Consider the following 115,343-nt stretch of genomic DNA (forward strand, 5'->3'; position numbering starts at 1 on the left):
ACCCAGGCGGCGTTATCGCCTACAAGCGCTCCAACGGGTGGGCAAATGTGACGAACTTCTCTGAAACTCCAGCCGAACTACCGGAGGGTAAGGTCGTTCTCACCTCTGGTCCGCTCACAGCTGATGGCAAACTGCCACAGGACACTTCTGCGTGGATTACGTTAGACTAGTCACTAGTCGTGAAGACATTCAATTCTTAAGGAGAAAAATATGCAGGCAATTATGCACACCACTCAGGGTGATATTACTTTGAACCTCTTCCCTGAAGATGCTCCTGTAACCGTAGAAAACTTCGTGGGTCTCGCCACTGGTGACAAGGAATGGACCGACCCCCTGACCGGCGAAAAGTCCCATGATCCTTTCTATAACGGACTTATTTTCCATCGCGTTATCAAGGATTTCATGATCCAGGGTGGCTGCCCTCTCGGCACGGGTACCGGCGGTCCAGGATATAACTTTGACGACGAAATCAACCAGCACAGCTTCTCCGAGCCTTATAAACTCGCCATGGCCAATGCGGGTCGCCGTCCAAATCCGTTTACAGGCAAGCTCTCTGGCACGAACGGTTCTCAGTTCTTCATCACTACAGTGCCAACCACCTGGTTGGATGGCAAGCACACCATTTTTGGTGAAGTAGCCGATGATGAGTCTAAGAAGGTTGTGGATGCTATCAACGAGGTTGCTACAGATGCTCGTGACAATCCTCTCGAGCCTGTCATGATTGAAAGCATTGACATCATCCAGTAAGGCTGAATACAGCTCTTCTTATAATTCCGGGTGTGTGTTCCACCGTCAGATCACACCCGGAATTTTTCTTATCTGCACATACCACACAGAACAACACATAACAATAGGGTCGTAACCGTTTCCGATTACGACCCTTGAACGTCCTACGACTGCGGAATTTACCCGCGATTTACTCGTGGAATCCAGAGTAGTTTGGCGCTTCCTTCGTCATCACGATGTCGTGAGGATGAGATTCGCGTAAAGCAGCATCCGTGATACGGATGAACTTGCCCTTTTCCTGCAATTCCGGAATGGTGCGAGAACCGGTGTAGAACATGGACTGGTGCAAACCGCCCACCAATTCATACAGCACGTAGTTCAGTGGTCCGCGGTAAGGCACTTCGCCTTCTACGCCTTCTGGTACGACCTTGTCGTTGCTCGTCACATCTGCCTGGAAGTAACGATCCTTAGAGTAGCTCTTCTTTCCACGAGGAGCCATAGCACCCATGGAGCCCATGCCACGATAAACCTTGTACTGCTTACCGTGAAGCAAAACGGTTTCGCCTGGAGCCTCTTCAGTTCCAGCCAGCAAACCACCCAACATAACGGTGGAAGCACCGGCCACCAAAGCCTTAGCGATATCACCAGAGTAATGAATACCACCATCAGCGACGACTGGGATGCCGGCTGCGTGAGCTGCCAAAGATGCCTCATAAACTGCGGTCAACTGTGGCACACCCACACCTGCCACCACGCGCGTGGTGCAGATGGAGCCTGGACCTACGCCCACCTTCACAGCGTCTACGCCTGCATCGATCAATGCCTGAGCGCCTTCACGTGTGGCGATATTTCCGCCGATAATGTCGATATTCTTAAATGCAGAGTCGGACTTCAAGCGCTTGATCATGTCCAGCATAAGCTTTGCATGACCGTGTGCAGTATCTACTACGAGCACATCTACGCCCGCTTCAGCCAAAGCGGTGCAACGCTGCCAAGCATCCCCGAAGAAACCTACAGCTGCTGCTACGCGCAAACGACCCTCATCGTCCTTAGTAGCATCTGGATACTGCTCCGTCTTGACAAAGTCCTTCACCGTAATCAAACCGCTGAGCTTGCCTTCAGCGTCAATCAAAGGCAGCTTTTCCACCTTGTGCTGAGCCAGCAGCTTGTGCGCATCTTCCTTAGAAATATTTGAAGGACCTGTGATCAGCCCGTCGCTGGTCATCACGTCCTTCACCTTTAAGGTATCGAATTCGTTTGGATCTACAAAACGCATATCGCGGTTTGTGACAATTCCGAGCAAACGATCATCATGATCGACTACTGGCAAACCGGAAACATGATACTGTGCACACAGCTTGTCCAAGTCGGTCAGGCTTGCTTCAGGATTGACTGTTACAGGATTAGAAATCATGCCAGACTCAGAGCGCTTCACGGTATCTACCTGATTGGCCTGGTCTTCGATACTGAGATTGCGATGAATAACGCCGATACCGCCGTTGCGTGCCATGGCAATAGCCATTTCCGCTTCGGTGACGGTGTCCATTGCAGCGGACAAAACCGGCGACTTCATGGTGATATTACGTGTTAATTGAGTAGTGGTGTCGACTTCAGATGGGATAACATCTGTTTCGTTAGGAAGAAGCAATACGTCATCATAGGCGAGACCCAGCTTCTCGAATGGATTAGGGAGTGGTTTATATGTTTCTTGAGCCATAGCACTACTGTATGCATCAGATACGACTTTGGAGACATGTTTTGTGTGTCTTCCTCGTTCAGCACAATTCGCTGAGAGCTATCGGGAATCTTACTATAAAATGCGTGCACGAGCGCTGATAATGACGTTCTTCATCGTGCACACAATGACGGTAAATACAAGCGTGAAACAAAACATGCCTAAGTTGTATGGCACAAAGGCCAGCATCAGAGCGCCAATAACGATAACCAGCGCAATTTTAACGCCCCACAATTGCATCATGCCCATGGTGTACGTGCTACTTGTGAGACCAATTTTATCGAGAATAACGGTAATCACCGCATTCGTCTCGCTAAAGAGCAGAGCTAAAATCCATGCCATAAGTGCCGAGATAACGCCCGTCCATTGTGCATAAAAATATCCTGCACACAGGCTGAGCACGAGCATGAGTCCATCTACGATAGCGCTCACCCACCATGTACGCTCAAATGCGGCACCAATAGTAAAACGGTTTTGTGATGCCTTAGTGCTCATGCTTCTCCTTCGCTGCCGTGGCAGGATGATCCGCTGTCACAGTGTGATCGTCTTGTTGCAGATTTGCCTGGTCATTGTGGCGGTCTTGAGCCAAAGACTGAGCGCGTTCCTGCTTTTCTTGACGTATTTGCACAAAACGCGTGCGATAGTACGGGAAAAGCGTAATTACGGTTAAAATCGCCGCGGCGATGAGGAATCCTGAAAACACGTATCGCATTCTAAAGAACAGCAATAACACGGACGAGAAGGAGATCAGCGCCGCCCACGCCCATAAAATTGCGACAGCCGTGCGCACAGAATGACCGATTCTGAGCATGCGGTGATGCAAATGCATACGATCCGGATGCATAGGTGACAAACCTTTGCTGACTCTACGCACGATGGCTAAAATCATATCCAGTACTGGCAAAAAGAGCACTAAAATCGGCAGCAAAATCGGGATAAATGCCGGCAAATACACATTCACATGATGTGCATTGGGATCTAAACGCCCGGTCATGACGATGGATGCGCAGGTGACCATATAGCCCAACAGCATGGAGCCCGAGTCTCCCATAAAAATGCTGGCCGGATGCCAATTATGAAGCAAGAAGCCCACGCATACGCCCACGATGACCACATCGATGATGATAGCCACGGAGGCAAAATTCGCCGTCGATCGCGCCAACATATATGAGTACACGGCAAAGGCAATGCCGCCGATGGCTACGATGCCCGAGGCCAAACCGTCCAATCCATCCACGAAATTCACGGCATTGATGGACGCCACCAGCAAAAATGCCGAAATCGCAATCGACCAGCTCGTGGATACGGAGAACAGATTCCCCAACGGCAACGACACAATTTGCACGCCGCCCCACGATACGAGGAGCGAGATAATGAGCTGACCGGACATTTTCAACATCCAGTCCAAATCCCACAAATCATCGGCTACGCCGACTAAACAAATGAGAATGGCACCGCCCAGCACGACCCATAATTGCTGGGATTCGATAAACAGATTGTCCACCCACGGCGTTCTACTCGCAAAAATAAAAGATACGAGGATACCCGCCAGCATCGCCACACCGCCGATGCGCGGGGTAGGCACGGTATGCACGTCACGTGCGCGTACTTCACCCACCGCACCAATTCGAAAAGCGAGTTGGCGAATAACAGGAGTCATCAACCAGGTGACCACTCCTGCTATCGCAGCGATAAAAATATACACTCTCATATTGTCTCTATGCTAACACAGCGAAAATTTGCTCTGCCGGTATGACGCCCTCGCGTAAGATAGCGGGCACCCCCTTGGCAAAATCCCACGCCACTACGGTGCTCGCCACCGGTCCGGGAGTGGGGCCGCCATCCAAATACAAGGCTACGGAATCTCCCAGCTGCGCGTAGGCATCCTGTGCCGTGGACACCGAGCTGTGTCCGCTGAGGTTCGCACTGGATGCGGCCAAAGCGCCCGTGCGGGCCAAAATCCGCAAACTGACGTCATTATCGGGCAAACGCACGGCTTGAGTAAGGCTGCCATCTACTTCGTGACGCACGGTTTGAAGGGGGCGTTGAGCCACCTGAGCATCCACGTGTGCAATAATGCTTAAAGCGCCAGGCATAAAGGCTTTTTCTACCGGCTTGAGCGGTTCCGGGATGCGCACACCAAATTCCTGAGTATCTGCCATATGAGAGGCCAGAATTTGTACGGTTTTTTCTTGAGGACGGTGCTTGACCGCGAAAATTTCTTTCACGGCCTGCGCATGCGTAGGATCGGCGACAATTCCGTACACAGTATCCGTGGGGATGACCACGACTTGACCCGCTTGTATCAACTCCACCGCTAGCTCGAGGCTTTCGTCGTTTACGGGCTGGATACCATACTTCTGTGTCATTTTTGCCTTATTTCTTTGAGGTTGAGGCGTGCGTGGCCCCGTGTTTTTCCACGTTCAAGCATGCCACGATAGAGGTATATTCAGCGATAATTTATAGCCCATATGTCATAACAAGCAGGCGAATGCCCGCGCAGGCCCACAAAAGCACGGGGTAACTCCACCACAGCAGCCATTGATTAAAGAGTGGGTTTCCCCATAGTCCCTGCGCCTTTTTCTGGCGCACGCGTGAAGGTTTTGCGCCGCGTTGAATGAGCCATACACCCAAAACAGGTGTAACACCGCTTATCAGTGCCGCTAAGATGACAAGCAATTGCCTATAAACGGTAATTTTCTTCCATCTCCAGACAAAATGTGGCGGAATCACTGTCCATGCGAAGCTCATAACGACAAGCCCCACGGGCGTTCTCAACGCTACTGCCCACACTACGGCTGCTGTAAACACGAGAATTTGCAAGCCATAACGAGAGGGCGGATCTACTCTGTTTAACCCATGCCACACGCTAAAGCCGATGAGAGAAATCACTAACGCCCACACCGGGTTTTGTGAGGAAAGATTCCACCATTGCCCTGTGCTCGCATAGTCAAATGGTGCTTCACAGAGGGCGGCAAGCACAGTAAGCGCCACGATGTATTGCAGGAGCAACACTTGGAAATGCTCGCCCACCTGCTCTATCCTGCGCACGCGAATACTGACAAACCATGCCACCAGTGGTACGGCGGTATAGGACAAAATGTTTAACCCCAGTGACACAGACCAGCGGATGTCATACTCCCGGAAATCTGTACTATTCGGATCGGGGGCAACCATGGCAGCAACCAGCGAAAGTACGGCACACACAAGAATCCACACTACGAGACTACGGCGCGCAAGTCCTTTTCTTCTCATAGCTCCAGAATACTGGGTTTATGGCGGCTTAGAAACATGAATGGCTCCACTCATTCTTAAAATGAAGAAAAATCGAATACGCTGGTTCTCACGATTCCCTTAGGATTCAAGGATTTCACCATTGCACATTCGTGCTCACTTTCCTATCGACGAGCAGTTGTCGATCTCAGGACAATGCGTGTAGGCATAACTTCATGGACGTGTTTCGTCTTATCATCGAGCAGTTGAAGCGCAATCTCTATCGCACGTATACCCAATGCGCGTGGATCTTGGTGGACGGTGGACAAATCAATTGCGGAAGCGATGCGATCATCATCAAAGCCCAGCACAGAGAACTCCTCAGGCACACGAAGATTCACACTTCTTAATCCTCGCACGATGCGCACCGCCAAATCATCATCCTCCACACACAATGCAGTGGGCACAGAGCTGAGCAACTGAATTCTCTCTACCGTAGCTGAAACATCGTTATCGCTATGCAGTACCGGACACCGGTTGATATCCAAACCGTTATCTTTTATCGCTTGAATAAAACCGTTTTCTCGTACAGCTGTCGTATTGGTAAAACGCGATCCTGAGGTACGTCCCACATACGCAATCTCTGTATGTCCAAGCTCCATAAGTTTTTTTACTGCAGCCTGCATTGCTGACATGTCATCAATTCCGACAGATGAGTCGAATTCTGTGCCATCTGGTGTATCTACCCCTATGCAAGGCATGCCCAAATGCGTTAATTCTTGAGTTTGTTCATCCGCAAGTTTGAAAGAAAGAACGATAATCGCATCTACATTTCCTCTTATGGGAAGCATCGAAAAGAAGTTCTGTAAATCATTTTCACTGCGCATGATAAAAGGGACAACCTCAAAATCATGCTTATCGGCTGATTTAAAGAGACCTTCTAAAACAGTTGCATTAAACCATGAATTGATACGAAAAGGTAAAAGAACCCCGATTCGCATCGTCCGGCCGGACGCTAGAGATGCTGCCGATTTAGATACACTAAATCGCAAATTTTTGGCCGCTTTGTATACTTTTTCTCGAGTATCAACGGCTACCGGTCCTGTGTCATTCAGTACTCTCGATACAGTTGCCTCAGAAACACCAGCCTCGACGGCAACGTCACGCATTGTTGCTCGTTTCACAATCTCTCCGTTTCTTCCGCTCTGAGCAGTTTCACATATTCACAGATAAACAAACGCATATGCGAGTCTAATTTATTCTCAGCATAGTAGCTCATAATATTTAACAATTATAAATGTCCTGATACGAATCAGGCCGCTTCATCGTTATGCATTGTGTTTTACGCACGCACGATAAAACGGCCTGATATCAACAACATCTCTGCTCATTTCAGCAGGAACAACTTATTTCCCTTCATGAACGAAGTAAACTGAAACAGCAGAAATTGCCATGAATACGGCACCTAATATCATCATGGATGAAGTATTGCCTCCAAATGCTGGCACAAGGAATAATCCGGCTATAGAACCAACAATTTGCGGCAAGCACACAAATATATTAAAGGCACCCATGTAAGCACCTACGTTTTCCTTCAAAGCCGTAGCCAGCATATTGAATGGAAGCGTGTTAATGCAGAAATTTCCAAAACCATAGAGCACAAATGCCGCTAAAGCAATCCACTTATTCCCTGTTGTAGCTACAAGAACAATAGCTACAACATCAGCAGCTAGACCGAATGCGTACCAATGATGACGATGTTTTTCTGAAGACTTAGAATATGCCCAGCCAAACGCGAGAGCAGCCAATGAAAGCACTGCTGTCATAACGCCATACCAGTTACCCGCTGCTTGGTATCCTTCGGAAGATGGATCAGGAGAATTCCAAATGTTCACGGCCATGGTATTTGTGGCATATGTCCATGTATACATAATCCCAATCCACGAGAAGAATTGGACTACAGACAGCTCCCAGAATGAACGAGGGGCATTTTTAAAGAGTTCTACCCAATTCGTCTTTTTCTGGGCATTCTTTCGTATATCAACACCATGGTATTTGGCGTAAGTTTCCGGATCATACTCCTTGGTTTTAAATCCTGAGAATAAGGAAGAGACTACAAGGACAATTGCAGCAATAATGAATGACCATACGACAGATGGTGGCACTACACCTTTTTCTGCGGTGTTTGGAACGCCTAACCACGTAAGGATATAAGGGAGCAACGAAGCCAGAATTCCTCCAATATATGCAAAGATTTCGGACCAAGCAAAGGCAAAATTCCTCTGTTTATCATTGACCATATCGCCAATAATCATGCGAAATGGTGCCATCGAAATATTTGAAAAACAGTCCATCAAAGCGATAGCAATGATCATGTAAACGAGCGCAAATAACGATCCATAGCCAAAGCCAAACGACCCCGAGAATGGCAACAATACAAGCACCAGTGCAGCTATAGGACCTCCAATTATGAGGTATGGCATACGCCTTCCCCACTTATTCCACGTGGCGTCAGACCATTTTCCAATTAATGGTTGAACAATCATACCGAGCAACGGAGGCACGATAAAGAACCAACCGAGCTGGTTCGGATCAGCGCCAATAGTCTGAGCAATTCGGCTCATATTCGCGCCCTGCAAGGAGAATGCCATATTAACTCCAAGGAATCCTAGAGTCATAATGTATATCACCTTTTTTTGCAGGGTAGGCAGCAACTCGCCGCCCTTATCTTGTACCTGATTTTCTTCCATGGTAGTGAACCTTTCTATCCTTTTTTCTCATACTCTTTCTTCTTCTTTGAAGGGGAAACCCACAAATTTTTTGGAGCAGAGAACAAAAAATGTCTGTTAATATCTCCGCAAATCGAGAATGTTTATTCCCTAGGATTGCTTTGAAAATTTGTAAACTTTAGCCTCGTAAGGTTGCAAGCTTCCGCGCTGACCTTCGTCATAATTACCAATGAGAATCTGCGCATCCTCGGGAACGTTCATCCTCAGTTCATAATTGTGCGAGACAGTGTTTGCGGCCCAATTGGCGAGCACAAGTAGCACCTCATCCTCAAAAGTCCTGGTATATGCAAAAATGTTGGAATCCTCAGTGTTCCCCTCAACCAACTCATATTTTCCATGCGTAATAATTGGCTCGTTATGACGCAACGCAATGAGTTTTTGGTAATAAAAGAAAATAGAATGTGAATCTGCTAAAGATTCCTCAACATTGATGTGGTCAAATGCGGGATTGACTTTTAGCCATGGCGTTCCCGTAGTAAAACCACTTTGTTTTTCAGAATTCCATTGCATAGGCGTGCGCGCATTATCCCGGGAATGCAAGGAAATATATCGCATCATCGTAGTCTTATCTATTATTTTTTGATTTTCCACGAATTGACGATACGGATTGATGGAATCAAGATCATTGTAATCATGAATATCGGTGAAATATGCATTGGTCATACCAATTTCTTCGCCCTGATATATGTACGGAGTACCTTGCATCATATGCAGTACAGTGGCAAGCATTTTTGCGCTGGCCTTACGATATTCTTCACTCGTATCGTTGCCAAATCGCGAGACTACACGGGGCTGATCATGGTTGTTCCAATACAAAGAATTCCATGCCTTACCCTCTAATCCATACTGCCATTTCGTAAGATTTGCTCGTATATCTTCAAGCTTTGCCTTACCGTCATACCATCGGCCGAACGTTGGGTCTGGATTAGAATCTAGTCCCATGTGTTCGAATTGGAAAACCATATTCAGTTCTGAGTTATCCAAATTTGCGTACTGTTCTGCCTCTTGTGTTGTGACGCCTGGGGTCTCCCCAACAGTAATCATGCGATGCTTACTCATCACATTCTCATTCATTTCACGGAGGAATTCATGAATTCTTGGACCATTTGCAACGAATTTTTCTGGGTTTGCATATTCATCATGGTCACGAATTTCACCATCAGGCAACTCGTGTGGCTTTGAAATATATGAAATCACATCCATACGGAAACCATCTACACCCCTTTGAGCCCACCAATTCATCATGGCATAAACATTCTGACGAACCCTGGGGTTTTCCCAGTTGAGATCTGGCTGCTCTTTCGCAAAGAGGTGGAGATAATATTGTTTGGAATCCTCATCGTATTCCCACGCCTGGGTAGCAAAAAACGATCCCCAATTATTTGGAGGAACAGGGTTTCCCTTGTCATCAAAGCGAGCATCGCGCCAAATATAATAGTCACGATAAGAACCCTCTTTGTCTGAACATGACTTTTTAAACCATTCATGCTGATCTGAGGTATGATTCACGACTAGATCCATCATGATATGAATGCCAAGGTCATGGGCTTTGCTAACCAACTCATCAAAGTCCTCTAAAGTTCCAAAATCTGGATTAATCGATTGATAATCCGAAATATCATAACCGTTATCGACTTGTGGTGATTCATATATAGGCGATAGCCAAATCACATCAATGCCCAATGTATTGAGGTACTCAAGCCGGTTGATTATTCCTCGAAGGTCACCGATGCCGTCGCCATTCGAATCCTGGAACGATTTTGGATATATTTGGTAAACAACCGCATTATTCCACCAATGATTATTTTGCATTATTGTCCTTTCATTCGTAAATGTAAGCACTGGTAATGTAAGCGCTTACATTCATGGCATATAAATATGCTTTTGATTAATGACTTCCCTATTCAAAAGTTCCGTCCGCAGGCACAACACCCGTCTCCGCCTTGTAATTGTCCCACTCTTCTGTCCAATTTTTCGTGATAACCGTTTGGACCCGTGCCCATGTATCTGTACCTTGAACATACTCAATCAGCGCCGAAACAAGGTCATCATGCCACTGAGTCCCTGGAACAGTAGGAGAATATGGACTTTTCTTCCCCTGCACTTCGTAGCTTTGAGCCGCTAATATGAGAGGATTCTTCGGCTGATACTCCTGCGTAAAAGTAGTAAAAGGCGCTGCCAAACCCATGTCTTGTGAAATGGCTTCCCGACCTTCATCCGAGGTCAGAATCCATTTAATAAAGTCAAGACTTGCTTGTTGATCTTTCTCCGAAGCGTTCTTATTTATCGCCCAATTTGCATCATATATAGAGAAAGGACCATAGTCTTCTTCGCCTGGAATCCCCATATAATAAGGCAGAAGTCCCAAATCATCATCAGAAACCGAATTCCCTTGTATATCCGTATAACTCCACGTTCCATTGGTATAAAATGCAACTTCCCCTCGAGCAAATTGAGTGGTGGAATCGTCATACGACACCGAACTCAACATCGTTTTTTGTTGAGTTGGAGAATACTTTACCTGTAAATCAAATAAATTCTTATACTCGTCTAGATATGTGCCTTTTAACTGAGTACTAAAATGAACGTTCCGATCTTTGAATTCGTAAAACATCGGCACACGAATCATATGCCCAGCAAACCGATAATCATTGGACGCATCAAGCCCTGGAGAAGCCCAAACACCTGACAAACCGAGTTCTTGAGCATGTTCACTCATGGATTGAGTAACCTTCACCAGCGTCTGATAACTGTTTAACTCTTCGAGGCTATGTATAACAGCATAATCATGATTCATGTACTCACGTAGTATTTTTTTATTATAAATAATTCCGTACCATTCACCCGCGTATGGCAAGGTATATGCATTCCCATCCTGCATATAAGCATTTTCCTTACCCTCTTGCGTGAGAAGCTGATAGATTTCAGTATCCTGAAGAGGACGCATGTACTTCATAAAACGTACAAATTGATCATAGCCAGCAATATTAAACATCGTAGGTGCGCTACTCTTGGCTAGTTCAGCAACAAGAGATTGATTATTCGTGCCAGAAGCAGCCGTACGGACAACGACCTCTACTCCTGTCAACTCTGTGTATGTGCGAGCAAGTTCCTCGAGCTGGTCAACGATTTCCGCTTTTGAATTGAGAAAGTATACTCTGCCTTTGTCAGAACTAACACCAGAAGGAGTTGCACCGCAACCAACCATCAGCCCGATGCTGACGAGCATAATGAGCATGACAGTAAGCAAACGCATCGGAACACTGAAAATTATGTTTCTACGTGCACTGCGCATAATCAACCACAACTCTTTCTTCCATCAAATTTCACTATCTTCTTTGAGTAGCTCTATTAGTATATGTAAGCGCTTACATAATTGCAAGAGACAGCGTGGCGCAATATTACATCATTAACTTACATAGAAAAATGCTTCTAGAAATGGTAAATCTAGAAGCATTTGTGAAAGCAGGCGTACGCTGCCCCTACCTCAACTCATCCAGCACGGTCAGCGCCGCATTCGCATAGAAGTTCGCTGTGGTTTCTATAGCACCATCGAAAGCCACAAATTCCGGACTATGCCAGTCATGATGCCCCTCGGTCCCATTGGAACCAATAAAGCCAAAGACTAGAGGAACTTTCAAACTGTACTCGGCAAAATCCTCCCCCGCCATACTTGGGTGAATCGGCTGCACATCCGCATAGGAAGCCGTCTGTTGCGCCACAACTGTGCTAAGTTTTTCATCGCATTGCAGTGGAATCTGGATGTTGTCCCAAACCACATCCGCCTCAATGCCATAGGCCTGTGCCGTGGACTGTACATGAGCCGCAAAGCGCTTGCGTGCCAACACTTCATCCGCTGGATCAAAGAAGCGCAAGGTTCCTTGGAAACCGGCCTCTGCCGGCACCACATTCCACACATGTCCGCCGTGTACCTCCGTAATGGACAACACTACGGCATGAAATGGCGAAATATTGCGGCTGACGATGCTTTGAAGAGACAAAATCATGCTGGCGAGCGCTTCCAAAGGTCCCGTGCCCATATGTGGATATCCGGCGTGTGTGCCTTGTGCGTGGAGCTTCACCGCGAATTTCACACATCCCGCCATCATGGCTTCCGTGCCGACGGCAATCTGGCCGACCTTATAATCCGGATTGTTATGTGTACCGATGATGGCCTGCGCTTCGTTCAAAACACCGGCATCCAAAATGGCGCGCGCACCTTCGCCAGTTTCCTCCGAAGGTTGGAAAACCAGCAGAATGCTACCCTGAATGCTGTCTCGATGCTCATTCAGCCACTTGGCAGCCGCAAGCAGACCCGTCATGTGAATGTCGTGGCCACAGCCGTGCATACGACCTGCGTTTTCGGAAGCATATGCCAGCCCTGTTTGTTCCACGATTGGTAAACCATCGATGTCAGCGCGCAACGCCACCTGAGGCCCCGGATGCGCACCCTGGATAAGGCCCACCACAGCCGTATCCAAGCTGCACTCTTGCACAGGAATGCCCCACCCAGACAGTGTTTGTGTGATAAATTCACTGGTCTGGTATTCATGGAAGCCTAATTCAGGATGTGCATGAAACCAGTGACGCATCTCGATAAACTCTGGATCAATCTGAATCTGAGCCGTCACTTCGGCTGCCTCTTTTCTTGCTCAATTTTCGGAGTTTTGTTTTTCTGCATATTTTCTACTACAACACTTGTAAGTTGCCATCCACCCTAATGCTGACGCTTGAGCAGATGCTTGGCGAGGGCATTAGCAAAGCCCTGCACGAGTTGGACGAGCACAATCATGATGATGACAGCCGTCCAGGTCACCACACTGTCGAATTTCTGATAACCATAGGCAATGGCAAAATTACCCAAACCGCCGCCGCCGATATATCCGGCCATGGCAGACATATCCAAGACACCAATGAAGAGGAAGGCGTACGCAAGGATGAGTGGCGCCAATGCCTCTGGAATCAGCACCGTGCGGATAATGGTCAAGCGTGAAGCCCCCATCGAGCGCGCTGCTTCTATCATGCCCGCATCCACGGGTACGAGGTTTTGCTCCACCAAGCGGGACGTGGCTACTGTGCACATGATAATCATAGGAAACATGGCAGCCGTGGTGCCGATGGATGTGCCCACTACGGCGATGGTCAGCGGCTGCATGGCAGCAAGGAAGATAATAAATGGAATTGGGCGGATAATATTGACCAAGGTATCCAGCACGCGGTAGAGCACTGCATTTTCAAAAAGGTTGCCTGGACGCGTGCCATAAAGCACCACGCCGAGCATGAGCCCAAGGAATCCGCCAATAATCATGGTTACCAGCACCATTTGCAAGGTTTGCCCGATGGACTGGAAAAGCAGTGGGCGCAGCACTTCCCAATTCGTATCACGTGCGCTTAAAATAATCATGTCTTTCCCCTACTCCTACTCATCCTCAGAATTCTGTGACTCGGCCGAATTCTCCATTATCGAGGCAAATCGACCCTCGGTATACACTTCAGAAACAGCCTGCGCGTAATCCACAGGTTCGGCTTCCGTACCAAAATCTGCGATATCGCTGTTGAGCCTTAATTCCGCAAGGAAGTTTTCTACGACCTGAGGCTCGCCGCTAAATTCATAGGTAATAGCGCCAATCGCCACAGAACGCACAGTATCGATGCCTCCAAACAGCAGGCTGCTATGCACGCCATGCTTGGCAATGAGATCTGAAATATTTTGGCCCGACGCGCTGATGACATCGCCTTGCGAGAGCACATCTTGCTGACGAATCAGCACCGTCACAATGCGGTCTTTCCACAGCTGGCGCATGGTCTGTACGCGCGCTTCATCCGGCAAACCCGGTAAAGCCGTGGAGATAAAGCGCTGCGTGACAGCTTGACGAGGATAAGCGAAAACATCGTACACTTCGCCGGTTTCCACCACTTCACCCGCACTCATCACGGCTACTTTATTGGCAATCATTTGCACCACATTCATCTGATGTGTAATCAGCACGATGGTGATGCCAAACTGCTCGTTCACCTTTTTGAGCACGTTCAGCACTTCGACCGTCGTATCCGGATCCAACGCGCTGGTCGCCTCATCTGCGAGCAAAATATCAGGATTCGTTGCCAGTGCACGCGCAATGCCCACGCGCTGCTTCTGACCACCAGAGAGCTGAGAAGGATAGCTATCGGCAAATTCACTCAACCCCACGAAATCCAGCAGTTCCTTCACGCGATGCTCTTGGTAATCTTTACGCCAGTGATCGAGCTGCAAAGGATAGGCAATATTTTGAGCTACAGTTTTTGTGGAGAAAAGATTGAATTGCTGGAAAATCATGCCAATCTTTTGGCGTAAAGGACGCAATTTCGACTCGCTGAGGCGCGTAATATCCGTGCCCAGCACGTTGACGCTGCCCGAGGTTGCGCGTTCCAAACCATTGATAAGACGCACCAGCGTGGACTTGCCCGCACCCGAGTAACCGATGATGCCAAAGATATCTCCGCGATTAATCGTCAGGCTAACGTCATTAACGGCTTTTTTTGTCGTGGTATCGTTTCGTCGCTGAAACTCTTTCACGACATGGTCAAGAACAATAATTGGTTCTGCGCTTTGCATGTCTTGCTCCTTTAATTCTCACTTACCCAAGGTACACAATAGCCCCAATGCACGCCAGTGCGGCCGCCGCCGGGGTGGCAACGGTCGCACTGTTGAGTATGTGCTCAGCTGGTACTTTTACTGACGAGCATCTTTTTCGATATCTGCGAGGTACTGCTGAAGCTCTTCTGCCGTGAAATTATTGGCAAAGACTGCTGTGCCGCCGGACTCTTCCTGCAGAGCGTCCAAAACCTCCTGAGACTGGAAGAGCTGAACGAGCTTGAGATAAGTTTCGTTGTTCACATCTTCCTTGCGGGAGACGAAGGCGTTGATGTATGGGCGTGCTTCTTCACTTTCCGCGTCGTCCTGGTAGATAGCATCTTGAGGGTTGAGACCCGCATCTGCTACGTAATCATTGTTAATCACACCAGCTGCAATTTGTGGATCCTTCAGCGAAGCGGCTACCTGCTCTGCCTTCAAAGCCGTCACCTGTACCTTGGAATTATCCGTATCAATATCGGCAGGTGTGCTAAATGCGGTCCAGTCGCCCTTCAATGTGACCAGGCCTGCAGCCTTCAAAACACCGATAGCGCGAGCTTGGTTGGTTTCATCATTAGGAATGGCGACGGTGCTACCCTGTGGGATATCGTCGATGTTCGTGTACTTTTCGGAGTAAACACCCAATGGGTAAATGGCTACGCCGCCAATTGGCTGCAAAGTCTTATTGTTCTTTACGTTGTAGTTGGCGAGATACAGCAAGTGCTGAAATTCGTTCAAATCCAATTCGCCAGAATCTACGGCTGGATTTTCGGATGTGTAATCTTGGAAGTCTACGATTTTTACCGCAATGCCTGCTTCTTCCGCCTTCTTCTGGAATGCCACCCATTGTGGATCGCTGGCGCCGACTACGCCGATCTTGACGGGGTTGGATTCGCTACCCTTTGGAGCGGTGGAGTCGGATGCAAAAGCGCGGATGCCGAAGAATGCGGCCACGGCTATCAAGATGATGACTACTGCTGCGATAATGGTGTTGCGCGCGGTGTTGTTGACACGCACAGGTTCTGCGGTATTAAGCGTGCTGGCAGAATTGTTATCCTGTGGTTCCTGTGGATTTGCCATAGTGGGATGTCCTCTCTTATCTCTTCTGATGTGACACCACTATAGCCACGCAAAATGCGGTTTCAAGGATTTTTAGCAGATTGCCTTATAAGTGTTGTTTATAATGGGTGGAAACCCCGCTCATTTCAAGCGTTTCAGGCATTTTACCCGACTGTGTTTGCCCATAAAAACGAAGGTCGGGTACCAGCAAACATGCCCAGCACCCGACCTCAAGAAACTCGCTACAACTTACTGCGCAGACAGCGCACCCACAATTTCATGAGCCGCATATGGTTCCGAAAGATAGCGCACATCGTCCGCGCTCAGCTCGAGATCCACATAATGCACAGCATCTTCGAAATGCTTCGCACTGGTAGCGCCCACGATAGGAGCCGTCACACCCTGCGCTGCCAGCCATGCCAAAGACACTTGGGCCATAGACACGCCATAACGCTCCGCTATCTCATGCACGCGCGCAATAATCGCTTCATCGTTTTCCCGAGCGGCATCGTACTTTTGACGTGAAACTTTATCCGTCTGGTCGCGCAAAGAGTGCTCATCATGCCAGGTTGGGCGCGTCAAGTGGCCACCGGCCAGTGGGCTATAAGGCACCAAGGAAACACCATACTGCTGGCATACAGGAATGAGTTCGCGCTCATCCTCGCGATACAGCAGATTGTAGTGATTTTGCATGGTGGAAAAGAGCGTCCAGCCGTTCTTTTCTGCGGCAATCTGCATATTGTGGAACTGGTAGCCGTACATAGCCGAGGCTCCCAATGCGCGCACCTTGCCCGCTTTCACTAAGCCATCCAAGGCTTCCATGGTTTCCTCGATAGGCGTGTCATAATCAAAGCGATGAATCTGATAAAGATCCACGTAATCCACGCCCAAACGCTTGAGGCTTCCGTCAATTTCACGCTCGATAGCTTGCTTGGACAGCTTGCCTTCGTTGAAATATACCTTGGTAGCGAGCACGACGTCTTCACGCTTTACACCCAGATTTTTCAGTGCCGAGCCGATGAATTCCTCACTCGTACCATGCGAGTAAACATTGGCCGTATCGATGAAATTCACGCCTAAGTCCAGCGCCTGACGGATAACGGCTGTGGTTGCACCCTGATCTAGCGTCCATGCATGGAAATCTTCAAAGCGCTGTCCAAAGGACATGCCACCTACACAAATGCGGGAAACATTAATATCTGTATGACCTAATTGTGCATACTTCATGATGACTCCTCTCCATATGAGGCAAAAGCTGGGACAGCCTTATACGAAACGCCCAACTCACCACCTCTTATTTTAAGGCGCTCAGATACCTATCTTTAAGCGAAAAGTCACACTTTGTAGCATAGTGGCTATATCCGAGCCTGTCTGCTACCTCTCTCGTCGCAGCGCCCTGCTGCCAGTCATGCTCCATGAGGAGTAAACCACCCGGTGTGAGCAAGTCATACGCCCTGCGCAGGATGAGCTCTGGTATGCGCATACCATCCTCACTCGCCCCATAGAGCGCCAGCTCGGGATCATAATCACGCGTTTCTATCTGCTCTGGGACGTCTCTTAGTGGGACGTATGGCGGATTGCTGAGCACGATATCTACTGTGCCATCTAGTTCGCTCAAAGTTTGCTTATCCGTAGCATCGGCACACATAACCGAGTAATTTGTAGCGTCGAGTGTGTGGGCGTTTTTTTGTGCATAAGTGAAGGCCTGTGGTGAAAGTTCTACTGCCCATACTGTGCTGTGCGGAATTTCCGTGGCGGCACTCAGACCCAACACACCCGAGCCTGCACACAAATCGACGATACGCGGCTTTTGATTTTTCAGCTCAGCGGCGTACTCGAGGGCAGCATCTATGAGCAGCTCCGTTTCTGGTCGTGGGATAAAAACGCCCTCGCCCACTTCCACCTCGAGGAAACGAAAAGGTGCATGCCCCACGATGTATTGCAGAGGTTCGCGACGTAGACGTCGCTCCATCCACTGCTGGAAACGGTGGATGTGTGTAGCATCGGCAATCTGCCCTAGGCTTTTATCCACCAGCACGGCACCACGCAGAGCGGACATGCTCGCTCCACACGCCTCCGCCAGGAGGTACATCACCTCATGCTCTGCAATCTTCTTGCGGTCTGCGGCTTGATCCGCCTCGCTGCCCACGCCCGCTTCCAATAATGCGTGTGCGCACTGCGAAAGCACAGTGCGCACACGCATATCCGGTGTCAGTTCCCTCATGAACGACTACCCTTAGTCTTCACCGTTTTGGCTAGCCAAACGTGCAGCCTCATCAGCCTGGATATCCGAATCAATCACCGCCTGCAAATCGCCATCCAGCACGGCATCCAAATTGTAGGCCTTATAGTTTGTGCGATGATCGACGATACGGTTTTCTGGGAAGTTGTACGTACGGATACGCTCTGAGCGGTCCAAGGTGCGCACCTGAGAGTGACGCATATCTGCTGCCGCGGCAGCTTCTTCCTCATGCTTCATCGCCAGCAAACGGGACTTGAGCACACGCAGCGCGGCCGCACGGTTTTGAATCTGCGACTTCTCATCCTGCATGGATACCACGATGCCCGTAGGGATGTGGGTCATACGCACAGCAGAATACGTGGTATTCACAGACTGTCCACCCGGACCGGACGACATGAAGATATCAATCTTCAAATCTTTCTGATCGATTTCGATTTCGTCGTTGTCATCCTCCGCTTCTGGGAAGACAATAACGCCCGCTGCGGAGGTCTGGATACGTCCCTGAGATTCGGTAACTGGGATGCGCTGTACACGGTGTACGCCACCCTCATACTTGAGGCTCGCCCACACGCCGTCTGCAGGTGCTACCGTGCCCTTGGTGCGGAATGCAATCTGCACGTCCTTGATACCACCGAGCTCGGTGCCGTTCTGGGACTGAATTTCGTAGGTCCATCCACGCTTTTCCGCATAACGCGTGTACATGCGCAGCAAATCGCCCGCAAAGAGAGCAGCCTCTTCGCCACCGGCGCCCGCCTTAATTTCCATAATGGTGTCGGATGCATCATCTGGATCGCGTGGAATCAAAGCCTTACGCAGCTTTTCCTCCGCCTCAGGCAGTTCTTTGCTTAAACGCTCGGCTTCTTGAGCGAAATCCGCATCTTCATGCGCGAGTTCCTGAGCAGCTTCCAAATTTTCTGCAATATCTAAGTACTGCTGGTATGCAGATACAATCTGTCCCAGCTCCGCATGACGACGGCCGAGCTTGCGAATTTTATCTGGATCGGATGCCACATCAGGTTGGCTCATCTGAGTTTCGATATTTTTGTATTCCTCAAGAGCAGTCTGCGCTGCCGGGAACTGATTAACAGATGCCACTGGTGTGTGCCTTCCTGTTGTTTATACCAATAAATCTGTAAGTATGTTCTACGCTTAATTATACGTATAAAAAAACGTCAGCCAGTGCTTGATGCATCCCTAAGGAGTTCAAGCACTGGTTGACGTTTATGCAAGAGCTAGTTCTTCTTGCCGTAACGTGCTTCGAAGCGAGCAACGCGGCCACCGGTATCGAGAATCTTCTGCTTACCAGTGTAGAAAGGATGGCACTGAGAGCAAACGTCTGCAGTGATATGACCGCTCTTTACGGTAGAACGGGTAACGAAGTGGTTGCCGCAAGAGCATACAACTTCAGTTGCTACATATTCAGGATGAATACCCTGCTTCATAATATCTCCTATGGAACTAAGGAACCCGGGTCGCATAACCTTGTATCATGCGTGAACCGGCGAACCGAGATTATTATACTCACAATAGTAGACGATGCAACTTCTCATTTACTATTCATGGGGAGCAACACCCCCAAGTCCGGTTTTATTCCCATGCGCGTGAATCGCCCTTGTTTTCACCTCAGGCGAAAGGGCTGACAAGGATTATTACTGCGGGCTCTCTACACTACCTGCGCTGTCGTCGCTAAGCTCTTCCAGCTTATCCGCCAGCTCGGCAGACTGCTCATTGTCTGCGTCGTTCACTACTGGTGCCGCAGCTGAGTTCTGCTTCTGCGCAGGCTGGGCAACTGGCTGATAACCCGTACGCCACACATACACGCCCGCGAGGATGAAGGTTAAGGCTATCCACACCGCCCACCAAGGGAAGCGCGGAATTGCAGGATTTTCTTGGGCACGCTGCACATCACTGGCCGGCGTTGGCTCGATGCGCTCACCCGTCACCAAGATGCGTTGGGTATTAATGCCCAACGGTGTGCAGGTCACCAAGGTAGCCAAATCCTTGCTTGGATCCGCCCTCAGCTCCTCTGTCTGATCTGGATCAATGACCTTAATATTCGTTACCTTGTAGGTCAGCACTTGGTCGAGCACTTCAAAAGTGAAAGTATCGCCTTCTTTCACCTTGTCGAGGTTCGTAAACATCAGCGCGTTCGCAAGACCGCGATGTCCGGTTATAACCGTGCGCGTACCCACGCCACCCACCGGCAGCGAGGTGCCTTCCAGATGGCCTAAGCCTTCCTCCAAGACGACATCGCTGGTGCCGTGGTAAATAGGAAGATCCAGATCGATGGACGGTATTTGCAGGCGTGCCATCAGACCCGAGTCATTCACATTTAAGAGTTTGTTATACTCCAAATCAGAATCCGAAGCTGCGCCCGAGCCGATAGGAATATTGGATAAAGCATTGTAAATTGCACCCGACGTGAGCGCCGCATTGTATGCTTTCGCTTCACGAATTTGCGTTGCCGCATCCGGTTGTACGTTTTTCACCTGCTGATTGTAACCGGTGATCACCTGCGACTGATTGTACTGCGAAAACCACGCAGCTACATTCGGATATAAAAAGAGGAGAACGCCAATTATTGCACTCACCGCCGGGATAAGACCCGTAAGCGTTAGCTTCCAAGGACGCTTCTGAGCAGGCTGAGCATCCTGTGCTGGGGAACTTGGTGTGGTAGTAGTTGGCATTTTTTCTCCGTAATGACACACAAGGTGGTGAAGCACCCTAAGGTACTTCACCACCTGTGCATGAAATACTTACTGCTGATTCGGCAGAATCTTAAGCATTTTCCTTGTTCTTCTTATTGCGTGCATAGAGAACGTATCCGAATGCGAAGGCAACAAGAGCGCCACCTGCGATGGTCAGGAGCAAACGACCGTTTGCACCAGTCAATGGCAGGTTTGGAACGGTAGACTTCGTGTTCTTGACTTCTGCATCTACAGTGCTTTCCGCTGTCTGACCAGCCTTGACAGTCAATGCAGTATAAGCAGCGGTACCCGTAGGTGTGGTGTAACCGGCAGGTGCTGCGGTTTCTACCAACACGTAGCAACGAGATGTGTGATCCAAAGTTACGTTGGTGTCGCCAGTAGCACCAATCTTCTGGTCTACCAAGAGACCTGCGATAGAAACGATACCGTTACTATCAGAAGTGAAGGTGTTCGTATTGCCTACGGTAATTGGGCCCGCTTCCTTATCAATATCATCGATGGTGCAGGTAGCAGCAAAATTACCACTGGTCTTAGTTGGGTAAATCTGGAAGCTTGCGCCTTCCAATACCTTGGAATCGCTCAAATCGCTATCGACCTTACGAATCTTCACATCGCCCCAAGAAGACTTCACCGTGTTGGTTGGTGTTGGTGGAGTGTCTGGAGGAGTGGTTGGTGGTGTTGGAGGAGTAGAGCCTGTCTGCGTATCTACATAGAAGTATGCGGTGTTAGGAATAACGCCATCAGATGGGATGGAGTTTACAGTAGCGGTGAAGGTCACGATGATGGACTTGTTTGCTTGTCCACGCAAGTACTCCAGACCGGTGCTCGTGAAGCCGACGCTGACGGTGTTGCCATCGGTAGTAGTGACATAGTTTGCGGCTGGCACATCTACGCCATCAATCTGCACGGATTTTACTTTACCATCAGACAAGTGAGAATCCAACGGATCAGACACGATGAAGTACTTGAAGCTATCAGTCGTCTGAATCTGCGGCACTTTGACGGTTACTGGATAATCGATATCGGCGCCATCCTGGATACTATTGTTGGTCACAACCTGACCCTTAGTTGGTGCTTCTACGATGGAGTTCTTTGGATACACGTTTACGTTGTAGAGCCAAGAACCATCGTTAGAACTTGCACTATTTTTGGAGTTGTTTGGGAAAGGAATGGTCACCAAGAATGGAGCTGCCTTTGCCACCACATTAGTAGGTGCGGAGGTTTCACAGACGAGATATGCGCCTACAGCCAAGTTGCTAATGGTGGAGTCACCGTTCGCATCCGTCGCTGGTGCCGCAGTGCCCGTACCGAAGGTCTGACCGGAGACAGCGGGTGTGGCGAAGTCTGTGCCACATGCATCTACTGGAATGCTCAAGTTCTTCACTGTATCCCAACCAGCATTAGTAGTCAGGTCAATATCGTTGAACTTATACGCAGTGAACACTACGCCTTCTACTCCGGTGCCACCGGTTACAGTCTTACCATCAGCAGTACCATCCGCGGTCTGGCTACCGGTGACATGCTTGTGGATAATAATCGAACCTGTTGAGTCAGCATCGATGTTGCCCACCGTATAGTCGGCAGCGGTTGCTGCAGGCACCAAGGTGGTAAGGCTTGCAGCTGCAATGACTACAAGTCCAACCCCAGCGGCGAGGCGCTGGCTGAATTGCTTCAATTTGTCCATCAGAGTTCTTCCCTCCTCTTTGGTTGGTTGATGGATTGAAAATCTTTTATTGTGTGACGTTGTCACTTGCCCTCTTTTGACTGCGAGTTTTTCTTCTCACGATTTCAAAAGCTCCAGCAATGGCTACGAATACTCCTCCAACAATGAGGAACATATCGGAACCCAAACCTCCGGTAAGCGGAATGTTTGGCACAGGAATGCGCTTATTGATAATGCGATTACCGTTATTGATCACGCCACCTTGAGGTGTAACGGTGAAGTCATACGTGGCATCGCTGAGCAAGTACCCATCTGGCGCTTGAATTTCCTTCAACGTGTAATTGCCCAATGGCAGCTTGATGGAAATGATGCCGTCACGGGTATCCGTATCATAGTAGTCCGCATCCACCGCTTGACCGGCGCAATCCGAGGTATCGGATACAACGCAGTCCACAACTTCTAGTGGCGTGGTAAATGGTCCGCCCGTAATTTGCCAACGAGCTCCCGCTATGAGCTGATTAGACTCATTACCTTTACGCCATTCGATGGTGTACGTATTTGGATAATTGACGACCTTGCCGTCGCTCGTAACGGTATCTTTACCATTAGCCGTGCGCGAAATCAGGCGGTAGCTCAACGTAGCAAAATCCAGCTTAAAGTAGAGCTTTGCATCAGCTTCGTTTGCGTTGTAGTACGATGGCACACCTGTTTCTACGACGTAGATGCCAAGGCCTTCCGTGGCACCCTCTGCCCAGTCCTCGGTGGCTACGGGAAGACCCATGATGCGGAATTGGCCAGCACCCGCATCTTGGTCCTGGAAAGCATTGCTACTGCACGAGCTTTCGACGGTACAGTCTGCAATAACCACACTAGAATAGGTATCCGAACCACTGCTCAAAGTTACATCATCGCCGTAAAGCGTAAATGTCGCACCTGATACATCGTTACCGAAAGGATCAACCTTTTCCCACGTAGCGTCAGCCTGCACAACGCCTGGTGAGCAGGCGTTATTGTTTGCAGAACCATCGAAATCATTATCCATGGTGACGGCGTTGTAGAAGCCCTTTGCTGAATCTGGGGTCTCACCCGTTTGGCACTGCTCCAACAGACCCACGCTGGAATGGGTCAGCTGCGAGCTGTCAAAGTTATACGTGACTACCACAGTAAAGGTCTGATGGGAGTCAATAGTAGTTGTTCCAGATGAGGTCTGTTCTTTACCCTTGGTCAGGGTGACGCCGTCACTGATTTTATAGCTTCCGTCACTCTCCGCAGAAACTTGGGTGCCGTCCACGGTCACACTAGCAATGCTGAAGCCTTGAGGCACAGAAGGGGTGTCGTAAATAGCATCAGAGGTGCCCTCCACGTATCCCACATTGTTGACGGTTACCTGGTAAGTGCGTGTCACAGTTTTAGTGGAGCTGTCAAGAATGGCTTTGTCGTCTTCGGTTGTCTTGGACACACTAAAGCGTGGTTTCGCATAGTAGTATCTAACACGGATAGGGCTTGACTCCGAGAAACGAAGCAGAAGATGATATCCAGTATCAGTCGCAGGGCTTTTATCATCAGAGTAGATTGCAGCTCGTAACAAAAGTGGCCAAGTAAAATCCCAGTTTTCTAACACTCGCGGCATAGTAAGGAGAGTGCCATTCACTTGTTTACCATTAGAATCGTAATGCCCCCAAACTATTGGAACTATTACATCCTGTGACCCTGTCTGAGGTACAGGCTCCGTAGAAATAGGATAATTATCAGGGTTAGTGTCAAAATCATAGTCAGTAGGTGGCATTGTGTCCCACAGCGGTTGACTAGCATTTTCGTCTGCTGAGCCTCCACGATGGAGGAACCAACCAGAAACATTCACAGTTGCATCCGCGTTTTTCTCAAACTTTAGCCAAGCATACCCCTGAACGGTTTGTAGAGCCCGATAGAAGACAGTCGTGTCATTTACACTCTTGTTAAGAGTTTGAAAAGTTCCATTTTGATTATTTGGCATCAATTCTTTGACCAAAGTGTATCCATTGATATTAATAGGCGCAGTTGTATAGGTATCTTCATCCAAGCCAACTTGCAGACATTGATCAGCAATTTTCTCATTGGTCTCTATATCGTAATAATTCGTTGTCTGCTGAATAAGTCTTGGCACATTTACCTGGATGGAGTTCAGATTTGATGCATCAGGAGTCTCTGTATTGTACCGATAAACATTCGTAAATAAGTAACCGTTATTGGTTCCTATAGCAATGGTTGCTGCACGGTTACCTCCAAGCTGAGTTGAAATATTAACTGCAGGAGACGAGCCAATACCTGGGATTGACATTGTCAAAGAAGATGTTTGTCTGTTCGTATTTGCAATCGTGTAAGAAGTGGTGCCAGCACTTTCAAAGGTACCCTTACCGTCATCGTACCAAACTCGTACTCGAACTTGAATCGTTTGGGAAGTTGTGTAGCTGGTCTGCGCAGCTGAGCGCAGAATCGAGTATGTATAATACCAATTTGTATCTGTGCTAGATGCCCCTTCAGGGGCTTGCGAAATCTTTAGGACCGCAAATGTATAGTACCCATCATCTGTCTCAGCATATTTCGTATTTGCCGTACTTGGTGTAACGGAATACCCGGAGTCATTAACTGTGCAAGCGTCAGTAGCAGCTACTGCCTTTTGCGTAGAGCCAGAAGGAATAACACTTGCTATAACCGCTAATGTCATCAAAAAGAATGACATTATGATGAATTTGATGCTTACCTTTAGTCTGCGCATTGTCTAAAATCCCCGATTTATCCTCTGCACATTGTCAAATGTGCCATCGGTGAAGGTAGTGCGTATTTTCGTCGACTTTACGTTTAATGCGGACTGCTTACAGTCTTTGCCATTCTTGGCATTACGCATTAGGCACCCCCCCCCCCCGCGATTTTTTCTCTTGCGTGAACCCATCCGAGTTCACATAACCCTCGAAAATTAAAATTTAGTTTTTGATGGGTGATGCAAGTTAATCGTCAAAACTTGCATCTGATTATTGTGTTAACAACATCTCGTCGTTAATGCTTCTAAAAACCCTCGTTCATATATTTATACTTCATAAACTTTTTTTAATAAAGTCAACACTCCACAATGTGATACAACTCACATCATATTAACTTATTGAAGATTTTATGAAATACTTAGAAATTTCTCCACTCGCACCTCGCTTAGTTTTTTGTACTACTATTCAAAAAACACCACAGCAGCGGATGAGATTTCTGAAAGCCTCTAACGACAGCTTCGAAAGTTCGCTAAAAGATATCCCGCCATTCGACCCTCTTTCGATACCGGAAAATATACGGTTCTCATTATAGTGTAAGCGCCGAAATATAAAAGCCTTCAAAATCTGGTTCTCTTGGATTAACCAAAGGGCACACTGAATGTTTCGCAACAATACCTCCAGTTTTCGCGCTTTTCACAAAAATACTTCCCGAGATTGCACATTATCAACTTCAATTAATTGGAAGATTTTTCAAGAGAGCAGGTGAACCAGTTTTATGCCCACGGCTGATCAACAGCAGAGCTCTTCTTTTCACGCCACTTCGACACACCAGATTCATGCCAGACTCGGCTATTTATAGCCCCTCAATGCATAAAAAATCCCACTAAATCACATACGACCAGTGGGATTTTGATGGTAGGACTGCAGGGACTTGAACCCTGGACCCAACGATTATGAGTCGTTTGCTCTAACCGACTGAGCTACAGTCCCATCCTCGTGTACTTGAGCCACGGGCAGAGGGACAAAGCCATGCACGTGAAGTCACGAACTTCAGTGTAGCAAAAAATAAAGAAAATGGGGACCTCCGTGTTTACCCACACAAAGATCCCCAGCACTCACGCAAGGATGCGTACCATGTTATTTTCTAGCTTACTTAGCCTTTTCCAGTTCGTAGTAGGAAGGCAAGCCCATGTAGTTAAACTTTACCGTTGTCATATCCTTACCTGCACCGGCGCTCACATTGTCATACCACAATGGAATTACAGGCAGATCCTTGAGCAAGAGCTCTTCGGACTCCTGGTACGTCTTGATAGCATCGTCCAGATTGGTCTGAGCTGCGGCTGTATCCATGTACTGATCGAATTCAGCGGACTTGTAGTCGCCATTGTTCAGGCCCTTGCCATCTGCAGAAGCAGAGTCATACGCCTGGAAGAGGTAGCCCTCAGGGTGTGGATAGTCGGACTGCAGACCGGAGCGGAATGCTCCGTTGATCTGGCGCTGGTTCACGGCGGTGGCGAAGTCCTTATTTGTAGCATAAGCCTCGCCCTGTGCCTGGATGCCCAATGCGTTAGAAATAGAGTTTGCTACAGCATCCACCCATGCCTTGTAGGAACCATCCGCATTATAGGCGATGGAGAAGGTGCCTTCCCATGGGGAAATGGCATCTGCCTGATCCCAGAGTTCCTTCGCCTTTGCAGCATCATACTTGAGGACTTCATTGCCGGTCAAAGACGTCGAGTAGCCCTTGATGACCGGAGCCAAGAAGTCTGTAGCTGGTGTGGCTGCGCCGCTCAAAATCTTGTCGATGACGCCTTCGCGGTCGATGGCATAAGAAATTGCCTGACGACGCAATGCACCTTCCTCACCCTGGAAGTGCGCAAGGCTTTGTGGAATGGTGATGGACTTAAATGCAGAGGAGCCATCGGAGAATGCCTGAATGCTAGAGTCCGACTGGTAATCCGCGAGCGCGGAAGTAGGGATGGCGTCGAGCACATCCAAGTTTCCACCCTGCAAATCCGAGTAAGCGGTATCCAAGGAATCATAAACGACGTAGTCGATGCCACCATTCTTCGGGGTACGCACACCGTTATATGCGGTGTTCTTCTTGAGCTTGATGTCCTTGTTTGGGTTCCATGCATCCAATACGTATGGCCCGTTGGATACGTTTGGATTCTTTCCAAACGCGTGGATATCATCGTATGCTACGGAAGGAATTGGCAAGAATGCCACATCGCCGACCTTGTATTCAAAGGAAGAATCTGGAGCATTCAAGGTAACTTCCAGTGTGTGGTCATCTACCACGTTCAAGCCGGACAGCTGAGCGTTTGCGTCCACACCTTCGACCTGCAGGTCGTCGTAGCCCTTAATATTTGCAAAAATAGACGCACCCACTAAAGCATTAGTGACATTTGCCGCGTAGGACCATGCACGCGCATAAGTATTTGCGGTAATGGCTTCACCGTTGGAGAAGGTCAGGCCATCCTTGAGCTTAATGGTGTATACGGATGCGTCCTCGTTTGGTGTGATGGATTCAGCTTCGTCCATCACCAAATCACCCTTATTGGTGAAGGTCACCAAACCGTCAAAAAGCTGGGTTGCAATCTTCCAGCTGGCCGTATCTGAAACGTTTCCTGGCAAAAGTTCGCCAGTTGGTTCCACACTATTGACGGTGATAATGGCGGATGAATCTACTTGCGCATCACTTGAAGTCGAAGATGAAGTGTTGCATGCTGCGAGCGCGAGAGCTACCAGACCAGCGATGCCTGCGATTGCGATTTTTTTGAAACGCGTGAATTTTCCTGTAGAAGCGGGAGCTTTTTCAAACATGTTTCTCTCCTCTAAACATAATTAACCGTTGTCTAGTTTAAAGGAGGGATGCTTGCTTCAGCTAGAGAAAAGGGCTAAAATTGCCATCGGCATAATTTATAAGCTGTTATCAATTTCACGTGAAATTGTGCTCACTACTTCTCCAGTTCTTCCCCTGCGAAGACCGCTTTATTTCTTCTGTACGACAGTACCCTCCCCGCAGTTGCACTGTCTGGTTTTTATGAGAAAATTAAAGGGATTATGTGCAATTTTCAATGTGTGGTTTCATTTCGATTTTCTACACATCTGCACTTCCGCGAATTATTGAATGAATAGGACACAATGGCTGAGTTTATTTATCAGATGATTAACGCGCGCAAGGCTTTTGGCGATCGCGTTATTCTGGATAACGTTACCTTGAACTTTTTGCCTGGCGCAAAGATAGGCGTGGTTGGCCCTAACGGTATGGGTAAGTCTACCCTGCTGAAAATTATGGCTGGCACGGAGACTGTTTCCAATGGTGAGGCAAGTGTTACTCCCGGCTATAGCGTAGGTATTTTGCAGCAGGAACCTCCTTTGGATGAGGATAAGACTGTAATCGAAAACGTGCGCTTGGCATATGGTGATTTGTACGCCAAGATCAAGCGTTTTAACGATATTGGTTTGGAAATGGCAGAGCCGGATGCAGATTTCGATGCGTTGATGGCGGAGATGGGCGCGCTTCAGGAAGAAATCGACGCCAAGAATGCATGGGATTTGGATAATCAGATTGAACAGGCAATGGATGCATTGCAGTGCCCTGATCCGGATTCGCCGGTGACCGTACTTTCCGGTGGCGAGCGTCGTCGTGTAGCCTTGTGCAAGCTTTTGCTGGAAGCTCCAGACTTGCTCCTGCTCGATGAGCCTACTAACCATTTGGATGCTGAGTCGATTTTGTGGCTGGAGCAATTCCTGCACAACTACCCTGGTGCTGTTTTGGCCGTCACCCACGACCGCTACTTCTTGGACAATGTAGCGGAGTGGATTTGCGAAGTGGATCGCGGTCAGCTCTTCCCTTATAAGGGTAACTACACCACCTATTTGGAAACCAAGGCAAAGCGTTTGGAAGTGCAGGGTCAAAAGGACGCTAAGCTGGCCAAGCGTTTGAAGAGCGAGCTCGAATGGGTACGCACTTCTCCTAAGGGTCGTCAGGCTAAGAATAAGGCTCGTCTGGAGCGTTACGACCAGATGGAGCAGGAAGCACGCAATTCCAAGAAGCTGGACTTCTCCGAAATTCAGATCCCACCAGGGCCACGTTTGGGCTCTACCGTTTTGGAAGCCAAGCATATCCATAAGGCATTTGGTGACCGTGTGCTCATCGATGATTTGAGCTTCACACTGCCACGCAACGGCATCGTGGGTATCATCGGCCCTAACGGTGTGGGTAAGACGACCCTCTTCAAGACGATTGTGGGCTTAGAAGAGCTGACCAGTGGCGAGCTCAATGTGGGTGAAACCGTCAAGATTTCTTATGTGGACCAGAACCGTGAAGGTTTGGATCCAAATAAAAACTTGTGGGAAGCCGTCTCCGATGGTTTGGACTACATCGAAGTGGGTGGCGTCGAAGTGCCGACCCGCGCCTATGTGGCCAGCTTCGGATTTAAAGGCTCTGACCAGCAGAAGTTGACCGGCGTGCTCTCCGGTGGTGAGCGCAATCGTTTGAATCTGGCATTGACATTGAAGCAGGGTGGAAATCTGCTCCTGCTCGATGAGCCTACGAACGATTTGGATGTAGAAACACTGGAAAGCCTTGAAAATGCTTTGGAAGCATTCCCGGGCTGCGCAGTAGTTATTTCCCACGACCGCTGGTTCCTCGACCGCATCGCTACCCATATCCTTGCATGGGAAGGCGATGACGAAAATCCTGCACGCTGGTTCTGGTTTGAAGGAAACTTCCAAGCCTATCAGGAAAATAAAGTGGCTCGATTGGGCGAAGAAGCATCTAAGCCTCATCGTATTCACAGAAAACTCACACGCGTGTAGCACACTTTAAAAAAATAGTGTATGATGTGAATTAAGCTAAATAGCTTAGGGAAAATTCAAGCGGCTCCTGATTCCTCTGAGAATCAGGAGCTTTCGCTTATTCTGCGGCGTTTCCGCTCTTGAATTTCGCTTTGAACGCACCCTTTTACCGAGTGGATCAGCCGTCTCCACATTCGCGTTACAAAACTCTCAGACTTTGCACAGCTTTCTTCGGGTGTGTTGCTCAGGAACGAGCGGTTATATATAAACATGCAAGGAAGAGCTACTCTTCACCAAGATCAGCAGCACCTCCCGAAGATAATTGAATATAGAAAATTTAATACCTTCTTCTCTCTCTTTCTCTTCTCTTACAATGGGGCGAAACACCACACGGTGCTTCGCCCCATTGTTTTATGAGTTATGAGTTGCAAGTGAAGCTCTCTGACAGATACATCACCTCCCCTCTCTGGTCTAAGGTATTTTATGACCGTTTCGCAGCTCTAGCGGCCTTTCGCTCCAACCTTCTCGCCTTCTTGCGTGCTTTGCGCGCATGGACGCGGTCAATAGTGCGAGGAATATGACGCCACACACTGAAGAAGATCAGCACAGCAGCCAGCAGATACAGAACTGTACGTACAGCCAGAGCGATGGTCAGCAAACCATTCGTGGTCTTAAAGACAGAGCCTGGCATGGCTCCATTCATCGCTCGAGAATTCGCCACGGTGTACAGATAACGATGAGCGGCAGCGCGCGCATATGGGTAGACGGCAGGATCAGACACATCCAGGCTTTCACCCGTTGGGTCCTTCGCATTGAGCAGTTTGATGTCGCCGCCAGCTTCAATCATTTGCGTACTGCTCATAAAGACACCCGTATTGGCATTATCCGTGATGATAGCGCCGTCAAAGCCCCATTCCGTGCGCACAATCTTCGTGAGCAAATTGTAGCTTCCACCTGTCCAGGTAGCACCCACACGGTTGAAGGAGGTCATAATGCCGCGGGTTGCACGCATGGTGCTTTCTGCCTGCTCATAAGTACCATCCGCATTTTGCTTCACATAAGACACCGTATTTGTCAGCTTGAGATTATCCTCAAATGGCTTCATATAAATCTCACGTGCGGACTGTTCATTCAGCCAAGTAGCGATAGACATTTGACCTGGACGGTCGCCGCGGTGATTTTCCTGATCGTTGAAGGCAAAGTGCTTTACGTAGGTGTAAATGCCCTTATCCGTCAGAGCCTGAATTTCTGGCTGAGACATGAGCGAGGTCAGTATAGGATCTTCGGAGTAGTACTCGCCATTGCGGCCCGAGAATGGCGTGCGATGGATATTCATGGAAGGCGCGTACATGCCCGCAACTTGGCCGAGCAGTGCCTCATCCGCACGTAGCTCACCGAATTCCTTAGCCAAATCTGTGTTGTAGCTTTGAGAGAGCATCATAATCTGTGGATACGCGTATCGCACAGCACCATACACCCACATATTTGCTGCATCAGCCTCATAGTTAAATGGAGAATTAATGGACTTAATGGCAGACACACCGTATCCCGAGTTGCCAATGAGCTCCTTGTACTCCTCCTCAGTAAGCTGATCCAGAAGGCTATCCCACGCCTCATCATCGAAGGACAATCCACGCAATTCAATCAGCGTTTTGCCATTCTTCTGACCAAAAACAGGCGTTGCTGTCAGATTTTCGGTATTACCCGAGGCATGCGCCTTCAGCTTGTCCAGCAAGGCATCCGAAGCCTGCTTGGTGTAAGTGTAGGATTTTCCATCTGCTGAGTTAATCTCGTTACCCCAGGTGGAAATCTGAGAGGAGGCTTCACCATCATGCTGAGGGAAGGTGCCCACCCAGTCATTGCGCGTTAAGTAGGTGCCATCGCCCAAAGCATCATCCAGCTGATTGGTAATTTTTTCACCCGTTACACTATCCACCGCGTAGGTTTGCGTGTCCACATCTGTATTTGCAGGAGTATACACAGCTACAGCTTGTGCGTTGCCCTCAGCCGTCATGCCATCTGCGGTGCTTTTACCCGCATAGGCCAAGAAATTATTGACTGCATCATGCGCATTGCGGCCATCCGTGAAGAGATAATCCCCCGCATCGAGGATATACGTGCGCGCATTGCGTGCATCATAAGCCTTCATCACGTCTTTTGTGATAGACACAGTGACAGTTTGCGTTTGTCCTGGCTGAAGCTCCTCGGTTTTTGCAAAACCGACCAATTCAGCAGCTGATTTTTCTACGCCATGGGTCTTGTCGTAATCCGTATATGGCGACTGCATGTAGATTTCAACCGTATCTTTGCCCGCTACAGATCCGGTGTTTGTCACGTCTACGGTGGCTGTAAAGGTGTTAGCATCGGAAGAATTCAGCGCAAAATTGCGGTGATCAAATGTGCTGTAGTTCAGACCATAACCAAAGGGATACACGACCTGCTCAGCGTAATCAAAATCGCCTGCATTACCCTGATTCATAACCTTGTCAAAATAGCGCGTTTCGTAGTAACGATAGCCTACATAAATGCCTTCTTTGTAGTCGACGTAGTTGTAATTTGTCAGATTTCCTTGACTATCGGTGTATTCATAGTCACCGAAGTTCTGAGCAGCAGCCGATTGCAACGCATCCGCTTCGAAGGTATCCACCGTCTTACCCGATGGATTCATCTCACCGGTAAACACCTGCCCGAGAGAATCATTAAAGCTTTCTGCAAGCACAACCGACTTAATATGTGGATAATCCTTGAGCCAGTCCAGCTGCAGCGCCGCATTCGACTTGACGAGCAAGGTAATAGAGTCGAAGTTGTCGTTCAAATACTTCAACACTTCCATTTCTGTGGAATCCGGCTCTAGATAGGACTTGCTTTTATCCTCATCCTTGGTGGCATGATTGTACATAGAGCGTGGCATATCGCGACCTTCGCCCGCCACGCGCGACCACACAAATACGGGCAGGGTGCCCTGTGCGGACTGTAGGAGACCATCCTTGTCTTGGAGCTTGGACAGGGGTACTTCATTGATTGAAAAGTCTTCCCCATCGCCGAAGTTCAGAGATCCCGCAGCCAGACCATAGTCCTTAACCTCATCGGAATTATAGAAATCCCAGAGCGTACTGTTGACGCTTAAACCTGCTTTGGTAAAAATATCGCTTAACGACGGACCTGAACCACCCGCCAGACTAGCAAGCGCGCTTCCTGCAGCTTGCTTTGTGCTGGAATTAACCGAGAAGAAACTCACCTTTGTGCCTTGCGCCAGCGGCAAGTTCGCATCCTCATTTTTCAGCAATACTGTGCCTTCCCCAGCAATGCGGTTGGCTAAATCCTCTTCTGCCGCTTTAATCGTTTCCGTGGTGTACTGGGTCTTGTAATAATTCAGATCTAAACCATCGGTTTGAGCTTTCGAATTATCAACAGAATTGCTGTACAAGCCAACTAGGCTTCCAATCATTTTATTGCTCTGCACACCGGCAATGGCCGTAGCACCCATGATAAATGCACCTGCAACGACCACGGATACAACAGTTTTTATAACTCTGCCTACTCGTCCACGACGGCGTGGAATTTCGTTACTCATCTCTCCTCCTTGATTATGAGCTTGTATAATCAAGGATGCGTAAAAAGCTTCGTTTTTTCAGTGTGTTTACGCCATCTGTAGTCGTGGATTTCGTGAACTGCACCTTATGTAGTCATTTATTTAATTACTGTGAGCCGGGAGAATAATCGTTAAATCGAAGGTGTTATTGTCCGTACTAAACGACATCTGCCCGCCGTATTTGCGTACGACAAACTGTACGGATCGCATGCCAAAGCCATGATTTGTAGCGTCATCCTTTTTTGATTGAATCACGCCGTTTTTCTCCACAATATCACCGCTGAATTGGTTTGTTTCACGTAAAACAATCATGGTGCCTTCGTGAGAAATATTCAGCATAATCGATTTACTGAGTTCATCAGAATCTATGGATTCTACTGCTTCTATAGCATTGTCCATGATATTTCCCACCAGCGAGTAAATATCCGCTTCTTCCATAAAGCTTAAGGCCGCACCATTGACTAGACACTGCAGCGTAATGCCTCGGTGCGCGCAATACAAACTTTTATCATTCAAAATGGTGTCCACCGCAGAGGACCCTGTGTGAAATAACGCATCGTAGGATTTCAGGGTTTCCTGCAAAGCTCGGACCGTTTGAGGGGAATTGCTAAATTGGCTGGAACCCTCATGCGCCAAACTTTTCTTGAGATCATGCATTTTCATATTGATAATGTCACGATATTCTTGGCTTATTTCATAATGCTTCTGCTGACGGCGGTTAATATCGTTGAGTACTTCCACCTCGCGGATGAGATGATTGCGCGAGGACACCACGAGCAAAACTATGAGAATCATCAGCGAGCAAATAGCATCGTAGGTGAAAAGCAAAGCGCTGAGAAAACCCAAAGACTGCGAATCCACAATCGAAAAACGTTGATATACGATGATTCCAAAACCAAAACTATTTGCAAATACCACGAAGAAGAACACAACGATACATATGGCAATCCACCGTTTACGATCGTGGATGACGTCTTCGTCGACAACGGTTTTACGTCCAATCACCAACCACACAGAAAGAGCGATAGTTGCATAAATCAGGAAGGTGTAAACCTTATATGTTGGATCGGCAAATCGCGCATCATACTGTGTTTGATACACTATATTCCCAAGAATTTGTACTATATCAGCCGCTATATGCTCCACAGCATATCCCATCGCAACCACCACAGTAACGAGAGTACGTGAGGATTCCGTCACATTGTATAAACAGTAAATCAATATGACCAACTCAATCAAGAGTGGAAAATAGCTCACCGAGGTGGCACCTAAAGGAGTCATTGTGTAAATGACGGGACCGTTCAGCACCGTCGTTGCTGCAAGAAAGAGCGTCAGTGCTATCCATCGAAGCTGATTGCCTTTCCATGCTCGCCATTGTAACGAGCGCGAAAACACGAGCGTACAGCCAAACAGATATACCACAAAGGTGCCCGGGAAGGCTGGGGTCCAGAGGGACCCTGGCCATATCCATGTGTGAAGAAATTCAAGAATCTGCATCGTTATCTTCTTTGATAGTTTTTGCTCGTCGTGTGGTGTCAACGAATAGCTTTGAAGGCAAGCAAAGCGCGCATCACGTCTTGTTTGCGACCTCGGCTAATCGACACCATCTGATCTTCGCTACCTTGGATGGTCAACTCTTTATCACTGAAGCCGGTGACATAATTCAGGTTGACAATGGCGTATCTATTGCACTGGATGAATTGCGCTTGCTGAAGCTTATCCACGAGTTCTTTGAGCGTGCCCCACATGGTTTGCACACTGCCATCGCGCAGATGAATGTACACCATATGGTCGCGCACCTCAATATGTGTAACATCCCGTGAAGAAATAAAACGCGTACCCTCCGCGGACACGACGGTAATAGTGACGTTCACCGCGTTGAGTTTCATTTGCTCCATGGCACGGCGCATGGCGAGCGCGAAACTGGCATAGTCAAACGGTTTGATGAGATACCCCACCGCGCTGACCTCGTAACCTTGCACAGCTAGCTGCGCGACCTTCGTTGTGAAAATCAGCGGAATTGTCTCATGAGATAATGCCTGTGCACGGTATTGGGCTGCCGCTGTCATACCGTTGATGCCTTGGCCATCCTCGCCCGGCATGTCTATATCGAGGAAAACCAAATCAAAATTATGGGAGACGGCGGCGTCTAAAAAGTCTTGAGCATTGCTAAATTCGTCGATGCGAATGGGATCGACCTCTGGATTGTGCTGCACATAGCGCTCAATAGCGGCGCGCGTGATGGCAGCATCTTCAGGTGTATCTTCAACTAAAGCCATAATAATCATGTATTTCCCCCTTCCTCCAACGGACTACCGATGTTCGCTACTCTTTCCTGCAGTAATGGACAGCATCAGTGGAATCACCACACGTATTTCAAAAATCTTATCCTGCGCATTGGCGTTAATTTTTATCGTTCCATTGTGTTCGTGCACCACTGCGGCTATGGAACGCATGCCATAGCCATGGAAGCGTTTATCGCGTTTAGAAGTCACCGGCAGACCGTTATTCGGCGAAATGTTTAGTTCTCCGTTATAGAAATTTGAGGATTCGATAATGGCGTATCCCTGAGAGAGGTGCGCATTAAATTCGATAATTTTGTTTTGTTGTGGCACATCCACCTGCTCCACCGCTTCGATGGCATTATCGATAATATTGGCAAATAATGCCGAAATTTCCGCTGGCTCTAGGAAGGAGAAGGCCTCGCCATCGGCCATTGCATTAAAGGTAATGCCGTGCGCACTGCTGTACAGGCTTTTTTCGGTCAATATCGCATCGATGAGGTCGTTGCCCGTTTCATAAATGGAATCATAAATGCGTATGGCATTTTCCAGCTCGCGCATGGATTCTTCGGGCAAGTCCACGCCTTCTACTCCGTCCAAATCCTGAATCGTGGCACGAATAGAGGCGAGGCTTTTGCGCACATCATGGAATTTTGCATTCACCAGTTCCATATTTTCGCGACTCAGCTCGTAATGCTTCATCTTTTCTTCGTTCAGCTGGGTCAAAATATCCAAATCGCTAATCAGCCTGTCTCGGGTAGACACCAGCAGTAGCACGGAAATACCCAAAATCGTGCAGAGGAAATCGAGAATTCTAAAGGTAAATTCCATGGATGGGACGATGACATAAATGCTTTTATCCAAGAGCAAGACCAGATTAAAAACAATAGAGCTGACTAGCACGAAAAGGCTGAGCGACACCCATCGCATAGAGTGCTGCACAGCTTCGACGCGAATATGAAAGCGCGGCACCAGCCACAGCGCAATCACGATGTAATAAATGCCCACCAAGCCCAGCCGTACACCAGCCATCATCGCCGGGGATGCGAGATTGCTGAACGGTATGAGCATCGCCTTGGTGAGAGCGTAGCTCGAATGCTGTACGCCGTAGCCCATGGCCATAATAATGAGAGCTTCGATACCCGATGTATCAAACAATTGCCAAACGATATACGCCAAGGACACCGCAAAAATGATGTACATAATGCTGGCCAGCGGGAAATATATGCCGCCATAGCGCTCCGGATGCGTATACACTTCTGCTGGCAGTAGCTCAAAGGAAAAATACACCGCCAACACGAGGGCACACAGCACAGCCGCTTTGATTTTGGGCAGCCATCCGATGCGCATATGCCGCCGGCTCGACATGACGAAAACGGCGAGCAGCACTTCAAAAGGATAGGTCAAAAAATCAAAATCCATATCGCAGCCTATGCCCTCGAGTGGAATTCCAGTAAACGTTCCGCAATTTCACGTTTTTTCGAGCGTGACACATGCAAAAGATGCCCCGCCACCTCAATATCACCCGTGGAATTATCGAATTTACTCACATGCGCTAAATTGATCAACGCGTAACGGCTGATGGCCGCAAAACTATGGTCTTTTAACTCCTGAGCCGCCACAGTTAAGCTTTTCCAAGCCGTGTAGACGCGCGCAGGCGTGTGGTAATACAGCATATGCGAGCGCACTTCCACGAAATGAATATCGGCTGTGTCCACAAAAACCGTGCCATCTGTGGTTTCCAGAGCAATTTGGGTACTTGATCGAGACTGCACAATGCGCGTAATCTTGCGCCATACGAGACTGAAGGATTCTGCGGTAATCGGCTTAACGAGATACCCCGCGGCGTCCACCGTATATCCAGCTACGGCATACTGTGCCATACGCGTGGTGAAGATAATGATAATCTCAGAGGAGAATTCCCGAATCTTACGCGCGGTTTCAATGCCATCGAGACCCGGCATTTCAATATCGAGAAAAAGCACATCATAGTTTTGGATGGAAGCTTGTGCCAGATTGGCCGTGCGCGAGCTGTGGGTCGCCGAGGCGGATGCTGTGCTCACCTGAGCTGTACCGAGTATGTACTCCACGAATTGAGTGCCGGAATCAAACATGTCTATTTGGCATTTTCCATCACACGAGAGCACAAGTTCACGAGTCTGCTGTGCCTCGTGAGCAACATCGTCAATGATAGCTACACGCATATTCTCTCCTTCACAGACCCACTTTACACTACACAGACTGTGCCGGGCTAGATATGCGCTCTGCAGGCACAATCGTCCTAAAAAGTACTGCATTTTTGCGAAAAATCTATAAGAATATTGACAATTATGAACTGTGCTTGGTTTTCCTGCTTCTGCGCATTTTCCGGCGTGCAAATCACGAAAGGCTTTGCACACATCACGAAAATCGGCATCTCCACGCACATTTCTTGACTACTGTGGAAATATCTCATCGCAGAGATAAATCTGCGATGATGTGAGATGAATATAGAGAAACGAAGGAGTTCGCTATGTCACGCAAGAACATGACAGGCTCGGATGCGGGACGTGCCGCAACCAAGCCGAAGCGTTTGCCGATCAGTAACTGGATATTTATTCCGTTCTGGAGCATTATTACGGTGATTTTGCTCGTCATCGCATTAGTGCTGACCATCGGCCTGAATTTTGCCAGCGGCGCAGTAGATGTGGCTGTGGGTGGCGGCACCTATAGCGCGAAAAATGGCGCTAATGCCGAAGGTGCGGATTTGAATTTTTATCCGAAAAAGTACAATAACATCGATGAAGCCATGGATGCTTCGGGCAAGGTAACGCAGCGCATTGCCGATGAGGGCATGGTGCTGATGAAGAATGACAACACCCTGCCACTGAATTCATCCAGCAAGGTAACGCTGCTCGGCCGCGGCGCTGCTGACCCACTGTACGGCGGTACCGGTTCTGGACATACCGACACCTCCACGGCTATCAATATCAAGGAAGGCTTGGAAAAGGCTGGATTTAGCGTCAATCAAACCGTGTATGACCAGCTGGACGCTTATGCTAAGGCTCATCCGGCATCCGAAGGCGGACGCATCAATATTAGCTTCGGCTTGAATGGCGGTTCCTCCTACCGCATCGGTGAAATGCCCGTGTCCAAGTACACCGATGCCGAAAAGGCCAGTTTTGCGGATTATAACGATGCAGCCATCGTGGTCATCGGACGTACCGGCGGCGAAGGCGAAGATCTCGTCACCGATATGGAAAAGTGGGATGACAATTACACCCCGGGTCAGCATTCTTTGGAATTGAACAAGGACGAGAAGGATCAAATCGAGCTGGCGAAGCAGAACTTCTCCAAGGTCATCGTCATTATCAATTCTTCCCAGCCTATTGAATTGGGCGAATTGCAGGATGATGCAGCCATCAACGCCATCGTAGATTCCGGTACGCCGGGCGCTACAGGCTTCCTCTCCTTGGGCGAAATTTTGGCCGGTACCTTGAATCCTTCCGGTCATACCGTGGATACATGGGCTCGTGATTTTACGAAGGATCCAACCTTCGTCAATATTGGTTCCCATGAGTATACGAATACGGGTGGCGATACCGGCATACCACAGTCCTACTTCGTCAATTATGAAGAAGGCATTTACTCGGGTTACCGTTACTACGAAACCGCAGCCGTAGAAAACTTCATCAACTACGAGGAAGCCGTGGTATACCCATTCGGTTATGGCTTGAGCTACACCACGTTTGATTGGACCAATCCTCAGTACAGCGTGAACTCAGCCGATGGCACTATTACGGCAACTGTAACCGTAACGAACACCGGCTCTGTCGCTGGTAAGGATGTGGTGGAGCTCTTCTACTCCGCTCCATATACGCGCGGCGGCATCGAAAAATCGGCTGTAGATTTGGGTGAATTTGCTAAGACGAAGCTCCTCAATCCGGGCGAGTCCGAAACTGTATCTGCCACGATTTCCATCGAAGACATGGCTTCGTATGATTACAAAAATGCGAAGGCATATGTGCTGGAGTCTGGCGACTACACGCTGTCTTTGCGCACGGATTCTCATACGGTGAAGTCCGGCGTGGATACCTTCACCTACAACGTGCCTGAAACCATCACTTACAGTGGTGACAATCACCGCAGTAGCGATCAGAAGGCTGTAACAAATCAGTTTGATGAGCTCAATGCCGCCTTTGAGTCCGGGCAGAAGACACTGCTCAGCCGTGCTGACTTCGCGGGTACCTTCCCACAGGCTCCAGATGAGGCGGATTCTACGGCTTCTGCAGAATTGCTCAAGCAGCTGTCTGATTTCTCCACGGATGTGACGGATTCCACGACTGCAAAGCTGGAGGAAGAAAATACGGGCGAGAAGATTAGTCATCCAACCACGGGTGCTAATAATAATCTGCAGCTCTCGGCTCTGCGCGGCTTGGCGTATGATGATCCTCAATGGCAGAAGTATCTCGATCAGTTAACCGTGGATGAAATGGTGGGCATGATCGACGATGGCGCGTACGCAACGGACGCGGTGGAACGCCTTGGCAAGCCCCGAACCGTGGATTTGGATGGTCCTGCAGGCTTCAGCTCCTTCATCAATGACGTGCACGGCTCTGCTTTCCCAACGGAAACCTTGATTGCTTCCACCTGGAATCGTGAGCTCGCCGCTGAAATGGGCGATGCCATCGGCGAAGAGGCTTTGCAGCTGGGCGTCACCGGCTGGTACGGCCCTGCGGTCAACATGCATCGCAGCCCATTTGCAGGTCGAAACTTCGAGTATTACTCCGAAGATCCAACCCTCTCCGGCTTGCTGGCAGCGAGTGTGGCGAGCGCCGCCATGAATCGTGGCGTGGTGGTCTTTATGAAGCACTTTGCTTTGAACGACCAAGAGCAGAATCGTCAGGCCAATGGCTTGGATACCTGGGCAGATGAGCAGACCATCCGCGAAGTGTATTTGAAGCCATTTGAGATTGCTACCAAGAAGTCCCAGGCTACGGTGAAGTATCAGTCTGAGGATGGCAGCATCAAGGAAAGCACCATCGGTTTGAACGGTATCATGAGCTCCTACAACCGCATTGGCGGCACCTGGGCTGGCGGTGACTACGCATTGCAGACCGAAATCCTGCGCAGCGAGTGGGGTTTCCAAGGCGCTGTGATTACGGACTTTGCCACCATGGCTTCTCCTTATATGGTGCCAATGCAGGGCGTGGCTGCAGGTTCGGATATCCAGCTGACGTGGCGTGTCTTTGAGCAATTCGAGGATACAGACAACGACACCGCTGTGTACTTCCTGCGCAAGGCTGCTCACAACGTCATGTTTGCCATGGCAAATTCCAATGCGCTCAACGGCTACGCTTACGGCGCTGGTACCACGTGGCATGCTCCATGGTGGCGTTGGGTTCAGTGGATCGGGACGGCTGTGCTGGCTGTGCTTATCGTGCTGCTTATCGTGTGGATGATTATGCGCGGCCGCAAGGTCAGTAAGATTCGCAGGGCTGCACGCGCTGAACGCATTTCTATGAAGTAGAACGTTCACTCTCTCTCCGAACTGAACAACACAATTGAACAATACGGACGGGCGGGTTGCCGAAAGGTAGCCGGTCCGTCCGTTTTGTGGATTGGTGAAAAGGCGTGAAATTCTGAATGTAATGTGAGCCAGCTTACTGTGGACCTCATTTTTCTCAGGTTATTTTCAGCTTCTTCTGGGGGTGTTGCCCAGCTTGGGAGAGTTATATATAAATCAACGCAAGGAAGAACCGCACAGGAACTTGAACTTCGAAGCTTTCAAGGCTTGAAGCACACAGACGCTGAGCAGGCACTCCCCCAAGAAAACTTAACTTCTTTCTCTTCTCTTTCTCTCTCGCGAAGACCCGCACCGTTTTAGGTGCGGGTCTTCGTTTTTGCACAAATGTTTACACAATGCCAACGAGCTAGTCCAGCTGCGCTTCACGGACAATTTCCACAGCTGCCCTGTCTACCGGTGCCCATTCGAGAGTATGCAGGCTCTGCGGCTCTAGCCATGTCGAATCCTGATGCTCCAGCAAGGTCAGCGGCCCCTGGATAAGTCGCGCGTAGTAGGTTTTCATCACCACCGTGCCAAAGGCGTAGTCAAAAGACGCCTCATTAATGTAATCCAGCACCTCAATATCCGCTCCAAATTCCTCGCGAATCTCCCGTTTCAGAGCTTCTTCTGGCGCTTCATGTGCCTCGATTTTTCCACCCGGAAATTCCCAAAAACCTGCTAGATCCTTGCCTTCTGGGCGTTGCGCACAGAAAATCTTGCCGTCTTGAATAATCGCTGCTGCGACAACGCGGATAATCTTTTTTGTCATACTTGCTCCTGGACCTGTTTGTGCTACTTACTCTTGCGTGATGTATCGATAGAGGGATGGTTCTACGGGGGTTTCTAGTTTAAAGCGCATGCTGACTACATGCTTGCCCGACTTTGGCTGAATTACTTCTCGCGCACTTTTGTCCATGTAGGTGAGCTTACCGAGATAATAGAAATCTCCGCCCTCTGCATCGTTTTTTATGACAAAGAGTTCGATTCTTAAACCATTGCGACCAGACTGCATGATGGTTTCCACATCCTTAGAGGCCAATGTGCGCCCGGATTTTGAAAACCATTGCAATGTCGATTCATCGATAAAACCGTCTTCATACTTAATCGAATCGCTAATATCATCGCTTTTATGGTACGTGATAAAAATAGGGCACGTATTCGTCTCTGAGTCGATTTTATAGCCACCAATATTGAGCGGTGGCTCATCCTTACGGATGTTCAGAAGTTTCAGCACGTCACGCCTTGAATACTTACGTCCCAGCGTGAAAATCTCGGGATATTCTTCCTGCTTGAGCTGTCCTACCTGAAGCGCATCCATGAAAAGTTGATAAAATTCGGCATGATGTGCCAAGGATGAAACAATTGCTTCATTCAAATGGTACGCCCCAGCAGAAAAGCTTACGAGCGGTGTATCGCCAAATTGTTTGCGCTCCGCTGCTTTCAGGAAACTCAAATCCAGGACGTGTAACGCTGAAGTGAGCACCTCCTGATCTGAGGATAACCCTAGGTGCTCTAACCGACTCACCCATTGCTCTCGTGAGACGCTCCCTGCATGCCTCGAAAGCAAATCTAAAAGAACTAGTTCATGCTGGCGCTTACCATTCGCCAATTCAAAAGTAATAAATCTTAAATACTTCTTTTCTTCTGCAGTGAGCAGGATTTTCTCCCGGTCTTTATCAAATTTATTGATGACATCCGCATAATCCTTAAACTTCTTGAAGAAAGCAAGAGGATTCATGCTGTGGTTAAGAATATAATCGCTTAACAGCGGTGTACGTCCAAGACGGTTCTTCAGGTTGACATAGTTCTCTTGCAGAAGCTTCATATCGTCTAATCGGGCTTTCGCAATCGACTCGAAGACCTTCTTCTGGGCTATTTCCTCAAAATTCACGGTCGTCAGTCCATGAATCAGCAAAGATTTACGCACATCCCGGCGGTAATTATCCTTATTCATCGAATCATCGCCGAACAAGGCTACGGGAATGAGATAATTATTGCGGTAATTACCGATGAAATCGATAACGCTGACATATTCCTTCGACGGATGCTTGCGCAAACCTCGGCCCAATTGCTGGATGAAAATAATGCTGGACTGCGTATTTCGAAGCATGACAACTTGGTTCACGCTTGGAATATCGATGCCTTCGTTGAAGATATCGACAGTCAGTATGTAATCAATCGTTCCATGCTCGAGACTGCGAATAGTCTGCTCACGGTAATTTTCATTATCATCACCTGTTAGGGCAACGGTTTTGAGCCCTCGATTATTCATCAGGCGCGATAATTCATGTGCCTCATCTTTTCTTGAACAAAAGATCAGTCCACGCAGCTTTTCGCCTTGGTGACCGTAATAGTCCAGTTTGTTCAGAATATGCTCGACTCTGGCCTCAGAAGTCAGCTGGTTAAAACTGGCATCCTCACCCAGTAATTGTCCGTTTACCTCAATATCAGTGACACCAAAATACATAAACGGGCAGAGCAGATTATTATCCAAAGCCTCTTGAAGTCTAATCTCGTAGGCAACGTTGTAATCGAAAAGTTCGTAAATATTGAAGCCATCCGTACGTTCCGGCGTAGCAGTCATACCCAGCATAAACTGAGGATGGAAATAATCCATTACCTTCTGATAGGTGTGAGCACCGGCCCTATGAACCTCATCGATAAGCACATAATCAAACCACTGAGGATCAAATTTTCTGAGGTGCTCATCGCGCGAGATGGTCTGAATCATAGCAAAAACATACTTTTTATCCGAAATATCCATGCCCGGCTTATAATACAGGCATCCGCGCTATCGAAACCGATGACCTTTTTAAAGCTCTTCATCGCATCTTTGAGAATCTGCTCACGATGCACCACATACAACATGCGCTGAGGCTTGACCTGCTTGACGTCGAAGGCAGATAAATACGTTTTACCCGTGCCCGTGGAACTGATCACCAAAGCCTTCTGAGCGCCGCTTGTGCGCACCGCTTTAAGATTTGCCAACGCTTTGATCTGCATGGCATTAGGCGTAATTTCCGCGTCATCCGCATGGGACATATCATGCTGCGGAGAAAAAGCCTTGCGCGCGATGGAGCTACGCTGGGAAGCATATGCCTTAATTATGGCTTCTGTAAGCGGCTCAGACATATCCCACACACGTTTGAACTCTTCATTTGTGCGATAAGTAATATCCCCATTTTCGGTGGAGGTGAGTTTAATATTCCACTCGTAATTTTTCTTCAACGCCGTCGCTGTCAGATTTGAACTGCCCGAAATGATGACACGCTGCTCGTTATGCTCAAACATGTAGTATTTGGCATGGAGCTGGAGCTCCGCAGGCGACATGCGAACCTCCACATTTTTCAGCTTCAGCAGGTCATATAAGGCGAGCGGATCATTGAAATCCAGATACGGCGAAATGATAATTTTCCCTTTCCCACCGCGGAGCGCAAGATCAAAAAGCTGAGCTTTGATAAGGTTAATTCCACTTTGCGTGACAAAGGCTACCGAAAAGTAAAAGGCCTCACATTTTCTTAATTCCTCGTCAATATCCGAAAGCACCATTCTGTTCTCGTCTGGATTATTGATAAGCACGCGTGGCGAATACGCGTTATCTGGGTGCAACCGGGAATTAATAAAGCCATACTGTAAAGACTCGAGAAGACTGTACTCAAACTCTTCTTCCATATCGCATACTCTCCAGCTAGACTATAAGCACACGCAAGCGCGCCATATACATGCAGCATACCCGCATCAGATCGAATGATCCAGGCCCCTGGGCGCGTTCCTCCACCCGCCCTCACAATTCACGCACGCCATTCCCAGCTTTCTCTCAGCTAATTACTGGAGTGTTGCCCAGCTTCGGGGAGTTATATATAAATCAACGCAAGGAAGAACCGCACAGGAACTCGAACGTCGTAATACTTCACAGTATTCATCGACTTTCTCGAAGTGTACAGATGCTGAGCAGGTCCTCCCCCAAGATAATTTAACCTTCTTTCTCTTCTCTTTCTCTCTCACAAGGTTCCCCACCGATATACATCGGTGGGGAACCTTTTTGCATGTGTGTATGTGGTTAAAAAAACCGTAGAATCAGCGCAGTGACTACAATGGGACTATGACTGAAAAAACTCCTCTCGAGCACATTATCGACGTGCTGACGCTCCGTGACGCTCACGAAATCAACGGCCACACCTATATTTCTGGCGATTCCATGTACTTTCCTACCGGCCGCGTGTATGGCGGTCAGGTTATTGCACAGTCGGTTATGGCGGCAAGCCAGACCGTAGAGGACCGTCTTCCTCATTCTTTGCACGGGTATTTCATCAGCCCGGGCGATATCCAGCAGGATGTGCTGTTTGATGTCGAAAATCTGCGCGATGGCCGTTCCTTCTCCAGCCGCCGCGTCAATGTGACGCAAGAGGAAGGCACGATTTTGACTTCCATTGCCAGTTTCCAAAAGCCTCATCAAGAAGGCGTGGATTTCGCAGACCCTATGCCGGAAGGCGTTCCGAGTCCGGAAAATTTGCGCAGTTCAAAAGAGCTTATGGCGCCGTTTGCTAAGCATTCGCCGTTTGCACATTATTACGCTCACGAGTCGCCTTTCGATATCCGCCATGTCACCACGTCTGTGCTTCTCGGCCGCGCCACGCGCAAAGACTCCACAGAAGAGACAGAGGACAGTCCAGAATCCGGCAAGCAAATGGTGTGGATGAAGGCAGATGGCTACGCCGATGTGGATCAAACCATGCAGCGCGCTCTGCTCGCACTGGGTTGCGATCAAATCATGCTGGAGCCGATTGTACGCCGCGCCGGCATTGATTTCACCACACCTGGTTTGAGCTATGCCAGCCTGGACCATTCCATGTGGTGGTATCGTAGCGTGGATATCAATAAGTGGCATCTCTATGTCCAAGAAACCCCAACGGCTGCACATGGTCGCGGCCTGAGCTTGGCTAAGGTGTACGATCTCGAGGGAAATCTTGTGGCACAAATGGCTCAAGAGGCCATGATTCGCGTACCGCAGTTCTAAATTCTTGTCAAACTACACTGTGGGCGCCTAGCGAAACAATACAACGCAGGCGCCCACAGCATTTTTATTGAAGCAATTCAGCCGATTAGTCAGCCAATTATGCTTCCGTAGCCTTTATTTCCGTGGCATTTACATAAATCTTTTCCACCACATTGGCTAAATGCAGCACCGTGCCTTGCGAATGCGAAGGCATGTAAGCCGGGTCATCCACATCAATATCTGGATTGGCCACCACATACGCATCCACCAAGGTATCGCGCGCGACTTCATCCGTGTTCCCCGCAGACTGACGGACCCACTCGATAAACGACTGATCATCAGGGAAAACCAGCATATTGGAGTCTTTGACAAGCGCAGCCACCTCACCGTATGTAGGATAATCGCAATTCGCATGAGCCGCCGTTTGCTGCGCATCCAAAGCTGAAACGACCTTATCATTGCCATGCGCTGTTTGAGCCATATAATCCCACAGCGCAGTCAGGGAACGTGCTGCTACAAACGGATCTTTGCGCGGATTGGACCGCGAGTATACGTTCAGTACAAACCACGCCTCAGGATTGACCGTCACATCCTTAAAAGGCTGATTTTTCTTCCAATTATGCGTTTTATGAACCTTGGTAATAGGTTCGGTCAAAGACTGCTCTAAGCTTTGGTGTGCATGCTCGGTAATTTTCGTCCACAAATTGCGCGCATCCTTGAATCGGCGCGCATTGCCCGAGCCATCCGCAGCTGCCCGAGCAGCACGTTGCGCGAGTGTGCGCACGCTTGCAAAGGAATGCTTCACATCCTCATCTGCCGCACCGTCTGAAGCAAGAGCAAAAGCCTCAGCATCGCGCTCCTCATTAATGCGCGCATTCTCTTCGATGAGGTGGAGGATGTCCACAAATAAATTGCGCCGATTTGTGACAAAACGGTCCGTGCCGAGCGGATACTGCTCTACCGGTTCGTAGACGTGGAAACGCTGCCACACGGCGGCGCGCTTGCCGGCAGGCACCACAGAAAGCCATAACTCAATATTCTTCGGATTTGTATCCGGCACACGAAGTTGAAAATGAGTCATTATTCATCCTTTTCCCCTGCTGGCGGCAGTAGGCACCAAAATTCGCTAAGTATTCCTAAACCTAAGTCTATAAAACAGGCCACGATAGCTCCAGCAAGTTCGAAGGTAATCGTAGCGAAATAAGCGATTTCGAAATGTTGGATGGTAATAATAAAAAGCCCGAGATACCAGCCCGACAGCACAGCCGCACTTAAGCCGAGCGCCTTCGCAAAGATTAAAGTATTGACGCTACGCTGTGGAGCCATTTTAGTGATTTTGCCCTCCACAAATCTGCGCACCTGCCACGCAGACCAGGTCACCACGGCGCCCACGGCTACAATAGAAGCGCTCAAATACCACGGAGCGCTCATCATGGCGCTAGAATGTTTCGAAGTCCATGTGGCTGCAATAATGCCGAACAAGAAACCCAGCACAGCTCCAATCACGTAATACCACCATGGCGTACGCTTCGAACTCATGCGGTACCTCCCAAAATCCATTGAGCGGACTCAAGTTGTACATAATTACTGTCAGGCGCCGCCTCAGCCAGCGCGCTGACGCGACCTCCATGCGGCCCTGAGAGCTGAGCATCAGGGTTGATATCCAACCATGGCTTCAACACAAATGCACGCTGCCAAGCTCGAGGATGCGGCAAAGTTAAGGCTGGATCCGTGCTTTCCATGCCATCAAAATCAATAATATCAATGTCGAGCGGACGCGAATCCCAGTGCACCTCGCGAGTGCGACCGTGAGCCGCTTCAATCATATGAATGGAATTCAGTAGCTGCTGGGCGTCCATCACTGTAGTCAGCTCAACCACAGCGTTCTTAAAATCTGGCACATCGCCAGCCACGCCCCACGGTTTAGTCGTATACAGGGCCGAGATGCCCGTAATTTGATTGCCCACGATAGCGTCTAAGGCCACGATAGCCGTACGCAAGGTCTGCTCCACATCGCCAATATTTCCGCCTAATGCGAGCACAGCTGTGTGAATGTGCGGCTGAGCGCTATCTGCGGATTGCACGGATTGTTCAGAGTGTGCGGACGGTGCAGAAGAGTCCTCGTTGAGACTTTCTTCACGCATACGGGCCGTATGCAAAGACGCCTTGGAAACTGCAGGATTTTCCTCAAAGTCTTTTTGGTTGCGCTCTACAGTAACGCTCACATCACCAAATTCTTGCTCAATCGGAGCCTGAGGCTTATGCACAGTAACAATCGTTTTCTTCACACGCCACGACAGTAAAATGCTGTCTGCAATGCGCTGTGCCAAATGTTCAATTAAATCGCTGTGTTCGCCTTCGATCACCGAAACGATACGGTCTGCGATTTGCGCGTAGCTGACGGTATCTGCGAGATCATCACTGCGTGAGGCATCGGACAAATCCAGATACATGACGGCATCCACCACGAATTTTTGTGGCTGCGCGTGCTCGAAATCTAAAACTCCATGAGTACCGTAGGCACTGACGCCTGTAAGAGTTATGTAATCCATTAATTGCTACCCTGCTCTCCGGCATATGTCTCAGATACGGCTTGAACGGCGAAACGATTAGGCGCCACATTATGCACACGCACAGCCCATGCGCCGCGTTCTGCAGCCAAAACGGTGAGGGCGGCGGTCATATCGTCGCGCGCTTCCTCGCTGTCTTGCGCACCTGCGCGAGCGACCATAGCCGCCACAAATCGTTTGCGTGAGGCACCGATAAGCACCGGATAGCCCATGTCTGAAAAGTGCTGAGTTGCCATGATTAACGGCAAATTATGCTCGATGGTCGGCTTTGAAAAACCTAAACCCGGATCGATAATAATGCGTTCTCGAGGCACACCTAATGCTTGAACGGCTTCTACCTGCGCCTGCAGCTCCGCGTATGTGTCTGCCACGACGCCGTGCTCGTAGAAGGTGGTATCTGCTTCACTACTTTTGCCAAGCCACGTACGCCAGTGTTGCACGATGTACAGGCAATCGCTTTTCGCCACCACGCGTGCGATATTGTCATCCAATTTTCCGCCTGAAACATCGTTGATAATATGCGCTCCCGCATCCAAGGCCGCCTGAGCCACCGCAGAGCGTGTGGTATCAATGCTCAACGCCACATCCGGATAAGCACGGCTGAGCGATTCCACAGCGCGCACAATGCGCTCTTTTTCCACCTCTTCCGGCACACGCACAGCACCGGGCCGAGTGGATTCTGCACCAATATCGATGATATCCGCGCCATCACGAATCATACTTTCCGCATGATCCACCGCTTTATCAGGATTTAAATACCGTCCACCATCCGAAAATGAGTCTTCCGTGATATTGAGCACCCCCATCACGAGCGTTCTATTGCTCTGTAGTAAGTTTGTCAATATCTCCTGGCGACTCATTTTCTTCCTCTCGTTCTGTGAAATTTAGCGCTGCTGCAAAATCAATTGCATAGCTTCTGCGCGCGTAGCAGGATCGCGCATCTCGCCTCGGACAGCCGATGTCAGCGTGCGCGCCTGTGATTTCTTAATGCCGCGCATAGACATGCACAAATGCTCGCAATCGGTGACCACTATTACACCCTTTGCATGCACTTGACTGACCAAAGCATCCGCAATTTGCTGCGTGAGCCTTTCCTGCACTTGTGGGCGGCGAGCATAAACTTCCACCAGGCGTGCCAACTTCGACAAGCCCACGACCTGATTTTTATTTGGAATATACCCAATATGCGCAACCCCATGGAACGGCAAAAGATGGTGTTCGCAAACGGAGTACAGCTCGATATCGCGCACAAGCACCATTTCTTCCGTATCCACAGTGAATCGCCTTGCAAGCACCTCACCCGGCTCCTGCTGGAGACCCGCAAAGATTTCACGACTTGCGCGTGCTATGCGATCCGGCGTGTCCAACAAGCCTTCGCGGTCCGGATCTTCACCAATGGATTCTAAGAAGAGGCGTACGGCCTTGCGTACGCCTTCTTCATTGTATTCGCCTTTAGTCATGGGTTGGCGCTTCCCTATTGTCCGGAGCAGAATTATCCGCTGTATTGTCTGACGGGTGCTCTGCCTGTGGAGTGCGCTCGATGTCCTCCGTTTGAGCCTCGGACTCGCTTTCTGCAGAAGGCTCCTGAGCTGGAGCCGCTGGCTGCACAGCTTGTGTAGGCTGTGCACTCTCCTGGGCAGCGCCTTCCGCTGTTTCCTGGGCACCAGAGGTGGCATCCACCGCCACAGAGCTCTTCAAATTAGCTGGAATGGCCACTGGTGGCTTATCGGAGACGACACGGTCTGGAGCGGACAACCACTGCTGACGTTCTGGAGCCTTCTTCAACGGCGCAAAGATTTCAGCCAGCTCCTTGGCATCCAAGGTTTCTTTTTCCAGCAACTGACGCACGAGCTCATCGAGGACTTCGCGATTATTCATCACGATTTCATACGCCTCATCATGCGCTGTTTCTACGAGCTTGAGCACTTCGTCATCGATAATTTCGGCCGTGCGATCGGAATACTTGCGTGGCTGCAAACCATCGAGACCGCCTTCGTTGGACTCGTCGTTCCACTTAATCGCGCCCAGCTTATCGGAGAAGCCAAACTCCACCACCATACGGCGAGCGATATTAGTGGCCTTCTCGATATCGTTCGAAGCACCCGTGGTTGGATCGTGGAATACCACTTCCTCAGCCACGCGGCCACCCATGGCGTATGCCATTTGGTCGAGAAGTTCGTTACGAGACTGACTGAAACGATCTTCTGTAGGCATGACGGCGGTATAACCCAAGGCACGACCACGTGGAAGAATCGTCACCTTCGTCACAGGATCAGTATGATGCAAAGCCGCCGCTACCATAGCGTGACCACCTTCGTGGTATGCAGTATTGCGCAATTCTTCCAAAGCCATACCATTGCTGCGACGGCGTGGGCCTGACATCACGCGGTCGATAGCCTCATCAATGGCTCGCCCATCGATAAGATCAGCATTTTCACGTGCAGTCAGCAAGGCCGCTTCGTTCAGCACATTCGCCAAATCTGCACCCGTAAAGCCCGGTGTAAGCACAGCCACACGATGCAAATCAACATCCGGTGTAAATGGCTTGCCCTTCGCGTGGACCTTCAAGATGTCCTCGCGACCCTTCAAATCTGGAGCTTCCACGGCCACCTGACGGTCGAAACGACCTGGACGTGTCAAAGCGGAATCCAGCACATCTGGACGGTTCGTTGCAGCGATGATAATAATGCTGGTATCGGTATCAAAACCATCCATCTCCACCAGCAACGCATTCAAGGTCTGCTCACCGGCGCCGCCACCATTCGAAGCAGCGGAAGAACGACGACGGCCCATAGCATCGATTTCATCGATAAAGATAATGGCAGGAGAATTCTTCTTCGCCTCTTCAAAGAGCTCACGCACACGCGAAGCACCCAAACCGACGAAGACCTCTTCGAAGTCAGAACCGGCCATGGAGTAGAATGGCACGCCCGCCTCGCCCGCAATTGCACGGGCAATCAGGGTTTTACCCGTTCCCGGAGGGCCATACAGCAACAAACCATGAGGAATGCGCGCGCCCAATTTGCGGTACTTGCTTGGATCCTTCAAGAAGTCCTTAATTTCCTCGACTTCCGCCACGGCCGCTTCTTCACCGGCTACATCGGCAAACTTCGTCTTTGGAATGTCAGCTTCTTGGAGCTTCTTGTTGCGTCCATTTCCTGGCAAGCCCAGCAATCCGCCGCCTGAACCATCGCCCAGTCGACTCATACCCCACCAGACCATGCCGAAAAGAATCAGCATCGGCAGTACGGAGGAAAGAATGCTAATCCACGGATTACTCAGCTGGATCGTAACGTTGTAGCCGTTTTTAATCGTCGATGACTTAATCAGCTCGTTTAATTCCTCAGCCTGCGCGGTAGAGAAGTAGAATTGAACGCTCTTGCCGTAATTCTTTTCCCGACCACTTGGGTTGGAGCCAGAATTATCGACCTTCTTAAAATCGCTAGACAGCGTAAGCTTGACAGACTGATAATTATCCGTAACTTCTACGAAATCCGCTTTGCCTTCTTTAATGAGCGCAAAACCGTCCTTCGTGTCAATCGTCTGCGTATCCGAATGATTGACATAGAAGAAGACGGCAATGAGGAGCACAGACAGGATGCTCATCCATACGATAGGACGCTGCCACCAGCGAGGGTTGTCACCATTCGGCCCATTATTTGGCACCTGTGGGCCTAATGGATTCTGTGGCTTGTTGCTATCCCCATCGGGCGAATTCTGCGAATTGCGTGGCGCAAAGGGATTGTTGTTACTTGCCATAATCTACCTTACTTACCCTGATACACTTCAGGTTTCAACACAGCAATGGAGTCAAGATTGCGATATTTTTCGTTATAGTCCAAACCAAACCCGACGACAAATTCGTCTGGAATGGTATATCCTTTGTACTTTACATCAACGTCGATTTTGCGGCGGGCGGGTTTCTCAAGTAGCGCAAAGACTTCTACGGAAGCGGCGCCACGGCTTTTCAGCTCATCCACGAGCCATGCCAACGTAAACCCGGAATCGATAATATCTTCGACAATAACGACATGACGATCGGTAATGTCACAGTCAAGGTCTTGGCGGACGGTAATTTTTCCGGAGGATTCCGTGCCAGCGCCATAGGAAGAAAGAGACATGAATTCAATTTGAGCAGGAATGCTCACCGCCTGTGAGAAGGCTGCCATCGTATTCATAGCACCCTTGAGAACCGCTACGAAAAGAGGATATTTGCCCGCATAATCCTGGGAAACTTGTGCTGCTACTTCGTTAATCTTTTCTTGAATTTGCTCTCGCGAGATCAACTCACTCGCGATTTCTTCACGTATGTCAGAGATTTGCATAGTCACTATCTTTCCATAACTGAATGACGTCATACACCTTATTCGCGCCAAGAGCCGATGAAAGGCGAATGCTTTTCTTCTTCTGTTGTACACAACTTAATTGAAGTAATTCTTCAATAATCGTGTTTTCTGGCACAATGTTGACATTTTGCAAACATTGCGCGATAACTCTACGCTGAATTGCAGGGAGAAATGCCTTCAACGCGCGAATTTTGATTTCTAATATGCCATTTTTCTCGCGGATAATGCGCTCGTACGCAGCCTCAACCGCGTCCTCAATAATGTCCAAATCCTCACGCGAGCGCTGAGCAGCCTGCGCAAGCACGCGCACCACATCCCGCCCGGTGACCTGGTCAAGCAGAGGGAAAACATCATGGCGAAATTGAGAACGCAACGGAAAATCGGCGCCCAGCAGGCCTTCGATATCCTCACCATTGGTCGGATCATCCCAGTAATCCAGCTGGAGTTCCTTGCAGATGTGCGTCGTATCCTCGCGGCGAAGACTCAGAAATGGCCGCAAAAATAAGATATTGTCTAACGTGAGTTTTTCACGGATGCCTGTCAGAGCCTCTATGCTCGGCGCGCGCATCAGCCGCATCGCTATCGTTTCAGCGCTGTCGTCCATCGTGTGCGCCACGAGCACGATGCGGGCCCCGACTTCGCGGGCTTTGCGTGCCAAAGCCGCATACCGTGCGGTGCGCGCCTCCGCCTCCACACCCAGTCGGGAGTTTGGCACAGTGATATCGAGGGTAGATACGGGAGCAAGACCACGCGCCGTACATATCTGAGCAGTCTTGCGCGCCACCTCATCCGAGCCTGCTTGGAGCTGATGGTTCACGATGAGCGCGCCCACCGGATTGGGCACAGCCCTACGCGCCACAGCAGCTAAAGCTAAGGAATCGCGCCCACCCGAGCACGCCACGAGGATCTGCTCGTCTTCAGCAACCCCGTGAGTAGCCAGACAGCTGCGCACCTCCTGCTGAGCGCGCAGAATAAGAGATGAATATGCCATTACAGATCTACGAGTTTCCCTACGAACGTGTTCACAGCACTGATAGCTTGGTCGAGATTCTCTCCATTGACGATAACGCTGAAAATCAGCGCTCCACCATTGGCTCGGGACACGTTGCCCGTCAAGGAGGTGACCTTTTCTAGGGTGCCTGTTTTAGCGCGGACTAGTCCTCTGCCTTCAGCGGTAAAGTCTCGTGCTATCAGAGTGCCCGAGTACTGCGAAATCGGCATTCCGGTGGCCGCCGCCCACGTGGAGTTGCCCACTATCGAGTGCGTGGTATCCAGCAGTGCTGCTTGAACCGAAACAAGAGTATCTGCAGTCAGCGCGTTGCCTGGCGCAAGACCCGAGGTGTCTGCCAGCACCATATTGTCTGTCTGGATACCATGATCACTGACGATGGAGCTGACCGCGCTCGTGGCACCCGCAAAGGAATTGTCTTTGCCCGTGCGAATCGCCAGCAATCGACCTAAGAGCTGCGCCAAAGAATTATCTGAGTTCGTCAGCATGAGCTGGATGATCTGCCACATGGGGGCAGACTGAACGGAGGCGATTTCAAAGGCAGAGCTGTCCGCTTTGGCGTTGGAATAATCTGAATTATCTACGGCAATTCCGCGGCTACTCAAGGCCTCAGCAAAAGCCGAAGTGACATCCCAAGCGGGGTAAGCGCTGCGTTGCGGACTAAAATCGCCTTCAGAGTCCGGGTTGCTTGGCGCTCCGGTCCCCCATGCGCGTGCCTCATCGATGGCCATCGCGGTTGTTTCAATTTCGTTGATATAGCCTTCATTCACCGACGACGTTGAATTCAAGGAGGACGGCAGCGAGTCATTGTTAAATAAGGAATTATCGTATTGTAGCTGCACATGTGTGATGCCTCGAGATTGCAAGGCCTCCACCGCGCGATCTGCAAGGCTCGCCAACCCTGCTCGCCCGTTGACATGCGCATTGTCGTTTGTGCCGGTGCCGAGCAAAATATCGCCGCCGCCCACCAAGGTCAGCGTGCCCGTGCTCGCATCCGCTTCATTTCTGCTGAGTTGTACGGTGGTATTCAGCGTTTCCGCCGCATCAAAGGTCACGCTTGCAGCAAAGGCCGTCAGCGTTTTTAAGGTCGATGCTGGTTCGAGCTTTTGCGAGGCATTATGCGCAGCCACCGTATTTCCGGAGGTGTCCGCTACCACCACGCCTACCGTATTTCCATCGCCCACGGAGGATACGAGCTGATCTACTAAAGCCTGTGCTTGATTTTCATCTATGGCCTGCGCTTTTACATCGCCTACTGTCTGCCCTTGCATGCGTTGCAAACTATAGCGTGGATTCATCGCCGCCACGGAACCTTCGCGGCTAACCGTTTTTAATGTCGCGAGCGGTCCCGAAATCAGGCCTAGCGCATCCGCTCCCACATAAGCAGCGCAGAGGAGCGCTACGACCAAGGCGCTGACCATAATAGTGCGCGCTCTTTGCCATTTTTTTTCGAAGAACAAATTACGCATGCACACTACTTTCCTTCATAATCTGCTGTGCGGCCTCGCCTCCCGCGTGAGCAATAGGCTTCCACTGGGATTTTGCAAAGATAGCTACGAAGGAAATAGGCACATAGCTCGCCATATATATAGGGAAGCTCAGGCTGTAGGCAATAACCTCGCGAATGGAAATATTGATACGCTTGCGCTCTACAAATCCGGATATAGCAGCCAAGGCCATCATACCCAGCACCGCCCACACGATGGAGCTCACCCAGCCGCGCGCATCCGCCAAAATGGAGTACCAGGAAATATAACCCAAAGCCGCATAAATAATGCCCAGTACAAATCGAAACACGGAAATTACCATAAACGGACACACCATCAGCGTCACATCGACAGCCGAGAAATCTCTTTCCTTAATGGCCCACTGCACCATCACTTTGCCGTAGTAGCGAAATACCTGCAAAAAGCCTTTCGACCAGCGCACACGCTGAGTCCAGCTGGTGCGGAAATCTACAGGTTGTTCGTCGAAAAACATAGCCGAACCGCAAAAACCGATGCGATCGCCATGCAATATGCAGTCCATGGTAAATTCCATATCTTCGGTCAGCAAATGGAATTTCCATCCATCATTGCGCTCCATAATGCGCCGCGAAAACATAAACCCTGTGCCGCCCACATGGCAGGAGGTGCCCAAGGCTGCACGAGTGGTATTGAGGAATCGACTTTCACGCACGAACCAGAGAGCTGCGCCGGAGGATACCCAATTCTCGGAAATATTGACAGAATTTCTATAACTGGTCAGAGCTTCGAATCCCGCTTGACGTGCCTTGTTCATTTCTGCGATGTAGTTTTTATCCAATAAATTATCCGCATCAAAAATAAAGAAGGCATCGTATTTTTTGGAATCACCGGTTGCCATCATGGTGCGCAGTAGATATTGCAACGCATAGCCTTTGCCCACTTGCTGCTTGTTGAAGCGTTCGATGACATGTGCGCCGAGTTTGCGTGACACTTCAGCCGTGCTATCTGTGCAATTATCCGCAACAATCCAAATATCGAGGAGCTCCTGCGGATAGGTCTGTGCTTGGATTGAACGGATGAGATTTCCTATAACATTTTCCTCGTTACGCGCGGAAATCAGCACGGCATAACGCCTATCTTGAGGTACGTCTGGGTACTGAATTGGCTTAGCAAACATACCCACCACGATGACCATAACCTGATAAATCATGGTGATAATGCCCAAAATGGTGATAATAACGTCGAGGAAGGAAAGTAATCCGTTCATCTCCTGATAGTCCTTAGCAGGTTGAGTGCAAAAACGATCTCGTTCTCCTAGTCTAGCTAGGAAAGGTCTTTACTGGAACTCTTGTGTGTAAAGTCCTCCGCTTTCACATCGCCCGCACTGTTGTGATGACGCGGGCGGGCTGGACGTGCCGGTTTGATAGGAGCCGCAGATGAAGGCGAATGCCTGCGATGGGATTCTTCCGAAGAATCATCTTTCTCGTCCTTCTTATCCTTATCGGCCCCATCTGCCACGTCATCCTTAAATTTTCCTTCACCATTCACAGGAATAGCACCGGTGCCCTCCACGGATTCACGGAAACGGATCAAATCTTCGGCGGTGACGTGGTGATTATCTGGATCCGTGGAGCGGATAGGCACCATCATCGTTTCAGAAATCTTCTCACCCACACTTTGCACACCATGTGCCAGCTTGGACGGCTTTAACGGTTTTGGATCATCCAATAATTCGGAATCCACCAAATCATATCGCCTCAAGTATGTGCTGAGCAGTGCCTGAATACTTGCGATAATTGGCAATGCCAAGAAACCGGCCAATGCCCCGCCAACTGCGGAGAATGCGAAGACGCCCAACAAGGCGATAGCGGGATTCAAATCCATCGTCGAGCGCGTAATCATTGGGCTGATGAGATTATTTTCAATCTGCTGGTACACAATGATGAAGATGACGATATAAATAGCCGGGCGAATGCCGTTAGATCCCCAGGCGAAAATAGCAGGCAACGCGCCACCGATGTATGTACCAATCATAGGCACGAACTGCGAAATAATGCCGCATGCCAACGCCAGCGGCAGCCAGTTCGGTACGCCGATAATAATCATGAAAATCGAGAGCGATACAGCGTTGATGATGGCCAGCATAATGCGAGAGTACAGGAATCCCGAAATCTGTTCCTGCACAACGGTCCAAATGACGAGGAAACGCTTTTGCGAATCCTCTGGCAGGAAACGGCACATCACCTTACGCATACTTGGCCCATATGCACTCATATAGTAAGTGACCAAAATAATGGTCAAGAAGTCCAGCAGCACGCTAAACACGGAGCCCGCGGTGCTTAACGCTTGGCTTGCAAGAGATCCGATACTATCCGTCTTGATACTAGCAAGAAGCGAAATGCCCAAGTCATTCATCTTTGGCAAATCATAATCAAATTGAGTGCGTAAATAATCCCCCAGCTGCTGATACAAATCAGGGATGGTATTACTAATAGACACCAACTGATTGACCATCAAATTGCCAAAAACGCCGATAAAAATGCCGATGATCACAAAGAGGAATAGCATCGTCAGACCAGTGGATAGATTGCGTCGCCAACCCTTGAGAATAAGCCAGCGCACAATAGGTTCAATGGCGAATGCGATGAAGAGCGAAATAACAATATTGAGAAGCACGCTTCGTACGGAGTCGAAAACATACCACGCACAGTATCCCAATGCAGCGGCGATGACTGCATACAGCAGCGCACGTGTATACCACTCCGGTGGACGACGGTTATCGCCTTTGCGAGGGAAAATGGACGCCAAATCCGCTAATTGTTCTTCGGTTTTTTCATCAGACATAATCATCATTATTCCACCTCCCCACAACCGTCAGGTACGCGTATAAGTGTGCATAATCTCAAGTTTTCCTTGAGATTAGTGGGAATTTCTGTGTTATGCCCGAGCCAGCAGCACACGCAAACTTTAGATTTTCATGGAACTATTACGAAAAATACAATTTTCTGCGGTCGTACGGGTATCAAGGACTTTCACACACATCATCCGTTAATCTTCCGTATAATGTTCAAACACCTTCGGACATTTTTATGACTGTTTTCCCGCCGCTACTCAGCCGAAAACAGTACTGCCCTAAAAAAGTGTTATATAAGCCTACGCATAATATATAAGGTATGCTTACAGTTTCCATCGTTATTCCCGCTTGGAATGAATCTCGACGCGTTTTATCTTGTTTGCGAAATGCCACCACTCAGACTGTTCCCGCTCATGAAATCATCGTGGTGGACAATAACTCCACGGACAATACGCGTGAACTGGTGGAATCGTTCATCCGCGAGCATCCGGGCACGCCGGTGAGGCTAGAGCGCCAAACGCAGGCTCAAGGCTTGATTCCTACGCGCAATATGGGTTTGGACATAGCGACTGGCGATATCGTGGCACGTATAGACGCCGACTGCATGATTAAGCCCAACTGGGTAGAAACCGTGGCACTCTTTTTCGAGTCACATCCTTATACGGCTGGTGTCACCGGTCCTGTGTGCTATTACGATATGCCACTGCCACCAGTGGGCCTTTTCTTTGATTCGCGTGTGCGTAAGAAGCAGTACAGCGCAGACGGCATGCCCCTTTTGTTTGGATCTAATATGGCTATGCGTAAGAGCGCGTGGGAGAAGATTCGCCCCGTGGTGTGCGCCGATGTGGAAGATGTCTTCCATGAAGACATCGACTGCAGCCTTCATCTGTTTGAGCAAGGGTTGACGACTCAATTCTGCTCCGAAATGGTCACCGGCGCCAGCGCTCGGCGTATGGCCACTCCGCACGATTCTTTTACCGTATATATGAAGCGTTTTGAAAATACGTTCAACGCGCATCCCGGTCATACGCGTGATGGGTACCCGGAGAAAACCTTGCTCATGGTGTATCCGCTGCTCAACACCATGCATCACGTGTATAGCGCGTGGTGCAGCTTACTCAAGATTGATACCGCGGAACGTCTGTGGAAGAGGTATCGCGAGCGCGTGGGGCTGGAGTAGTTTTCTGTCGTGCAAAACCGTAGAGCTGTAAACGCTGCTCTGCGGTTTTTCTAAAACATCAGCTTCGATGAAAGCAAAAAGCCTGTTACAACTAATGCTATAACAGGCTTTAATTCGTACCCCCGGAGAGAATCGAACTCTCGTTGTCAGAGTGAAAGTCTGATGTCCTAACCATTAGACGACGGGGGCCAACTTGATTTATATTAGCGAGTACCCCACTATCGCGCAAGCTTTTACCGCTTCGGCGTGTCGTCTGGAGATTTATTGCTTGCGGTACGTGAAATCATGGATATCGCGGCCTGCTTCCAGTCCTTTATTTTCAAAGTTTGTCAGCATTCTGCCGTCAAATCTTTCTGACTCTACAAAGTCCGCATGCGGCAAATTTACCGCCGTATGCGCAGTGCCTTTGCTCACATGCTCCGTAGCAAGACTGACGGTTGTGGTGCCTATATTGGCAAAATCAGCCCTCTCATCCATAACTTCGTGCACATGCAAGGCATAATCATCGATATCCGTAGCGATGCGCCACACACCCGCCTCCACCAACGCCTTATGCACGAGCTCTGCCAAGGAGTCTTGTACAATGCGACGCTTGTGGTGCTTAGTTTTTGGCCATGGATCTGGGAAGAAGGTCCACACTTCGTCCACCATGCCAGCTTCGAAAGCACTGAGCAACTCTGGCGCATTGACCTGTACCATGCGCAGATTGCGCAGTTCGTTTTTGCCTGCCAGCAGCAATGTATGCGCCACGCCCGGCGTATACACCTCGATACCAATGAAATTATCGTGCGGATTATTTTGAGCGGCATGCACGATATTTTCACCCTGCCCGGTGCCAATTTCTACGATAACGCGACCATCCGCTTGGAAGCCTTCACCCCAGACCTCCTGGAGACTGTGACGCGTAATCTGCAGATCACTTGCTACAGAAAGTTGATAATCACCCTTTTCAAATTCCAGCAAATAATCAGCCGCATACTGATTCCAAGCTCGCTCCAATCGACCATCCAAAGTGGAGGATCTGCGCACAAACGACACAACAGAACGTCTGTGCATACCTTTTTCTTCCTGAATCATTACAAACTCCGCTCTAGCATAATCGTAGAAAACATTCCTATTCCATTAAACATAATATAGAATTCGCGCTATAATAAAAGTGTCATAAATGAACAACTGCGCACAAAAGCGCACATGATTATTGAAGGAGCATCATGACTGTTCTTGTAACCGGCGGTTGCGGCTACATCGGCGCCCATGTCGTACACGCACTGCACGAAGCAGGCCAGCAAGTCGTTGTCGTAGACGACTTAAGCTATGGCAAAGCCTCTCGTATCGAAGGCTCTCGCCTCTACGGTATGGACGTATCCGCTCCAGGCTCTGACGAGCGCCTCGCTGAAATTATGCGCGACGAAGAAGTAGAAGCCGTTATCCACTTTGCAGCACGTAAGCAGGTGGGTGAGTCTGTAGAAAAGCCACTGTGGTACTACCAGCAGAACATCAACGGTTTGCTCAATGTGCTCCAAGCTATGAAGGATGCAGATGTCAAAAAGCTTGTCTTCTCTAGCTCTGCAGCCACCTATGGCGTTCCTCCTGTAGACGTCGTACCTGAAGATGTACAGCCAATGGTACCAATCAACCCTTATGGCCAAACAAAGCTGTTTGGCGAGTGGATGGGTCGTGCAGCCGCACACGCCTTTGGCATTCGTTTCTGCGCATTGCGCTACTTCAACGTAGCAGGTTGCGGACCAGTTGAACTGGAAGATCCCGCAATTTTGAACCTCGTACCAATGGTTCTCGACCGTTTGCAGCGCGGCCTTGCACCGGCTATTTTCGGCGACGACTACCCTACCGAGGATGGCACCTGCGTACGCGACTACATTCACGTATCTGATTTGGCAGATGCCCACATCGCCGCTATGCACTACCTCGACCGCGACGAGCGCAAGTATGATGCCTTCAACGTTGGCACAGGCAAAGGCACCTCTGTGCGCGAAATCGTAGACGAAATCAAGAAGGTTTCCGGTTTGCCATTCGTGGAGACCATTCAACCACGCCGCGCAGGCGATCCACCTCATTTGATCGGCTCTCCAGAGCGCATCAACACGGAGATGGGCTGGCATGCACAGTACGACGTCAAGGATATCGTCCAGTCTGCCTGGGATGCATGGCAGGCAAATCCAGCGCATCACATCGATGTAGAAAACTGGACTCAGCATAACTAAGTCATACCGATGACACACTGAGCTCATTCCCGCCAAAAACAACACACGGTGACACGCCGTAAAACCCTAGAAATCATGCGGTTTCTAGGGTTTTTTCTTGAATTAAGTTGCACAAGCTGAAAAAGCTATGTATATTTATCTCTTGGTTGCTTACGCAATCGTGGCTCCGTAGCTCAGTTGGTTAGAGCGCCGCCCTGTCACGGCGGAGGTCGCCGGTTCAAGTCCGGTCGGAGTCGCTGGAATATAACCCGGTTCCGCCGGGTTTTATTTTTCCATGGCTCTGTAGCTCAGTTGGTAGAGCGTGCGACTGAAAATCGTAAGGTCACCGGATCGACGCCGGTCGGAGCCACAAGGTTAAGCCCTCGTTGGAGGGCTTTTTTTGTTTTCTTCTGCGCTTTTCACACTGAGAATCCCCCCCCCCCGCCTGCGACACGCCGGAGAAACGTACACGGACACTGTCTCATTCCTTTTATTTTCCTGCCCTCATTGCATTAAATAAAGTGAAAAAACTACTTCATTTTCTGTTACTTAAATGAACGAACTAACTCGTGCTATACTTGTGTCATCACTTCTGGAGGTGCACCGACGATGATGTACCGCCGTGAAGTGGCGAATGATTATCAATTCATAAAGTTAATGACGACTTTGGGAGAAGTTATGAATTTGAAGAAGAAGGTTTTCGCTCTGATTGCCGCATCGGCAATGGTTATCGGTATGGGTGCTTGTTCATCCTCACGTTCTAGCTCCTCTTCGAGCAACAGTGAAGGACTCGAAAAGGGTGCTACGATTGGCATTTCCATGCCAACCAAGTCTATGGAGCGATGGAATAAAGATGGTAAGAATCTGAAGAACAAGCTCGAACAGGCTGGCTATAATGTCATTCTTTCGTATGCCGACGATAAGCCATCTCAGCAAAATTCTGATATTGAAAATATGGTCAACAACAATGCGAAGATCATTGTGGTGGCTTCTAAGGATGGTACTTCGGTTGGCCCTGCTGTAGAAAAGGCTCACGAGGCCGGCGCAAAGGTCATCGCATACGACCGTCTGATTATGAATACGGAGGCTGTGGATTACTACGCCACCTTCCAACTAGAAACCGTGGGTGCTTTGCAAGCTCAGTACATTATCGATAAGCTCGGCTTGGAAAACGGCGCAACAGGTCCATTCAACGTAGAAGTATTTACCGGCTCTCCTGACGATAACAACGCAAAGTACTTCTTCCAGGGCTCCTGGGAGCTTCTCCAGCCATATTTCAAGAGTGGCGTACTCCGTAGCCTCTCAAACCACGGTGGCGGCGTTACAGGCGACTTTACCGTTGATCAGTGGCAGGCTATTTCCGTTATGTCGTGGAAGACGGCTCAGACACAGACCGATATGGAGTCTATCTTGGACTCCAGCTATGCACACGGCGAAAAGCTGGATGCCGTACTCACCCCAAATGACGACTTGGCTCAGGGTGTGATTAACGCTATCCAGACTAAGCGTCCAGATATGCAGCCGGGCACGGATTCTTGGCCAGTAATTACCGGTCAAGATGCGAATGAAATCGCTATTTCTAACATCAATCAAAATCTTCAGTCCATGACCGTGTTCAAGGATGTCGCCAAGCTGGCAGACTCCGTCTATGACATGATTTTGGAAATCGCAGAAGGTAAGGAAGTGACGGGCATTAACGGCCAGATGAACAATGGAAACATCGACGTGCCTTCCAAGCTTCTCGACCCTGTAACATTGGACAAGTCCAACCTCGATGAGGTCGTCAAGGCTGGATTTATTACTCAAGAAAGGTTTGATGAATTAACTAAGTAACCTTCTTTATTTCCTAATCCTTCGCAATTGAGGTCTGGAGCCACACCGGTTCCAGACCTCAATTGATATAAACGCGATACATATATCGCGCGAAACTTCAGTCTCGAGAACTACTTATTATCGTTCTCTAGCTGCTCAGACACCCATTGCACGATGTACGGTGCAGATTCCTCAATTTGATCCAACGCAATTTCAAAATCCTCCGGACCGCCATACCACGGATCCACCAAATCAATGCTGGATTCGTTTGCCGCGGTGACGGGTGGGAGCTGCGGATCAAAGCTACGATACATATGCACTTCCGAAGCATCCTGAGCGGGGATTTGGCTCAGCAAGGCTCTCTTATGCGAGGCCGTCATCGGCAGGAAAAGATCCGCCTCATCGACTTCTTGACGCGAAATGCGATGCGCAAAGTGGTCTACTGGCAACTCATATCCGCGAGCGCGCAAAGCCCGCTGTGCACGGCGATCTATAGGGTGTCCATGCTCTTCGGAGGATACGCCTGAAGACTTTACTTGCACGCGATCAGAAAGCCCGGCATCCTCCACATATTTGCGCAGCACGATTTCGGCCATGGGGGAACGGCAGATATTTCCGGTGCACACGGTCATAATGGTGTACATTAAGCTCTCCTCAATACTCTAAAACGGTAGCGTTTGATAGGGTTGTCCTGATCTACAGGTGGCGTCCAATCTTGGATAATCTCTTCTTTCCACATGGAATTGCTCAGATTATTTGGAATTTCCGGCGCGAAGGTATCTGCTTCGACGTGAATATCGACATCTGTAATGTACACAGCATCGGCAATATTCAATGCCGCGTTGTACATCTGAGCGCCGCCCATAATCCAGATTTCTTTGCGGTTCACGCCGTCATCCGGAATCGCGGGTTGGGATGCGAGTTCGATGGCATCCTCCAGCGATGTCATAACGGTTGCGCCCTCAGCCACATAATGCGGGTCGTGCGTCACGACGTAATTGTCGCGATTCTTCAACGGGCGGAACTGTGGGGACAGGGATTCCCAGGTTTTGCGGCCCATGATAACAGGATGAGTAATCGTACTATCTTTGAAATAAATCATGTCTTCACGAAGGTGCCATGGCATATGACCGTTGCATCCAATGGCCCCCGGCTTTCCTTGCTCATCCATGCCCTGAGCCCAGATTAGATTTATGTGTGGTTCTGCAGCTCGAAGCGATTCTTCGATGACATCGTCTTCCCACTGCTCATCGGCTTCTCCTCGTAAAACGCGGAAGTTACGCCCGGCCGATGCGGGCTGAGGTTGGTGGTAGCCACTGCGACTACTATCATGCTCCATATCAGTTATCTCCTTGAATTAATGCATTTGAATAAAAGTGTAACAAACAAAGTGGGCAAATATAGCCTTTGGCATATTCACCCACTCGCGTATTTCTCAAGCCGTTTTTACACAGCTACAGGCGCTTTAATGGTTGGGTGATACTGGTAATTCAGAATTTCAAAATCACTGTAATCATACTGATCCAAGGACGGCGCTTTTTTGATCTTCATCTGTGGATAAGGGTATGGTTCGCGGCTGAGCTGCTCCAACACTTGCTCCATATGATTGTCGTAAATATGGCAGTCACCACCTGTCCAGACAAATTCGCCTGGCTCTAAGCCTGCTTGCTGCGCCATCATCAAAGTGAGCAGCGCATATGAGGCAATGTTAAACGGTACGCCAAGGAACATATCTGCCGAACGCTGATAAAGCTGGCAGGACAGTTTACCGTCGGCGACATAGAACTGGAACAGCGAATGACAAGGTGGCAAAGCCATATCTTCTACTTCTGCAGGGTTCCAGGCGGTTACAATCATGCGGCGTGAGTCCGGATTGGTTTTCAGCAGATGGAGCACATTGTCGATCTGATCGATAGTATGCTCTGGATCATCCTGGGTTGGTGCAGGCCAGCTACGCCACTGCACGCCATATACAGGACCAAGATCGCCGTTTTCATCTGCCCATTCGTCCCAAATATGCACGTTATGCTCTTGAAGCCATTTGATATTGTGTGAACCCTTCAAGAACCACAGAAGCTCGTATGCTATGCCCTTGAAGAACACTCTCTTCGTAGTAAGCAAAGGGAAAGATTCGCTTAAATCAAAGCGCATCTGCCGGCCAAATACGGAAACCGTACCCGTTCCTGTGCGATCGGACTTCAAAGTGCCATTGAGCAAAATATCTCGGACCGTGTCCTCGTACGGCATGGGAATATCTGTGTCCGGACGCTGCGGAATGCGAGCGCGAATATCATCGAGTTCTTGCTGTGTAAGTGCCATAGCTTAGAGAGTAGCACGTGCGAATGTCGAACGCTCAGAGCCGAAAGACCCTGCTTAGACTCGCTCTCAAACCACGGATTGCCTGTTTATGCACAGGTATGACGCATTTTCGAACGTCATCACTTGGCTGGGATGGAATGCACGGTACGCCCTTGATTTCAACGCCTTACGGGGTGTTTACAGCACTTCCCCTGCCCATGCTCTCAGCTGAATTTCACGCATTTTGAGCATTCAGGAATACGAAAGCGCTTTCCTGTATTGTAGGAAGTGTTGATAAAGATTCGATAAATTCGAAGGAGATAACATGGCACGCTTGTGGGTAGAACGCAATAAAGACGGCTCTTGGGACGCTTTTAGCGATGATGGCGCACACATCAAGTTCGGCCGCAGTAGCGATAAGGGACTCTTCTCCCCAGGAGATTTGACCAAGATTGCTTTGGCGGCTTGCGCTGCATTATCCAGCCAGTTCGCAGTAGAGTCTGCTTTGGGCGAAGGCAAGGGCGCTCGCATCGTTGTAGATGGCACATATGATGATGACAACGATCGCTTCCTCAATTTCAACGAAGAAGTCGTTGTGGATGCTATGGAAGCTGGTTTGGATGAGGAAGCTGCTGCAAAGCTCGCAGAGCGTGTACGCCGTCACATCGAGAAGGGTTGCACCGTGAAGCACACCTATGAAATCGAAACGCCAGTACGTATGGATGTGAACGTGCGTCACTAGATGATTCGACATGATTCGACTTTTACGCTTCGATCATTTCCTATAAGTTCTCCCCGCGAGTTTCTAGCTCGCGGGGAGAACTTTTTCGCGCGTGTAAAAGCGTTCATGCACACGGATATATAGATTAAGCCGGGTCGATGGTATCCTCGATGCTCTTCAGCTCCTCGGCCTCTACCTGGGATACATGAACGGACTCCACGCCACCGATATCTTCCAGCGGCTTGGAATCAACGTCCTGAGGCGAGTCTGGGATCGTGTCCAATTCGCTTTCCGCCGCCTGCACATAACGGCGAGGCACCACGTATACAGGCTTATCCGAATGCTGCAGCAGGGCCTGGCTGACCGAACCAAAGAGCAGACCGGTCAAGCCGCCACGTCCGCGAGAGCCCACAACCACAATGTCATTATCCGGCAGCGCGTCCTCCAAGGCCTGCACAGAAGTGCCCGTAGCCACCTGCTCCTCAATGACAAGATCTGGATACTTGGCTCGCAGTGGCTCGATGCGTGTATGCAAATCCTCTGCATACGATTCGAGCACACTATTCATTTCAGCTTCATCCAAATTGCTCAACGCCGGCACAGCCGTAATAACCTTCAACTGTGCGCCCCAACCGTTCGCAAATTCGGCCGCAATTTCCAGCGCCTTCAAACCCCACTTGGATTCATCCGAATTCACCACCACATGTGTGATTTGATTGTTCAGATGCACCTTATTGCCATCATCATCGGTGTATGGCACCACCACGATTGGGCAGTATGCATATGCGGGCAAGCTCGAGGAGGTCGTACCCAAAAGACGCTCAGCAAGACCACCCTTGCCGCGGTTGCCGATGACAATGAGATTGTAATTGCGCGAAAGCTCGATAAAGACCGCCGAAGGCTCACCGGTGACAATCAGCGTTGTCACTTCCACACCCTGCTTTGTCGCAATTGCCTTTGCACGACTGAGGATTTCTCGAGCATCTCGACGCGATCCTGTGTCATCCAGTGGCGCAGTAAAAGTATTGTCAAAAGCTACCGATGTATAACTTGGTAAGGTGTATGCGCTGACAATATGCAAGGTCAAGCCTGCGTGATGAGCGTAGTTTGCTGCCCACCATACTGCCTTGTACGCGGCATCTGAGCCGTCAACTCCGACTAGAATAGCCTTTTCATAACGTGCCATGGGAACCTCCTTGTCCGTTCCTTTCTCTTATTCTAACGCGTAGAAATTAAACTGAGTCAAAAGAAATGCCCGCGCGTCTAGGTTTCGAGTGGAGGCTTAAGATTTGCATGCACAAAAAATGCAGTCCCGAAGGACTGCATGGAAAAGTTTGACACTGTTATAAACGCTCAGAAGCGCGATTTACTCGTGAATGTATTCAAAGCGAGAAGCATCGGAAATAGTTCGAGAGAAGATCTTTCCACCGGTGCCCGCATTGGACTCGGAGGTAACGATAGAACCATCTTCGTTGACCTTTTCCACGATAGCGACGTGACCATAGTATGCCACAGCACCTTCTTGTCCTGGCTGGAAGACTACGACATCGCCCACCTGTGGTGTATTGTCCACAGAGTAACCCAGCTTGCGAGCAGAGTCCGCCCACTGTGCACCATTTCCGAAGTAGGAACCAACTGGGAGACCCAGCTGGTGGCGGCGTGTATATGCCCACCATGTGCACTGGGAGAATTCGTAAGCAAGACCTACATCGCCCGTTGGGTGATTAGAAGCCGTCAAATTAGAAACGTCAATAGTGGTGGCCGCATCCTCAACATTCCACGCCACAGCATCGGAGGTCGTTACGGACGCAATTTCTGTGCCAACGGCTGTCTGAGCCGCACGCTCAGAAGAACGAGATACAGCAGAAGCAGAGGTATCTGCGGAAGAAACGGTACTATTATCCGCTGCAGAAGCCACCGCAATAGTGCGATCAAAAAGATTAGATTGTGTACCGATAGCCGTGCCCACCATGGCCGTGCCTAAGGTACCAAAAAGTAAGGTGACTGCACTCGAAACGGTAAAACGGTTTTTACGCATACGACTACGCTGATATTCACGCCTTTCACGACGTGTGCGTGGCATTGCATTCACTTCACGGGCAACTGCATCATGCAGACTTTCCACAGCCGCAGGACTGGACGCAAGTACATGCGCGTGCTTTGCAGTACGTTTATGACTTACAGTCGAACGGTGCGCTGCATGCTTCATAAAAAATAGCTCCTCGGGATTTTCAACTCTAACCATACTAGCCGCACCCCTGCACTGGGACAAGGCTTGAGCATGACTTTTCTTATTTTACCTCTGATAATGTCTCTCCTATCGAGACCAGAAAAAATAGGCTGAACACCGCAAATTCAGTGTTTTCTACGGCGATTCTTCCCGATGAATACTTCAAAAAAATTTTGCATACTGAGATAGCCGGTATGCTGGGTGATTCACTCTGAAAGAATGCACTTGCAAAAATCGCGATCATTTGCATGAGTCGGCGTATCCGTGCGCGCTCAGGACGTTGCCGTGGTGAGATATTAACCCTTTTGACACAGTCTGTGACTATATTATGTCCTATGACTGAACTTTCTCCTCTTACTATGGACATGCTTCCTATGGACGGGCGCTTTGGCTCGGGACCAAGCAAAATCCGTCAAGCTCAATTAGATTATCTGGCCGATGCCGGTTCACAACTCATGGGCACCTCTCATCGCCAAGCACCGGTCAAGAATTTAGTCGCATCCATTCAGGAGGGTATTCGTCGTCTTTACGACGTCCCACAGGACTATGAAATCGTGCTGGGCAACGGCGGCGCCAGCGCTTTTTGGGATATGGCCTGCGCATGTCTTATCGAGAAAAAAGCTGCGTTTGGTTCCTTCGGATCGTTTAGCGCTAAATTTGCTACGAGCGCTGCACTGGCTCCGTTCCTCGAAGAACCCGTGATCTTTGACGGCACATTCGGCACGTACCGGCTGCCAGAAGCTGCCAAGGGAGCGGATGTATACGCATGGGCACATAACGAAACCTCCACGGGTGTGCTTGCTCCCGTGCATCGTATCGCAGGCGCGGATGAAAATGCGTTGATGCTCGTCGATGGCACGTCTGCTGCTGCGGGCACGGTTATCGATGTCCGCGAAACGGATGTGTATTACTTTTCCCCTCAAAAAGGCTTTGGTGCGGATGGCGGCCTCTGGATAGCCATTGCTTCCCCTGCCGCGATTGCCCGCGCCGAGCGCCTTGAAGCTTTTGCTCAGGAGCATCCGGAAAGCGGTCGTTGGGTGCCACCATTCTTGTCTTTCACCAAGGCCGTGTCAAATTCACGCAAGCACCAAACCCTCAATACGCCGGCCATTGCCACCCTAATTTTGATCAACAATCAAATCGAATGGCTGCTGCGCAAGGGCGGATTGCAGTGGGCTGCCCAGCATTGCGCACAGTCTGCTCAGGTGCTGTACGACTGGGCTGAGGCTAGCGATTATGCGAACCCTTTCGTTCACGATGCGGATGCACGCTCCACAGTCGTGGTCACCATTGATATTGAAGAAACCATTCCTGTACAAGACATTTTGGATGCTTTGCGCGCTAATGGCATCGTGGATGTGGCCGGATACCGCGCTTTGGGCCGCAATCAGCTGCGCGTAGGCGTTTTCCCATCGGTGGATACGTCAGATGTGGTGGCCTTAACTCACTGTATTGATGCCGTGGGCGAGCAGCTGAAAAACGCGTAAGCGCGCGCAATTCACGTGCAGTTCTCTCTGGGTTCCTCGAAAAATAACTGAGGAACCCTTTTTTTACAGGAGTTTGGTGAACTTTTCATGGGCATACCAGAACAACACGTTGCAGCCGAAAATCCCCTGCACGTCTGCGTAAGGAATTAATCTAAAGATATGAAAATTGCCCCGATTTTCGACCCTGAGAAGCGCAGAGAAGCTCCCCAAGCCGAACAAGTAGATCTCCATGTGGTTTTTGCCATCGGAACTGGTTTATGGTTCCTCGCTGCAGCCGTGTGTGGCATCTTGTATTTGCTGGGCGATGCCGCATTTCAACAGCGTTTTATTTTCTGCATCTGGGGCATGGTTATCGGCATTTTAGGCCTTATTTGGGAACTGAATAATCGTCATATTTACCGTTTGCTCGCCCTGATGCAGCAGTAAATATGCAACAGTAAATTCAATAATTATTTTCGAATTTTATACGCATTGTGCGCATCCGCGAGTGTGTGGATGCGCACAATTTTGTTTCTTTGCTTATTTCTCTGCTTACTGCTGCGGCGCAAGCGGGATGAAAAGAGTAAAGGTGCTTCCCTGTCCCGGTGCGCTCCACACGGTGACGTTGCCATGATGTGTGAGCGCCACATGTTTGACAATGGATAAGCCCAGTCCCACGTTTTCATCGCTGTTATCCGGTTGATTTGTGCCGCGATAGAAGCGTTCGAAAATATGAGACTGTTCCTCCGGCTCAATACCTACGCCCGTATCGATGACGCGAATGACACCGTATTTATGGTCACGTGATGTATCCACGACCACGGAAACCACGCCGTTATCTTTGGAATAATAAATGGCATTGGCTACCAACTTCTCCACGGCCGCACGAATCTGCGCTGCATTGGCATTGACCATAACACCTTCAGCAAAGCGCGTATGCAGACGGATGGGACGCCGTGGCGAGATGTTATCCGTAACATCTTTAACTAATGCACCCAAATCCATCCGATTTTCTTCGGTCGGAGAGATTTTTTCCTGGGCTTGAATCAGCAAAATCAGATCCGAGACGAGTTTATTTAAGCTGCGTGCTTGAGAAGAGATAGCCTTCGCGTCCGTCAACCCCGCGTCGACCGTGCTTTGCTTTTGCCAGCGCAGCCCGATTTCATCCAATTGAGTGGTGGCTTTCATCAATCGATCCGCCACATTCTTGACAAAATCATCGCGTGTCTGCGCGAAACGTTTGGCCTCGCTATTATCCGTAATAATGACCAAAATATAATGCGTATTGAGAATATTGATGCGCACATTCAGCCAATGCGGACGTGCTACAGGCACCGAAGATTTCACGCCCGTGGGTGCTCCGTTGTCATCTTCATCGATGTCGGAAGCAGTGTACGTCACAATGTCAAAGTTTTGACGACCAGAACCTTCACGCACCTCGCGGATAGCTTTGAGAATGTCCTCATTGACAATTTCATCGTTTTTTACAATGCCCCAACGATAGGTGGATGCCGAGGCTCGCTCTACTTCATCATCGCTGTCTACCACGATAGTGGCGGCGTCTATACTCGACAATACGCGCAAGGTGGTGGTGTCGAGTTCCTCGTCTTCGTCATCGTCGTCATCGCTACTGGAGTCGTCTTCACCGCGCGAAATACGTCTCAAGAGACGTCGTCGCCGAGTGTAGCGTTGCCGCCATTGGAAGCTTTTAAATTTACGCACCACATCCTTGTTGTCCCCAAAGAGTGGTGCTATCCAGCGCCACACCCAGGACAGCACCCACCCCAAAAAGATGATAATCATGACGAATATCATGATGAGCGACAAAATAGATGTGACATTTAACTCCATATTTCTATTTTTGCACACTTCTGTAATACAAAAGACACGGGCATACATTAAAATTGGAATTGGTATCCATAAAGAAGTAGGGAGATTCCATGCGCGCAATTTTCAACGAGGAACTTCAACAAGTCGCTGAAGATTTAACTACTATGTCAAAAGCTGTGAACACCGCAGTGAAAAACGCAGGCGTAGCCCTTTTTGACGGCGACATTGAAAAAGCTCAGGAAGTCATTGATGGCGATAAAAAAATCGACTCCTTAGAGCTTTCTATTTACAATCAATGCGTTATTTTGCTCGCTAAGCAAAGCCCAGTTGCTACAGATCTTCGCGTTGTGGTATCCACCATGAGCATCGCCTCCTTGATGGAACGCATTGGAGATTTAATCCGTCATCTTGCAGAAACTGCGCGAGCCACGTATCCGGACTCGCCACTTGCTCCACAGGTGAAGGATTTATTTGTACAAATGCAGTCCTTTGCAGAAAAGACCATTCAGACATTGGTAGACCTGCTCGAAAGTCATGATGAAGTTACCGCAGAAAAGTTGATTATCAGCGATGACGAAATGGATGAGCTGTTTGAAAAGGTGGATGAGATTGCGCGTTCCGATGCATGGAATGCAACCATTACTCAGACCATCGATTCCGTGTCTCTGAGCCGCTACTATGAGCGCATCGGCGATCATTCCGTATCCGTTGCTCGACGCTTGGTGTATATGGTTTCGGGCTTTGACCCGACAAAGGATCCTACGAAGTTTAGAGATATCGACAAGGACGGCGACTGATACCTCAGCCGTCATGAAGACTCCAGCGAGGGTGGGCGTTATCCGCAAGGATTTCGCCCGCCTTTTTTATGCGCTTTTACGCAGTAACACACAACACTGTGCTCTCCACAGCACCGCTCGGAAAGGAGGTTCGCACCTTTCACGCACGTCCATCCTCTCAGTTGCGTGTCCTACTCATTCTTCCAGCAATTCGATAAGTGACAGTAAACCGCGGTATTCAGCCGAACGTTAAAACAGGAAAGTTCACATATGAAATCTGCTAACAATGAATTAAGACGCATATCTTTTCAAAAAATAACGCCTCAATTTACGGCAATTAGGGCCTTCGAGCTCTGCGCATTGCACGCTTTAACGGTGAAGGATAAATATCATGAAAGTATTAGTAGTAGGAGCAACAGGACGTGTTGCACGATTCCTCATCCAAAGTCTCTTGGAAAAAGGTCATAGCGTTACGGCCGCAGCACGTAATCCAGAGAAAATCAAGCCTTTCGAGGATACGAGCCGACTGTCCACCGTTCAGCTGGATTTGCATGACTCTGTGGAGGACTTGGCTCAGACGCTGAAAGGCTATGAGGCCGTGTATTTTGTGGCTGGTTCACGTGGCAAGGATTTGCTGCAAACCGATGCCTTTGGAGCTGTCAAGCTTATGCAGGCCAGTGAAAACATGGGAATTAAACGTTTTCTTCTGCTCAGTTCCATGTTTGCCACAAATCCGGAGAAATGGTCTGATCCGGCTCTGCAAGGGATTATGAACTACAATATTGCCAAGTTTTTCGCAGATGAGTGGCTGATACATAACACTCAGCTGGATTATACGATTGTGCAGCCGGGCAGCTTGGTAGAAGCTGAGCAGGGTACTGGAAAGATTGAGATAGATCCTGCCGTTTCCCAGCCTAATAGCATTCCCAATGTGGCAGAGGTGCTTGCACAAGCTTTGGAGGAGCCACGGACCATCGGCACAATCATTCGTATGAGCGATGGTCAAACGCCTATCTCTCAGGCATTAGCAGCCCTGTAAAAGCGGGCTTTACACAAGCAAGGGGCACACGCATATTCAGCATGTGCCCCTTGTGATATCTACGGGACTGTCTTAGACCTCTGACACGGCATTACTTCTTCTTAAAAGCCAGCTCTAAGCCCAGTTTCTTGCCCTTGAACTTCGCCTTCTTTGCAGACTTCAAGACTAAGGAAGACAGCTCCTGTGGCAGTTCCACAAAGCTGTTGTTATCCTTCAGTTCGATTGCTCCAATTGCGCGGCCAGGAATGTGTGCTTCACTCGAAATAATGCGCACCACATCATTTGGACGGATGCCATGCTTCTTGCCGAGACTCATCTTGAAGCGCACCATGCCCACTTCAACTTCTTCACGATGCAGATTGTGTTTGCGCCCCTTGCGACGCTCACCTTCAAAGTCCTCTCGACGACCTCGGCGCATACGGTCCGAACCAAAGTCGTCATAATCACGCTTGCCATGTTTTTTCTTACCGCGACCACGACCTGACTCGTCCTCCCACGGTATAGGTTCTACGGGTCCAGCCAGTGTATCTACCTGTGCGTCCCCGCCATTGACCAGGACGTCGCCGGATTGGCTCAGGCTCTGCTTCAAGAAGGCAGCAGCAATGTCCAAAGCCGTGTAATCCGAGGTATTCACCTGCCTGTCAATGATATCGACCATATCGCGCAAGCCACCTGCATCGATGAGCTGAGTTATATCATCCATAATTTTCTCAGTTTTCATCTCATGCACATCGGCAAGGCTTGGAATAGGCTGCGCAACGATTTTAGTCTTGCAATACTTTTGGATATCACGGATGCGATATACCTGTTTACCCCTCACGAAGCTAAAGGCGCGGCCGGCACGACCCGCACGGCCCGTACGTCCAATACGGTGCACGTAATACTCCACTTCACGCGGAATATCGTAGTTAAACACGGCTTCGACATCATCTACGTCAATGCCGCGCGCTGCCACATCTGTGGCCACTAAAATCTCCGTCGAGCCGGCGCGGAATTTCTTCATCACCTTGTCACGGCTGGCCTGCTTCATATCGCCATGCAAACCTTCTGCCGCATATCCGCGGGCCTGCAATTCGTCCACGACCTCATCCACCATCGCCTTCGTATTGCAGAAAACCAGTGACAGCTTGGGGGAATAATAATCAATGAGGCGTGTAAGCACGTCCGTTTTATCCTTGCGGCGCACATCATAATAATACTGATCAATATTTGGCACGGTGAGCTCAGTTTGAGCCACTTGCACGAGTTGCGCATCCTTTTGGTACTTGGATGTGATGTCCATAATCGGCTTCGCCATGGTCGCCGAGAAGAGAATGACTTGACGATTTTCGGATGGCAGTTGGTCGAGAATCGCTTCGATATCTTCTCTAAAGCCCATATTGAGCATTTCATCGGCCTCATCAAGCACGATGGTGTGTATATCCTCAGTATGCAAGGTGTGGCGACGCAAGTGGTCCATCACACGACCCGGCGTACCGATGACAATCTGTGTGCCTTCCTTTAAGCCGCGAATCTGACGCGAAATATCCGCGCCACCATAAATGGGCAGAATTTTCACGCCCTGCATGTATTTGGATAATCTATGCAACTCCTCCGCGGACTGGATGGCCAGTTCTCGCGTAGGAGACAGAATCAGCACCTGCGTGCTGTGATTTTCCGAATCAATTTTTTCCAGTACCGGGATGCCGAAGGAGGCGGTTTTTCCTGTACCGGTTTGGGCCTGACCAATCATATCTGCACCGCTCATGACAACCGGAATAGCAGCTGCTTGGATAGGTGAAGCCTCTTCAAAGCCCATGTCATTAATGGCCTGCAGAATAGGTGAGCTGAGATGCAACTCTTCGAATTTCATATACGTCGTACTCTCCGTGCGCCGCCTTACGGGCATGCGCGCACATTCGTGCTGATAACCAGCGTGTGGATAATCATTGCTTTTTTTCCGCATACACTCCTGCTTTTCACACGTGTTAAGAGTTACGGAAAACAAATAAGGAACGCCTTCTAGTAGCGTTCCCTCATCTAAAAAAATATTGAATTACTACGAGCATTCTTTAGCTTTATAAGTGTACCAGCATGCCTGTGCAAATATGCACGCTGCGACGAAGATATGATGAAAGCATAAAAAAGTCCTCCCCCGAAGGGAGGACTGAAAAGCTGAGTAATGTGTAATTACTTACCCTGGTTTGCCACTGCTGCTGCACCAGCTGCTGCTGCCTCTGGATCGAGGTACTCGCCGCGAGGCTTGATTGGCTTGAAGTCTTCATCCAATTCGTACACCAGAGGAATTGCTGTAGGAATGTTGACCTTCGCAATTTCTTCTTCAGACAAGTTGTCCAGCATCTTTACGATAGCACGCAAAGAGTTGCCGTGTGCTGCGATCAAAACCGTCTTACCAGCCTTGAGCTGTGGCTTAATGGTGTCCTCCCAGTAAGGGGTAACACGAGCTACAACATTAGACAGAGCTTCGGTTTCTGGAACCTCAGCACCTGCGTAACGAGGATCGTTATTCTGAGAATACTCATCATTTGGATCGATTTCTGGTGGTGGTGTGCCATAAGAACGACGCCAAATCATGAACTTCTCATCACCGTATTCTTCGCGAATTTCGGTCTTGTTCTTGCCCTGAAGAGCACCGTAATGACGTTCGTTCAAACGCCAGTTACGCTCCACTGGGATCCACAGACGATCCGCTGCATCCAATGCGATGTTTGCAGTGTTGATAGCACGACGCAGCAAGGAAGTGAAAACGATGTCTGGCAAAACATTCTTTTCCTTCAGAAGCTCGCCACCTCGCTTTGCTTCTTCTACGCCCTGCTCGGTCAGAGGTACATCGACCCAACCGGTGAACTGGTTTGTTTTATTCCATGCGCTCTGTCCATGACGGAGCAATACTAACTTATAAGTCATACACACTATTTTAAAGCGCGTTCACGACTATCAGCACCACACAATGCTGTGCCAGAACCAAAATCATGAGCACAATTGCGCACATAAAAGCCCAACGGTATTTTTTTGGTTGTGCTGTGGCACCACGAATGCTCCAAGTTCCCGTAATCCCGGCCAGCATTTCGCAGAATATGACCACGGCAGAAAGTGCGAGATATTTCGCACTGAGAGACGTCTCTACTGCCAATACAGTGCCCACTACCTGAGACACACCAACCATCAGGATAACTCCTACGGCCGCTCGAAAGAGGCTGCGAGCGCGGCTGCTACCCCATCGCACCACCATAGTGCGTTTGCTGGCTTTGCGGTCGCTATCTTCATCGCGCATGTTATTGATGAGCAAGACCACCGCACTAGCCAATCCGCACTGTACAGATGCCATAATGCCCCAGGGGCCCACAAAATCGATGAGCAACGCTTCGACCGCGCACACCACCACAGGGCCGAAGAAAACAAAAGCCAGCACTTCACCCCAGCCGTGCGAGCTTGCACATGCCGAGTACGCCCAAGCCGCCAGCACACACAGCACGCCTACGCCTAAGAGCCAATATTTCCGAGATATCAGCACGGCATCTAAGCCCGCACACACGCCTATAACCGCCGAAACCACCGCCGCTGCGCGCGCTAGAGCAATGCCGCGCGCGGTTTGATTCAATCGTTTCGGCGCTTCGGGAAGTCTCACGCGATCAATACCGCGTACGCCATCGAGATAATCATTGATGAAATTAGCACTTATTTGTAGGCTTAAAGCCACCACACAGCTGAGCACGACTAATGCATAATCGTAAGCTCTGCCCACGTGCCGAGGAGCTGCAGGCTGCGCCACATACCTATCCATGCTGGCGCAGATAGCGGCCACCAACACCGGACATACAGAAAGAGCCCATGTGAGCGGCCGAGATCCTTGGAGAATCTGTTTCACACCCTTCACATGAGCTCCTTTTTCACTTCTAGCTTTCGCGCATCAATCCGAGTTTGTGCCCATAAGAGCGCCTTCAGGTTCGGAAAAGTACCTGCGCGTTTTGATTATCTCGCTATTGAATTATTGAGTTAATTATTGAGCGGCTTCACCAATGGGAAGGTGATGGTTTCACGAACCGTAGCACCGGTCAAAGCGATGAGCAAACGATCAACGCCCATGCCCATACCGCCCGCAGGTGGCATGCCCACGCCCAAAGCCTCAATGAAGTCCTCATCGATATCCATGGCCTCGTCATCACCCGCCATAGCCATCTTTGCCTGCTCCACGAAGCGCTCGCGCTGAACCACAGGATCGTTCAATTCGGAGTATGCCGTACCCAGCTCGAAACCACGCACATACAAATCCCACTTTTCTACCTGACCTGGCTTAGAACGGTGAGACTTGGTCAAAGGTGAGGTTTCTACAGGGAAATCACGCACAAAGGTTGGCTCCCAGAGCTGGTGAGGATCCTCTGTGTAGAAGTGCTCCCACAGATTTTCCACGAGCTTGCCGTGATTTTCTACCTTTTCACGCTCGATGCCCAGCTTGTCAGCGAAGGCTTCCAAAGTTTCTAAGCTGGTTTCAGGCGTGATATGCTCGCCCAGTTTCTCAGACAAGGAATCGTAAATATCCAGCTGACGCCATGTGCCACCCACATCGTACTTGGTGCCGTCCGCCAAGGTAACTTCCGTCGAACCAAAGGTATCGATAGCGGCCTGCTGAACCAAGGATTGCGTCAATTCGGCCATCGTGTCGTAAGTACCGTAAGCTTCGTATGCTTCCAAGGTGGTGAATTCCGGCGCGTGCGTGGCATCTGCGCCTTCATTTCTAAAGGCACGATTAATCTCAAAGACGCGATCAATGCCGCCCACGAGCATGCGCTTCAAGAAGAGTTCTGGCGCGATACGCAAGAAAAGATCCATATCGAACGCGTTGATATGCGTGGTAAATGGTCGAGCAGCAGCACCGCCGCGCAGGGTTTGCAGCATTGGTGTTTCTGCTTCGATATAGCCACGGGCATCGAAGTTGCGGCGCAAAGAAGCTACCACAGACGCGCGATTGCGCACCATGGTACGCATCTTGTCATCCACAATCATGCCCAAATATGGCTTGCGTGTGCGCTGTTCCTCGTTCAAATCCTTATGCAAAGCCGGCAGTGGGCGCAAAGCTTTCGCCGCAATGGCCCATTCGGTGGCGAAAATCGAGAGCTCACCGGTCTTGGATGCAATCACGCGACCTTTGATGAAGAAATGGTCGCCCAAATCTACGAGCTGCTTAAACTCTTTCAAGGATTCTGCGCCAATTTCCTTCTTGGAGAGCATGCCCTGGATGCGTGTGCCATCGCCGGACTCCAGCTGCACGAAGCACAGGCCACCGCCATTACGCAAGAAGATGATACGCCCTGCGAGCGCGACCACATCCTCAGTTTCCTCACCCGGTTCTAGCTTGCCATCGTACTGCGCGCGCACCTGCTGGATGGTGTGCGTAATCGGCAGTTCTACTGGGTACGGATTCACACCATTCTTAAGCATGAGTGCACGCTTGGCCACGCGCATTTGTACCTGCTCGGGATGTGCCTGAGAGCCGAATTCCTTGTTGGACGGGTCAATGGCTTCATCCAGACTGGCATCATTGTTGATTTTTTCGGTGATGGTTTCGTCTTGCTTGAGCAAAAGCTGTGCTCGTTCAACCGTGTTGAGAGAGGTGGCGACTTCAGCGTCTGAAGCTTCGTTGTCCAAAGCTTCCTGTGTGTCTTGTAAATCTGTCATAGCGTCCTGTACTTTAGGCTTCTCGTAATTATTTCAATAGTCTTAGGGTACTAAAAACGTTGTACACGCGAGGCGTACTTATGCTCGCTCACGCACGGTATTTTTGTTTTCTTTGTTGGGAGATTGAAAAAATTACTCCGCTATCTCAGACCTCCTAGTAAGCTGAATATGTGTTGAATTTACAGGTGAATAGAATTGATCAATCACGCTTTGAAGAATTAACTACGGACGTGACTGTGCCTATTGAGCAAACGGTGCAATGGGTGAGCTTTACACAGCAGTCCGATGGCTATGAACATCAAGGCTTTTTCGAAGTGAGTTCTGCCGACAATGCGCAGAATCCTCTGTGCGTCTTTTCCCTCGTTACGGTCAGCACGCGCGGCGGCACGCATGCATGGCTGCGTCATGCGCCTATCTGGTTGGCTGAACCAAGTGTGGATGAGGAGAAATCTTTTCTTGCGGCGCTGAAGTCCTGGCTGAAAAACACTTACTCCGAGGTTATTTGGGCTCATGTGGATGTCACACACGCCGAAAATTACTCTGAGGTGGAAGATGCATACGGTATTGTGCCGTATGACAGCACGGTAGTTATCGACTTAACCAGCGACGCATCCAAAGACGCAGACAAGCGCGCCGAAGAGGTGCTGACACGTTTTAAGAAGCGTGGACGTCGCGATGTGCGGAAGGCTTTGCGCGAATCCGGTCTGGTTTTCAGCGATGACACGGCTCAAGCGAGCCAAGATTTTGGTCCTTACCATGCCATTATGGTGGACACCTCCTCGCGCGATGGCTTTGTGCCGTGGCCGAAGGAATTCTACGAAAGCATGCTCCAGTCTTTGGGTGCAGAGCACGCTCACGTGTATGCCGGTCGCATCGATGGCGAACTCGTCTGCTGGTCTTTGGTCACCGAAAATCAGCATCATGCCACACGGTATTATGCTGCCTCCTCCACCGCCGTTATGCGTAAGCACGCAAATGACGTGATGGTGTTTATGGAGTGCAAGGAGCTACTCCAGCGCGGCATCACTCAGTACGACCTTATGGGCATTGGTAGCGAGGCTTCGCCTACTTTGAAGGGCTTGAACGAGTTTAAGACGAAATTCAGCGAAAATATCGTCACCGTTCCTTTGATGAAGGCCTTGGTAGTGCGCCCAGCAAAGTTTGCCCTGTACAAGACCGTGCGCGGCGTGGTGGATATGATCAGGCATTAATTGCGCGCGATTTTCTCAGTTTTGGCTGTGTCCTTGCAGAGGGCACAGCCTTTTTATTTCCTCGCGTGTCGGTTAATCGGTTAAGTTCTTGTGCTATAACAGAGATACAGCAGAATTTTCATGCAAAGAGGCAGAACTATGACGTTTATCTCCCCCGCTGATGCACGCTTAACATATATGGGTCGCATCGACACCACCAACCCACGCGCACAGGTATGGGTTTTTCCGTACACCCAAGTCCGGTTTCGATGCACCGGTACGTCGCTGAAAATCCGTGTAAAAAATCGGCTTCATTATGGTCAGAGCTATCTGGGTGTCATTATCGATGGCAGAGAATCTAAAGTTGCCTTACCACAGACGGAGTGCATCGAGGACGTACTGCTCGCAGACAATTTGCCCGACATTGAGCATGAAGTGGTGATTTTTAAACGTCAAGATGGCCAGCATTATGTGGAATTTTATGGATTACTCATAGATGACCATGCCGTACTAACCGCAACGCCTCAGGCTCAGTCCCATCGACGCATAGAAATTTTCGGCGATTCCATTTCCTGCGGAGAGCGCAACGAAGCCCTGCTCTATGCCGGACAGGCCGATCCTGATGTAGACCTGAGCTCTTATAGCAATGCGTGGTGGTCCTATGGCGCCATTGCTGCTCGCGCGCTAGGAGCCGCATTGCACGATGTTTCTCAAGGCGGTGCAGCTCTGTATGACTCCATCGGCTGGTTCCACGAGCCGGATTATATCGGTATGGAAAGCATTTGGGATCGTATAGAGTACAACCCGACTCTGGGCAGCACCCGCGCATGGGATTTTCAGCAGTACATCCCACAGGTGGTTGTGGTGGCATTAGGACAAAATGATGCACACCCAGTGGATTTTATGGCACAGAATTGTGAAAGTGCGCAGTCGCAACACTGGCGTGCGAGATATCGGGCATTTCTTCAAGCCCTTCTCGCACAGTATCCCCACACACATATCGTGTGTGCGACGTCGATTATGACGCATGATGAAGCTTGGGATCGCGCTATTGCCACCGTAATTTCTGAACTTCACCATCCGCAGATCTCACAGCTGATGTATACCCGCAATGCCCACGCCACTCCGGGTCATCCGCGCATAGCCGAGCACAAAGAAATGGCTGAGCAATTAGTGGCACACATTGAGTCTCTCAGTCCCCGTATCTGGGATAACTAAGCCGCCCCCGCTACAAAAAAGGAGAAACATGTCTGCACATATCGCCACGGGGCCCGCACCTGGGACATTCAACGACAACGCGGCACAGAAAAGGCACACAGGCGGCGTTCAGAGTCGCAGAAACTCCCGCCTGAGGACTGCGGCTATTTTTAGCGATCATATGGTGCTTCAACGCCGGCAAAGCATACCCGTTTTCGGTACTGCCGCTGCTCACAGTATCATCTACGTATCGCTGATTTCGCCCGCAGCCGAGCTTGAAAAAATCACCTGCACCGCAGATTCTGCGGGAAACTGGCTTGCGCTACTTCCTCCTCACGAAGCCTCCGGACCCTATACGCTAAGCATCCGCAGCGACGGGGAGCTTTACGAATTTAAGGACGTACTCATCGGCGAGGTCTGGATAGCCAGCGGACAAAGCAATATGGAGCTCCCCTTGACAGCGGCAGCGGGCGGAGAGGAGATGCTCCGCAGCTTTTCCGATACAGACGTGCGCTACTATGCTACGCCAAAGCACGGTATCGTAGATGACACATTGCTGGATCTGGAAGGCGCCAGCACTTGGTCAGCCTGCACGGGCGGCCATTTTGGCGATATGTCGGCCGTAGCCTTTTACTATGCCCGACAGTTGCGTGAGCGTATCGGAAATGTGCCGATTGGCATTATTGACTGCTATGTCGGTGGTACATCGATTAGCTGCTGGATGAGCGAAGAAAGTCTACAGCGCCTTGCTAGCGGCCGCGGTTATCTAGACCGGTATCAGACTGCAATCCAAGGTAAATCCGAGGCAACCATGCGCACAGAAACGGCTCAGTGGCAGGAAGAATTTAATGCATGGAATGAGAATATTGCGGCCGCGCAAACACAAAATCCAACAGTCGACTGGTCTGAGCTTATCGCGCGTTTTGGCTACTGCCCTTGGCCGCCACCTGTGACGAGTTTTTCGCAATATCGTCCAACTGGACCCTTCCAAGCCATGGTGTCGAGAATCGCACCTTACGGCGCTCGCGGTGTGCTGTGGTATCAAGGCGAGGAAGACGAGGCATATGCCGCAGATTATGCAGAACTTCTCGAAGCTATGGTGCATGAGTGGCGCAGGCTGTGGCGTGTCGACAATCATCAGCTAGTCTTTTTCATCGCTCAGCTCCCGCAATACATCGATGAGCAGGACTACACGGCAGGTAATGACCGACTATTATGGCCTATTCTGCGCCAAGCACAATGGCAGGTAGCCCAAAAATTACCAGACACCATCGGCGTGTGTTTGTTTGACTGCGGAGAATTTAACAATATCCATCCCACAGATAAGAAAACCGTGGGCGAACGCATGGCAAATCTAGCGATGACTCATATCTATGGTGTTAGTGCGCAGCCGCGCGCATTGCCCGATTTCCCTGAAGTCCAAGAAATCACCGAGATAAGCGCTCAGCACGGTCACGGGGCACTGCGCATTCGCTTGAGTCATAGCACAGGGCTGCATTGGGCGCAGGACGATTTTCGCATACACGCCCGTGCGAACCAAGAAGAAGACATAATAGAAACACAGCAAGGCGTAGCAACGCACAAACCCGACACGACGATTGTGCCTGCAGCCTATACGGGTTTTGAAATTACAGGAGAGGACGGTATTTTCTATCCTGCTCACGCATGGATTACACCGACTGGCGATATATGCGTTGCCTCTGATGACGTGCCCACGCCTCTCCACATAAGATATGGATGGTATTCGTGGGGACCCGCAGCGCTGGTCAATGGCGCAGGATTGCCTGTGGTGCCGTTTATCCTCTAGACAGTAAAGCACACATGCACACAAGTGGGCCTGAAGGGATTCGAACCCTCGACCTTCTGTACCGGAAACAGATGCTCTCATCCGCTGAGCTACAGACCCAACGCACTTAAGTGTAGCAAGCACTATGTGCAAGTGCTACGTCGAAACTCTACAGGAGTTCCGCCAACGCCTCACCTAGGCTAAACTATAACTACATTAAGGAGGTAGCATGTTTGATACACAGATGGATCATTTTGAATACGAACGTCGATTTTACTGTGAAAATATTCCTGCCGATGTTTTAATCAATGAAACACCCACTCTGATTGTTCAAAGCTACTTTGTATACGAGGATAACTACGCTCTGCGCATTCGCCTGCAAGCTAAAAATGTTCAACTGGATATGACGGCAGACACGGACCCTATTGCTGTACTCGCCCGTTATCGCGATAACTTTTCCACCGCGTATTTAACGGCCAAAGGCCCGGCCGTAGGGGGCACCCGTTACGAGCTAGAAAATGATATCGACCCGAATATCGCAGCCGAGCTTGTCTTTCGAGGCGGAAAGGCCATTGTCAAAAACCGCTACAATGTGTGGCTGGGTGAGGATGGATGGAATATTGACTTGTTTGGAGCCGATAATTATCCACTGAAACTTGCTGAGGTCGAGCGTCACAACCCCGTGACGAATCTGGTCATCCCGCATTTTTGTACCACGGAAATCACGGACCAGGCACGTTTTTCCAATGACGGACTGGCAAATAAACCCTTCAGCACGTGGAATGAGGATTATCTGGAGGAACTACACCGCGTAGGACCGCTTTTCTTGGATAGTTTCGGGCCTAATAGGTCCGAGGACGGCGTGTAAGGCCATGAAAACAGATGGGTGGCAACTTTCAGATTTGACTGAAGCTACCACCCACTTACATCAGCGGTTTAATACATAACCGTCATCAATTTTTGACGAGCCTGCTTGAGTCGCGGATCGTCTGGCTGAGGAATAGCAAAGTACTCCAGCAAACGCTCGCGCATCTGATCGAGCGCATCTTTGTGAGCCGGAATGAAATCGATAAGACGGTCAAAAGCATCTGCAATCTGCCCGCCAATCATATCAATATCTGCCACATCCAGTTGCGCTTGCACATCATCCGGATTCTCGGCAGCACGCGCACGCACGGCGCGCACGTCAGAAGCGCCATTGCGAGCAAGCAGCAGGCATTTTGCACGTTCACGGGCAGCCACAGTATCGTGTGGATCGTGCTCCACTAACGCGGCATACGCATCGGCCGCCTGCTGGTATTGACCTGCCTGAGCCAAAGCATAGGCATTTTCATGTCCTGCAGGGATGCGTGGCTCTTCGGTCTGCTCCTCGGCACTCTCCGCTTGAGTATCCTGCTCGCCGATGAAAGGGGCTGTACCGGTGACGCCGGATTGCTGAGCCATAGCTATCACTTGTGGCAGCACGGTTTCTTGCAACTGCTGCAGCTCCGTTTCTGTAGGCATGCCCTGCATCAGCGGTATTGGACGACCACCCACCAGCGCAAACAGTGCTGGAATACCTTGTACGCGCAAGGCCTGTACAATCTGCTGGTTCTTTGCACCATCGATGCGCGCCAGTTGCATCTGACCATCCAACGCCGTAATCATATCCGCTAAGTTCTGCGCAATGCTAAAGAAGCGTTCATCCTCTTCCATCCACACCAGCAAAACCACGGGGAAGGTCGAGGAGGAGTTCACCATTGCTTCGAAATTATTTTCATTAATGTCGATGACGTAACCACCCGCAGCCGGTGCACCACCCTCTTGACCCATTTCAGCTTCCGCCTTGTGCTTCAATGCCTCAAGGTCGATTGCGCCCGCGAGTGAAAAACCTGGACGATATTCTTGTTGTGCCATTATTTCCTACGATTCCAATCCATAAATACGACTGATAAATAAGTCTTTCCTATGCAATTATGCTCAATGCTATGGCTTCTACTCCCTTTTAGCAAAGGAGTGTGTGAGCACCCCTGTACCCACACACTCACCACACATATCAGATTTCGTTTCTCATACGATGCTATTGTGCAACTGCTACTTTGCAACGACCTGGATAGGCTGACGCTCTGCACCCACAGCACGAATTTGCTCACTGGATCCCTGAGCCGGAATGTACAAAGCAACTTCGTTGATATAGGTAACTTCCAAGGTGCTGGTCGCTGTAGCATCACCAAAGAGTGCTACTTCGCTTTCGGAAGCTGGCAAGGACTTGCGATTTCCTCCAGCCGTACGTGTCCACACAGAGGTAATCTGAATGACAGCCAGCGCGCCGCCATCTGCTGTACGCATCACCTTGATATTGTCGGTGTCTGCGGTGTACTTCTGCGTCTGGCTACCCTCGTTTTGGGCAATAGCCGTTTGCACACTATCTGTCAGCGTAATGAGCTGCTGACGGAAGGAATCATCCGCATAGCTACTTGCATACTGACTGTTTGTGCCATTTTCCAATACATCCGCATACTGCTGCGCCGCCTCAGCAGGGGTGACCAGCAAATCTGACGTCGTAGAAGAGCCCTGCTCGCTACCAATGGTAGCCACCGTAAACTTTGGCATTTGCACACCCGAGAACAAGCGCACCAGTCCCCAAATCTTATAATTGCTGACTGCACTCGATTGATCCAGAACGAGCAATCGCTGAGACTGCTGCTGATCGGTTACCGTAGTAATAGCAAAAAGCGTGCGCGGCCACGTTTGCGAGGTGGATACCACGCTTTGGCTCAACGTGTCTGGAATCGTAGCACTGGAATCCAGCTTGTTATTTTTCTGCGCAATAGTCAGCTGGCTCTGACGCACCTGCAGTGCCGGGCCAGACATGCTTGCCTCTAATGCCTGCGTATCGCGATTTTGATCTGCGGTATTAATAGCAGCCAGAATTTTCGTGCGAATGGTCTGCTCCTGCTCCGTAGTGACCACAGGCACTGCAGCAGAGCTTTGGGATGTCTTCGGCGTTGGCATGCATGCGGATAAAGAAATTGCTGCGAGAATGCTGACAGCTGCAGCACCGAGTCGAGTCGCCTTCTGACGTAAGTTCATGTTTTACTCCTCTTCTGATGCCGAACCGGTCGCATTGTCCTTGTCTGCATTGGAAGCAGACTCGTCAGAAGAGTGCTCCTCTTCTGCGCCCGTTGTGTCATCAGAATTATCTGCATTCTTACGATCTTCAATGGCCAAACGTGCGAAGTATTCCAAGTAATCTTCACCCGATAATCCAGAGCCGGTGTTGCTCACATCACCGTCCACAGACTCCTGAGCAGGGCCGGTGTGATTAATCACCGATGGCGACCATGCATGATCGCTGGCTCCTGCACCGGTAGAAGCCACCATATTGACAGAGCTTGGATCCACCACGATTGGCGTGTTCTTCTTCTCGGTATCTTCCTCGGCCTTATCCTGCTCCTGCGTTGCAGGTACGGAGAAGAGGCGGGAGAATATGCCATTCTTGCGCGTGCGATGAGTAATGCCCGAGGTGCTCTTCTTCTGGTATGGCACATAAGGCGTGTCAATGCCTGGAATCAGAGCCTCCTCGCCGTGAGCTTCGATGAGAGCTGCGCGCTCAGCCTCTCTCTTCGCCTTTCGACGCTGTACTCCGAATGGATCTGCGCCAGCCAGCCACGTAAACGATAGTGCCGACAGCACGGCTGCCACTGCTGCGAGAATAAACCATGGGAGCGCAGTATTTGGAAGCGTGGAGCGAGTCCAATTCATACGTACGCTGGAAATGCCACTTGGGCTATACATGATAACCTTTTGGTTTCCTTGTACACTGGTGAGACGCAGGGTTACCGTACGCTCCGCGCAGTTGGACTGCTGCCACAAATCAGAATCCGCCATAGCCACAGAATCCTGCGCAGCTGTGCCGGATTGTGCTACGGAGCTCGTCGACAACTCAGACCAGGAGCTCAGGCCATCAATCGTGGTATATGCCACAGCCTGTGCCGTCATCCATGCATCCACATCCGTGGTGGAACCCACAGCCACGCACACCGTACGCTTTTCCGCATTTTCATCGCCTGCCACAGCAGCATCACGTTCTGCTGCTGTCTCCTTAATGGTGGCTGTCACAGAAACTTCGTTGCTGATTAAATCTGCAACGCCCGCATTGGTCACCACATACGTCGAATCCGTGCTAGTTTGCGCGGTGACGATTTTGGCCGGCTTAAAAATAGTCAGATTCAAAATGGCTAAAACGAGTGCCACAATTGCGAGTACAGCAAAAAGAGGTCCACAGATTAAGCGCATAACCTTGGGACGATTCCATGAAGGCTCATTTTTTGAGCTTTCATCCTGCCCACGCTTATCCGCTTCTGGTGAAGAATCTATAGGCGCATCTATCGGATCAATCTGCGCAGTCTGCTCTACATTATCATTCATAACGCATCTATTTTACATATAAAGCATGGAAAAGCCATCTTGACTTGACCATTCATTACAGTAGTTCTATGCATATTAATTTACGTAACATTGCCCGCACAGCGTTGGCATTACTTTCAAGCGGCGCTCTTCTCATGGGCCTAGCAGCCTGCGGATCGTCTTCTTCGTCGTCTTCAACCGAAACAACATTTACACAAATGACCGGTATCACGGCCACGGGTACGCTCGGAGAGAAACCAACTATTACCTTCCAAACACCGTTTACGGTGCAAAACAACACCTATCAAATGGTGCAAACGGGCGATGGCGCGGATTTGCAGGATGGTCAAAAGCTCTGCATGCAGCAAATCGTACTAGATCCTGCCACGGGAAATGAAAAAAGCTCCACGTGGGAAACGGGCGCGGACTGCACCACCACGCTCTCCGAAAGCGCTATTCAGCCTGCCTTCTACAAGCTTTTCAAGTCCATGCGCGTCAATTCCACCGTGGTCATTGGCATTGCAGATGATGCGTCCAGCTCGAGCTCGAGCACGACTTCCAGCGAAGACTCCTCCACACAAACCACCGCCTATCTTATGGCTCTGACCATCACAGAGGCAAAGACAATTCCTACTAAGGCTACGGGTTCCAAGGTTGAAGACATCGACTCCAGCCTGCCAAAGATTACATTGGCCGAAGATGGTACGCCCAGCATCGATGCAGCCGATTTGAAGGATTACAAGTCCGATGGCACTTTGAAGGTTCAGACCTTGCTCCAAGGCGATGGCGTCACCGTAAGCGAAACCAGCACCGTTACCGTGCAGTACGTGGGCTGGGTATTGGGCGGCGATGCATCTCAACCATTCGATAGCTCGTGGAGCCGTGGATCTTCCGCTACCTTCAGTCTCCAGTCCGTGGTCAAGGGCTGGACACAAGGTCTTGCAGGTCAGAAGGTCGGCTCTCAGGTCCTGCTCATTATTCCACCAGATTTGGGCTATGGCAGTACGGCACAAAATAATATCCCTGCAAATTCCACTCTGGTCTTTGTGGTCGATATTTTGGATGCCCAGTAAGCATCGCAGCACCGTTTCATAAGTATATCCCCGAGAGTCCTACGCTCCCGGGGATATACTTATCCGCATAAAAAATGAGGCTTGGGGAAAACCCAAACCTCACCATGCCCTACGTATAGAACGGTAAATACTTAGGCGTTAATGCTCTGAGCAACCTTCTTGAGCAAATCTGGACGGTAACCGCTCCAAGTTTCTTCGCCGGCTACCACAATAGGTGCCTGCATGAAGCCTGCAGCCTTGAACTTCTCCAAAGCTACGTGATCCTGCTCAAGGTTGATCTCGTTGTACTCCACACCAAGCTTTGCGAGCTGACGCTTTGTAGCATTGCACTGTACGCAGTGGCTCTTGGAATAAACAGTAACCATGTCAACCTTCTTAAATCTACAATTGTGATGCCTGTGCATCATTCACGAACTAATGCTCAATACTACATCTGCCCTCGCAATAGAGCAAACCACTAGACACGCCATAATTTATAGGGCAACACCCCTAGATATGGGGTTTATGTGGCGTAGTTCACATTCAGGAATTTGCTCTGTTTTCTTCTAAAAGAGCACGATTTCGTCAGATTCTGTCCCTTTCATATCCTCATAATCGAGGATTAAACATTCAAAACCCCGGTCCAACGCCAGCGTACGTGCTTGTGGCGCAATGGTCTGCGCTGCAAAAATTCCACGCACAGGCGCAAGCAAGGGATCGCGATTGAGCAACTCACAATAACGCGTCAGCTGCTCGACTCCATCGATACCACCATGACGTTTAATTTCGATGGCTACATGTGTGCCTTCGCCATCGATAGCCATAATATCCACCGGACCGATAGCCGTAGGATATTCACGGCGCACAAGACGCATATCTTTCCCGGCGCGCTCAATTTGCTGAGCTAAGTACTTTTGCAAATGCGCTTCTACGCCGTCTTTGTCCAAGCCCGGATCTTCACCCAAATCATAGCTGGAATCGCTATCCACCTGCCATAGCGCGATAGTGAGGATGTCGCTGCTCTTATCCGCACTGACCTGAATATAGCGCGGCACATCGCTAAAGCCCATCGATTCCTCGACCTGTGCATAGCGTGGGCTCTCGGGTGTAATTTCGCGCAGAGTGCAGGGTGCAGCCATCCAATTGAGCGGTTTATACGAACCCAATTCGGAAAAAATCAAGCAGGCTTGATCTGCTTTTATCAAAATAACGCGCTTAGCGCGAGGAAGAGAAGCATTTAATCTGCCAGAATACTGCGCAGAGCAGTCAGCCACAATAATTCTCATGCGCTCTAGCCTAGGGGCAGGCACAAACAAAAAAGTTCACACGATACGATGTGTATACAGTCATCGTATCGTGTGAACTTTCGCCAAGGAGACTTTTACTTTAACCTTGAGAACAGCTTCAGCATCCGTTCAGGCTTTAGTCTTCCTTCTTATAATCCACGCCGGGGACGCCATCGACACCCACAGTCAGAGTATTGTTATCGAAAGACACAAAGCCACCATTGACGATAAACGTATCGATATCGCCGTTTTCACGCTTTACTTTAATCTTTCCCTGTCCTAGCAAGGCCAAAATTGGCTCGTGCTCCGGCAGAATACCCATATGACCCTGAGTGGTCGGCACAACTGCAGACACAGCCTTGCAGGTGCTGAGCGGACGATCCTCAGCGATGATATTGACATCCATTATTGGAGCTGCGGTTGTGCCAGCCATTATGCGAGGTCCTTCTGCATATCATGCCACTTACGTTCGAGGTCTTCAATACCGCCGATGCCGCTGAAGGCCTGCTCTGGAACGCTATCGTACTTACCATCGCAAATACGCTTGAAGGCTTCAACTGTTTCATCTGCAGATACATACGAGCCTGGACGACCCGTGAACTTTTCAGCCACGTAGAAGTTCTGACCCAAGAACTGCTCAATGCGACGTGCACGAGCAACGGTGGTCTTATCTTCTTCAGACAATTCATCGATACCAATCAGCGCGATGATATCCTGCAGCTCCTTATTACGCTGCAGAATTGCCTTCACGCGGTTTGCCGTATCATAATGCTCCTGACCCACGTAGCGTGGATCCAAAATACGCGAAGTAGAGCTCAAAGGATCCACAGCTGGGTAAATACCCTTTGCTGCGATATCACGAGCCAGCTCCGTGGTTGCATCCAAGTGTGCGAAGGTGGTTGCTGGAGCAGGATCCGTGTAATCATCCGCAGGCACGTAAATAGCCTGCAAGGATGTAATGGAGTGACCGCGCGTAGAGGTAATACGCTCCTGCAATGCGCCCATTTCATCCGCCAAGTTTGGCTGGTAACCCACTGCAGATGGCATACGACCAAGCAGAGTGGATACCTCAGAACCTGCCTGAGTAAAGCGGAAGATGTTGTCAATGAAGAGTAACACATCCTGATTTTGCACGTCGCGGAAGTACTCAGCCATGGTCAATGCAGTCAAAGGCACACGCAAACGCGTACCTGGCTGCTCATCCATCTGTCCGAAGACCAGAGCGGTCTTTTCGAGCACGCCGGCCTCTTCCATTTCGCCGATCAGATCGTTACCTTCACGCGTACGCTCACCCACACCAGCGAAGACAGATACACCGCCGTGATTCTGAGCTACACGCTGAATCATTTCCTGGATAAGAACTGTCTTACCCACGCCTGCACCACCGAACAGACCGATCTTTCCACCCTGTACATACGGGGTTAGCAAATCGATGACCTTAATACCGGTTTCAAACATCTCGGTCTTCGACTCGAGCTGATCGAAAGCAGGAGCGCTACGGTGAATGGACCAGCGTTCCTTGACTTCGATGTTTTCGCCTTCCTTGGCATTCAAAATATTGCCGGATACGTCGAAAACATGGCCCTTGGTCACGTCACCCACAGGTACCTCAATTGGACCACCTGTGTCGGTAACAATGGATCCACGAACCAAACCATCCGTTGGCTTCAAAGCCACAGCACGTACAATGGAATCTCCCAAGTGCTGTTCTACTTCAAGAGTAATTGTCGCGCTTGTCGAACCTTCTTCGCCATGCACACCCTCAATTGTGGTGGTCAAAGCGTTATAAATATCTGGCAAGCGTCCAAATGGGAACTCAATATCAATAACTGAGCCCTGGACTCGAATAATGCGGCCTTGGGCAGGTGCGTTTGTTTCTTCTCCCATATGGGCGGCCTCCTATTCTTCCTCGTTGTTCAGTGCATCCGCACTGCCGATAATCTCGGTAAGTTCTTGGGTAATCGAAGCTTGACGAGAAGCATTGAGCTTACGGGTCAATTCATCGATAAGGCTACGTGCGTTATCCGTTGCTGTGTGCATAGCATTTTGACGGCTGGCAGTTTCCGATGCTGCGGCCGTCAGCAAGCACTCGTGGATGCGAGATTGCACATACTTTGGCAGGAGGTGATCCAGCACCTCTTCTGCATTTGGCTCGAAGCTGTAAAGCGGATACGACTTCTGGCTGAATGTGGTGACGGAAGCCGAAGACTTCCTATTTTTATCCACCACACCTTCATAAGAATCATCGACGAGTTCAACTTCCACTGGGAGCATACGGATAATACGTACCTTTTGCACCACCATATTGATGAACTCCGTAAAGACAATGTAAAACTCGCCTACTCCGCCTTCATGTGCCGGCTTCATATACGCATCGTACAAAGTCTTGCTTATGCGTTCTGCAATATCAACGCCTGGAGCGTCTGTGTGGCCTTCCCAGGTTGCTGCCACATCGCGGCCGCGATACTTGTAGTATGAGACGCCGCGGCGACCATAAACGAAAAGCTCAGGCTGCTTGCCATCCGCATCCAGACGGTTCAACAAAGCCTCGGTTTCGCGGATGATGGATGAGGTATAAGCGCCTGCCATACCGCGATCAGAGGTTAATGCCAAAACGGCTACGCGATTATTCTTTTCGTTCTTGCCCAAAATGGGGTGGTCCAGCATAGTGTGGGAGGCCATCGACTTCACAGCATGGAAAATCGCATCCGAATAAGGCTTCGCAGCCAAAGCCACATCACGGGCTTTGGCGATACGCGAAGACGCAATCATCTCCTGAGCATTGAAAATCTTTTCCAATGACTCAGTAGATGCGATGCGTGATTTAAATGCAAGCTGAGAAGCCATTATTTATCTGATTCCTTTGCCTTACGAGCGATGAGCTTTTCCTGCTCAACTTCTGCTGGAACGAATCCTGGGGCAGTTGTGTGATCAATCAATGGCGTGCCATCGACCTTCACATAGTTTTCGCGGAAATCATCCACAGCCTTTTCCAGCTTCTTTTCGGTGTCCGCGGTAAACTCGCCCGTTTCACGGATAACGTCGAGGATATCTGTGTTGTGAGCGATGTAGTCCAACAAGCCACGTTCGAAAGGAAGAACATCCGCAATTTCGAGGTCATCCAGCTTGCCATGTGTGCCCGTCCATACGGATACAACTTCCTGCTCGGAGGAGTATGGCGAGTACTGTGGCTGCTTGAGCAGCTCGGTTAAGCGAGCACCGCGCGTCAGCTGAGCCTTAGATGCAGCATCCAAATCAGAGGCAAACATAGCAAAGGATTCCAAAGAACGGTACTGAGCCAAAGAAATCTTCAAAGTACCAGAAACCTTCTTCAAAGCCTTTGTTTGAGCCGCACCACCTACACGAGACACAGAAATACCTACATCTACTGCAGGGCGCTGGTTGGCATTAAACAAATCCGACTGCAAGAAAATCTGACCATCGGTAATGGAAATCACGTTGGTTGGAATGTATGCAGAAACGTCGTTTGCCTTGGTCTCGATGATTGGCAGACCGGTCATGGAGCCACCACCTAAATCATCGGATACCTTCGCACAACGCTCAAGCAAACGTGAGTGCAAGTAGAACACATCACCAGGATAAGCTTCACGCCCTGGTGGACGACGCAGAAGCAAGGAAATGGAGCGGTATGCTTCAGCTTGCTTGCTCAAATCATCAAAAACAATCAACACATGCTTGCCGTTGTACATCCAGTGCTGGCCGATAGCAGAACCGGTGTATGGTGCAATGTACTTGAAACCTGCAGAATCAGAAGCTGGGGAAGCCACGATAGTGGTGTACTCCATAGCGCCTGCATCTTCCAAAGCACCACGCACAGAAGCGATTGTTGAACCCTTCTGACCGATAGCTACGTAAATGCAACGCACCTGCTTCTTAGGATCGCCAGATTCCCAGTTTGCCTTCTGATTGATAATCGTATCGATAGCAATAGCTGTTTTACCTGTTTGACGATCACCAATAATCAGCTGACGCTGACCGCGACCGATTGGGGTCATAGCATCGATTGCTTTAATACCTGTTTCCAATGGCTCATCCACAGGATGACGATGCATAACATCTGGAGCCTGAGCTTCCAAAATGCGTCGTCCTTCGCTTGGAATCTCGCCCAAGCCATCGATTGGGCGTCCCAAAGGATCGACTACGCGGCCCAGATATCCATCGCCTACGGGCACGGATAAAACTTCGCCAGTTCTACGAACTTCCTGGCCTTCTTCGATTCCTTCGAAGTCACCCAGAACAACCACACCGATTTCTCGAGGGTCCAAGTTGAAAGCCAAACCCAGGGTGCCATCCGCAAATGTCAACAATTCATTTGCCATGCAGCCCGGCAGTCCCTCAACGTGGGCGATACCATCGCCTGCCGTCTTGACATAACCAACTTCTTGGGTTGGCGTGCTGGACGGAGTGTAGGATTCGACGAATTCGTCTAAAGCCTGACGAATTGCGGCGGGATCAATGGTCAAATCTGCCATTTTCACTCCTTTTGTACTTCTTCTTAGCGCTTACCCGGGGTTTAGCCCAAGGTACGCTGCAAAGTCTTTAATTGTGCTACCACTGTAGTGTCCCAAACATGTGGACCATGCTGGATACGCATACCACCGATAACCTTAGGATCAACAATTGAGTTGATATACACGGAAGTATTGAGCTTCTTCATATAAGCGCTTTGGATGCGTTCTCTTTGCTCGTCATTCAAGGGTACCGCCGTAGTCACGGTAACCACCCGATCGCCTTCGTGATCAGAAATACGCTCCGTAAGCCAATTCAACGCTGACAAGAAACGGCGACGACGTGGCTGATGTGCTACGTGGTCGATGAGGAACTTTGTCAGTGGATGGAGCTCATTCGTACGGACCACGACGTTCAGCAGGTTTGCGCGTGCATTCCATGAGGCGCGCGGATCGGACAAACCCGACAAAACCAGTGGAAGATTCAGCAAAGCCGAATGAACGCGGGATAGCTCAGCGGATACCTGGGAGGTAACGCCCTGAGCATCTGCTGCGTAAATCACAGCATCCACAGCGATATCTTCTAAAGAATTGACGATATGGCGCATCTTGCTCCAACGCTTCTGAACTAAGGAGCATAAAATATCCTCAGACAGGGTATCGATTTTACCGTCAAAAAGGCGGTGGACGAGCGCCACTCTATCCTCAGCTGCGCGACCCGGGTCGGTTAGTAACCGCTGGAGACGGGCTTCAGAGTCGAGAACTGCAGTGATATCAAGAAGTTGACGTGCAATTTCTAAAGCATGTTCACTTTGCTCTTTCAGCGATTTCGCAAATTCTTCTCGCGTACGCTTTTCAGATGCTAATGATGCTTCACCCTGCATTGGTCACCTCCTTAATGCTCAAACTCGTTGATAGCTTCGTCAATCATGGAAGACTGAACGTCACTGTTCTGTAATTCGCTGCCCAAAATCTTGCCAGCGAGAGCAGTTGCGATAGCTCCAACTTCGCCTTTCAAACTTACCAATGCTTGAGAGCGCTGAGCCTCTATGGACTTTTGAGCAGTGGCGGTCACCTGAGCGGCTTCCGCTTCTGCACGCTTCTTAGCGTCAGCAATAATCTTGTTTGCATCAGAGCGGGCATCATCACGAATTTTAGAAGCTTGAGTTCTAGCACTTCTCAATTGATCTTCGTACTCTTTCTTCGTCTCTTCCGCCTCAGCTTGAGCCTGTGCAGCTCGTTCAAAGCCACCTTGAATCTTCTCGGCACGCTCATCAAAAATCTTGTTGAACTTCGGTATGAAGAAGAATGCGAAGAAAGCTGCGAGGATGACGAGGATAACGGTAGACCACACAAGGTCGTAAGCCTCAGGTAAGAACAAAGCAATACCGCTTGCGTCTTCAGCTAAAAGCACGTTTTCCTCCTTTCCTTACAAATCTATTTTCAGTGTGAATACTTCGTTTATCTGCACCGCAATTACTGTGCCATCATGAATGCAACGAAACCGAGAAGCGCAAGCACCTCGATAATTGCAAGGCCGATGTACATGATGACGTTGAGCTTTCCGGAAGCTTCTGGCTGGCGGGCAGTGGATTCCAAAGCCTTACCAAACATAATGCCCAGACCAATTGCAGGGCCGAGAGCAGCCAAGCCATAGCCAAGAACAGAAATATTGCCGGCAATCTCTGCGAGAGTTACGAGATCCATGATTGTCCTTTCGTTTGTTTTTTTGTGTTTCGTTGATGCCAATCAAACACAAAGTATTAATTTTCTTCCCCGATGCTTTGGTTGATGTACACGCAGGAAAGAATGCAGAAGATAAACGCCTGCAAAGCAGCGACGAATATCTCAAATCCTGTAAGAGCAAAGCCACCCAAGAACCAAATAACGCCTACACCTTTGGATACTGCAGCTTGTGCCTCGATAATGTAGTAATTAGACATAGCAAGCGTAATTGCGACCAGAAGATGTCCGGACAGCATATTCGCAAAAAGTCGTAAAGTCAGCGAAAATGGTCGAATAATGATAATTTCGAGCAGCTGAATTGGAGTAAGCAAAATATAAACAGGCCATGGGACGCCCGCGGGGAAAAGCTCTTCTTTCAAAAAACCGCCCAAACCATGTGCGCCAATGCCTGCAGCCCAATACTGTATCAACGTCCATACTGCGAAGATCAGAGGCATTGCAATCGTTGCCGTTGCAGCAATATTTGCACCTGGGATCACACCGCACAGATTGAAGACCAGCAACGTCATAAACATGGTGGTAATCATAGGAAGATACTTCTTACCGCGAAGTTCTCCTAAAATCTGATATACGATATTATCGCGCACAAATTCCATAATGAATTCCACGAAGCCCTGCCAGCGTCCAGGCACAACCTTTGCTCGAGCAGCAGTAAGTCCTAGCACGACAAGAATGAGAGCCGTCGCCACTAAACGCACAAAAATAATGCGATTAATGGCAAAAGGGGTGCCTTGCAAAAGGATAATTGGAGGCAAAAAGTCGTTCAGAGATGGAAGCTCTGGGCCTTGTGCCACCAGAACTGTTGTGGATAACGCTGTCGCGCTCATCAATCCATTCATCATTCACTCCCTTTGTGCATAGTCCTATGCAAACTCAAATTAGCATACTCCTGTTTGAGACAAATTTCTGCCCGCACGAACAATTTGTGAACATTACTTCTCTACTCTCACACCATATGTGGTTCCTGCAAAAGGAGCAAATTTGTCTGCTCTCGGTTCGTCCGGTTCATGCTTGATATTGCGGTCCGTGCCCAGCTTTCCTTCCGCTTTGAGTCCCGGGATTTCAGCCACATCATACGGCGTCGTTTGATACACCCAATTGAGCCAGTTGCGCCACAATAGATTCGCATGTGCGCGCCACGAAAAAAGCGGATCGAGCTGAGGATTATCATGCGGATAGTAATTGGTTGGGAAAGGCACATTTGTGAGGCCTTTCTTCACATCGCGTTCATACTCGCTGGCCAAAGTATCGCGCACATACTCCCAATGCCCCAAAATAAAGACTTCAGAAAAATCTCGCGTCGCGATAAGTCCCGAGCCCGCTGTCTCACCATATGTCAGCACTTGAAGTTCCGGCCGAGCTGCAATCTGCTCCTCATCCATGCTCGCCACCCTCGAATGTGGCTGTAGGCAGATTTCGTCGAAACCATTGGTCAGGAAATTGTACTCGTCCTGAAGCCACTGTTCGAAAACGCCAAAAATCTTGTGCTCTTCGATGTGCTTATCGATGCCGTAGCGATAATGTAAACCCGCCATTGCGCCCCAGCACAGATACACGGTGGAAAATACATGCGTTTGAGCCCAGTCTATGATGCGTTTCAGCTCTTCCCAGTAGTCCACCTCTTCAAAGGCGAGATGCTCCACAGGCGCACCGGTTATCACAAAGCCATCGTAATAATTATCTTTTAGCGCATCGAAGGTCTCATAAAACTTAATGAGATGATCTTCGCTGGTATGAGTAGCCGCATGCGTGCTGACCCGCATAAAGTCGATATCCAACTGCAGAGGAGATTTTGACATCAAGCGCAGGAGTTGCGTTTCCGTTTCGATCTTCTTCGGCATTAAATTAAGCAGGCAAATGCGCAGTGGGCGCACATCCTGCTCTTGTGCATCACGGGCGCTGATGGCGAAAATGCGCTCGGAGTCGAGGATACTTTTAGCGGGTAATCCTTCCGGAAATTTAATCGGCATACCACCATTATGCAAGGTGTGAGGTACTTTGCTACCTTGGAGGCGTTTATTTCCCGCTTTTGTCCGCGGTGTGGGCACTTCTTCCACTGGCACACCTTTGCGTACGCATCATGATACGAGCTTTCCACACTGTGGTCCTATTGCCTACTGTGAGGTAGTTTCACCTACATTATCCATGTGGAAAACTCTCAAACTCGATTGCAAAAAATTAGTGGTGCAGCGGTCGCCGCATTTCCTTTGACCATCCCCATTGGCTTTGCTTGGCTCTTTTTAGGCATGTCCTATGGGCTTTTTATGTCGTCGAATGGTTTCAACGTCTGGTACACGGCCCTGATGGCCAGTACCATTTATGCAGGTTCTTTGGAATTTGTGATTGCGGCTATGCTTTTGGGAAGTTTCCAGCCCTTGCTTGCCTTTGTCATGGCATTGATGGTTAATGCGCGACATCTTTTTTACGGTCTTGCCATGCTGAAAAAATATCATGGCACGGGAAAGAAGAAATGGTACCTCATTTTTGGCTTAACCGATGAAACCTTTGCTTTGGCCTCGTCTGCATCAGTGCCGCAGGGCGTGGATAGAAGCTGGTTCTATTTCTTTATTACGTTTTTTAATCAGTGCTACTGGGTCTTGGCTTCAGTTTTAGGCTCTTTGCTCGGTTCTTCGCTGGATTTCAACACAAAAGGGATCAACTTCGTTCTCACAGCCATGTTTGCCACGATTTTCTTGGAAGAATGGCTTAACTCCAAGCGACATGCGAGCGCGGCGGTGGGCATTCTTCTTTCCGTGGCCTGTTTGTTGATTTTTGGCTCAACCGCCTTCCTCATACCCACAATGGCGTCCATGCTGGCGATTTTTGGTGCGTGGTATCTGCGCAGAGCACAGTCACGTCGTGGCTCAGCGCTGAACAATTTGGATGATGACATTGACGATAATCAAGATTATCGCGGGAGGAGCAAATGATAACGATGAGCGTGGAACAAAGCCTGATAATGATTGGCCTTGCAGCTTTAGGCACCATGGTGACGCGGTTTTTGCCTTTTATCGCTTTCCCGGAAAACAAACCCATTCCGGCGTTTATCTCGTTTTTAGGCGAGGTGCTGCCTCTGGCGGTTATGGGCATGCTTGTAGTGTATGCCTTGCGCGATACGCAGATTCTTTCTGGTAGCCATGGTATCCCCGAGCTAATCGCTTTAACGGTTTTGGCTGCGGTTCATGTGAAATGGCGTAATATGCTCGTCAGTATTGCCGCTGGTACGGTGGTATATATGCTGTTAGTGCAATTTATTTTCGTTTAATGGCGCAATTGTGCTCATTGCTGAGCGCTCAGCGTAGGAAAATCGTTTGTGCATACAATAAATACGGAGCTTAATCCATTAAGGAGTATAGATATGAGCACTGCTGAAGCATCCGTTAATCATAACCTGTTTCCATTGACTGTTTTATGCCATCCTCGATGCTCCACCTGCAAAAAAGCATTGGCTTGGCTGGATAACCACGGTATTGCATATGTCTGGCGTAGCATTATCGAGGAAAATCCTACGGTGGATGAGCTCAACCGGTGGACGCATGCTACGGATCTGCCCATCCGCCGTTTCTTTAATACTTCCGGCAATGTCTATAGAGAAAATAAGGTCAAAAACACTTTGGATGACTGGGAAAAGACGCTCTCCCCTGAGCAATTCCACGACCATGCTGTGCAACTGCTATCCACCGATGGCATGATGTGCAAACGTCCAATCGTGCTGAGTCATTCTGGGGATTTTCTTACGGTAGGATTTAAAGAATCCGTGTGGGAACAGATTTTCCTCAACTAATTCCTCGCTGCATCACGAAAGGTGCTCCTATCATGACAATTCGCGAACGCTACCATCTTATAGATGTCCTGCGCGGCGTAGCAATTGTCAATATGGTTGCTTTTCATGCCTTATGGGATGTGGTTAATTCTGCATATGTCGCCCCCTCACCTGCTCTGCTGGAATTTGCGAACAGCACAGGCGTGTATGTGTGGCAGCAGTCTATTGGTTTTCTTTTTATTTTCCTCGCCGGTTTTTGCTTTAGTTTCGGCTCGCGTCCGCTTGTGCGCGGTCTGCAATTAGTGCTCTGGGGTGAATTAATTTCCCTTATTACTTACGCGGTCATGCCCGCAGAACCTGTGCGCTTCGGCGTGCTGACGCTGATTGGCTTGGGCATGCTCATCCTCAGCTTAATTAACGCGTGGACGCAGAAAATCAGTGCCCTAGGCGCAGGATTGACGGCTGTGGTGAGTTTGGGATTGTACGCCTTCCTCCATGATGCGCAAACCGGGGTTATTTGGTCGCTCCGTCTTTCTCATGCGTGGTATCGCAATGCGTTTACTGCCTTGCTGGGATTTCCACCCGATGGTTTTATCGCTTCGGATTATTACCCACTGATTCCGTTCTTCTTCGTCATGCTGGCCGGATATATGACATATCGTTTGATGTCCGCCCTTTCCGTGCTGAAATTCTTGAGTATGCCATGGCATAATCCGGTCTATCGCGCGTTTGAATTTCTCGGCCGCCATTCTCTCCTTATATATTTAGTGCACCAAATCGTGCTTTTCATCGGCATTAATGCAGCGCTGTACATAATAAGCGCTTCATAAAGTCTTCGTTTGACGCAATTCGCGAGACAATGCAAAAGCCTCGAGCATATTACCCGAGGCTTTTTGTGTGCACGCTAGTCCTGCTAATCTTTTCTCTGCAAGGCTGAATGCTTATATGAATACAGGAAGTATATCAAAATTCCTGCTGAAAGCCAGACTAAGAAACGGATCCACGTCAAAACGGACAAGTACACCATCACGATGAGGCAGGCTATAGCAATAATAACTGGAATATAAGGGCTTCCCGGCACTTTGAAGCTGCGCTCTAAATCTGGGCGGCGTTTGCGCATAATAGGCACACCAATGCACACCAGTACAAAAGCGCTTAAGGTGCCGATATTGACCATATCCGCCAGCACGGCCACATCCAAAGTAGAAGCCACGAGAGCAATGCCAGCACCCACAGCAATTTGCAAACCCGCAGGTACGCCATGCGCATTCGTCCTAGACAAGCCTGAAGGCAGCAAACCATCACGACTCATGGCGAAAATGACGCGCGTGAGGCCAAGCAGCAACACCATCACCACCGTTGTCAAACCGATAACAATGCCGAAGGAAATCAAGGTGGCAGCCCAGTTAGCGCCTACGAGCTCAAACGCCGTAGCCAGCGAAGGATTCTCCTGCTGAGCCAAAACCTTGTAAGACACCATCCCCGAGGTGACGATGGCCACAAGAATATACAGGATAATGACCAAACCGAGACCCAAGGTCACACCACGCGGAATCGTGCGCTTAGGATCCTTGGCCTCCTCAGAGGCCGTGGCCACCACATCAAAGCCTAAGAAGGCAAAGAAAACCAACGCCGTACCGGAGAAAATGCCGGCAATGCCATACATAGTGGCCGGCTGGTGAGTCAGCCATTCAAACAGCGGCTGTTCCATTTGTGCCGAAACGGCGCCTGTCGTAGAAGTAGCGACCTGAGATTCTGGGATAAACGGTACTAAATTCGACGATTTAAAGTAGAAGAATCCCGCCACGATGATAAACAGCACCACGCCAACCTTGATAACCGTCAGCACGGAATCGACGCGGCTGGAAATTTTTGTGCCCACCAGCAGGAGCACGGTAAAGAAGCTCACGACGATAAAAGGCGCAAAATCGATGGAAAAATGCGGCGTTACCTGCCAGGTGGTGGAGATCTGAATGCCCATGAGTCGCAGGAATTCGTTGAGATACACGCCCCAGTATTTGGACACCACGGAACCGGCCATCAGCATTTCGAGAATTAAATCCCAACCGATAATCCACGCAATAAACTCGCCCAAAGTCGTGTAAGTAAAGGTATAGGCAGAACCCGCTGCCGGCACCATAGAGGCAAATTCGGCATAGCACAGCGCCACGCCCGCGCAGACTGCTCCAGCGATGAGGAAGCTGATGATAGCGGCTGGTCCTGCATGGAAGGCAATGGTTTGCGCGCCGATAGAGAAAATACCGGCTCCCACGGCCACAGCCACGGCCATCGTGGCTAAATCCCACACGCCCAGCTCACGTTTGAGCGAATGACCTTGGGCATGTGTCTGCTCCACTGCTGATTCCACTGATTTTGTTCTGAAAATTTCCACCTGCCTAGTTTAACGTGAAACATCGGATTTTTCGCAGATTGAGTGAATTTTCGAGCAGAATAGGGCGGCTCTGGATAGCATGGACCATACATTGGGCACAGCATTGCCGTAGTATGGAGGCATGACGACTTTAACTAAGCCACAGATTAAGCAACTTCGAGGATTGGCGCATCAGCTCAATCCTTTGTTGCTCATAGGTAAGAATAATATTACGGAGACCGTGCTTTCTCAGGCCGATCAGTTGCTCAACGATCATGAGCTTGTCAAAGCTCAGCTTCAGGAGGGCTCTCTGCTGTCCGCAAAAGAGGCCGCCGCGGAGCTTGCTGAGGCTACGGGCGCTGCGGTGGTACAGGTCATCGGGCATCGCTTCGTGCTCTTCCGTCCATCCACGCGAAAGGATTTGAAGAACCCTATTCGCTTAGTGCGCGAGTAGGCAGTTTCTGGCGAAACGCTAACGCTAAGGTGTGCAAGTCTTTGACCTGCGCACCTTTTTTATCGGGGCACTATCGCGCTTTACCGCGATGATTGACGCCGTTGAATCTCATAACCAGAGACAAAGCGTCTCGGCTCACCTTGATATCCTTCAATTCTTTCGATGAGATAATCCACCGCTTTGCGCGCATAATCATCCACATGTGGGTCAATCGTAGTCAAGGTTGGGTTAGAATACTGCGCTTCAGGCACATTATCGAAGCCGATAATTTCCACATCCTGCGGTATGCGAATGTCATGCGCGGCAAGTTCATGGATCACACCAAAGGCCAGAGCATCATTCGCACACATGATGGCATCCGGTAGCGGCGCTAAGCCGCGGTTGACATTATCCAGTATTTTTCCTACGACTTCCACCCCGCTTTTGTGATCGAGCATAGGGCTGGAAAGTAAGTAATGGATATCGATATCCCGTCCAGACAGCCGGAGTGTATCGCAGTACGCCTTCGTGCGCACACTTACCGTGCCATACTGTGCCTGCTGAATGCGCTGAAGATAGTCCTGATCATCCTCATGGGCTTTTCTGTGCACCGCACCTGCGAAGGCTATGCGTTTTTTGCCTTGCTCAATGAGCCCATGCACCGCATCTCGTACCGCTTCGTAGCCGGCCATGGTCACGCTATCGACGAGATTAAAAGCCGTAAAATCCGAGGCGAGCACCACAGGATACGACTGCTGAAAAATAACGGAACCCTTCGTCAATTCTTCACCGGTGAAGAAAATCCAACCGTCTGCGGGTAGCTGATGTGTTTGATCGATGATGGACTCCACGTCCTGATGATGAAAGCCGTAGGTACTAATAATGACGCCATACCCACGCTGGCGCGCGGCTTGGATAATGCTATCCGCGAGATAAGGATTAAAAGGTTGAGAAAAATCTGCAATGCCTAGACCGATGAGTTTCGTGGCCCCGGTACGCATGCTACGCGCCGCTAAATTGACTTGGTAACCCATGCGGGTGATGACTGCGCGCACACGCTGACGGGTTTCCTCGCGCATATTTCCCGTGTTATTAAGCACATTGGAGACGGTTTTGATGGAAACGCCAGCCTCTTGAGCGACCTGCGTAATCGTCACTTTTTTCTTCGCCATCTCACCCACCTTCGCATTGCTGATCTTGCGCATCTTGTATACAGATTACCCGTTTTGCGCCGTGATTTTGCTGTGTTTTGCGCAGCTTTGCCTGTTGCGTCAGTTATATACAACATTCCACATAACAAAAGGCTGCGGATCGTGCCCGCAGCCTTTCACACACTCAATTCAGTTAGAAGATTCAGTAAAGTTTTCACCGCCTTCCTGCTGTTTAATCACAGCTTTATCTACTTGCTTGAATAAATTCCTTGTACCAACGAGCCGTATCCTTCCAGATGCGTTGTTGCGTTGGATAATCCACATAGAAGATGCCGAAACGCTTGGTATAGCCGAATGCCCACTCGTAATTATCGAGCAAGGACCACGCATAATATCCCGTCACGCGAGCGCCCTGATCCATAGCATCGTGCAGTGCGCGCAGATGCTGGCTGAGATAATTCACGCGCTGAGGATCGTGCACGATCTTTTCACCGTTTTCTTCGACGACTTCGTCATCCCATGCCGAACCATTTTCGGTAATGACAAGGTCGAGATCTGGGTAGCGTCTGCTCATCTCCAGTACGAGATCGCGCAAGCCTTCTGGCTCCTGATTCCATCCCATGGCTGTCAATGGGCCCGTTGGCGGCAGGATATCAATGTTTGAACCGCCCACAATTGGGTCCTCACGAGCATTTTCTGGATGCACCTGAGCTGGTGCACTTCGCACGGTTTGTGTGCAGTAGTAGTTGATTCCCAAAGAATTAATTGGCTGATGAATGGTCTCTAAATCGCCTTCGCGGATGAAGGACCAATCCGTAATTTCACGCGTATCCTCGAAAATCTGTGGATCGTAAGCACCTTCCAGCATAGGACCGAGCCAAACCTCATTGCCGATGCGGTCTGCCTGCTTCGCCGCAGCGCGGTCTTCAGCCGAATCTGTGAACGCACGGTTGACCTGCAAATTCAGCGTTACAGAGGTCTTTGCCTCCTCACCCAGCTCTGCGCGTACGGCCTGCACACCCAAACCATGTGCCAGATTCAAATGATGCACCGCCGCCAAGGCCTGCTTATCATCACGAATGCCCGGCGCATGACGTCCTTGAGCGTAGCCGAGATATGCTGAGCACCATGGCTCATTCAGCGTGGTCCACGTGTCTACCCGATCGCCTAGAGCGCCCGCCACAGTAGCGGCATAATCACCGAAGCGCAAGGCGATATCACGGTTGGCCCAGCCACCCAAATCCTGCAAGTACTGTGGCAAATCCCAGTGGTACAAGGTGACGATTGGCTTGATGTCTGCAGCCAAGAGCGCATCCAAGAGCTGCTTATAGTGGTCTAGTGCCTTGGTATTTGCCGGACCGTTGAGCTGCGTAAAAATGCGCGGCCAAGCAATGGACAGACGATACGCATCCAAACCCACCTGCTTCATCAAGGCAATATCTTCTGGGTAGCGCACATACTGCTCACACGCCACGGAGCCGTCTGAGCCATCTACGATATTGCCCGGAGTATGAGCATACGTATCCCAAATTGAGGTTGCGCGACCATCCGTGTCCAGATAACCCTCGACCTGATAGCTTGCCGTCGCGCTACCCCACGTAAATCCTTGTGGGAATAATGCGGCGAGCGCTTGTTCGTCTGCATTGAGGAATTGTGCCGTCATTTAGATTTCCTTCCAATCAACGTGGCTTCCGTCAGAAGCGGTTACAGACAACGAGCCGTCTGCCATGCGCTGCGCCACGAAATCCACATTGTGACCATCTTCGTTTTCTACGTGAGCCTTAGCTCTGCTTCCCTCTTCTGCACCTACAGAAATGAGCAAATGAAGATTCTGGACGTAGTCGTAGTCCGGGCGATCCGCATTCTCATGGGTAGCAATAATGGAGTTTTCACGAATCCACAATGGCACGGAGTTGTACCCATGGTTTTCATGTCTCCAAACTCCATTATCGCTTACTACTGTCTCACCTGTGAAATAATTCGTCCAACGACCGGCAGGCAGATAATAGTCCACATCGCCTTCATAGTTGAAGACCGGTGCCACGAGCAGCGAAGGTCCCAGCATATACTGCGTATCCAAGGTGCGTGCGGTGAGGTCGTGAGGGAATTCCAAGAACATCGAGCGCATGATAGGCACGCCACTGCGGTGAGCTTGCAAGCCAAGATTGTACAAATATGGCATCAAGCTCAGCTTTAAGCGCGTAAATTGACGCAGAACGGCAACTGCCGTTTGGTCTTCCGGTGAGTGAATGTCGCGTTCCTCATCCGCCTGGTCAAACAGCCATGGCACACGATACTGCGTAGAGCCATGCAAACGCGAATGCGAACCCAGCAGACCAAATGCCACCCAACGCTTGTACACTGCACCATCCGGGAAGGCGCCTTCGAAGCCACCAATATCGTGGCTCCAATATCCAAAGCCTGAGCTCGTCAATGACAAACCTGCGCGCAAGCTTTGCGCCATGCCATTAAAAGTAGATTCGCAATCGCCACCCCAATGCACTGGGAATTTCTGACCGCCGGCCGTCGCAGAGCGTGCATACAGCACGGCCTTACCCTTGCCATAAACCTCTTCGATGCTTTCAAATACAGCTTGGTTGTACAACTGTGTGTACCAGTTATGCATATCTAATCCATCAGAGCCGTCAAACCATACGACATCGCGCGGAATGCGTTCACCAAAATCTGTTTTAATAGCATCTACACCCTGGCGTAGCAATGCCTTGACACGATTCTTGTACCATTCGGTCGCCTCAGGATTGGTGAAATCGACTATACCCATGCCCGCTTGCCACAAATCCGTTTGCCATACATCACCATTGGCTTTTTTCACCAGGTAGCCCTTGTCGCGCGCTTCCTTAAACAGCGCGCCGCGCTGAGCGATATACGGGTTAATCCACGCACAAATATGAAGGTTCTTATCCTCATGCAAACGCTTAAGCGTGCCCTCGATATCCGAGAAATAACGCTCATCCCACGTAAAATCAGTCCAGTGGAATTCACGCATCCAGTAGCAGTCATAATGGAATGCGCTCAATGGGATCTGGCGCTGAGCCATTCCGTCGATGAAGGAATTCACCGTCTCTTCGTCATACTTCGTCGTGAAGGACGTGGTCAGCCACAAACCATAGCTCCATGCGGGGAGCTGCGCTGGACGGCCCGTTAATGCGGTATACCTGCCCAAAATCTTCTTCGGATCTGGGCCGTAAATGACGTAAAAATCAAGCACTTCACCCGGCACAGAGAACTGAATAACGTCTGTGCTCTCGCTACCTACTTCGAAGGATACGTGGCTGCGATTATTGACTAACAGACCATAACCGGCCGTGGTCATATAGAACGGTACGTTCTTGTATGCCTGCTCAGAAGCAGTGCCACCATCCTGATTCCAGATATCGATGGTTTGACCATTTTTAATATACGTACCAAATTGCTCACCGAATCCGAAAACCTTTTCGCCGACGCCTAGGCCCATCTGGAAGGAGGTGAAGGTATCGGACTCATCTCCAGCAAGACCCGTGTTTGTCACGCCAAATTCGCCCACGGGACTCGCGCTCACCAGAGCAGATTGGGTCAGAGTATAGTGCGCAAGGCCTTTATTGCCTGAGGATGCTACCGTTGCCCCATCGGCACCTACAAATTTCAGGTTCCATGGTGCGCGCTTTTCTAGTTCTGCGCTGAAATCACCGGAGGTTAAACGGATTGTTGCACCTTTTTCGCCAGTCTCACCGTCGCCTTCACCCTGAGCCTCTACAGAAACAAAGTCTCTGTGGCTTGGAGTGAAAGGATCCTGACCTTCCTGCACATCTTGGCCACCCATAATGTCAAATCCAGGCGTGACATGCGAACCATCGAAATGACGCGCTATCACGCGGATTACACCTTCCATAGGTGAGGTGATATCCACATCGAAGGTACCGAGATTCAACGTATTTCCACGATGGTGAATTTCTGTGCCCGTAGCGAGGATGTTTAGAGACTCTGTATCCTCGTGAGCTGCCAATTCATACACTTCACGTGCAAATAATGGATTGACCCCAGGCCGAATTCCCCAGTATCCATCCGAAAACTTCATTTCAACTCCAATCACGTCTTCATATAGCGCAGTTCAACTGCAGTAATCCAAGGCTGGTTTCTGTGATGTGTTTAAATCCCACCTTTGGAATCTACAAGTGATTGTATGTAAGAAATTTCTTGCGGGAAGAATATTTCGACTTTTTCGATTTACAAGTATTCCTTTCTTTCATGCGCACTATCCGAAAAACTTTTATTTCGCTTATCTGAATCAATAGAACTGAAATTTCAGTAGAATTTCTCTTCACAGATTGAAAATCATATACGTTCACACTCTTTTCTTTGCGATCGTTGTCATAAATTATCTTCAAGAATCTTCATCTATTGCCCGCATGGAGATGTCCCGAATGAAAGTACTCCATTTATGAGGAGATCGGCACACAACACAAAGCAACAGCCTGGCACTGCGCTGTCCGACAACGCTTGTCCGACAACACCTTTCTTATATTCATTTGCTTTTCACTTCTATGAAATACTGCACACATAATCCCTTTCGGCGTGTCATACATACTTACATGGGGAAAGTTTTCGCATGTCACCGCATCCTGCACAAAGAGGAAATAAGGCAACTTACCACCATCAATGGTTTGACTAATTCTGTTTCAAATCCACGTTTATGACACCTACGCATTATCAGCAATCTACAAAAGATACATATTTTATTGAGAAATATTCACTAAAGTTTGAAGGATATTAAAGAAGATTATAGAGCAAATGTGATAATGTTCACATTTGTGCGCGCAAGTTTCTACGAAACCTTGCTTGCACACAGTTATTTTTGCAGAAGAGAGGTTATTCATTCCACAATAGAGGGAAATTAAGCCAAGGAATTGCAATCGTTTGCATTGCTTAACCGGTTATGATTCACTACTTTTTCTATGTCTACCCCTCCCCAACCCTATATATTTACCCGCTGCGCGCAGATTGCACAGCACCAGTGTGAGCATGCATACTCAAGGATTGAGCCATGCGATGCCACTCCCATCGTTGTCCACGATGGGCATCATTTAAGGATTATTAAGTAACACAATGTATTATCACGGTAAAATGGCGTCGTTATTTAAAGCTTTAACGATGTCTACGATTTTCGCCATGGCTATATTCCTTGGCACACCTGTTGCAGCCAATGCTGACTCCACATCATCTGATGACCTGCTTCTATCCGACTACAACAATTGGAATATCGTCACTTTTGGCGATGCCAAACTCCATGCAGAATCCGAGGGCGCAGTCGCCGTCGGCGGCACCCTGAGCTTTACGGGCACAAATACCGCCTTGCACACCAGCGCTGAGGACAACATCAGCGTACTCGCACAGAATATCGACCTGTCTGAGTCGACCGGCACCTTGCAGGCCATGAATGGTACTGTACGCATCGGCAATACTGAAAAGCTTGATGTACTCAACAAGGATAATAACGGCGCATCCGTGAATGTGCGCGTGGTGAAGCAAGGCGCGGGATACGATTCCAATCCAAATATTAACGCCTCTCAAGAGCGCAATGCTTCCAATGTGGCAGCACCAAAGCTCTTCTCGGAAACCTTCAATCAGAAAAAAGCAGTGTCGTTGGCTCAGACCACGGCCGCAGCTGTAGATAAGGATACCGAGGGCGTAGACGCCCAGGTTTCCATAGATTACGGAACTGCAGTCGTCAAGTTGACCTCTGGTAAGCGCAATTATTGGGAAGTGTCCAGCGAAACTTTGGTTGGTCTCCATGAAATAAAGTTCGAAGGCACCACACCAAACGCCGATACAAACACTTTCCTTATCGTCTCCGTTTCGGGCGAGAACGTCACCTTCAAGACCACGCTCTGTGGCGCTCGTGATCCTAAGGCTATTTTGTGGGTAGCACCGGATGCTACAACGGTTGAGCAAAGGGGCGATAGCCTCGATGGTTCGCTCTTAGCCCCACGGGCAAATCTTGAAAAGACCAGTGCCAATATCCAGGGCACTATCATCGTTCAAAGCGGTACTTTTGCCGGCTCTGAACAGCATTATTATCCTTACAGAGGTGCTGAGCCAAACATCCCTGAGGAACCAACTAAGCCTGAAACGCCTGCAGAACCTGAGGAGCCTACTGATCCAGAAGAGCCAACGTACCCGGCAAAGCCAACCTTGCCGAATTTCCCTGAGGATCCAACAGAGCCTGAAGAGCCAGAAACACCTACCGAACCTGAGGAACCTGAAACACCTGTAATCCCGAAGGAGCCAACGGAGCCAATCACACCAGAGGAACCACATACTCCGGAAACTCCGACCGACCCGGAAAAACCGGTTACACCCGAAGAGCCAAAAACTCCAGAAACCCCGACCCCTCCGACTGAACCAAAGGAACCAACTGACCCTGAAGAACCACAGGAGCCAAAGGAACCAACAGATCCGAAGGATCCAAAGGAACCAACCACTCCGCAAACCCCAACAGACCCTAAAGAGCCTACCGATCCTCAGGACCCTACCCAGCCAGAGGAGCCAACGGAACCACGTACGCCAACAGTACCTACAAATCCTGTCGTTCCTACAAGTTCCGAAAAGTCACCACAGGACCATTCTGCTGCCCCTGTTTCATTAGCACAAACCGGTGCGGATGTGAGCAGCATTGCCGCCTTGGTTATGCTTGTCGCTCTGGGTGGCATCGGATTACTGAGCATCCGCAAACGCCACAGCCGCTAAACAGAAGATTCAAGGCACTTCAGCCTTTATCTTTCCGCGCGCTTACAGCTTGTAGCCGCGCCTGACATGGCCTCTTCCCCTGTATGCCAAGGAAGAGGCCATGTATTTTTGTGCGTTACTGCGCTTTAAACGTGCCCCGATCTAAATAATTCGGGGAAATCAGTTCCACTTTCCCACTCGTAGATAAATCCCCAGAAATACGCGAGATAAGCACATCGATTGCCCGCTGGCATGCAAGTTTCGGTTCCAATGGAATTTCATCCACATGGCATTGGGCAGTATTTAATCGGCCGTATCCGCCCACAATCACCAAGCCTAGATGTCCGTCCTCTGTTTCCTTTTTTACTGCATTGATAATCAGTGGGGCGGTTTCCGTATCGGTTTGAGCAATAATTCCATTAATCTCCGGGTGTGCTGCAAGCATTTCACGGATAAGACCCGGCAGATCTGCAACATGCGCTGGCTTATAGAGAATATGGACTGCTACCGAATATTGCAGAGCGTGGCGTTGCAAGGCCTTCTTGAATCGGACAAGGTAATTAGCGCCTTCCTTATAGGCCTGCTCATGAGCTGCAATAAAAAGAATATGCGTGCGACCCATCTCAGCAGCATGCTGAATAGCCACCTTAGCCGCAGAAATAAAATCTAAATCGATGCAAAAGAGTCGCTTATACGAGCTAGATGGACCGTTAGGCAAGCCAATGGAGACCACAGGCATACTCAAATTTTCCGCACTTTGAGCGCGCGGATCATTTTCCTTCACATCCAGCAACACCACACCATCGGCGAGATTCTCCCGCGCGATACGATCGAGTTCATCATCCTCCCCTGCGCAGAGCAACAAATCATATCCGCGTTTTCGCAGAGCGCCAAGTGTTTCAAAGAAGAAGGCCGAGTACCCATTCAAGGATGAGTACGAATGAATGGGTGCACTTACAGCAACTACGCGAGCCTTGGTGCGTTTTTCAAATGTGGACGATGGGATGGGGTAATTGAGTTCACGTGCAGCATCCAAAATGCGTCGCTTCGTTTCTGCTGCGACTTTTCGACGACCGGAGAATGCATATGAAACTGTGGATACGGATACGCCCACTTTTTCGGCTATATCTGCCATGCCTACACGCATTTATGCCCCCTTGCATGCCCCGTTAGACTGTGTATGAGAGTGTGTACTTCAATCTCTTCCTCAAAATTTTATACAGAAATTTTGTAAGGAAGAAAATTTATCGAAATTTTTTCGATTCTCCATTTATCGCATTAGCATGGTGCTGTATATGACTCGGTGTACATGTCATCACCGATATTTGAAAAACCGCATAACAAGGAAGTTGTCGTGAAAATTAACGCACATACTATTCGTGGCATTGACGGCTCACCAGCCACGCTTTACTCCTATATTATGGACAATTCTCCAGAAGTCGACGAGGAGCGCCAGCGTCCGGCAGTGCTCATTATCCCTGGTGGAGGCTATGAAATGACCTCTGACCGAGAAGCCGAACCTATCGCTATGCAACTACTGGCCGCGGGCTTCCAAGCATTCGTCCTGCGCTATAGCGTCAAACCGAGCGTATATCCCACGGCTTTGATAGAAGCAGCCGAGGCGATGCATGTTATACGCTCTCGCGCAGAGGAATTTCACGTGGATTCTGAGAAAATTGCCGTCTTAGGCTTCTCCGCAGGCGGACACCTGGCAGCCAATCTGGCCACACGTGTAGGCGATGAGGATATAGCTGCGCATGGTTACGACGCGGATGCAGTTCGCCCAAATGCACTTATGCTGGCGTACCCGGTTATTTCTTCTGGGCAGTATGCTCACCGAGGTAGTTTTGATGCGCTTTTGGGTGCGGATCGAGACAACGCGCATATGCTGGAAAAATTGAGCATAGAAAAACATGTGGATAGTTCAACGCCTCCCTGCTTCCTGTGGCATACCATGACGGATGATACCGTACCTGTGGAAAACGCGCTTGAATTCATCCAGGCCTGTCATAGCGCACAGGTCAGCATTGAGGCTCATTTGTATCCAAGCGGCGGCCATGGCTTATCTCTGGGGACGATCGAAACTGCGTGGGGAGGCCATCTCGAATCCACCAATAAGGCCATTCGCAGCTGGATGCCTTTGGCTCTCCTTTGGCTCAAAAATTTGTGGGATGTGGATTTTTCGCAAGCCTTGTAGTTCGAAGACGCGTTCATAGAAAGGCCGCCCTGCTCAGATGCGCACGGGCGGCCTTCGTCTCGGTAAATTCTCGCACTAGGAGCGCGATATGCGCACTTCGAATGCGTCAAAGCCTGCAATCGGCTTATCCGTGGTGTTGAGAGCAAAGCGAATTTCAGATCCATCGCGTGCCACGCGTGTGCGTATTTCGATGCCCTCTGCACTGTCAACACCTTGAATGCCGGCGCTGCTCAATGCGTGAGACAGAACCTCACTCATGCCGGAAGGATCGAGGGCTGTACCAATGTAATACGCCTTGCCCGAGCCGAAATCATTCACCGTAACGGCAGGACTGCCCGCATAAAAAACATCTCCGGCGTAGTCTGCAAGAGATTGAGCACCCTCAAGCTGGAGAATATTGGCAACGATTTCTCCCTGCGATGCCAGATTGCCGTGGAACTGCACAGCAATGCCCGACTGCTCCGCCAAACCATCCATTTCTTCCGCCCATACGCCGCATAAAGCGCGTAGAGGTCCTGGATATCCTCCCGGGATGACGATGTCGTTTTCGTCGTGAATACCGCTCATATAACCGGTAACGAATACGCCGCCACTGCGCACGTAGTCCTCGAGATGTTCAGCTACCCCCGGCTTCATCATAATCAAGGTTGGCGCGATAATTAGCGCATACGACTGCAGTTTTGAAAGAGGAGCTGTGCTCGGAATCATATCGACATTAATATTGTGCGCATACAGTGCCTGATAAAAACGATGAACTTCCTGCGGATACGAAAATCCGGTCGTAGGCCCTACACAACCTTCCAAAGACCAGTAGCTTTCCCAATCGAAGATGATGGCCACTTTGCTGTCAACGCGGGAAGAGGTAAAAGTATCTGCATATGCGGCTAAATGCTCTCCCAGTGCCTGTACTTCTTTAAATGTGCGCGACTGTGTAGAACCATCATGCCCGATGACCGCACCATGGAAACGTTCGCATCCGCCTAAGGACTGACGCATTTGGAAGAATTGCACAGTATCCGCACCATGAGCGACTGCCTGCCAGCTCAGCATGGCCACCTCGCCCGGGCGTTTGACTTGGCAATAAGGGAACCAATTTTGCTGATTTGGCGTCTGCTCCATCAGCATAAACGGCTTGCCACCACCCACCGAACGCATGAGATCATGGCACATTGCGGAGTAACTTGCTGGCGTGTCCATGCCCGGATAGTTATCCCAGCTGATGACATCCATCTGCTGTCCCCACTCAAAATAATCCAGGTCCTTGAAGGTTCCCATCAAATTCGTCGTAATGGGCGTATGCGCATCGTATACACGCACGGCCTCGCGCTCCGCGACGTAGCATTCGAGCTGCATCTGGCTTTGGAAACGACGATAATCCATAAGCAGACCTGAAATGACAGCTTTGTGTA

General features: G+C 49.7%; 96 protein-coding genes and 5 tRNA genes (2 of these 101 only partly in view). 27 read left to right on the forward strand and 74 right to left on the reverse strand.

Going from position 1 to position 115,343, the window contains the following annotated elements; translation table 11 throughout:
- Positions 1 to 170 carry the 3' portion of a glycoside hydrolase family 13 protein gene (locus D570_RS0104370; RefSeq protein ID WP_018143184.1) on the forward strand. Its footprint begins 1,555 nt before the window's first position, so the window shows 170 of its 1,725 coding nt (coding positions 1,556-1,725); the start codon falls outside the window, past its left edge; it ends in the stop codon at positions 168 to 170.
- A 40-nt stretch (positions 171 to 210) separates the two neighbouring features.
- On the forward strand, positions 211 to 747 hold the full coding sequence (locus tag D570_RS0104375; RefSeq protein WP_018143185.1) for a peptidylprolyl isomerase: 537 nt from the start codon (positions 211 to 213) through the stop codon (positions 745 to 747).
- A gap of 169 nt (positions 748 to 916) precedes the next feature.
- On the opposite strand, the gene guaB is transcribed toward D570_RS0104375, so the two are convergent.
- From guaB to D570_RS0104485, 22 genes are all read right to left on the reverse strand, one after another.
- Entirely contained in the window at positions 917 to 2,443 is a 1,527-nt protein-coding gene (gene guaB, locus D570_RS0104380; protein ID WP_018143186.1) for an IMP dehydrogenase, read from the reverse strand.
- 93 nt (positions 2,444 to 2,536) lie between these two features.
- Positions 2,537 to 2,956 (reverse strand): hypothetical protein, encoded by a 420-nt coding sequence (locus tag D570_RS0104385; protein WP_018143187.1) that lies wholly within the window; start codon positions 2,954 to 2,956, stop codon positions 2,537 to 2,539.
- A complete protein-coding gene (locus tag D570_RS0104390; RefSeq protein ID WP_018143188.1) occupies positions 2,946 to 4,172 on the reverse strand; it encodes a glycosyltransferase family 4 protein in 1,227 nt (408 codons plus the stop codon). Before D570_RS0104390 ends, D570_RS0104385 begins: the two co-directional genes overlap by 11 nt.
- A 7-nt stretch (positions 4,173 to 4,179) precedes the next feature.
- Entirely contained in the window at positions 4,180 to 4,830 is a 651-nt protein-coding gene (locus tag D570_RS0104395; RefSeq protein ID WP_018143189.1) for an L-threonylcarbamoyladenylate synthase, read from the reverse strand.
- Between the two features lie 91 nt (positions 4,831 to 4,921).
- Positions 4,922 to 5,716 carry a hypothetical protein gene (locus tag D570_RS0104400; RefSeq protein WP_026181876.1) on the reverse strand — a complete coding sequence of 265 codons (795 nt, stop codon included), beginning with the start codon at positions 5,714 to 5,716 and terminating at the stop codon, positions 4,922 to 4,924.
- A gap of 143 nt (positions 5,717 to 5,859) precedes the next feature.
- Entirely contained in the window at positions 5,860 to 6,858 is a 999-nt protein-coding gene (locus D570_RS0104405) for a LacI family DNA-binding transcriptional regulator (protein ID WP_026181877.1), read from the reverse strand.
- A 222-nt stretch (positions 6,859 to 7,080) separates the two neighbouring features.
- Positions 7,081 to 8,424 carry an SLC45 family MFS transporter gene (locus D570_RS0104410; RefSeq protein ID WP_018143192.1) on the reverse strand — a complete coding sequence of 448 codons (1,344 nt, stop codon included), beginning with the start codon at positions 8,422 to 8,424 and terminating at the stop codon, positions 7,081 to 7,083.
- Between the two features lie 129 nt (positions 8,425 to 8,553).
- The gene (locus D570_RS0104415) at positions 8,554 to 10,275 is read right to left on the reverse strand and encodes a glycoside hydrolase family 13 protein (protein ID WP_018143193.1); all 1,722 of its coding nucleotides are present in this window, start codon (positions 10,273 to 10,275) and stop codon (positions 8,554 to 8,556) included.
- A gap of 88 nt (positions 10,276 to 10,363) precedes the next feature.
- Positions 10,364 to 11,719: an ABC transporter substrate-binding protein gene (locus D570_RS0104420; RefSeq protein ID WP_033377041.1), complete on the reverse strand. Its 1,356-nt coding sequence runs from the start codon at positions 11,717 to 11,719 to the stop codon at positions 10,364 to 10,366.
- Positions 11,720 to 11,945: 226 nt separating this feature from the next.
- On the reverse strand, positions 11,946 to 13,094 hold the full coding sequence (locus D570_RS0104425) for a M20 metallopeptidase family protein (RefSeq protein ID WP_018143195.1): 1,149 nt from the start codon (positions 13,092 to 13,094) through the stop codon (positions 11,946 to 11,948).
- Between the two features lie 86 nt (positions 13,095 to 13,180).
- The gene (locus D570_RS0104430) at positions 13,181 to 13,867 is read right to left on the reverse strand and encodes a methionine ABC transporter permease (protein WP_018143196.1); all 687 of its coding nucleotides are present in this window, start codon (positions 13,865 to 13,867) and stop codon (positions 13,181 to 13,183) included.
- A gap of 15 nt (positions 13,868 to 13,882) precedes the next feature.
- Entirely contained in the window at positions 13,883 to 15,058 is a 1,176-nt protein-coding gene (locus D570_RS0104435; protein WP_018143197.1) for a methionine ABC transporter ATP-binding protein, read from the reverse strand.
- A 117-nt stretch (positions 15,059 to 15,175) separates the two neighbouring features.
- Positions 15,176 to 16,156 (reverse strand): MetQ/NlpA family ABC transporter substrate-binding protein, encoded by a 981-nt coding sequence (locus tag D570_RS0104440; RefSeq protein WP_018143198.1) that lies wholly within the window; start codon positions 16,154 to 16,156, stop codon positions 15,176 to 15,178.
- Positions 16,157 to 16,384: 228 nt separating this feature from the next.
- The gene (locus D570_RS0104445) at positions 16,385 to 17,362 is read right to left on the reverse strand and encodes an aldo/keto reductase (protein WP_018143199.1); all 978 of its coding nucleotides are present in this window, start codon (positions 17,360 to 17,362) and stop codon (positions 16,385 to 16,387) included.
- 67 nt (positions 17,363 to 17,429) lie between these two features.
- Entirely contained in the window at positions 17,430 to 18,359 is a 930-nt protein-coding gene (prmC, locus tag D570_RS0104450) for a peptide chain release factor N(5)-glutamine methyltransferase (RefSeq protein ID WP_245531864.1), read from the reverse strand.
- 12 nt (positions 18,360 to 18,371) lie between these two features.
- Positions 18,372 to 19,472 (reverse strand): peptide chain release factor 1, encoded by a 1,101-nt coding sequence (gene prfA / locus D570_RS0104455; protein WP_018143201.1) that lies wholly within the window; start codon positions 19,470 to 19,472, stop codon positions 18,372 to 18,374.
- Positions 19,473 to 19,609: 137 nt separating this feature from the next.
- The gene (rpmE, locus tag D570_RS0104460; protein WP_018143202.1) at positions 19,610 to 19,819 is read right to left on the reverse strand and encodes a 50S ribosomal protein L31; all 210 of its coding nucleotides are present in this window, start codon (positions 19,817 to 19,819) and stop codon (positions 19,610 to 19,612) included.
- 207 nt (positions 19,820 to 20,026) lie between these two features.
- Positions 20,027 to 21,064, reverse strand: a complete 1,038-nt coding sequence (locus tag D570_RS0104465; protein WP_018143203.1) for a class C sortase — start codon at positions 21,062 to 21,064, stop codon at positions 20,027 to 20,029.
- 91 nt (positions 21,065 to 21,155) lie between these two features.
- A complete protein-coding gene (locus D570_RS0104470) occupies positions 21,156 to 22,769 on the reverse strand; it encodes a SpaH/EbpB family LPXTG-anchored major pilin (protein ID WP_018143204.1) in 1,614 nt (537 codons plus the stop codon).
- 46 nt (positions 22,770 to 22,815) lie between these two features.
- Complete coding sequence (locus tag D570_RS0104475; RefSeq protein WP_169331221.1) at positions 22,816 to 25,467, reverse strand: SpaA isopeptide-forming pilin-related protein; 2,652 nt, start codon at positions 25,465 to 25,467, stop codon at positions 22,816 to 22,818.
- Positions 25,468 to 26,399: 932 nt separating this feature from the next.
- Positions 26,400 to 26,476 (reverse strand) — tRNA-Ile (locus D570_RS0104480).
- Positions 26,477 to 26,635: 159 nt separating this feature from the next.
- The gene (locus tag D570_RS0104485) at positions 26,636 to 28,312 is read right to left on the reverse strand and encodes a peptide ABC transporter substrate-binding protein (protein WP_018143206.1); all 1,677 of its coding nucleotides are present in this window, start codon (positions 28,310 to 28,312) and stop codon (positions 26,636 to 26,638) included.
- Between the two features lie 321 nt (positions 28,313 to 28,633).
- Here D570_RS0104485 and ettA point away from each other — a divergent pair, with 321 nt between their 5' ends.
- Positions 28,634 to 30,313 carry an energy-dependent translational throttle protein EttA gene (gene ettA / locus D570_RS0104490; RefSeq protein ID WP_018143207.1) on the forward strand — a complete coding sequence of 560 codons (1,680 nt, stop codon included), beginning with the start codon at positions 28,634 to 28,636 and terminating at the stop codon, positions 30,311 to 30,313.
- Between the two features lie 460 nt (positions 30,314 to 30,773).
- Here the strand turns inward: ettA and D570_RS0104495 are convergent, their stop codons facing one another.
- The 5 genes from D570_RS0104495 to D570_RS08490 form a co-directional block, all read right to left on the reverse strand.
- The gene (locus D570_RS0104495) at positions 30,774 to 33,866 is read right to left on the reverse strand and encodes a glycoside hydrolase family 3 N-terminal domain-containing protein (RefSeq protein WP_018143208.1); all 3,093 of its coding nucleotides are present in this window, start codon (positions 33,864 to 33,866) and stop codon (positions 30,774 to 30,776) included.
- 120 nt (positions 33,867 to 33,986) lie between these two features.
- Complete coding sequence (locus D570_RS0104500) at positions 33,987 to 34,985, reverse strand: ATP-binding protein (protein ID WP_169331222.1); 999 nt, start codon at positions 34,983 to 34,985, stop codon at positions 33,987 to 33,989.
- 434 nt (positions 34,986 to 35,419) lie between these two features.
- Positions 35,420 to 36,163 carry a LytR/AlgR family response regulator transcription factor gene (locus D570_RS0104505; protein WP_169331223.1) on the reverse strand — a complete coding sequence of 248 codons (744 nt, stop codon included), beginning with the start codon at positions 36,161 to 36,163 and terminating at the stop codon, positions 35,420 to 35,422.
- Between the two features lie 33 nt (positions 36,164 to 36,196).
- Positions 36,197 to 37,588, reverse strand: a complete 1,392-nt coding sequence (locus D570_RS0104510; protein WP_018143211.1) for an ATP-binding protein — start codon at positions 37,586 to 37,588, stop codon at positions 36,197 to 36,199.
- 8 nt (positions 37,589 to 37,596) lie between these two features.
- The gene (locus D570_RS08490; RefSeq protein ID WP_018143212.1) at positions 37,597 to 38,370 is read right to left on the reverse strand and encodes a LytR/AlgR family response regulator transcription factor; all 774 of its coding nucleotides are present in this window, start codon (positions 38,368 to 38,370) and stop codon (positions 37,597 to 37,599) included.
- 308 nt (positions 38,371 to 38,678) lie between these two features.
- On the opposite strand from D570_RS08490, the gene D570_RS08495 reads away from it, so the two are divergent.
- Entirely contained in the window at positions 38,679 to 41,675 is a 2,997-nt protein-coding gene (locus D570_RS08495) for a glycoside hydrolase family 3 C-terminal domain-containing protein (protein WP_018143214.1), read from the forward strand.
- Positions 41,676 to 42,078: 403 nt separating this feature from the next.
- On the opposite strand, the gene D570_RS0104530 is transcribed toward D570_RS08495, so the two are convergent.
- The 3 genes from D570_RS0104530 to D570_RS09700 are packed head-to-tail and all read right to left on the reverse strand — an operon-like array spanning position 42,079 to position 45,383.
- Positions 42,079 to 42,480, reverse strand: coding sequence for a (deoxy)nucleoside triphosphate pyrophosphohydrolase (locus D570_RS0104530; protein ID WP_018143215.1), 402 nt, complete (start codon positions 42,478 to 42,480; stop codon positions 42,079 to 42,081).
- Between the two features lie 27 nt (positions 42,481 to 42,507).
- Positions 42,508 to 44,475 carry a DUF3427 domain-containing protein gene (locus tag D570_RS09695; RefSeq protein ID WP_211204889.1) on the reverse strand — a complete coding sequence of 656 codons (1,968 nt, stop codon included), beginning with the start codon at positions 44,473 to 44,475 and terminating at the stop codon, positions 42,508 to 42,510.
- Positions 44,439 to 45,383 carry a DEAD/DEAH box helicase family protein gene (locus tag D570_RS09700; RefSeq protein ID WP_211204890.1) on the reverse strand — a complete coding sequence of 315 codons (945 nt, stop codon included), beginning with the start codon at positions 45,381 to 45,383 and terminating at the stop codon, positions 44,439 to 44,441. The genes D570_RS09695 and D570_RS09700 overlap by 37 nt, the downstream gene beginning before the upstream one ends.
- Before the next feature lie 430 nt (positions 45,384 to 45,813).
- Here D570_RS09700 and D570_RS0104540 point away from each other — a divergent pair, with 430 nt between their 5' ends.
- Positions 45,814 to 46,728 (forward strand): acyl-CoA thioesterase, encoded by a 915-nt coding sequence (locus D570_RS0104540; protein ID WP_018143216.1) that lies wholly within the window; start codon positions 45,814 to 45,816, stop codon positions 46,726 to 46,728.
- Between the two features lie 97 nt (positions 46,729 to 46,825).
- Here D570_RS0104540 and D570_RS08505 read toward each other — a convergent pair whose 3' ends face one another.
- Genes D570_RS08505 through D570_RS08520 form a run of 11 tightly spaced genes read right to left on the reverse strand, consistent with a single transcriptional unit; the run spans position 46,826 to position 58,942 of the window.
- A complete protein-coding gene (locus D570_RS08505; RefSeq protein WP_018143217.1) occupies positions 46,826 to 47,788 on the reverse strand; it encodes a hypothetical protein in 963 nt (320 codons plus the stop codon).
- Positions 47,788 to 48,246 (reverse strand): DUF3180 domain-containing protein, encoded by a 459-nt coding sequence (locus D570_RS08510; protein ID WP_018143218.1) that lies wholly within the window; start codon positions 48,244 to 48,246, stop codon positions 47,788 to 47,790. Before D570_RS08510 ends, D570_RS08505 begins: the two co-directional genes overlap by 1 nt.
- Positions 48,243 to 49,259: a 2-amino-4-hydroxy-6-hydroxymethyldihydropteridine diphosphokinase gene (folK, locus tag D570_RS0104555; protein ID WP_018143219.1), complete on the reverse strand. Its 1,017-nt coding sequence runs from the start codon at positions 49,257 to 49,259 to the stop codon at positions 48,243 to 48,245. Before folK ends, D570_RS08510 begins: the two co-directional genes overlap by 4 nt.
- Positions 49,259 to 50,137 (reverse strand): dihydropteroate synthase, encoded by an 879-nt coding sequence (gene folP, locus D570_RS0104560; protein WP_018143220.1) that lies wholly within the window; start codon positions 50,135 to 50,137, stop codon positions 49,259 to 49,261. Before folP ends, folK begins: the two co-directional genes overlap by 1 nt.
- 24 nt (positions 50,138 to 50,161) lie before the next feature.
- A complete protein-coding gene (folE, locus tag D570_RS0104565) occupies positions 50,162 to 50,737 on the reverse strand; it encodes a GTP cyclohydrolase I FolE (RefSeq protein ID WP_018143221.1) in 576 nt (191 codons plus the stop codon).
- The gene (gene ftsH, locus D570_RS0104570; RefSeq protein ID WP_018143222.1) at positions 50,730 to 53,036 is read right to left on the reverse strand and encodes an ATP-dependent zinc metalloprotease FtsH; all 2,307 of its coding nucleotides are present in this window, start codon (positions 53,034 to 53,036) and stop codon (positions 50,730 to 50,732) included. The genes folE and ftsH overlap by 8 nt, the downstream gene beginning before the upstream one ends.
- A gap of 8 nt (positions 53,037 to 53,044) precedes the next feature.
- The gene (gene hpt, locus D570_RS0104575) at positions 53,045 to 53,602 is read right to left on the reverse strand and encodes a hypoxanthine phosphoribosyltransferase (protein WP_018143223.1); all 558 of its coding nucleotides are present in this window, start codon (positions 53,600 to 53,602) and stop codon (positions 53,045 to 53,047) included.
- A complete protein-coding gene (gene tilS / locus D570_RS08515) occupies positions 53,589 to 54,614 on the reverse strand; it encodes a tRNA lysidine(34) synthetase TilS (RefSeq protein ID WP_018143224.1) in 1,026 nt (341 codons plus the stop codon). Before tilS ends, hpt begins: the two co-directional genes overlap by 14 nt.
- Positions 54,614 to 56,101 carry a D-alanyl-D-alanine carboxypeptidase/D-alanyl-D-alanine endopeptidase gene (gene dacB, locus D570_RS0104585; RefSeq protein ID WP_018143225.1) on the reverse strand — a complete coding sequence of 496 codons (1,488 nt, stop codon included), beginning with the start codon at positions 56,099 to 56,101 and terminating at the stop codon, positions 54,614 to 54,616. The genes tilS and dacB overlap by 1 nt, the downstream gene beginning before the upstream one ends.
- Positions 56,094 to 57,365, reverse strand: a complete 1,272-nt coding sequence (locus D570_RS0104590) for a glycosyltransferase family 2 protein (RefSeq protein ID WP_018143226.1) — start codon at positions 57,363 to 57,365, stop codon at positions 56,094 to 56,096. The genes dacB and D570_RS0104590 overlap by 8 nt, the downstream gene beginning before the upstream one ends.
- Before the next feature lie 56 nt (positions 57,366 to 57,421).
- Entirely contained in the window at positions 57,422 to 58,942 is a 1,521-nt protein-coding gene (locus tag D570_RS08520) for an AI-2E family transporter (protein WP_169331224.1), read from the reverse strand.
- A gap of 329 nt (positions 58,943 to 59,271) precedes the next feature.
- Here D570_RS08520 and D570_RS0104600 point away from each other — a divergent pair, with 329 nt between their 5' ends.
- Positions 59,272 to 60,132, forward strand: a complete 861-nt coding sequence (locus D570_RS0104600) for a glycosyltransferase (protein WP_018143228.1) — start codon at positions 59,272 to 59,274, stop codon at positions 60,130 to 60,132.
- Positions 60,133 to 60,249: 117 nt separating this feature from the next.
- On the opposite strand, the gene D570_RS0104605 is transcribed toward D570_RS0104600, so the two are convergent.
- Together D570_RS0104605 and trmB are read right to left on the reverse strand one after the other, a co-directional pair.
- A tRNA-Glu gene (locus tag D570_RS0104605) sits at positions 60,250 to 60,321 on the reverse strand.
- A gap of 72 nt (positions 60,322 to 60,393) precedes the next feature.
- On the reverse strand, positions 60,394 to 61,209 hold the full coding sequence (gene trmB, locus D570_RS0104610) for a tRNA (guanosine(46)-N7)-methyltransferase TrmB (RefSeq protein ID WP_018143229.1): 816 nt from the start codon (positions 61,207 to 61,209) through the stop codon (positions 60,394 to 60,396).
- A 134-nt stretch (positions 61,210 to 61,343) separates the two neighbouring features.
- Between trmB and galE the strand changes: the two genes are divergently transcribed.
- The 4 genes from galE to D570_RS0104630 all read left to right on the forward strand — a co-directional run bounded on the left by galE (position 61,344) and on the right by D570_RS0104630 (position 64,166).
- Complete coding sequence (gene galE, locus D570_RS0104615) at positions 61,344 to 62,354, forward strand: UDP-glucose 4-epimerase GalE (RefSeq protein WP_018143230.1); 1,011 nt, start codon at positions 61,344 to 61,346, stop codon at positions 62,352 to 62,354.
- A 162-nt stretch (positions 62,355 to 62,516) separates the two neighbouring features.
- A tRNA-Asp gene (locus tag D570_RS0104620) sits at positions 62,517 to 62,590 on the forward strand.
- Between the two features lie 40 nt (positions 62,591 to 62,630).
- Positions 62,631 to 62,703 (forward strand) — tRNA-Phe (locus D570_RS0104625).
- A gap of 308 nt (positions 62,704 to 63,011) precedes the next feature.
- Positions 63,012 to 64,166, forward strand: coding sequence for a substrate-binding domain-containing protein (locus D570_RS0104630; protein WP_026181883.1), 1,155 nt, complete (start codon positions 63,012 to 63,014; stop codon positions 64,164 to 64,166).
- A gap of 110 nt (positions 64,167 to 64,276) precedes the next feature.
- Here D570_RS0104630 and D570_RS0104635 read toward each other — a convergent pair whose 3' ends face one another.
- The 3 genes from D570_RS0104635 to D570_RS0104645 form a co-directional block, all read right to left on the reverse strand.
- Complete coding sequence (locus tag D570_RS0104635) at positions 64,277 to 64,789, reverse strand: low molecular weight protein-tyrosine-phosphatase (RefSeq protein ID WP_018143232.1); 513 nt, start codon at positions 64,787 to 64,789, stop codon at positions 64,277 to 64,279.
- On the reverse strand, positions 64,789 to 65,484 hold the full coding sequence (locus tag D570_RS0104640) for a dihydrofolate reductase (protein WP_018143233.1): 696 nt from the start codon (positions 65,482 to 65,484) through the stop codon (positions 64,789 to 64,791). The genes D570_RS0104635 and D570_RS0104640 overlap by 1 nt, the downstream gene beginning before the upstream one ends.
- A gap of 107 nt (positions 65,485 to 65,591) precedes the next feature.
- Positions 65,592 to 66,464, reverse strand: coding sequence for a thymidylate synthase (locus tag D570_RS0104645; RefSeq protein WP_018143234.1), 873 nt, complete (start codon positions 66,462 to 66,464; stop codon positions 65,592 to 65,594).
- Between the two features lie 304 nt (positions 66,465 to 66,768).
- Here D570_RS0104645 and D570_RS0104650 point away from each other — a divergent pair, with 304 nt between their 5' ends.
- Entirely contained in the window at positions 66,769 to 67,185 is a 417-nt protein-coding gene (locus tag D570_RS0104650; RefSeq protein ID WP_018143235.1) for an OsmC family protein, read from the forward strand.
- Between the two features lie 124 nt (positions 67,186 to 67,309).
- On the opposite strand, the gene D570_RS0104655 is transcribed toward D570_RS0104650, so the two are convergent.
- Complete coding sequence (locus D570_RS0104655) at positions 67,310 to 68,350, reverse strand: universal stress protein (RefSeq protein WP_018143236.1); 1,041 nt, start codon at positions 68,348 to 68,350, stop codon at positions 67,310 to 67,312.
- A 180-nt stretch (positions 68,351 to 68,530) separates the two neighbouring features.
- Complete coding sequence (locus D570_RS0104660; RefSeq protein ID WP_018143237.1) at positions 68,531 to 69,373, reverse strand: CHAP domain-containing protein; 843 nt, start codon at positions 69,371 to 69,373, stop codon at positions 68,531 to 68,533.
- A 356-nt stretch (positions 69,374 to 69,729) separates the two neighbouring features.
- Between D570_RS0104660 and serC the strand changes: the two genes are divergently transcribed.
- Both serC and D570_RS0104670 read left to right on the forward strand, forming a co-directional pair.
- Positions 69,730 to 70,881, forward strand: a complete 1,152-nt coding sequence (gene serC, locus D570_RS0104665) for a phosphoserine transaminase (RefSeq protein WP_026181884.1) — start codon at positions 69,730 to 69,732, stop codon at positions 70,879 to 70,881.
- A 159-nt stretch (positions 70,882 to 71,040) separates the two neighbouring features.
- On the forward strand, positions 71,041 to 71,307 hold the full coding sequence (locus tag D570_RS0104670) for a DUF2530 domain-containing protein (RefSeq protein ID WP_018143239.1): 267 nt from the start codon (positions 71,041 to 71,043) through the stop codon (positions 71,305 to 71,307).
- 105 nt (positions 71,308 to 71,412) lie between these two features.
- On the opposite strand, the gene D570_RS0104675 is transcribed toward D570_RS0104670, so the two are convergent.
- Positions 71,413 to 72,711 carry a sensor histidine kinase gene (locus tag D570_RS0104675; RefSeq protein ID WP_018143240.1) on the reverse strand — a complete coding sequence of 433 codons (1,299 nt, stop codon included), beginning with the start codon at positions 72,709 to 72,711 and terminating at the stop codon, positions 71,413 to 71,415.
- Between the two features lie 89 nt (positions 72,712 to 72,800).
- Here D570_RS0104675 and phoU point away from each other — a divergent pair, with 89 nt between their 5' ends.
- Together phoU and D570_RS0104685 are read left to right on the forward strand one after the other, a co-directional pair.
- Positions 72,801 to 73,487 (forward strand): phosphate signaling complex protein PhoU, encoded by a 687-nt coding sequence (phoU, locus tag D570_RS0104680; protein WP_018143241.1) that lies wholly within the window; start codon positions 72,801 to 72,803, stop codon positions 73,485 to 73,487.
- 370 nt (positions 73,488 to 73,857) lie between these two features.
- Positions 73,858 to 74,505 carry an SDR family oxidoreductase gene (locus D570_RS0104685; protein WP_018143242.1) on the forward strand — a complete coding sequence of 216 codons (648 nt, stop codon included), beginning with the start codon at positions 73,858 to 73,860 and terminating at the stop codon, positions 74,503 to 74,505.
- Positions 74,506 to 74,596: 91 nt separating this feature from the next.
- Here the strand turns inward: D570_RS0104685 and D570_RS0104690 are convergent, their stop codons facing one another.
- The 4 genes from D570_RS0104690 to lysS all read right to left on the reverse strand — a co-directional run bounded on the left by D570_RS0104690 (position 74,597) and on the right by lysS (position 80,181).
- Complete coding sequence (locus tag D570_RS0104690; protein WP_156812236.1) at positions 74,597 to 76,450, reverse strand: DEAD/DEAH box helicase; 1,854 nt, start codon at positions 76,448 to 76,450, stop codon at positions 74,597 to 74,599.
- A 224-nt stretch (positions 76,451 to 76,674) separates the two neighbouring features.
- The gene (locus D570_RS0104695) at positions 76,675 to 77,412 is read right to left on the reverse strand and encodes a phosphoglyceromutase (protein ID WP_018143244.1); all 738 of its coding nucleotides are present in this window, start codon (positions 77,410 to 77,412) and stop codon (positions 76,675 to 76,677) included.
- Between the two features lie 10 nt (positions 77,413 to 77,422).
- Positions 77,423 to 78,382, reverse strand: a complete 960-nt coding sequence (gene menA, locus D570_RS0104700; protein ID WP_018143245.1) for a 1,4-dihydroxy-2-naphthoate octaprenyltransferase — start codon at positions 78,380 to 78,382, stop codon at positions 77,423 to 77,425.
- 119 nt (positions 78,383 to 78,501) lie between these two features.
- Positions 78,502 to 80,181, reverse strand: a complete 1,680-nt coding sequence (lysS, locus tag D570_RS0104705; protein ID WP_018143246.1) for a lysine--tRNA ligase — start codon at positions 80,179 to 80,181, stop codon at positions 78,502 to 78,504.
- Between the two features lie 185 nt (positions 80,182 to 80,366).
- Between lysS and D570_RS08525 the strand changes: the two genes are divergently transcribed.
- The 3 genes from D570_RS08525 to D570_RS0104720 all read left to right on the forward strand — a co-directional run bounded on the left by D570_RS08525 (position 80,367) and on the right by D570_RS0104720 (position 84,375).
- Positions 80,367 to 81,392 (forward strand): lipid II:glycine glycyltransferase FemX, encoded by a 1,026-nt coding sequence (locus D570_RS08525; RefSeq protein ID WP_169331225.1) that lies wholly within the window; start codon positions 80,367 to 80,369, stop codon positions 81,390 to 81,392.
- 138 nt (positions 81,393 to 81,530) lie between these two features.
- A complete protein-coding gene (locus D570_RS0104715; RefSeq protein ID WP_018143248.1) occupies positions 81,531 to 82,589 on the forward strand; it encodes a GDSL-type esterase/lipase family protein in 1,059 nt (352 codons plus the stop codon).
- Positions 82,590 to 82,617: 28 nt separating this feature from the next.
- Complete coding sequence (locus tag D570_RS0104720) at positions 82,618 to 84,375, forward strand: sialate O-acetylesterase (protein WP_018143249.1); 1,758 nt, start codon at positions 82,618 to 82,620, stop codon at positions 84,373 to 84,375.
- A 25-nt stretch (positions 84,376 to 84,400) separates the two neighbouring features.
- Here D570_RS0104720 and D570_RS0104725 read toward each other — a convergent pair.
- Positions 84,401 to 84,474 (reverse strand) — tRNA-Arg (locus tag D570_RS0104725).
- Between the two features lie 109 nt (positions 84,475 to 84,583).
- Here D570_RS0104725 and D570_RS0104730 point away from each other — a divergent pair.
- Positions 84,584 to 85,222: a CYTH domain-containing protein gene (locus D570_RS0104730; RefSeq protein WP_018143250.1), complete on the forward strand. Its 639-nt coding sequence runs from the start codon at positions 84,584 to 84,586 to the stop codon at positions 85,220 to 85,222.
- 68 nt (positions 85,223 to 85,290) lie between these two features.
- Here the strand turns inward: D570_RS0104730 and D570_RS0104735 are convergent, their stop codons facing one another.
- From D570_RS0104735 to D570_RS0104745, 3 genes are all read right to left on the reverse strand, one after another.
- A complete protein-coding gene (locus D570_RS0104735; protein ID WP_018143251.1) occupies positions 85,291 to 86,250 on the reverse strand; it encodes a tetratricopeptide repeat protein in 960 nt (319 codons plus the stop codon).
- A gap of 177 nt (positions 86,251 to 86,427) precedes the next feature.
- A complete protein-coding gene (locus D570_RS0104740; RefSeq protein ID WP_018143252.1) occupies positions 86,428 to 87,426 on the reverse strand; it encodes a hypothetical protein in 999 nt (332 codons plus the stop codon).
- Positions 87,427 to 87,429: 3 nt separating this feature from the next.
- Entirely contained in the window at positions 87,430 to 88,764 is a 1,335-nt protein-coding gene (locus D570_RS0104745) for a hypothetical protein (RefSeq protein ID WP_018143253.1), read from the reverse strand.
- 68 nt (positions 88,765 to 88,832) lie between these two features.
- Between D570_RS0104745 and D570_RS0104750 the strand changes: the two genes are divergently transcribed.
- Positions 88,833 to 89,816 carry an FKBP-type peptidyl-prolyl cis-trans isomerase gene (locus D570_RS0104750; RefSeq protein WP_018143254.1) on the forward strand — a complete coding sequence of 328 codons (984 nt, stop codon included), beginning with the start codon at positions 88,833 to 88,835 and terminating at the stop codon, positions 89,814 to 89,816.
- A gap of 131 nt (positions 89,817 to 89,947) precedes the next feature.
- Here D570_RS0104750 and nrdH read toward each other — a convergent pair whose 3' ends face one another.
- From nrdH to D570_RS0104805, 11 genes are all read right to left on the reverse strand, one after another.
- Positions 89,948 to 90,181 carry a glutaredoxin-like protein NrdH gene (gene nrdH, locus D570_RS0104755; protein WP_018143255.1) on the reverse strand — a complete coding sequence of 78 codons (234 nt, stop codon included), beginning with the start codon at positions 90,179 to 90,181 and terminating at the stop codon, positions 89,948 to 89,950.
- Positions 90,182 to 90,361: 180 nt separating this feature from the next.
- Positions 90,362 to 91,081, reverse strand: coding sequence for an endonuclease NucS (nucS, locus tag D570_RS0104760; protein WP_026181887.1), 720 nt, complete (start codon positions 91,079 to 91,081; stop codon positions 90,362 to 90,364).
- A gap of 136 nt (positions 91,082 to 91,217) precedes the next feature.
- Entirely contained in the window at positions 91,218 to 91,514 is a 297-nt protein-coding gene (locus D570_RS0104765) for a F0F1 ATP synthase subunit epsilon (protein WP_018143257.1), read from the reverse strand.
- Entirely contained in the window at positions 91,514 to 92,968 is a 1,455-nt protein-coding gene (gene atpD, locus D570_RS0104770; protein ID WP_018143258.1) for a F0F1 ATP synthase subunit beta, read from the reverse strand. Before atpD ends, D570_RS0104765 begins: the two co-directional genes overlap by 1 nt.
- Before the next feature lie 12 nt (positions 92,969 to 92,980).
- On the reverse strand, positions 92,981 to 93,928 hold the full coding sequence (locus D570_RS0104775) for a F0F1 ATP synthase subunit gamma (RefSeq protein ID WP_018143259.1): 948 nt from the start codon (positions 93,926 to 93,928) through the stop codon (positions 92,981 to 92,983).
- Entirely contained in the window at positions 93,928 to 95,574 is a 1,647-nt protein-coding gene (atpA, locus tag D570_RS0104780) for a F0F1 ATP synthase subunit alpha (RefSeq protein ID WP_018143260.1), read from the reverse strand. Before atpA ends, D570_RS0104775 begins: the two co-directional genes overlap by 1 nt.
- A gap of 41 nt (positions 95,575 to 95,615) precedes the next feature.
- Complete coding sequence (locus D570_RS0104785) at positions 95,616 to 96,434, reverse strand: F0F1 ATP synthase subunit delta (RefSeq protein ID WP_018143261.1); 819 nt, start codon at positions 96,432 to 96,434, stop codon at positions 95,616 to 95,618.
- A gap of 11 nt (positions 96,435 to 96,445) precedes the next feature.
- Positions 96,446 to 96,964: a F0F1 ATP synthase subunit B gene (locus tag D570_RS0104790; RefSeq protein ID WP_018143262.1), complete on the reverse strand. Its 519-nt coding sequence runs from the start codon at positions 96,962 to 96,964 to the stop codon at positions 96,446 to 96,448.
- A gap of 62 nt (positions 96,965 to 97,026) precedes the next feature.
- Positions 97,027 to 97,257 (reverse strand): ATP synthase F0 subunit C, encoded by a 231-nt coding sequence (gene atpE / locus D570_RS0104795; protein WP_018143263.1) that lies wholly within the window; start codon positions 97,255 to 97,257, stop codon positions 97,027 to 97,029.
- Between the two features lie 56 nt (positions 97,258 to 97,313).
- Positions 97,314 to 98,135: a F0F1 ATP synthase subunit A gene (gene atpB / locus D570_RS0104800; RefSeq protein ID WP_026181888.1), complete on the reverse strand. Its 822-nt coding sequence runs from the start codon at positions 98,133 to 98,135 to the stop codon at positions 97,314 to 97,316.
- A gap of 93 nt (positions 98,136 to 98,228) precedes the next feature.
- The gene (locus D570_RS0104805) at positions 98,229 to 99,266 is read right to left on the reverse strand and encodes a homoserine O-succinyltransferase (protein WP_026181889.1); all 1,038 of its coding nucleotides are present in this window, start codon (positions 99,264 to 99,266) and stop codon (positions 98,229 to 98,231) included.
- Positions 99,267 to 99,443: 177 nt separating this feature from the next.
- On the opposite strand from D570_RS0104805, the gene D570_RS09465 reads away from it, so the two are divergent.
- From D570_RS09465 to D570_RS0104825, 4 genes are all read left to right on the forward strand, one after another.
- Positions 99,444 to 100,226, forward strand: a complete 783-nt coding sequence (locus tag D570_RS09465) for an AzlC family ABC transporter permease (RefSeq protein ID WP_018143266.1) — start codon at positions 99,444 to 99,446, stop codon at positions 100,224 to 100,226.
- A complete protein-coding gene (locus D570_RS09470) occupies positions 100,223 to 100,561 on the forward strand; it encodes a branched-chain amino acid transporter permease (protein ID WP_018143267.1) in 339 nt (112 codons plus the stop codon). The genes D570_RS09465 and D570_RS09470 overlap by 4 nt, the downstream gene beginning before the upstream one ends.
- Before the next feature lie 93 nt (positions 100,562 to 100,654).
- Complete coding sequence (locus tag D570_RS0104820) at positions 100,655 to 101,080, forward strand: arsenate reductase family protein (RefSeq protein WP_018143268.1); 426 nt, start codon at positions 100,655 to 100,657, stop codon at positions 101,078 to 101,080.
- Between the two features lie 32 nt (positions 101,081 to 101,112).
- Positions 101,113 to 101,889, forward strand: a complete 777-nt coding sequence (locus D570_RS0104825; RefSeq protein WP_018143269.1) for a DUF1624 domain-containing protein — start codon at positions 101,113 to 101,115, stop codon at positions 101,887 to 101,889.
- A gap of 83 nt (positions 101,890 to 101,972) precedes the next feature.
- On the opposite strand, the gene D570_RS0104830 is transcribed toward D570_RS0104825, so the two are convergent.
- A complete protein-coding gene (locus D570_RS0104830) occupies positions 101,973 to 103,451 on the reverse strand; it encodes an amino acid permease (protein WP_026181893.1) in 1,479 nt (492 codons plus the stop codon).
- A gap of 121 nt (positions 103,452 to 103,572) precedes the next feature.
- Between D570_RS0104830 and D570_RS0104835 the strand changes: the two genes are divergently transcribed.
- Entirely contained in the window at positions 103,573 to 103,884 is a 312-nt protein-coding gene (locus D570_RS0104835) for a YhbY family RNA-binding protein (protein WP_018143271.1), read from the forward strand.
- Between the two features lie 80 nt (positions 103,885 to 103,964).
- Here D570_RS0104835 and D570_RS0104840 read toward each other — a convergent pair whose 3' ends face one another.
- From D570_RS0104840 to yicI, 3 genes are all read right to left on the reverse strand, one after another.
- Complete coding sequence (locus D570_RS0104840) at positions 103,965 to 105,035, reverse strand: LacI family DNA-binding transcriptional regulator (RefSeq protein ID WP_018143272.1); 1,071 nt, start codon at positions 105,033 to 105,035, stop codon at positions 103,965 to 103,967.
- A 223-nt stretch (positions 105,036 to 105,258) separates the two neighbouring features.
- Positions 105,259 to 106,677, reverse strand: a complete 1,419-nt coding sequence (locus tag D570_RS0104845) for a GH1 family beta-glucosidase (RefSeq protein ID WP_018143273.1) — start codon at positions 106,675 to 106,677, stop codon at positions 105,259 to 105,261.
- Positions 106,678 to 109,089, reverse strand: coding sequence for an alpha-xylosidase (gene yicI / locus D570_RS0104850; RefSeq protein ID WP_018143274.1), 2,412 nt, complete (start codon positions 109,087 to 109,089; stop codon positions 106,678 to 106,680).
- 1,091 nt (positions 109,090 to 110,180) lie between these two features.
- Between yicI and D570_RS09080 the strand changes: the two genes are divergently transcribed.
- Entirely contained in the window at positions 110,181 to 111,758 is a 1,578-nt protein-coding gene (locus D570_RS09080; protein ID WP_169331226.1) for a collagen-binding domain-containing protein, read from the forward strand.
- Positions 111,759 to 111,873: 115 nt separating this feature from the next.
- Here D570_RS09080 and D570_RS0104860 read toward each other — a convergent pair whose 3' ends face one another.
- Positions 111,874 to 112,884, reverse strand: coding sequence for a LacI family DNA-binding transcriptional regulator (locus tag D570_RS0104860; protein ID WP_018143276.1), 1,011 nt, complete (start codon positions 112,882 to 112,884; stop codon positions 111,874 to 111,876).
- 207 nt (positions 112,885 to 113,091) lie between these two features.
- On the opposite strand from D570_RS0104860, the gene D570_RS0104865 reads away from it, so the two are divergent.
- Entirely contained in the window at positions 113,092 to 113,934 is an 843-nt protein-coding gene (locus D570_RS0104865; protein ID WP_018143277.1) for an alpha/beta hydrolase, read from the forward strand.
- A gap of 75 nt (positions 113,935 to 114,009) precedes the next feature.
- On the opposite strand, the gene D570_RS0104870 is transcribed toward D570_RS0104865, so the two are convergent.
- Positions 114,010 to 115,343 carry the 3' portion of a beta-galactosidase gene (locus D570_RS0104870; protein ID WP_018143278.1) on the reverse strand. It continues 682 nt past the right edge of the window, so only the last 1,334 of its 2,016 coding nucleotides appear in the window; the start codon falls outside the window, past its right edge; its stop codon occupies positions 114,010 to 114,012.

The organism is Alloscardovia criceti DSM 17774 (assembly GCF_000376885.1).
GTDB classification, from domain to species: domain Bacteria; phylum Actinomycetota; class Actinomycetes; order Actinomycetales; family Bifidobacteriaceae; genus Alloscardovia; species Alloscardovia criceti.

Excerpts from the sequence above, each read along its gene's own strand:
- D570_RS0104375 (WP_018143185.1), top strand. The coding sequence starts at position 211 with ATGCAGGCAATTATGCACACCACTCAGGGTGATATTACTTTGAACCTC.
- guaB (WP_018143186.1), bottom strand. The coding sequence starts at position 2,443 with ATGGCTCAAGAAACATATAAACCACTCCCTAATCCATTCGAGAAGCTG.
- D570_RS0104385 (WP_018143187.1), bottom strand. The coding sequence starts at position 2,956 with ATGAGCACTAAGGCATCACAAAACCGTTTTACTATTGGTGCCGCATTT.
- D570_RS0104390 (WP_018143188.1), bottom strand. The coding sequence starts at position 4,172 with ATGAGAGTGTATATTTTTATCGCTGCGATAGCAGGAGTGGTCACCTGG.
- D570_RS0104395 (WP_018143189.1), bottom strand. The coding sequence starts at position 4,830 with ATGACACAGAAGTATGGTATCCAGCCCGTAAACGACGAAAGCCTCGAG.
- D570_RS0104400 (WP_026181876.1), bottom strand. The coding sequence starts at position 5,716 with ATGAGAAGAAAAGGACTTGCGCGCCGTAGTCTCGTAGTGTGGATTCTT.
- D570_RS0104410 (WP_018143192.1), bottom strand. The coding sequence starts at position 8,424 with ATGGAAGAAAATCAGGTACAAGATAAGGGCGGCGAGTTGCTGCCTACC.
- D570_RS0104415 (WP_018143193.1), bottom strand. The coding sequence starts at position 10,275 with ATGCAAAATAATCATTGGTGGAATAATGCGGTTGTTTACCAAATATAT.
- D570_RS0104420 (WP_033377041.1), bottom strand. The coding sequence starts at position 11,719 with ATGCGTTTGCTTACTGTCATGCTCATTATGCTCGTCAGCATCGGGCTG.
- D570_RS0104430 (WP_018143196.1), bottom strand. The coding sequence starts at position 13,867 with ATGATTATTTTAAGCGCACGTGATACGAATTGGGAAGTGCTGCGCCCA.
- D570_RS0104435 (WP_018143197.1), bottom strand. The coding sequence starts at position 15,058 with ATGCAAAGCGCAGAACCAATTATTGTTCTTGACCATGTCGTGAAAGAG.
- D570_RS0104440 (WP_018143198.1), bottom strand. The coding sequence starts at position 16,156 with ATGGCAAATCCACAGGAACCACAGGATAACAATTCTGCCAGCACGCTT.
- D570_RS0104445 (WP_018143199.1), bottom strand. The coding sequence starts at position 17,362 with ATGAAGTATGCACAATTAGGTCATACAGATATTAATGTTTCCCGCATT.
- prmC (WP_245531864.1), bottom strand. The coding sequence starts at position 18,359 with ATGAGGGAACTGACACCGGATATGCGTGTGCGCACTGTGCTTTCGCAG.
- rpmE (WP_018143202.1), bottom strand. The coding sequence starts at position 19,819 with ATGAAGCAGGGTATTCATCCTGAATATGTAGCAACTGAAGTTGTATGC.
- D570_RS0104465 (WP_018143203.1), bottom strand. The coding sequence starts at position 21,064 with ATGCCAACTACTACCACACCAAGTTCCCCAGCACAGGATGCTCAGCCT.
- D570_RS0104470 (WP_018143204.1), bottom strand. The coding sequence starts at position 22,769 with ATGGACAAATTGAAGCAATTCAGCCAGCGCCTCGCCGCTGGGGTTGGA.
- D570_RS0104475 (WP_169331221.1), bottom strand. The coding sequence starts at position 25,467 with ATGTCATTCTTTTTGATGACATTAGCGGTTATAGCAAGTGTTATTCCT.
- D570_RS0104485 (WP_018143206.1), bottom strand. The coding sequence starts at position 28,312 with ATGTTTGAAAAAGCTCCCGCTTCTACAGGAAAATTCACGCGTTTCAAA.
- ettA (WP_018143207.1), top strand. The coding sequence starts at position 28,634 with ATGGCTGAGTTTATTTATCAGATGATTAACGCGCGCAAGGCTTTTGGC.
- D570_RS0104495 (WP_018143208.1), bottom strand. The coding sequence starts at position 33,866 with ATGAGTAACGAAATTCCACGCCGTCGTGGACGAGTAGGCAGAGTTATA.
- D570_RS0104505 (WP_169331223.1), bottom strand. The coding sequence starts at position 36,163 with ATGGCTTTAGTTGAAGATACACCTGAAGATGCTGCCATCACGCGCGCC.
- D570_RS0104510 (WP_018143211.1), bottom strand. The coding sequence starts at position 37,588 with ATGGATTTTGATTTTTTGACCTATCCTTTTGAAGTGCTGCTCGCCGTT.
- D570_RS08490 (WP_018143212.1), bottom strand. The coding sequence starts at position 38,370 with ATGCGTGTAGCTATCATTGACGATGTTGCTCACGAGGCACAGCAGACT.
- D570_RS08495 (WP_018143214.1), top strand. The coding sequence starts at position 38,679 with ATGTCACGCAAGAACATGACAGGCTCGGATGCGGGACGTGCCGCAACC.
- D570_RS0104530 (WP_018143215.1), bottom strand. The coding sequence starts at position 42,480 with ATGACAAAAAAGATTATCCGCGTTGTCGCAGCAGCGATTATTCAAGAC.
- D570_RS09695 (WP_211204889.1), bottom strand. The coding sequence starts at position 44,475 with ATGGATATTTCGGATAAAAAGTATGTTTTTGCTATGATTCAGACCATC.
- D570_RS09700 (WP_211204890.1), bottom strand. The coding sequence starts at position 45,383 with ATGGAAGAAGAGTTTGAGTACAGTCTTCTCGAGTCTTTACAGTATGGC.
- D570_RS0104540 (WP_018143216.1), top strand. The coding sequence starts at position 45,814 with ATGACTGAAAAAACTCCTCTCGAGCACATTATCGACGTGCTGACGCTC.
- D570_RS08505 (WP_018143217.1), bottom strand. The coding sequence starts at position 47,788 with ATGACTCATTTTCAACTTCGTGTGCCGGATACAAATCCGAAGAATATT.
- D570_RS08510 (WP_018143218.1), bottom strand. The coding sequence starts at position 48,246 with ATGAGTTCGAAGCGTACGCCATGGTGGTATTACGTGATTGGAGCTGTG.
- folK (WP_018143219.1), bottom strand. The coding sequence starts at position 49,259 with ATGGATTACATAACTCTTACAGGCGTCAGTGCCTACGGTACTCATGGA.
- folP (WP_018143220.1), bottom strand. The coding sequence starts at position 50,137 with ATGAGTCGCCAGGAGATATTGACAAACTTACTACAGAGCAATAGAACG.
- folE (WP_018143221.1), bottom strand. The coding sequence starts at position 50,737 with ATGACTAAAGGCGAATACAATGAAGAAGGCGTACGCAAGGCCGTACGC.
- ftsH (WP_018143222.1), bottom strand. The coding sequence starts at position 53,036 with ATGGCAAGTAACAACAATCCCTTTGCGCCACGCAATTCGCAGAATTCG.
- hpt (WP_018143223.1), bottom strand. The coding sequence starts at position 53,602 with ATGCAAATCTCTGACATACGTGAAGAAATCGCGAGTGAGTTGATCTCG.
- tilS (WP_018143224.1), bottom strand. The coding sequence starts at position 54,614 with ATGGCATATTCATCTCTTATTCTGCGCGCTCAGCAGGAGGTGCGCAGC.
- dacB (WP_018143225.1), bottom strand. The coding sequence starts at position 56,101 with ATGCGTAATTTGTTCTTCGAAAAAAAATGGCAAAGAGCGCGCACTATT.
- D570_RS0104590 (WP_018143226.1), bottom strand. The coding sequence starts at position 57,365 with ATGAACGGATTACTTTCCTTCCTCGACGTTATTATCACCATTTTGGGC.
- D570_RS08520 (WP_169331224.1), bottom strand. The coding sequence starts at position 58,942 with ATGTCTGATGAAAAAACCGAAGAACAATTAGCGGATTTGGCGTCCATT.
- D570_RS0104600 (WP_018143228.1), top strand. The coding sequence starts at position 59,272 with ATGCTTACAGTTTCCATCGTTATTCCCGCTTGGAATGAATCTCGACGC.
- trmB (WP_018143229.1), bottom strand. The coding sequence starts at position 61,209 with ATGATTCAGGAAGAAAAAGGTATGCACAGACGTTCTGTTGTGTCGTTT.
- galE (WP_018143230.1), top strand. The coding sequence starts at position 61,344 with ATGACTGTTCTTGTAACCGGCGGTTGCGGCTACATCGGCGCCCATGTC.
- D570_RS0104630 (WP_026181883.1), top strand. The coding sequence starts at position 63,012 with ATGAATTTGAAGAAGAAGGTTTTCGCTCTGATTGCCGCATCGGCAATG.
- D570_RS0104635 (WP_018143232.1), bottom strand. The coding sequence starts at position 64,789 with ATGTACACCATTATGACCGTGTGCACCGGAAATATCTGCCGTTCCCCC.
- D570_RS0104640 (WP_018143233.1), bottom strand. The coding sequence starts at position 65,484 with ATGGAGCATGATAGTAGTCGCAGTGGCTACCACCAACCTCAGCCCGCA.
- D570_RS0104645 (WP_018143234.1), bottom strand. The coding sequence starts at position 66,464 with ATGGCACTTACACAGCAAGAACTCGATGATATTCGCGCTCGCATTCCG.
- D570_RS0104650 (WP_018143235.1), top strand. The coding sequence starts at position 66,769 with ATGGCACGCTTGTGGGTAGAACGCAATAAAGACGGCTCTTGGGACGCT.
- D570_RS0104655 (WP_018143236.1), bottom strand. The coding sequence starts at position 68,350 with ATGGCACGTTATGAAAAGGCTATTCTAGTCGGAGTTGACGGCTCAGAT.
- D570_RS0104660 (WP_018143237.1), bottom strand. The coding sequence starts at position 69,373 with ATGAAGCATGCAGCGCACCGTTCGACTGTAAGTCATAAACGTACTGCA.
- serC (WP_026181884.1), top strand. The coding sequence starts at position 69,730 with ATGACTGAACTTTCTCCTCTTACTATGGACATGCTTCCTATGGACGGG.
- D570_RS0104670 (WP_018143239.1), top strand. The coding sequence starts at position 71,041 with ATGAAAATTGCCCCGATTTTCGACCCTGAGAAGCGCAGAGAAGCTCCC.
- D570_RS0104675 (WP_018143240.1), bottom strand. The coding sequence starts at position 72,711 with ATGGAGTTAAATGTCACATCTATTTTGTCGCTCATCATGATATTCGTC.
- phoU (WP_018143241.1), top strand. The coding sequence starts at position 72,801 with ATGCGCGCAATTTTCAACGAGGAACTTCAACAAGTCGCTGAAGATTTA.
- D570_RS0104685 (WP_018143242.1), top strand. The coding sequence starts at position 73,858 with ATGAAAGTATTAGTAGTAGGAGCAACAGGACGTGTTGCACGATTCCTC.
- D570_RS0104690 (WP_156812236.1), bottom strand. The coding sequence starts at position 76,450 with ATGCGGAAAAAAAGCAATGATTATCCACACGCTGGTTATCAGCACGAA.
- D570_RS0104695 (WP_018143244.1), bottom strand. The coding sequence starts at position 77,412 with ATGACTTATAAGTTAGTATTGCTCCGTCATGGACAGAGCGCATGGAAT.
- lysS (WP_018143246.1), bottom strand. The coding sequence starts at position 80,181 with ATGACAGATTTACAAGACACACAGGAAGCTTTGGACAACGAAGCTTCA.
- D570_RS0104715 (WP_018143248.1), top strand. The coding sequence starts at position 81,531 with ATGACGTTTATCTCCCCCGCTGATGCACGCTTAACATATATGGGTCGC.
- D570_RS0104720 (WP_018143249.1), top strand. The coding sequence starts at position 82,618 with ATGTCTGCACATATCGCCACGGGGCCCGCACCTGGGACATTCAACGAC.
- D570_RS0104730 (WP_018143250.1), top strand. The coding sequence starts at position 84,584 with ATGTTTGATACACAGATGGATCATTTTGAATACGAACGTCGATTTTAC.
- D570_RS0104735 (WP_018143251.1), bottom strand. The coding sequence starts at position 86,250 with ATGGCACAACAAGAATATCGTCCAGGTTTTTCACTCGCGGGCGCAATC.
- D570_RS0104740 (WP_018143252.1), bottom strand. The coding sequence starts at position 87,426 with ATGAACTTACGTCAGAAGGCGACTCGACTCGGTGCTGCAGCTGTCAGC.
- D570_RS0104745 (WP_018143253.1), bottom strand. The coding sequence starts at position 88,764 with ATGAATGATAATGTAGAGCAGACTGCGCAGATTGATCCGATAGATGCG.
- D570_RS0104750 (WP_018143254.1), top strand. The coding sequence starts at position 88,833 with ATGCATATTAATTTACGTAACATTGCCCGCACAGCGTTGGCATTACTT.
- nrdH (WP_018143255.1), bottom strand. The coding sequence starts at position 90,181 with ATGGTTACTGTTTATTCCAAGAGCCACTGCGTACAGTGCAATGCTACA.
- nucS (WP_026181887.1), bottom strand. The coding sequence starts at position 91,081 with ATGAGAATTATTGTGGCTGACTGCTCTGCGCAGTATTCTGGCAGATTA.
- D570_RS0104765 (WP_018143257.1), bottom strand. The coding sequence starts at position 91,514 with ATGGCTGGCACAACCGCAGCTCCAATAATGGATGTCAATATCATCGCT.
- atpD (WP_018143258.1), bottom strand. The coding sequence starts at position 92,968 with ATGGGAGAAGAAACAAACGCACCTGCCCAAGGCCGCATTATTCGAGTC.
- D570_RS0104775 (WP_018143259.1), bottom strand. The coding sequence starts at position 93,928 with ATGGCTTCTCAGCTTGCATTTAAATCACGCATCGCATCTACTGAGTCA.
- atpA (WP_018143260.1), bottom strand. The coding sequence starts at position 95,574 with ATGGCAGATTTGACCATTGATCCCGCCGCAATTCGTCAGGCTTTAGAC.
- D570_RS0104785 (WP_018143261.1), bottom strand. The coding sequence starts at position 96,434 with ATGCAGGGTGAAGCATCATTAGCATCTGAAAAGCGTACGCGAGAAGAA.
- atpE (WP_018143263.1), bottom strand. The coding sequence starts at position 97,257 with ATGGATCTCGTAACTCTCGCAGAGATTGCCGGCAATATTTCTGTTCTT.
- atpB (WP_026181888.1), bottom strand. The coding sequence starts at position 98,135 with ATGAATGGATTGATGAGCGCGACAGCGTTATCCACAACAGTTCTGGTG.
- D570_RS0104805 (WP_026181889.1), bottom strand. The coding sequence starts at position 99,266 with ATGCCGATTAAATTTCCGGAAGGATTACCCGCTAAAAGTATCCTCGAC.
- D570_RS09470 (WP_018143267.1), top strand. The coding sequence starts at position 100,223 with ATGATAACGATGAGCGTGGAACAAAGCCTGATAATGATTGGCCTTGCA.
- D570_RS0104820 (WP_018143268.1), top strand. The coding sequence starts at position 100,655 with ATGAGCACTGCTGAAGCATCCGTTAATCATAACCTGTTTCCATTGACT.
- D570_RS0104825 (WP_018143269.1), top strand. The coding sequence starts at position 101,113 with ATGACAATTCGCGAACGCTACCATCTTATAGATGTCCTGCGCGGCGTA.
- D570_RS0104835 (WP_018143271.1), top strand. The coding sequence starts at position 103,573 with ATGACGACTTTAACTAAGCCACAGATTAAGCAACTTCGAGGATTGGCG.
- D570_RS0104840 (WP_018143272.1), bottom strand. The coding sequence starts at position 105,035 with ATGGCGAAGAAAAAAGTGACGATTACGCAGGTCGCTCAAGAGGCTGGC.
- D570_RS0104845 (WP_018143273.1), bottom strand. The coding sequence starts at position 106,677 with ATGACGGCACAATTCCTCAATGCAGACGAACAAGCGCTCGCCGCATTA.
- yicI (WP_018143274.1), bottom strand. The coding sequence starts at position 109,089 with ATGAAGTTTTCGGATGGATACTGGGGAATTCGGCCTGGGGTCAATCCA.
- D570_RS09080 (WP_169331226.1), top strand. The coding sequence starts at position 110,181 with ATGGCTATATTCCTTGGCACACCTGTTGCAGCCAATGCTGACTCCACA.
- D570_RS0104860 (WP_018143276.1), bottom strand. The coding sequence starts at position 112,884 with ATGCGTGTAGGCATGGCAGATATAGCCGAAAAAGTGGGCGTATCCGTA.